At 65.9% G+C, this 112871-nt stretch carries 106 protein-coding genes and 1 tRNA gene (1 of these 107 running past the window's edge); 52 read left to right on the forward strand and 55 right to left on the reverse strand.

Annotation, left to right across the window (positions count from 1 at the left end; all coding sequences use genetic code 11):
- Positions 1-451, reverse strand: a 451-nt coding sequence (locus NFU04_RS05880; RefSeq protein ID WP_251308580.1) for a response regulator, incomplete at its 3' end; no start/stop codon positions are given.
- A gap of 138 nt (positions 452-589) precedes the next feature.
- Here NFU04_RS05880 and exaC point away from each other — a divergent pair.
- Positions 590-2110: an acetaldehyde dehydrogenase ExaC gene (gene exaC / locus NFU04_RS05885; RefSeq protein WP_251308582.1), complete on the forward strand. Its 1521-nt coding sequence runs from the start codon at positions 590-592 to the stop codon at positions 2108-2110.
- Between the two features lie 100 nt (positions 2111-2210).
- Here the strand turns inward: exaC and NFU04_RS05890 are convergent, their stop codons facing one another.
- From NFU04_RS05890 to NFU04_RS05945, 12 genes are all read right to left on the reverse strand, one after another.
- Entirely contained in the window at positions 2211-2684 is a 474-nt protein-coding gene (locus NFU04_RS05890; protein ID WP_251308583.1) for a TlpA disulfide reductase family protein, read from the reverse strand.
- Positions 2685-2745: 61 nt separating this feature from the next.
- Positions 2746-3702: a L,D-transpeptidase family protein gene (locus NFU04_RS05895; protein WP_251308584.1), complete on the reverse strand. Its 957-nt coding sequence runs from the start codon at positions 3700-3702 to the stop codon at positions 2746-2748.
- 113 nt (positions 3703-3815) lie between these two features.
- Positions 3816-5837, reverse strand: a complete 2022-nt coding sequence (betT, locus tag NFU04_RS05900) for a choline BCCT transporter BetT (RefSeq protein WP_251308585.1) — start codon at positions 5835-5837, stop codon at positions 3816-3818.
- A gap of 389 nt (positions 5838-6226) precedes the next feature.
- Positions 6227-6859 carry a hypothetical protein gene (locus tag NFU04_RS05905; RefSeq protein ID WP_251308587.1) on the reverse strand — a complete coding sequence of 211 codons (633 nt, stop codon included), beginning with the start codon at positions 6857-6859 and terminating at the stop codon, positions 6227-6229.
- A 352-nt stretch (positions 6860-7211) separates the two neighbouring features.
- Positions 7212-7898 (reverse strand): response regulator, encoded by a 687-nt coding sequence (locus NFU04_RS05910; RefSeq protein ID WP_198057189.1) that lies wholly within the window; start codon positions 7896-7898, stop codon positions 7212-7214.
- A 13-nt stretch (positions 7899-7911) separates the two neighbouring features.
- The gene (locus NFU04_RS05915) at positions 7912-9327 is read right to left on the reverse strand and encodes an ATP-binding protein (RefSeq protein WP_251308588.1); all 1416 of its coding nucleotides are present in this window, start codon (positions 9325-9327) and stop codon (positions 7912-7914) included.
- A 94-nt stretch (positions 9328-9421) separates the two neighbouring features.
- Entirely contained in the window at positions 9422-10471 is a 1050-nt protein-coding gene (locus NFU04_RS05920; protein ID WP_251308589.1) for a LacI family DNA-binding transcriptional regulator, read from the reverse strand.
- A gap of 116 nt (positions 10472-10587) precedes the next feature.
- Positions 10588-11694 (reverse strand): ABC transporter ATP-binding protein, encoded by a 1107-nt coding sequence (locus tag NFU04_RS05925; protein WP_251308590.1) that lies wholly within the window; start codon positions 11692-11694, stop codon positions 10588-10590.
- A 68-nt stretch (positions 11695-11762) separates the two neighbouring features.
- A complete protein-coding gene (locus NFU04_RS05930) occupies positions 11763-13382 on the reverse strand; it encodes an alpha-glucosidase family protein (RefSeq protein WP_251308591.1) in 1620 nt (539 codons plus the stop codon).
- A gap of 280 nt (positions 13383-13662) precedes the next feature.
- Positions 13663-14505, reverse strand: a complete 843-nt coding sequence (locus tag NFU04_RS05935; RefSeq protein ID WP_251308592.1) for a carbohydrate ABC transporter permease — start codon at positions 14503-14505, stop codon at positions 13663-13665.
- A gap of 1 nt (position 14506) precedes the next feature.
- Positions 14507-15469 (reverse strand): carbohydrate ABC transporter permease, encoded by a 963-nt coding sequence (locus NFU04_RS05940; RefSeq protein ID WP_251308593.1) that lies wholly within the window; start codon positions 15467-15469, stop codon positions 14507-14509.
- 14 nt (positions 15470-15483) lie between these two features.
- Entirely contained in the window at positions 15484-16752 is a 1269-nt protein-coding gene (locus tag NFU04_RS05945; RefSeq protein ID WP_251308594.1) for an ABC transporter substrate-binding protein, read from the reverse strand.
- Positions 16753-17182: 430 nt separating this feature from the next.
- Between NFU04_RS05945 and NFU04_RS05950 the strand changes: the two genes are divergently transcribed.
- On the forward strand, positions 17183-18637 hold the full coding sequence (locus NFU04_RS05950) for a carbohydrate porin (protein ID WP_251308595.1): 1455 nt from the start codon (positions 17183-17185) through the stop codon (positions 18635-18637).
- A gap of 201 nt (positions 18638-18838) precedes the next feature.
- Here the strand turns inward: NFU04_RS05950 and NFU04_RS05955 are convergent, their stop codons facing one another.
- The 6 genes from NFU04_RS05955 to ehuR all read right to left on the reverse strand — a co-directional run bounded on the left by NFU04_RS05955 (position 18839) and on the right by ehuR (position 25190).
- Complete coding sequence (locus NFU04_RS05955; protein WP_251308596.1) at positions 18839-19765, reverse strand: LysO family transporter; 927 nt, start codon at positions 19763-19765, stop codon at positions 18839-18841.
- A gap of 108 nt (positions 19766-19873) precedes the next feature.
- Positions 19874-20575 carry a hypothetical protein gene (locus tag NFU04_RS05960; RefSeq protein ID WP_251308598.1) on the reverse strand — a complete coding sequence of 234 codons (702 nt, stop codon included), beginning with the start codon at positions 20573-20575 and terminating at the stop codon, positions 19874-19876.
- Between the two features lie 725 nt (positions 20576-21300).
- Positions 21301-22011 carry a beta/alpha barrel domain-containing protein gene (locus NFU04_RS05965; RefSeq protein ID WP_251308599.1) on the reverse strand — a complete coding sequence of 237 codons (711 nt, stop codon included), beginning with the start codon at positions 22009-22011 and terminating at the stop codon, positions 21301-21303.
- On the reverse strand, positions 22008-22571 hold the full coding sequence (locus NFU04_RS05970; RefSeq protein WP_251308600.1) for an isochorismatase family protein: 564 nt from the start codon (positions 22569-22571) through the stop codon (positions 22008-22010). The genes NFU04_RS05965 and NFU04_RS05970 overlap by 4 nt, the downstream gene beginning before the upstream one ends.
- 263 nt (positions 22572-22834) lie before the next feature.
- Complete coding sequence (locus NFU04_RS05975) at positions 22835-23770, reverse strand: 2-hydroxyacid dehydrogenase (RefSeq protein WP_251308602.1); 936 nt, start codon at positions 23768-23770, stop codon at positions 22835-22837.
- Between the two features lie 13 nt (positions 23771-23783).
- Positions 23784-25190: a MocR-like ectoine utilization transcription factor EhuR gene (ehuR, locus tag NFU04_RS05980; RefSeq protein WP_251308603.1), complete on the reverse strand. Its 1407-nt coding sequence runs from the start codon at positions 25188-25190 to the stop codon at positions 23784-23786.
- 206 nt (positions 25191-25396) lie between these two features.
- Here ehuR and doeA point away from each other — a divergent pair, with 206 nt between their 5' ends.
- The 8 genes from doeA (at position 25397) to NFU04_RS06020 (ending at position 34458) form a co-directional block, all read left to right on the forward strand.
- Entirely contained in the window at positions 25397-26596 is a 1200-nt protein-coding gene (doeA, locus tag NFU04_RS05985; protein ID WP_251308605.1) for an ectoine hydrolase DoeA, read from the forward strand.
- A gap of 46 nt (positions 26597-26642) precedes the next feature.
- A complete protein-coding gene (gene doeB, locus NFU04_RS05990; RefSeq protein WP_251308607.1) occupies positions 26643-27659 on the forward strand; it encodes a N(2)-acetyl-L-2,4-diaminobutanoate deacetylase DoeB in 1017 nt (338 codons plus the stop codon).
- Between the two features lie 192 nt (positions 27660-27851).
- Positions 27852-28322: an Lrp/AsnC family transcriptional regulator gene (locus tag NFU04_RS05995; RefSeq protein WP_251308608.1), complete on the forward strand. Its 471-nt coding sequence runs from the start codon at positions 27852-27854 to the stop codon at positions 28320-28322.
- Positions 28323-28513: 191 nt separating this feature from the next.
- Positions 28514-29983 carry an NAD-dependent succinate-semialdehyde dehydrogenase gene (locus tag NFU04_RS06000; RefSeq protein ID WP_251308609.1) on the forward strand — a complete coding sequence of 490 codons (1470 nt, stop codon included), beginning with the start codon at positions 28514-28516 and terminating at the stop codon, positions 29981-29983.
- Positions 29984-30055: 72 nt separating this feature from the next.
- Positions 30056-31465 (forward strand): aspartate aminotransferase family protein, encoded by a 1410-nt coding sequence (locus NFU04_RS06005; protein ID WP_251308611.1) that lies wholly within the window; start codon positions 30056-30058, stop codon positions 31463-31465.
- Between the two features lie 101 nt (positions 31466-31566).
- On the forward strand, positions 31567-32592 hold the full coding sequence (eutB, locus tag NFU04_RS06010) for a hydroxyectoine utilization dehydratase EutB (RefSeq protein ID WP_251308613.1): 1026 nt from the start codon (positions 31567-31569) through the stop codon (positions 32590-32592).
- Positions 32593-32697: 105 nt separating this feature from the next.
- Positions 32698-33654 carry a cyclodeaminase gene (locus NFU04_RS06015; protein WP_251308614.1) on the forward strand — a complete coding sequence of 319 codons (957 nt, stop codon included), beginning with the start codon at positions 32698-32700 and terminating at the stop codon, positions 33652-33654.
- Between the two features lie 123 nt (positions 33655-33777).
- Positions 33778-34458: a haloacid dehalogenase type II gene (locus tag NFU04_RS06020; protein WP_251308616.1), complete on the forward strand. Its 681-nt coding sequence runs from the start codon at positions 33778-33780 to the stop codon at positions 34456-34458.
- A gap of 166 nt (positions 34459-34624) precedes the next feature.
- On the opposite strand, the gene NFU04_RS06025 is transcribed toward NFU04_RS06020, so the two are convergent.
- The gene (locus tag NFU04_RS06025) at positions 34625-35194 is read right to left on the reverse strand and encodes a carboxymuconolactone decarboxylase family protein (RefSeq protein WP_251308618.1); all 570 of its coding nucleotides are present in this window, start codon (positions 35192-35194) and stop codon (positions 34625-34627) included.
- An 89-nt stretch (positions 35195-35283) separates the two neighbouring features.
- Complete coding sequence (locus NFU04_RS06030; RefSeq protein WP_251308620.1) at positions 35284-35874, reverse strand: TetR/AcrR family transcriptional regulator; 591 nt, start codon at positions 35872-35874, stop codon at positions 35284-35286.
- Between the two features lie 155 nt (positions 35875-36029).
- Between NFU04_RS06030 and NFU04_RS16355 the strand changes: the two genes are divergently transcribed.
- The 3 genes from NFU04_RS16355 to NFU04_RS06045 all read left to right on the forward strand — a co-directional run bounded on the left by NFU04_RS16355 (position 36030) and on the right by NFU04_RS06045 (position 39373).
- On the forward strand, positions 36030-38294 hold the full coding sequence (locus NFU04_RS16355) for a hypothetical protein (protein ID WP_285835122.1): 2265 nt from the start codon (positions 36030-36032) through the stop codon (positions 38292-38294).
- A gap of 106 nt (positions 38295-38400) precedes the next feature.
- Entirely contained in the window at positions 38401-38721 is a 321-nt protein-coding gene (locus tag NFU04_RS06040; protein ID WP_251308622.1) for a hypothetical protein, read from the forward strand.
- Between the two features lie 97 nt (positions 38722-38818).
- The gene (locus NFU04_RS06045; protein ID WP_251308623.1) at positions 38819-39373 is read left to right on the forward strand and encodes a DinB family protein; all 555 of its coding nucleotides are present in this window, start codon (positions 38819-38821) and stop codon (positions 39371-39373) included.
- A gap of 93 nt (positions 39374-39466) precedes the next feature.
- On the opposite strand, the gene NFU04_RS06050 is transcribed toward NFU04_RS06045, so the two are convergent.
- From NFU04_RS06050 to NFU04_RS06075, 6 genes are all read right to left on the reverse strand, one after another.
- Positions 39467-40099 (reverse strand): ATP-binding cassette domain-containing protein, encoded by a 633-nt coding sequence (locus NFU04_RS06050; RefSeq protein ID WP_251308625.1) that lies wholly within the window; start codon positions 40097-40099, stop codon positions 39467-39469.
- Entirely contained in the window at positions 40096-41778 is a 1683-nt protein-coding gene (locus tag NFU04_RS06055; RefSeq protein ID WP_459382070.1) for an ABC transporter permease, read from the reverse strand. The genes NFU04_RS06050 and NFU04_RS06055 overlap by 4 nt, the downstream gene beginning before the upstream one ends.
- 21 nt (positions 41779-41799) lie before the next feature.
- Positions 41800-42999 carry an ABC transporter substrate-binding protein gene (locus NFU04_RS06060; protein ID WP_251308627.1) on the reverse strand — a complete coding sequence of 400 codons (1200 nt, stop codon included), beginning with the start codon at positions 42997-42999 and terminating at the stop codon, positions 41800-41802.
- 195 nt (positions 43000-43194) lie between these two features.
- A complete protein-coding gene (locus NFU04_RS06065; RefSeq protein ID WP_251308628.1) occupies positions 43195-43836 on the reverse strand; it encodes a CDP-alcohol phosphatidyltransferase family protein in 642 nt (213 codons plus the stop codon).
- Positions 43837-43925: 89 nt separating this feature from the next.
- Complete coding sequence (locus NFU04_RS06070; protein WP_251308630.1) at positions 43926-44132, reverse strand: zf-HC2 domain-containing protein; 207 nt, start codon at positions 44130-44132, stop codon at positions 43926-43928.
- Positions 44129-44734, reverse strand: a complete 606-nt coding sequence (locus NFU04_RS06075; RefSeq protein WP_251308631.1) for a sigma-70 family RNA polymerase sigma factor — start codon at positions 44732-44734, stop codon at positions 44129-44131. The genes NFU04_RS06070 and NFU04_RS06075 overlap by 4 nt, the downstream gene beginning before the upstream one ends.
- Before the next feature lie 306 nt (positions 44735-45040).
- Here NFU04_RS06075 and NFU04_RS06080 point away from each other — a divergent pair, with 306 nt between their 5' ends.
- The 3 genes from NFU04_RS06080 (at position 45041) to NFU04_RS06090 (ending at position 47364) form a co-directional block, all read left to right on the forward strand.
- A complete protein-coding gene (locus NFU04_RS06080; RefSeq protein WP_251308633.1) occupies positions 45041-45748 on the forward strand; it encodes a cytochrome c peroxidase in 708 nt (235 codons plus the stop codon).
- 85 nt (positions 45749-45833) lie between these two features.
- On the forward strand, positions 45834-46529 hold the full coding sequence (locus tag NFU04_RS06085; RefSeq protein WP_251308635.1) for a DUF6969 family protein: 696 nt from the start codon (positions 45834-45836) through the stop codon (positions 46527-46529).
- Positions 46530-46587: 58 nt separating this feature from the next.
- The gene (locus NFU04_RS06090) at positions 46588-47364 is read left to right on the forward strand and encodes a maleate cis-trans isomerase family protein (RefSeq protein WP_251308636.1); all 777 of its coding nucleotides are present in this window, start codon (positions 46588-46590) and stop codon (positions 47362-47364) included.
- A 92-nt stretch (positions 47365-47456) separates the two neighbouring features.
- Here the strand turns inward: NFU04_RS06090 and NFU04_RS06095 are convergent, their stop codons facing one another.
- Positions 47457-47861: a VOC family protein gene (locus NFU04_RS06095; protein WP_146804140.1), complete on the reverse strand. Its 405-nt coding sequence runs from the start codon at positions 47859-47861 to the stop codon at positions 47457-47459.
- An 88-nt stretch (positions 47862-47949) separates the two neighbouring features.
- Here NFU04_RS06095 and NFU04_RS06100 point away from each other — a divergent pair, with 88 nt between their 5' ends.
- From NFU04_RS06100 to NFU04_RS06130, 7 genes are all read left to right on the forward strand, one after another.
- Positions 47950-48261: a putative quinol monooxygenase gene (locus tag NFU04_RS06100; protein ID WP_146804141.1), complete on the forward strand. Its 312-nt coding sequence runs from the start codon at positions 47950-47952 to the stop codon at positions 48259-48261.
- Between the two features lie 79 nt (positions 48262-48340).
- Positions 48341-49789 carry an NfeD family protein gene (locus NFU04_RS06105; RefSeq protein ID WP_251308694.1) on the forward strand — a complete coding sequence of 483 codons (1449 nt, stop codon included), beginning with the start codon at positions 48341-48343 and terminating at the stop codon, positions 49787-49789.
- A 57-nt stretch (positions 49790-49846) separates the two neighbouring features.
- Positions 49847-50638 carry a slipin family protein gene (locus tag NFU04_RS06110; protein ID WP_251308637.1) on the forward strand — a complete coding sequence of 264 codons (792 nt, stop codon included), beginning with the start codon at positions 49847-49849 and terminating at the stop codon, positions 50636-50638.
- Between the two features lie 60 nt (positions 50639-50698).
- Positions 50699-51568, forward strand: coding sequence for a DMT family transporter (locus NFU04_RS06115; RefSeq protein WP_251308695.1), 870 nt, complete (start codon positions 50699-50701; stop codon positions 51566-51568).
- A 362-nt stretch (positions 51569-51930) separates the two neighbouring features.
- Positions 51931-53421 (forward strand): SulP family inorganic anion transporter, encoded by a 1491-nt coding sequence (locus NFU04_RS06120; protein WP_251308638.1) that lies wholly within the window; start codon positions 51931-51933, stop codon positions 53419-53421.
- 95 nt (positions 53422-53516) lie between these two features.
- Positions 53517-54371, forward strand: coding sequence for a universal stress protein (locus NFU04_RS06125; RefSeq protein WP_251308639.1), 855 nt, complete (start codon positions 53517-53519; stop codon positions 54369-54371).
- 217 nt (positions 54372-54588) lie between these two features.
- On the forward strand, positions 54589-54948 hold the full coding sequence (locus tag NFU04_RS06130) for a RidA family protein (protein WP_251308640.1): 360 nt from the start codon (positions 54589-54591) through the stop codon (positions 54946-54948).
- An 85-nt stretch (positions 54949-55033) separates the two neighbouring features.
- On the opposite strand, the gene NFU04_RS06135 is transcribed toward NFU04_RS06130, so the two are convergent.
- From NFU04_RS06135 to NFU04_RS06150, 4 genes are all read right to left on the reverse strand, one after another.
- Positions 55034-57184 carry a TonB-dependent siderophore receptor gene (locus NFU04_RS06135; RefSeq protein WP_251308641.1) on the reverse strand — a complete coding sequence of 717 codons (2151 nt, stop codon included), beginning with the start codon at positions 57182-57184 and terminating at the stop codon, positions 55034-55036.
- Between the two features lie 211 nt (positions 57185-57395).
- Positions 57396-59312, reverse strand: coding sequence for a Fe(3+)-hydroxamate ABC transporter permease FhuB (fhuB, locus tag NFU04_RS06140; RefSeq protein ID WP_251308696.1), 1917 nt, complete (start codon positions 59310-59312; stop codon positions 57396-57398).
- 80 nt (positions 59313-59392) lie between these two features.
- Positions 59393-60271 (reverse strand): ABC transporter substrate-binding protein, encoded by an 879-nt coding sequence (locus tag NFU04_RS06145; protein ID WP_251308642.1) that lies wholly within the window; start codon positions 60269-60271, stop codon positions 59393-59395.
- Positions 60272-60274: 3 nt separating this feature from the next.
- The gene (locus NFU04_RS06150) at positions 60275-61042 is read right to left on the reverse strand and encodes an ATP-binding cassette domain-containing protein (protein WP_251308643.1); all 768 of its coding nucleotides are present in this window, start codon (positions 61040-61042) and stop codon (positions 60275-60277) included.
- A gap of 136 nt (positions 61043-61178) precedes the next feature.
- Here NFU04_RS06150 and NFU04_RS06155 point away from each other — a divergent pair, with 136 nt between their 5' ends.
- Positions 61179-62978, forward strand: coding sequence for an ABC transporter ATP-binding protein (locus NFU04_RS06155; RefSeq protein ID WP_251308644.1), 1800 nt, complete (start codon positions 61179-61181; stop codon positions 62976-62978).
- 72 nt (positions 62979-63050) lie between these two features.
- On the opposite strand, the gene NFU04_RS06160 is transcribed toward NFU04_RS06155, so the two are convergent.
- From NFU04_RS06160 to fhuF, 3 genes are read right to left on the reverse strand one after another with little or no spacing between them, the layout of a single operon-like run.
- Positions 63051-65135 carry a TonB-dependent siderophore receptor gene (locus tag NFU04_RS06160; RefSeq protein WP_251308645.1) on the reverse strand — a complete coding sequence of 695 codons (2085 nt, stop codon included), beginning with the start codon at positions 65133-65135 and terminating at the stop codon, positions 63051-63053.
- Positions 65136-65184: 49 nt separating this feature from the next.
- On the reverse strand, positions 65185-66180 hold the full coding sequence (locus NFU04_RS16360) for a helix-turn-helix domain-containing protein (protein WP_285835124.1): 996 nt from the start codon (positions 66178-66180) through the stop codon (positions 65185-65187).
- 18 nt (positions 66181-66198) lie between these two features.
- Positions 66199-66927: a siderophore-iron reductase FhuF gene (gene fhuF, locus NFU04_RS06170; RefSeq protein ID WP_251308646.1), complete on the reverse strand. Its 729-nt coding sequence runs from the start codon at positions 66925-66927 to the stop codon at positions 66199-66201.
- A 295-nt stretch (positions 66928-67222) separates the two neighbouring features.
- Here fhuF and NFU04_RS06175 point away from each other — a divergent pair, with 295 nt between their 5' ends.
- Positions 67223-68260: a hypothetical protein gene (locus tag NFU04_RS06175; protein ID WP_251308647.1), complete on the forward strand. Its 1038-nt coding sequence runs from the start codon at positions 67223-67225 to the stop codon at positions 68258-68260.
- A 52-nt stretch (positions 68261-68312) separates the two neighbouring features.
- Here NFU04_RS06175 and NFU04_RS06180 read toward each other — a convergent pair whose 3' ends face one another.
- Positions 68313-68570 carry a hypothetical protein gene (locus tag NFU04_RS06180; protein WP_251308648.1) on the reverse strand — a complete coding sequence of 86 codons (258 nt, stop codon included), beginning with the start codon at positions 68568-68570 and terminating at the stop codon, positions 68313-68315.
- Positions 68571-68612: 42 nt separating this feature from the next.
- Between NFU04_RS06180 and NFU04_RS06185 the strand changes: the two genes are divergently transcribed.
- Both NFU04_RS06185 and NFU04_RS06190 read left to right on the forward strand, forming a co-directional pair.
- Positions 68613-68689, forward strand: a tRNA-Ile gene (locus NFU04_RS06185).
- Positions 68690-68786: 97 nt separating this feature from the next.
- The gene (locus NFU04_RS06190) at positions 68787-69848 is read left to right on the forward strand and encodes a tyrosine-type recombinase/integrase (RefSeq protein WP_251308649.1); all 1062 of its coding nucleotides are present in this window, start codon (positions 68787-68789) and stop codon (positions 69846-69848) included.
- A 63-nt stretch (positions 69849-69911) separates the two neighbouring features.
- On the opposite strand, the gene NFU04_RS06195 is transcribed toward NFU04_RS06190, so the two are convergent.
- From NFU04_RS06195 to NFU04_RS06210, 4 genes are all read right to left on the reverse strand, one after another.
- Positions 69912-70802, reverse strand: coding sequence for a LysR family transcriptional regulator (locus NFU04_RS06195; protein ID WP_251308650.1), 891 nt, complete (start codon positions 70800-70802; stop codon positions 69912-69914).
- 10 nt (positions 70803-70812) lie between these two features.
- Positions 70813-72036, reverse strand: a complete 1224-nt coding sequence (locus NFU04_RS06200; RefSeq protein ID WP_198057231.1) for an NAD(P)/FAD-dependent oxidoreductase — start codon at positions 72034-72036, stop codon at positions 70813-70815.
- Between the two features lie 168 nt (positions 72037-72204).
- Positions 72205-73620 (reverse strand): sodium:solute symporter family protein, encoded by a 1416-nt coding sequence (locus tag NFU04_RS06205; RefSeq protein WP_251308651.1) that lies wholly within the window; start codon positions 73618-73620, stop codon positions 72205-72207.
- Between the two features lie 176 nt (positions 73621-73796).
- Entirely contained in the window at positions 73797-74690 is an 894-nt protein-coding gene (locus NFU04_RS06210; protein ID WP_251308652.1) for a helix-turn-helix domain-containing protein, read from the reverse strand.
- Between the two features lie 306 nt (positions 74691-74996).
- Here NFU04_RS06210 and NFU04_RS06215 point away from each other — a divergent pair, with 306 nt between their 5' ends.
- Both NFU04_RS06215 and NFU04_RS06220 read left to right on the forward strand, forming a co-directional pair.
- Positions 74997-75848, forward strand: coding sequence for a helicase RepA family protein (locus NFU04_RS06215; protein WP_251308653.1), 852 nt, complete (start codon positions 74997-74999; stop codon positions 75846-75848).
- An 88-nt stretch (positions 75849-75936) separates the two neighbouring features.
- Positions 75937-76599, forward strand: coding sequence for an ABC transporter ATPase (locus tag NFU04_RS06220; protein WP_251308654.1), 663 nt, complete (start codon positions 75937-75939; stop codon positions 76597-76599).
- 690 nt (positions 76600-77289) lie between these two features.
- Here the strand turns inward: NFU04_RS06220 and trbL are convergent.
- Genes trbL through NFU04_RS06240 form a run of 4 tightly spaced genes read right to left on the reverse strand, consistent with a single transcriptional unit; the run spans position 77290 to position 79985 of the window.
- Complete coding sequence (gene trbL, locus NFU04_RS06225) at positions 77290-78804, reverse strand: P-type conjugative transfer protein TrbL (protein WP_285835125.1); 1515 nt, start codon at positions 78802-78804, stop codon at positions 77290-77292.
- Positions 78801-79010 (reverse strand): hypothetical protein, encoded by a 210-nt coding sequence (locus tag NFU04_RS06230; RefSeq protein WP_251308656.1) that lies wholly within the window; start codon positions 79008-79010, stop codon positions 78801-78803. The genes trbL and NFU04_RS06230 overlap by 4 nt, the downstream gene beginning before the upstream one ends.
- Positions 79011-79017: 7 nt before the next feature.
- Positions 79018-79767: a P-type conjugative transfer protein TrbJ gene (gene trbJ / locus NFU04_RS06235; RefSeq protein WP_251308657.1), complete on the reverse strand. Its 750-nt coding sequence runs from the start codon at positions 79765-79767 to the stop codon at positions 79018-79020.
- Positions 79764-79985, reverse strand: coding sequence for a TraK family protein (locus NFU04_RS06240; RefSeq protein WP_251308658.1), 222 nt, complete (start codon positions 79983-79985; stop codon positions 79764-79766). The genes trbJ and NFU04_RS06240 overlap by 4 nt, the downstream gene beginning before the upstream one ends.
- A 459-nt stretch (positions 79986-80444) precedes the next feature.
- On the opposite strand from NFU04_RS06240, the gene NFU04_RS06245 reads away from it, so the two are divergent.
- From NFU04_RS06245 to NFU04_RS06300, 12 genes are all read left to right on the forward strand, one after another.
- On the forward strand, positions 80445-80792 hold the full coding sequence (locus NFU04_RS06245; RefSeq protein ID WP_251308659.1) for a plasmid mobilization protein: 348 nt from the start codon (positions 80445-80447) through the stop codon (positions 80790-80792).
- A 324-nt stretch (positions 80793-81116) separates the two neighbouring features.
- Positions 81117-83507 carry a DNA/RNA helicase domain-containing protein gene (locus tag NFU04_RS06250; RefSeq protein WP_251308660.1) on the forward strand — a complete coding sequence of 797 codons (2391 nt, stop codon included), beginning with the start codon at positions 81117-81119 and terminating at the stop codon, positions 83505-83507.
- 107 nt (positions 83508-83614) lie between these two features.
- A complete protein-coding gene (locus NFU04_RS06255) occupies positions 83615-83971 on the forward strand; it encodes a nucleotide pyrophosphohydrolase (protein ID WP_043527825.1) in 357 nt (118 codons plus the stop codon).
- An 8-nt stretch (positions 83972-83979) separates the two neighbouring features.
- Positions 83980-84195, forward strand: a complete 216-nt coding sequence (locus tag NFU04_RS06260; protein ID WP_251308661.1) for a hypothetical protein — start codon at positions 83980-83982, stop codon at positions 84193-84195.
- Positions 84192-84968: a type IV toxin-antitoxin system AbiEi family antitoxin domain-containing protein gene (locus NFU04_RS06265; RefSeq protein ID WP_285835126.1), complete on the forward strand. Its 777-nt coding sequence runs from the start codon at positions 84192-84194 to the stop codon at positions 84966-84968. Before NFU04_RS06260 ends, NFU04_RS06265 begins: the two co-directional genes overlap by 4 nt.
- Complete coding sequence (locus NFU04_RS06270) at positions 84958-85878, forward strand: nucleotidyl transferase AbiEii/AbiGii toxin family protein (RefSeq protein ID WP_251308663.1); 921 nt, start codon at positions 84958-84960, stop codon at positions 85876-85878. The genes NFU04_RS06265 and NFU04_RS06270 overlap by 11 nt, the downstream gene beginning before the upstream one ends.
- Before the next feature lie 100 nt (positions 85879-85978).
- Positions 85979-86137, forward strand: a complete 159-nt coding sequence (locus NFU04_RS06275) for a hypothetical protein (protein WP_251308664.1) — start codon at positions 85979-85981, stop codon at positions 86135-86137.
- A 74-nt stretch (positions 86138-86211) separates the two neighbouring features.
- The gene (locus tag NFU04_RS06280; protein WP_251308665.1) at positions 86212-87996 is read left to right on the forward strand and encodes a KAP family P-loop NTPase fold protein; all 1785 of its coding nucleotides are present in this window, start codon (positions 86212-86214) and stop codon (positions 87994-87996) included.
- Between the two features lie 230 nt (positions 87997-88226).
- The gene (locus NFU04_RS06285; protein WP_251308666.1) at positions 88227-88748 is read left to right on the forward strand and encodes a hypothetical protein; all 522 of its coding nucleotides are present in this window, start codon (positions 88227-88229) and stop codon (positions 88746-88748) included.
- Positions 88745-90049 carry a Qat anti-phage system QueC-like protein QatC gene (qatC, locus tag NFU04_RS06290; RefSeq protein ID WP_251308667.1) on the forward strand — a complete coding sequence of 435 codons (1305 nt, stop codon included), beginning with the start codon at positions 88745-88747 and terminating at the stop codon, positions 90047-90049. Before NFU04_RS06285 ends, qatC begins: the two co-directional genes overlap by 4 nt.
- Positions 90046-90783 (forward strand): Qat anti-phage system TatD family nuclease QatD, encoded by a 738-nt coding sequence (qatD, locus tag NFU04_RS06295; protein ID WP_251308668.1) that lies wholly within the window; start codon positions 90046-90048, stop codon positions 90781-90783. The genes qatC and qatD overlap by 4 nt, the downstream gene beginning before the upstream one ends.
- A gap of 329 nt (positions 90784-91112) precedes the next feature.
- On the forward strand, positions 91113-91571 hold the full coding sequence (locus NFU04_RS06300) for a hypothetical protein (protein WP_251308669.1): 459 nt from the start codon (positions 91113-91115) through the stop codon (positions 91569-91571).
- Between the two features lie 521 nt (positions 91572-92092).
- Here the strand turns inward: NFU04_RS06300 and NFU04_RS06305 are convergent.
- A complete protein-coding gene (locus NFU04_RS06305) occupies positions 92093-93046 on the reverse strand; it encodes a DMT family transporter (protein WP_251308670.1) in 954 nt (317 codons plus the stop codon).
- 298 nt (positions 93047-93344) lie between these two features.
- Between NFU04_RS06305 and ada the strand changes: the two genes are divergently transcribed.
- Positions 93345-94457, forward strand: coding sequence for a bifunctional DNA-binding transcriptional regulator/O6-methylguanine-DNA methyltransferase Ada (gene ada / locus NFU04_RS06310; protein WP_251308671.1), 1113 nt, complete (start codon positions 93345-93347; stop codon positions 94455-94457).
- A 76-nt stretch (positions 94458-94533) separates the two neighbouring features.
- Here the strand turns inward: ada and NFU04_RS06315 are convergent, their stop codons facing one another.
- The 7 genes from NFU04_RS06315 to NFU04_RS06345 all read right to left on the reverse strand — a co-directional run bounded on the left by NFU04_RS06315 (position 94534) and on the right by NFU04_RS06345 (position 100229).
- On the reverse strand, positions 94534-96420 hold the full coding sequence (locus tag NFU04_RS06315; RefSeq protein ID WP_251308672.1) for a methyl-accepting chemotaxis protein: 1887 nt from the start codon (positions 96418-96420) through the stop codon (positions 94534-94536).
- 121 nt (positions 96421-96541) lie between these two features.
- Complete coding sequence (locus NFU04_RS06320; RefSeq protein ID WP_251308673.1) at positions 96542-96880, reverse strand: AzlD domain-containing protein; 339 nt, start codon at positions 96878-96880, stop codon at positions 96542-96544.
- Positions 96873-97619 carry an AzlC family ABC transporter permease gene (locus NFU04_RS06325; RefSeq protein WP_251308674.1) on the reverse strand — a complete coding sequence of 249 codons (747 nt, stop codon included), beginning with the start codon at positions 97617-97619 and terminating at the stop codon, positions 96873-96875. Before NFU04_RS06325 ends, NFU04_RS06320 begins: the two co-directional genes overlap by 8 nt.
- Positions 97616-98143 carry a helix-turn-helix domain-containing protein gene (locus NFU04_RS06330; protein ID WP_251308675.1) on the reverse strand — a complete coding sequence of 176 codons (528 nt, stop codon included), beginning with the start codon at positions 98141-98143 and terminating at the stop codon, positions 97616-97618. Before NFU04_RS06330 ends, NFU04_RS06325 begins: the two co-directional genes overlap by 4 nt.
- A 196-nt stretch (positions 98144-98339) precedes the next feature.
- Positions 98340-98768 (reverse strand): DUF7282 domain-containing protein, encoded by a 429-nt coding sequence (locus tag NFU04_RS06335; RefSeq protein WP_251308676.1) that lies wholly within the window; start codon positions 98766-98768, stop codon positions 98340-98342.
- 382 nt (positions 98769-99150) lie between these two features.
- Positions 99151-100065: a sucrase ferredoxin gene (locus NFU04_RS06340; RefSeq protein ID WP_251308677.1), complete on the reverse strand. Its 915-nt coding sequence runs from the start codon at positions 100063-100065 to the stop codon at positions 99151-99153.
- Positions 100062-100229 carry a hypothetical protein gene (locus NFU04_RS06345; RefSeq protein WP_251308678.1) on the reverse strand — a complete coding sequence of 56 codons (168 nt, stop codon included), beginning with the start codon at positions 100227-100229 and terminating at the stop codon, positions 100062-100064. Before NFU04_RS06345 ends, NFU04_RS06340 begins: the two co-directional genes overlap by 4 nt.
- Positions 100230-100553: 324 nt before the next feature.
- Between NFU04_RS06345 and NFU04_RS06350 the strand changes: the two genes are divergently transcribed.
- The 4 genes from NFU04_RS06350 to NFU04_RS06365 all read left to right on the forward strand — a co-directional run bounded on the left by NFU04_RS06350 (position 100554) and on the right by NFU04_RS06365 (position 103857).
- Entirely contained in the window at positions 100554-101120 is a 567-nt protein-coding gene (locus NFU04_RS06350; protein WP_251308679.1) for a diguanylate cyclase, read from the forward strand.
- Positions 101117-102214, forward strand: a complete 1098-nt coding sequence (locus NFU04_RS06355) for a beta-ketoacyl-ACP synthase III (protein ID WP_251308680.1) — start codon at positions 101117-101119, stop codon at positions 102212-102214. Before NFU04_RS06350 ends, NFU04_RS06355 begins: the two co-directional genes overlap by 4 nt.
- 15 nt (positions 102215-102229) lie before the next feature.
- Positions 102230-102910, forward strand: a complete 681-nt coding sequence (locus NFU04_RS06360; protein ID WP_251308681.1) for a hypothetical protein — start codon at positions 102230-102232, stop codon at positions 102908-102910.
- An 83-nt stretch (positions 102911-102993) separates the two neighbouring features.
- Entirely contained in the window at positions 102994-103857 is an 864-nt protein-coding gene (locus NFU04_RS06365; RefSeq protein WP_251308682.1) for a DUF6999 family protein, read from the forward strand.
- A gap of 2 nt (positions 103858-103859) precedes the next feature.
- On the opposite strand, the gene NFU04_RS06370 is transcribed toward NFU04_RS06365, so the two are convergent.
- Entirely contained in the window at positions 103860-105098 is a 1239-nt protein-coding gene (locus tag NFU04_RS06370) for a DUF3422 domain-containing protein (protein WP_251308683.1), read from the reverse strand.
- Between the two features lie 175 nt (positions 105099-105273).
- Between NFU04_RS06370 and NFU04_RS06375 the strand changes: the two genes are divergently transcribed.
- Positions 105274-105711 (forward strand): YtoQ family protein, encoded by a 438-nt coding sequence (locus NFU04_RS06375; RefSeq protein ID WP_146802586.1) that lies wholly within the window; start codon positions 105274-105276, stop codon positions 105709-105711.
- A 176-nt stretch (positions 105712-105887) separates the two neighbouring features.
- Here NFU04_RS06375 and NFU04_RS06380 read toward each other — a convergent pair whose 3' ends face one another.
- Entirely contained in the window at positions 105888-106250 is a 363-nt protein-coding gene (locus NFU04_RS06380; protein WP_251308684.1) for a DUF6164 family protein, read from the reverse strand.
- Positions 106251-106253: 3 nt separating this feature from the next.
- On the reverse strand, positions 106254-107066 hold the full coding sequence (locus tag NFU04_RS06385; RefSeq protein WP_251308685.1) for a murein L,D-transpeptidase catalytic domain family protein: 813 nt from the start codon (positions 107064-107066) through the stop codon (positions 106254-106256).
- Between the two features lie 117 nt (positions 107067-107183).
- Here NFU04_RS06385 and NFU04_RS06390 point away from each other — a divergent pair, with 117 nt between their 5' ends.
- The 5 genes from NFU04_RS06390 to trpB all read left to right on the forward strand — a co-directional run.
- Positions 107184-108827 (forward strand): L,D-transpeptidase family protein, encoded by a 1644-nt coding sequence (locus NFU04_RS06390; protein WP_251308686.1) that lies wholly within the window; start codon positions 107184-107186, stop codon positions 108825-108827.
- A 203-nt stretch (positions 108828-109030) separates the two neighbouring features.
- Positions 109031-109237 (forward strand): cold-shock protein, encoded by a 207-nt coding sequence (locus NFU04_RS06395; protein WP_010629501.1) that lies wholly within the window; start codon positions 109031-109033, stop codon positions 109235-109237.
- 181 nt (positions 109238-109418) lie between these two features.
- Positions 109419-111188 carry an SLC13 family permease gene (locus tag NFU04_RS06400; RefSeq protein WP_251308687.1) on the forward strand — a complete coding sequence of 590 codons (1770 nt, stop codon included), beginning with the start codon at positions 109419-109421 and terminating at the stop codon, positions 111186-111188.
- A 136-nt stretch (positions 111189-111324) separates the two neighbouring features.
- Complete coding sequence (locus tag NFU04_RS06405; RefSeq protein ID WP_251308688.1) at positions 111325-111996, forward strand: alpha/beta hydrolase; 672 nt, start codon at positions 111325-111327, stop codon at positions 111994-111996.
- A 96-nt stretch (positions 111997-112092) separates the two neighbouring features.
- Positions 112093-112871 carry the 5' portion of a tryptophan synthase subunit beta gene (gene trpB, locus NFU04_RS06410; protein ID WP_251308689.1) on the forward strand. Its footprint extends 424 nt past the window's final position, so the window shows 779 of its 1203 coding nt (coding positions 1-779); the start codon lies at positions 112093-112095; the stop codon falls past the right edge of the window.

The following is a 112871-nucleotide window of genomic DNA, read 5'->3' on the forward strand; positions in this document are numbered from 1 at the left end:
CGGTCAGGGGATTCTCCGCGAGGGGGGCCGGCGACGCAGCGGGGGCGGGCGGCGTGCGCATGATGGTCGGCGGCAGATAGACCTGGCCCTCGAGCACCTGGCGCAGGGCATCGAGCAGCGTCTCCCGGGGCGTCGACTTGGGGATATAGCCCACGGCGCCCAGCTCCAGGGCCTCGAGCACGGTGGCCCGTTGCTGTTCGGCGGAGACGATCACCACCGCCAGCTCCGGGGCCGCCTCCCGCAGCCGGGTCAGGCCGCTCAGGCCGTCGGCGTCCGGCAGCCCCAAGTCGAGCAGCACCAGGTCCAGGGTCTCATGGGTCGTGGCCAGCCGTAGCGCCTCGGCGAGACTGGCCGCCTCGAGGACCTCGCTGGCCTCGAGGCCGGCGGCGATCACGCCGCTAATCGCTTCGCGAAACAGGGGGTGGTCGTCGGCCACCAGCAACCTATGCATGGACGCTCCTCGTTGTCGATAGTCGCCTCCTCCCAAAGGAGGAGGCCTCCTCCTGCCATGGCATGATGCCCCGAGCGTCGCCGTTGGCCAACACTGGGAGGTGTCCGATTCAACAACGATAATCTCAGGAGATACGCCATGATCTACGCCAATCCCGGTCAGCCCGGCGCGGTAGTCGGCTTCGAGTCCCGTTATGGCAACTATATCGGCGGCGAGTTCGTGCCGCCGGTGAAGGGCCAGTACTTCGATAACGTCAGCCCGGTCAATGGTCAGGTCTTCTGCCAGGTGCCGCGCTCGGGTGCCGAGGATATCGAGCTGGCCCTGGACGCGGCCCATAAGGCCGCCCCGGCCTGGGGCAAGACCGCCGCCGCCGAGCGCAGCAATCTCCTGCTGAAGATCGCCGATCGCATCGAGCAGAACCTCGAGGCCCTGGCCGTGGCCGAGACCTGGGACAACGGCAAGGCGGTACGCGAGACCCTCAACGCCGACCTGCCGCTGGCCATCGATCACTTCCGTTACTTCGCCGGCTGCCTGCGCGCCCAGGAAGGCACCGCCGCCGATATCGACGCCAATACCGTGGCCTACCACTTCCACGAGCCGCTGGGCGTGGTGGGGCAGATCATCCCCTGGAACTTCCCGCTGCTGATGGCCACCTGGAAGCTGGCCCCGGCGCTGGCCGCCGGCAACTGCGTGGTGATGAAGCCCGCCGAACAGACCCCGGCCTCGATCCTCAAGCTGATGGAGGTGATCGGCGACCTGCTGCCGCCGGGGGTGGTCAATATCGTCAACGGCTATGGCGCCGAGGCGGGCCAGGCGCTGGCCACCAGCAAGCGCATCGCCAAGATCGCCTTTACCGGCTCCACCCCGGTGGGCGCGCATATCCTCAAGTGCGCCGCCGACAACATCATTCCCTCCACCGTGGAGCTGGGCGGCAAGTCGCCGAATATCTACTTCGCCGATATCATGAACGCCGAGCCGGAATTCATCGACAAGGCCGCCGAGGGGCTGGTGCTGGCCTTCTTCAACCAGGGCGAGGTGTGTACCTGCCCGTCCCGGGCGCTGATCCAGGAGTCCATGTACGACGCCTTCATGGCCAAGGTCATGGACAAGGTCGGCCAGATCAAGCGCGGCAATCCCCTGGATACCGAGGTGCAGGTGGGCGCCCAGGCCTCCCAGGAGCAGTTCGACAAGATCCTGTCCTATATGGAGATCGCCCGTCAGGAGGGCGCCGAGTTCCTCACCGGTGGCGACAAGGAGAGCCTGGAGGCGGGCATCGACCAGGGCTACTACATTCAGCCGACCCTGGTGAAGGGCCATAACAAGATGCGCGTCTTCCAGGAGGAGATCTTCGGCCCGGTGGTGGCGGTGACCACCTTCAAGGACGAGGCCGAGGCGCTGGCCATCGCCAACGACACCGAGTTCGGCCTGGGGGCCGGGGTCTGGAGTCGCGATATCAACGTCGCCTTCCGCATGGGGCGCGGCATCCAGGCCGGTCGCGTCTGGACCAACTGCTACCACCAGTACCCGGCGCATGCCGCCTTCGGCGGCTACAAGAAGTCCGGCGTCGGCCGCGAGACCCACAAGGTGGCCCTCGAGCACTATCAGCAGACCAAGAACCTGCTGGTCAGCTACGACATCAACCCGCTGGGCTTCTTCTGATCCCTTCGGGAGGCGACAGTCGCGGGGGCGCCATGGCGCCCCCGCTGTCGTTAGGGGGCGTACGAAACGTCGGCGAGCGCAGGCAGTTTTCGTATAGAGCTTAGGAGGTCTCCGCCTCCTGCAGCAGCAGCCCCAGCTGGGCACCCAGCCGCAGGTCCTCCTCGACGCCGAAGTGGCGATAGCGTAGCCGTCCCCGGGCATCGAAGAGCAGGGTGCTGGGGGTGCCCTCCAGGCCATAGGCGCGCATGGTGCGAGGCAGGGGGTCGCCGGCGGGGCCGGGGGCGTCGATGCCCACCGGAAAGTCGTAGCCATGCTCGGCGAGAAACACCGCCAGGGCCTCGGGCCCCATCACCGCGTGATGCTCGAAGACGGTATGCAGGCCCACCACCGTCAGCGGTGTGCCGGCCAGCAGCCGCGCCACCCGCTGGGTCTGGGGCAGGCCATGCAGCACGCAGCCGGGGCACAGCATCTGGAAGGCGTGGAGCAGGACCACCCGCCCCCTGAGCCCGGCCAGGGTCAGGGGGCGCTCGCTATTCAACCATCGTGAGACCCGCCACTCGGGGGAAGGCGTCATGGGGCTATCCTCATGGGTTTCTTATGAGGATAGCTCCCGGCTGTATAGCTCCGGGAAGCAATCAGGCGCCGGGGGAGAGGCCGACGATCCGTCCCGGGGCGGCATCCAGGGCCTCGCTGAGCACGGCGTAGTCGATGGCGACCTGCGCCTCGGCCTTGAGCGCCTCCAGGGTCGCCAGGGCCTCGAGGCGGTGAGTCAGGGCCCGCTCCTCCACCTCGGGGGTGGCGAAGGACTGGGCGTAGAGGGTGCCGTCCTGCCAGGCGGCCTTGAAGGGCTGGTCGATCAGGTTGACCGGGGTATCCACCGGCACCGAGCGGAACAGCGCCTCCACGTCTTCCGGGAACATGCGGATGCAGCCGCGGCTGGCACGCATGCCGATGCCGTCGGGGCGGTTGGTGCCATGGATCAGGTAGCCGGGGATCTCCAGCAGGATGGCGTGGCGTCCCAGGGGGTTGTCCGGCCCCGGCGGCACCACGGCGGGCGCCTCCTCGCCCCGGGCGGCGGCTTCCTGGCGTACCGATTCGGGAGGGTACCAGGCCGGGTCTTCCAGCTTCATGGTGGTGCGGGTGGTGCCGAGGGGGGTATCGAAGCCCTCGCGGCCGATGCCGATGGGGTAGGTCTCGACCCGTGGCGTCTCGCCGTCGCCCACCTCGGGATAATAGTAGAGTCGCAGCTCGGCGATATTGATGACGATGCCCTCCCGGGGCGCGTCCGGCAGCAGGTGCTGGGCGGGGATCACCACCTCGGTGCCCTCGCCGGGCAGCCACAGGCTGACCTCCGGGTTGGCGTTGCGGATCTCCTCGTAGCCCACGGCATGCTCCCTGGCGATATCCAGCAGGGTCTGCTCGTGGCTCGCCGCGACCGTATAGGGCGCGCCGACCAGGCTGCCGTGCTCCGGCAGCGGGTAGTGGCCCCGGGGCCAGTCGTCGTCGGCCAGGGCGGCGCCGGGCAGGGCCAGCAGCAGCAGGGCCAGGAGGGAGGACCAGGGGCGGTGCCGGCGAGCGGTATCCAACATCATCACGTACCTCGGCTAGGGGAGGCGCCATCATACCCGCTGAGGGGGCGGGGGGACCATACGACGACGGCGGCCCCCAAGGGCCGCCGTCGTTCTGCCGGCATGGCGAGTGCTGGTTAGCTCAGCTCGCCGATGGAGCCGGGCATGGCATGCACCTTGGCGCTGTCGGCGCGGGACAGGGCCAGGAACTCCAGGTGACGCTCATACTCCGCCAGGACGTCGCCGATCACCTGGCCGCGGGTATAGCCATTGAGGTCCTGCCCCAGGCCGCCCTCGGCCAGGTAGACGTCCAGGCGCAGGTAGTAGTCGTCATCCGCCGGCAGGAAGCTCGGTGCCCGCAGGCGGTGAGGGCGCACCTGGTAGACGAAGCTCTGGGCCTCCTCGAAGTCCACCTGCAGGGTGAGTCGCGGCAGGGGCTCGTCCTCGAGGCGCTCCTCGCTGACGCTGGCGCTCTGACCCCGGCCCTCCAGTTCCTCGGCGAACTGGGTCAGGGCCGGGCGAATGGCGTGTTCGATGGTGGCGCCGGCGCCGGCCCGGTTGGAGGTGTCCAGGGCGCGGTCGAGGCGCTCCCGCCAGTCGCCGCCGGGGGCGGTGCCGGCGATGCGGCGCCGCGCCTCGGCCTTGTCGCCCTCCATGCGCAGGGCCCGGTAGAGGCCCGCCATGATGGCGAAGATCACCACCGAGAAGGGCAGCGCCGTGACCACCACGGCGCTCTGCAGGGCCGCCAGGCCGCCGGCCATCAGCAGGGCCACGGTGACCAGGCCGATCACCGCCGACCAGAAGATGCGCAGGCGCACCGGGGCGTCGTGGTTGACGTCGGAGAGGATGGAGGTGAAGTTGGCCAGCACCAGGGCCCCGGAGTCCGCCGAGGTGACGAAGAAGACGATGCCCAGGAGGGTCACCACGGCGGCGGTCAGGCCCACCCAGGGGTAGGACTCCAGCAGGGTGTACATGGTGGTCTGGGGGGTGTTGAGGGCCTGTTCGCCCAGTTCCACGGCGCCCTGAGCCACCAGCTCGATGCCGCTGTTACCGAACACCGACATCCACACCATCATAAAGGCCAGCGGGATGCCCAGGGCCCCGGCGACGAACTCGCGAATGGTGCGCCCGCGGGAGATGCGCGCCAGGAAGAGGCCGACGAAGGGCGTCCAGGCGATCCACCAGCCCCAGAAGAAGATGGTCCACCACATCTTCCACTGGTTGGCGCCCTCGCCGGCGAAGGCGTAGGTGTCGAAGCTCTTGGCCACGAAGCCGGCGAAGTAGTCGCCGGCGTTGTTCACCAGCTTGTCGAGCAGTTGCAGGGTGTGGCCCTGGAAGAGCACGAACAGCAGCAGGGCCAGCGCCAGCAGCATATTGAACTCGGAGAGGCGACGGATGCCCTTCTCCACGCCGCTGACCACCGAGATGGTGGCCATAATCACCACCAGGACGATCAGGATCACCTGCACCGAGAGGCTCTCCGGCACGTCGAACATGTAGTTGAGGCCGTAGTTGAGCTGCATCACCCCGATGCCCAGGCTGGTGGCGATGCCGAACACCGTGGAGAGCACCGCGGTGATATCCACCGCATGGCCGATGGGGCCATGGATACGCTTGCCCAGCAGCGGGTAGAGGGCGCTGCGGATGGCCAGCGGCAGGCGATGGCGGTAGCTGAAGTAGGCCAGGGCCATGCCCATCAGCACATAGAGGCCCCAGCCGGAGAGGCCCCAGTGCATAAAGGTCTGCACCACGGCGGCGCGCATCGCCTCCTGGCTCTCCGGAGTCAGGTCCGGCGGCGCCAGGTAGTGGGCCACCGGCTCGGCGACGCTGAAGAACAGCAGGTCGATACCGATACCGGCGGCGAACAGCATCGCCGACCAGGAGAGCAGGGAGAACTCCGGCCGGGCATGGTCCGGGCCCAGGCGGATGCTGCCGAAGCGCGAGCAGCCGATCAGGATCACGAAGACCAGGTAGGCCACCACCGCCAGCATGTAGTACCAGCCGAAGGTCTGGTTGACCCAGGCCAGGGCGGCATCGAAGAAGGCGCCGGCCTGGTCGGTGAAGGTCATGGTGAGGACGAGGAAGATCAGGATACCGGCCACCGAGCCGTGGAAGACGGCGGGGTTGAGCCGGTCTCGTCGCGGGTTGTCTTGGTTCATGGGGGACTCCCTAGTTATTGATATTGTGTCTCGCACCGAAGGGGCCGGGTGCTGGGGTTGGGATCGTCGTTATTTTGATTGAACACACAATTAAAATAGCGGTGATCTCATCGCCCTGCCTGCTGATGAGCCGGCCAGGGTCGCAACGGGATACGAGACACGCGATAAGCGTCGCGTCGGGGCAAGTGGGGAGCCGATGGGCTTCCCCGGCACGGTCGGCGAGGCGACCGGCAATCGCTAATGCATAATGGATTTTTATTGATTGCCCGTTCAAATAAAATACGCACTTCTCGACGGATCTTCAACCCGGGGGCGGAGAGGGCAGGGAGGCGACAAGAAACGACGACGCCCGGCAGGAGCCGGGCGTCGCGGGGTGAGGGAAGCGTGGGTCAGGCGTCGTGGTGGCGGTGACCGCGGTCCTTGCCGTGACGCTCACCACGCTCGGGGCGCATGGCCTCCTGGAGCTCGGCGAGCTGGGCCTCGTCGAGGATCTCGGCGAGGGCGGCGTGGTGCGACGCGCGCAGCTCGCGCAGTGCGTCGCGACGCGCCTCCCGGTCGTCGAACTCGCGCTCGCGGAGCTCGGCCAGGTCGCCGGCGATGGTGGCGCGGGTGGCCGTCAGGGCCTCACGCTGCTCGTCGGAGAGCGCCCAGTCGTCGATCAGGGCATCCAGGCGCGCCTGCATGGCGGCACGGCGTTGCTGGCGATGCTCCTGGCGGGCCTCGGCGAGGGCCTGGCGCTGCTCGTCACTCAGCAGCGCCTCCAGCTCGGCGCGGTGCTCGGCGTGCAGCTCGTGCAGCGTCGCCTGGTGCGCTCGGCGGGCCTCGTCGATGGCGGCCCGGGTCTCGGCATCCAGGTCGAGGCGTTCGAGCAGTGCCTCGTGGCGGGGGCCGGCGTCATGGAGCCCCCCATGGGGGCCCTCGTGGTGGCCGACGCGCTGGCCATCGGCCAGGGCCGTCAGCGACAGGGGGGCGATGGCCAGGGTCAGCAGGGCGGGTATCAGCCGCTTGCGGGTGATCGGCATCGAACGTCTCCTTTGCGGTGTGTCGATGCCTTCAGTGTCGTCGTCGCTTGTGCAGGGAGGGTGCAAGCTTCGGGGAAGCACGGATCTTATTTCCCCTTTGCCCGAGTTATCGATTTTTGCGCAGGACTACTCTGGGGGCAGGCACCCGGAAGGCCGGACCCCCGCGAAGACGCTGTGGACCCCTCCCTGGGCACTCGACTTTTTCCTGCGGCGCTCTCGCATCCTGCTCCGCTTGCAGGACCGGGGTAGGCCATCCATGGCCTACCCGTTCGGAGGAGTCCTCCTCACCCCTGAAAAAGACGCTCAGCTTCGACCTGCCCCCAGCGCCCCTCGAGTCGTACCTCCTGCCAGTCTACTCCTCGGGCTGGTATTTATAGCCGACGCCATAGACCGAGCGGATGATCTCGCGCTCCGGCCAGACCTCGGCGATCTTCTTGCGCAGCTTCTTGATATGACTGTCCACGGTGCGCTCGGAGACCACCCGGTGATCCCGGTACATATGATCCATCAACTGATCCCGGGAGAAGATGCGCCCCGGGGCCTGCATCATCACCCTGAGCAGCTGGAATTCCACCGCGGTCAGCTCCAGGTCATGGCCGTCGGCCAGGGCCCGCCAGCCCTCGTCGTCGAGGCTCAGGCCGTTCTCCGCCACGGGGGCATCCTGGGCGCGGCTGCGGCGCAGCACCGCCTTGATCCGCGCCACCACCTCCCGGGGGCTGAAGGGCTTGCAGATATAGTCGTCGGCGCCCAGCTCCAGGCCCAGCAGGCGGTCCACCTCCTCGACCCGGGCGGTGAGCATGATCACCGGCAGTGCCGGCCAGCGGGCGCGGATCTCCCGGCACAGGGTCAGGCCGTCGGTACCGGGCAGCATCAGGTCGAGCAGTACCAGGCTCGGGGTCTGCTCGCCGAGCCAGGGGATCACCGCATCGCCATGGGCGAGGTGGTGCCAGGCGAAGCCGTTGCCCGCCAGGTAGTCGCCCACCAGCTGGGCGATCTTGGGCTCGTCTTCCACCACCAGGATGGTGTCATCGGGGAGCATGGCGTGGTCTCCGTTAGCGGGTGTCTTCCAGCAGGCGGGGGAACTCGAGGGTCCAGCATAACCCGCCCAGCGGTGAGGGGGAGGCGTGCATGCGCCCGCCATGGGTGGTGACCAGCGCCTTGGCGATGGCCAGTCCCAGGCCGCTGCCGCCGCTGGCGCGGTTGCGGGAGCCCTCGACCCGGTAGAGGCGCTCGGTGAGCCGCGGCAGGGCCGCCGCGGGCACCCCGGGGGCGCTGTCTTCCCAGGTCACCCGCACCCGCTCGGCGTCCTGGCTCAGGGTCACCCTCAGGTGCCCCGGGGCCTCGGTGTAGGCGCAGCTATTGTCGAGCAGGTTATTCCACAGCTGGCGCAGGCGCTGCATATCGCCGCGTATCGGTGCCGGGCCCTGGATATGGGTTTCCAGGGTCAGGCCGCGGTCCTCCAGCCAGCCCCGGGCCTCCTCCAGCCGGGTGGCCAGGGCCTCGCTCAGGTCGAGGGGCGCCAGGGAGGCCTCCAGGGCGCCGGCATCGCTCTGGGCCAGCAGGCGCAGGTCGGCCACCAGGCGCTCCAGTTGGGCCACCTCCTGGGCGAGGGAGTGCAGGCTGGTGTCGTTGAGGGGGCGGATACCGTCCTGCATCGCCTCGATCTCGCCATGCAGTACCGCCAGGGGGGTGCGTAGCTCATGGGCGATATCCGCGACCCAGCGACTGCGGGCCTGGCGATTGGCCTCCAGGGTCGCCGCCAGCACATTGAAGTCGTGGGCCAGGCGCGACAGCTCGTCGTGGCCGCGCTCGGTCAGGCGCATGCTGTAGTCGCCCTCGGTGAGGCGCCGGGTGGCCAGGGCCATGCCGCCGGTGCGTCGCCCCAGCCACCAGGAGAGGCCGCCGGCCAGCAGCAGCGAGGCCACCACCAGGGAGGCGACGATGATGCTCAGGTTGCGCTGCTGGCGCTCCAGGAAGACCCGGTCCATGCGCGCCATCAGCGATTCGGGACGCCGATAGCCCAGGGAGCCGACCTTCTCGCCGTCACTCTCGATGGGCAGCCAGACCAGCTCCGGGGCCTCCTCCTCGTCGTGGCGGCGCTCCAGGCCGATCACCGGCAGCCCCTGGGCATCGTTGAGCACGAAGTCCCGGGCATTGCCGAGCGGCGGCTCCAGGCCCCGGGGGTCCTCGCGACCGGCCAATAGCTGCTGGCGCACCAGGCGATACCAGGCGCGGTGGGTCTCGCGCAGCCACTGCCAGTCGCCGCGTCGGCGCCACTCCTCGCCCAGGGCCTCGGCGAGCTGGCGGGCGCGGTTGGCCTGGGTGGTCTCCAGGTAGTCGATAAAGCCCTGGTCGAGGCTGCGCGAGACGCCCACGAAGAGCAGCGCCGAGGTGGCCACATTGACCACCAGGATCACGGCGAAGAGCTTGAAGCCGAGGCGCGATAGCAGGTAGCGGGGCAGCCGCATCTTGATCTCTCCACACGAGCGCGGGAAACACCCCAGTCTGGCTCGCCGGGGTGCAGGCTTTGGTCAGCCATTATGCAGGGAAAGTGCAAGCCCTTCAGGGACAGCTGTCGCCGAGCCAGAGCTCGGTGGTGAGGGTATGCGAGCGGGGCTCGGTCAGGCCGAGGATCATGCGCGCCGCCATGCGCCCCTTCTCGACGCTGTCCTGGCGCACCGTGGTCAGCCGCGGGGCCCGGTACTGGCCCTCGGCGATGCCGTCGAAGCCGGTCAGGCGCAGGTCCTCGGGGACGCGCAGGCCGCGCCGCTCGGCCAGGGTCAGGGCGGTCAGGGCGATGCGGTCAGACATGCACAGCAGCAGGTCGGGACGCTCGTCCTCGGGCAGGTCGAGGAGCGCCTCGAGCACCGGGGCGCACACCTCGAAGGTGTTCTCCTCGACGTTCCACATGGGCACGCCGGCGGGATCATGCCCCGCCTCGGCCAGGGCCCGATAGAAGCCACAGAGCCGCGAGCGGGTGATGGTCTGGTCGGCGCTGAGCAGCCGCCGGTCGGCGCCGATGGGGCCGTTGCAGGGCTCGGCGGTAAGGCGCAGGTTGATGATGGCGGGGCGGCGTGCCCTGCGGCTCAGAGCGTGGCGGGCGATGGCGTAGCAGGCCGGCTCGTCGTCCACATGAATCGAGGGGCGGCCCTCCACATCGAAGTCCACCGCCACCAGCGGCGACTGGGGCGGCAGGGGCTCCAGCAGGTCCTGGCTGGGCATCAGGCCATAGACGATATACCCATCCGCCATGCTGGCGGCGCCGGGCAGCTCGCTGCGCATCTGCCGGGCGGAGAGCAGCAGCAGGGTATGGCCGTGGGCATCGAGGACCTCGGCGATGCCGGAGAGCAGCTCGCTGGCTACCGCATCGTTGATGCTGTAGGTCAGGCTCTCGGCGAGCACCACCGCGATGATCCGCGAGCGCCCGGTGCGCAGGCTGCGGGCCTTGGCATCGGGGCCGCGATAGCCCAGGCGCTTGGCCTCGCCGAGGATGCGCTCACGCAGGGCGGGAGAGAGCTGGTCTGGACGATTGAAGGCGTTGGAGATGGTCGCGGTGGAGACACCGAGCTCCCGGGCCAGGTCCTTGAGGGTCATGCGACGGGGGGTAGACACTTGGGCTTCCTTCGCCATCTGGATCGATTCAGTTGGCTCGCTATCATAGGCGCAATCCCGGCCCTTGGCCACCGCGCCCCGGGTGGCGCCTCGTCGGCGAGGCGCCACCTCCAGCCTCAGGCCACCGCCCGGGCGGTGGCCACGCCCAGTGCCCGGTCGTCGGCGTCGAACAGATGCACCTGCTCGGGGTCGGGCACGAGGGCCACCTTCTGGCCGACACGCCAGGGGCTGGGGGCCTCGCTGCGGTGGATCAGCAGGGTCTCGCCGGCCTTGGGCGCCAGGTAGACATAGACCTCGTTGCCCAGGTACTCGACGTTGACGATCTCGAAGGCGTTGTCGCCGGAGGCCTCGGCCAGCCGCAGGTGCTCGGGGCGCACGCCCAGGGTCAGCGCCTCGCCGGCCGCCTGGTGGGCGGTGTCCTGGGGCAGGGCCAGCTCGCCGATACCCGCGGCGCGCACCCGGCACCCCGCGTCGTTTCCGGCCACCAGTGTCGCCGGCAGGAAGTTCATGGTCGGCGAGCCGATAAAGCCGGCCACGAAGCGCGTGGCCGGACGCTGGTAGAGCTCGTGGGGCGTGCCCACCTGCTCGACCCGGCCGGCGTTGAGCACCACGATCTTGTCGGCCAGGGTCATGGCCTCCACCTGGTCGTGGGTGACGTAGATCATGGTGGAGGCGAGGCGCTGATGGAGCCGGGCGATCTCGTTGCGCATCTGCACGCGCAGCGAGGCGTCCAGGTTGGAGAGCGGCTCGTCGAACAGCAGGATGCGCGGTTCCCGGGCCATGGCGCGGCCCATGGCCACACGCTGGCGCTGGCCGCCGGAGAGCGCCTTGGGCTTGCGCTCGAGGAGCTCCTCGAGTTGCAGGATGCGGGCGGTGGCCATGACCCGCTCGTGGATCGTCTCCTTGGCGGTCTTGGCGAGCTTGAGGCCGAAGGCCATGTTCTCGTAGACGGTCATATGCGGATAGAGCGCATAGGACTGGAAGACCATGCCCACGCCGCGCTCCCGGGGCGGCAGGTCGTTGACCACCTGTCCAGCGATGGAGAGCTCGCCGTCGCTGATCGATTCCAGCCCGGCGATCAGCCGCAGCAGGGTCGACTTGCCGCAGCCGGAGGGGCCGACGAAGACCACGAATTCGCCGTCGCCGATATCCAGGTCGACGTCCTTGATGATATGGGTATGGCCGAAGACCTTGTTGACCTTGTCGAGGGTGACGCTTGCCATGGGGTGTCTCCTTGCCGGCCCGGTGATGGGAGTCCTCGTCCGGGCCGGCCTGTGGTTATGAGTGTGGCTCAGAGGGCGAACCAGGCGGCCTGGTAGGGGGGCAGACGCAGGGTCTCGCCGTCCCGCTGGGCATGGAAACCGTGCCCCGCCAGCGCGTCGCCGACCGCCATCGGCAGCCGGGTCTCGTGGGCCTGGCCGGTCAGGTTGAAGACGCAGAGGAGCCGCTCGTCGCCCTTCTCACGAACGAAGCCGAGCAGGTCCTCGCCGACATCGACCAGGCTCAGGTTGCCATCGACCAGCGCCGGGTGGGCGGTGCGGAAGGCCAGCAGGCGACGGGTGGCGTTGAGTACCGAGGCCGGGTCGTCCTGCTGGCGGGCGACGGCCAGCGGCAGCTGGCGGGCCTCCACCGGTAGCCAGGGCTCGACGTCCTCGGCGGTAAAGCCGCCCTGGGGGGCATCGCTCCAGGGCATGGGGGTGCGGCAGCCGTCGCGACCCTTGAACTCCGGCCACAGCACCTTGCCGTAGGGGTCCTGGAGGCGCTCGAAGGGCACCTCCGCCTCCGGCAGGCCCAGCTCCTCCCCCTGGTAGAGACAGACGCTGCCGCGCAGCGAAAAGAGCATGGCCAGCGCCACCTTGGGATAGGCGAGCGGGTCCTCGTCCGCGCCCCAGCGGGTGGCGCTTCTTACCACGTCGTGGTTGGAGAGCGCCCAGCACGGCCAGGCGTCGCCGGCCAGGCGCTGGAAGCGTTCGATCACCTCGCGGAGATAGGTCGCCGAATGGGGCGCGTTGAGCAGGTCGAAGGTGTAGGCCATGTGCAGCTTGTCGCCGCCGGCGGTGTACTCGGCCATGCGCGCCAGCGGATTGTCGTCGCCGATCTCCCCCACGGTGGTGGTACCGGGATACTCGTCCATCAGGGCGCGCAGGTCCTTGAGGAAGTCGAGATTCTCCGGGCGGCTCAGGTCATAGACATGGCGCTGCCAGGTATAGGGGTTGGCGTCCGGGGCGCCGAGGGTCTTGGCCTCGCCGGCGGGCACCGGGGGGTTGTCGGTGAGCGCCGGGTCGTGGAAGTAGAAGTTGACGGTGTCCAGGCGGAAGCCGTCGACGCCGAGTTCCAGCCAGAAGCGCATATTGTCCAGCTGGGCGGCACGCACCTCGGGGTGGTGGAAGTTGAGGTCCGGCTGGCTGGTCAGGAAGTTGTGCAGGTAGTACTGGCGGCGCCGGGAGTCGAAGGTCCAGGCCGAGCCGCCGAAGATCGACAGCCAGTTGTTGGGCGGCGTGCCGTCCGGCTTGGGATCGGCCCAGACGTACCAGTCGGCCTTGGCATTGGTGCGGTCGGCGCGGCTCTCCTGGAACCAGGGGTGCACCTCGGCGGTATGGCTGATCACCTGGTCGATCATCACCTTGAGGCCCAGTTCGTGGGCGCGGGCCAGCAGCGCCTTGAAGTCGTCCAGGGTGCCGAACATCGGGTCGACATCGCGGTAGTCGCTGACGTCGTAGCCGAAGTCGAGCATCGGCGAGGTGAAGAAGGGCGACAGCCAGATGCCGTCGACGCCGAGGCTCGCCACGTAGTCGAGCTTCTCGGTGATGCCCTTGAGGTCGCCGATGCCGTCGCCGTTGGCGTCCATAAAGCTGCGCGGATAGATCTGGTAGATGACGCCACCGCGCCACCAGGTCAGGTTGTCTTGCATCTTAGGATCCTTGAGAGACATAAAACAGTGCTAGCAGAGGGCTCTTATGAAGGACGGGGCTAACCTGGGCTCAGGCCTCGCGAAGACGCTGTAAACCCTTCCCTGGGCGCTCGACTTTTTCCTGCGGCGCTCTCGCATCCTGCTCCGCTTGCAGGGCCGGGGTAGGCCATCCCTGGCCTGCCCGTTCGGAGACATGCTCCTCACCCTTGAAAAAGACGCTTCGCTCTGGCCTGCCCCCAGCGCCCCTTGGTCTTTCCACCTGGGGTGGCATCGCATGGGGTTAGCCCTTGACGGCGCCGGCGGTGAGGCCGGAGACGATGCGCTTCTGGAAGATCATCACCAGCACCACCAGGGGCACGGTGACGGTCACCGAGGCGGCCATGATCGGCCCCCAGGGCAGCTCGTGCTGGCTGCCGCCGGAGATCAGGGCGATGGCCACCGGCACGGTGCGCTGGTCGTCGGAGAGGGTGAAGGTCAGGGCGAAGAGGAACTCGTTCCAGGCGGCGATAAAGGCCAGCAGCCCGGTGGTCGCCATGGCCGGCCACATCAGCGGCAGGAACACCCGGGTAATGGTCACCCAGGGAGTGGCGCCGTCCATGATCGCCGCCTCCTCGAGCTCCTGGGGCAGTTGCCGCATAAAGGTGGTCAGCACCCAGACGGTGAAGGGCAGGGTGAAGATGATGTAGCTGAGGATCAGGCCGGCCGGGTTGTTGTAGAGATTGAGCGCGCGGATCACCTCGAACAGCCCGGAGAGCACCGCCACCTGGGGGAACATCGACACCCCGAGGATCACCAGCATCACCGTGGTGCGGCCGCGGAAGCGTACCCGCCCCAGGGCATAGGAGGCGGTGATGCCGAGCAGCAGGGCGATAAAGACCACGCTGATCGAGATCAGGATGGAGTTGAAGATGGCGCGCACGAAGCTGCTCTGGCCGAAGATCGCCACATAGTTGGAGACGTCCAGCGAATCCACCCAGTAGCTCACGGTGAACAGCTCGCCGGAGGGTTTCAGCGAGGTGATCACGGCGTAGTAGAAGGGGAAGACGGCGTAGACCAGAACCACGGCCACCAGTACCCAGAAGCCGAGGCGGGCGATGAGCTTGTTGAGTCGGCGTGAGGTCATGTCATTCGCCTCCCAGTTGCAGGCGGTTGCGGCCCAGGTAGAGGTAGGCCACCGTGGCCAGGGCGATGATCAGGAACAGCAGGGTCGAGGCGGCGCTGCCGTAGCCCACGTCCTGGAACTCGACCAGTTGCTGGCGGGCGTAGATCGACATGGTCATGGTGCTGGAGGCGTTGGAGGTCAGCACGTAGATGACGTCGAACACGCGCAGGGCGTCGAGCAGGCGGAAGATCACCGCCACCATCAGCGCCGGGGTGATCAGGGGCAGGGTCACCCTGAAGAACACCCGGACCGGGTGGATGCCGTCGACCTCGGCGGCCTCGTAGCAGTCCTTGGGCAGCATCTGCAGGGCGGCCAGGGCGAGCAGGGCGACGAAGGGGATGGTCTTCCAGACATCGACCATGATCACCGCCCACATGGAGTAGGTGGCGCTGGCGGTCCAGGCGATGGGGGCGTCGATGATGCCCAGCGTCATCAGCAGGTGGTTGATGATCCCGAACTGGTCGTTGAGCATCCAGGCCCACATCTTGGCCGAGACGATGGTGGGGATCGCCCAGGGGATCAGCACCGCGGCGCGCACCAGCGTGCGCCCCCGGAACTCGGCGTTGAGGATCAATGCGACGATGACGCCGAATACCACCTCCAGGGACACCGAGACCACGGCGAAGAACACCGTGTTCCACACCGAGCGCCACCACATGGGGTCGGTGAGCAGGCCGTACCAGGCGCCGTCGTCGTAGACCAGGTAGTTCTCCAGGCCGATAAAGCTGGCGTCGCCCAGCGCCGAGAGGGTGCCGTCGGTGAGGCTGAAGTAGAAGGTGCGCAGCAGCGGCCAGCCGGCCACCAGGGCCAGGGCGACGAGCATGGGGGCGAGGAAGGTCCAGGCGGCGCGGACCCGCTGCCGGCGGACCTTGGTGCCGCGATAGGGGCGCGCCCTCGTGGGCGCGCTCTGGGTCGTGGTAGTCATGTCGAGCTCCGGGGTCATTTCCAGCGACGCTCGAGGCGACGCAGCTGACCTTCCAGTTGGGTCAGGGCGTCGGGGGCCGACATCTCGCCGGAGAGCACGCTATGGGTAGTATCGAAGAAGGCGTTGGAGACGCGGCCGTAGCTCTCGCCGGTCGCCGCCGAGGGGCGTGCCACGGCGTTGGCGAAGGTGTCGTAGAGGGTGCCGAAGAAGGGCACCGCCGCGAGCACCTCCTCGTCGGCGTAAAGACGCTCGAGGGTCGGGTTGTAGGAGCCCTCGATGGCGCGGCGCTTCTGCTCGGCCTCGCCGGTCAGGAAGGCCACCAGGTCGGCGGCGAGCTCGGGGTGCTCGCTGTAGCGGGAGACCGCCAGGTTCCAGCCGCCTAGCGTCGCCGCGCTATTGCCCCCTTCGCCATGGGGCAGCTTGACCACGCCCACCCGGCCGCGGACCTCGCTCTCCTCGCCCTGGGCCAGCGACCAGGCGTAGGGCCAATTGCGCATGAACACGGCGTTGCCGGACTGGAACAGGCCGCGGGCCTCCTCCTCGGTGTAGTTGAGCACCCCCTCGGGGGTGATGTCGCCGATCCAACTGGCGGCCAGGTCCAGGGCCGCGGCGGCGTCGGCGTTGTTGACGGTGAGGTTGCCCTCGGCATCGACGATGGTGCCGCCGCCGTGGCTGGCCACCCACTCCAGGGCGTTGCAGGTCAGGCCCTCGTAGGCGCGGCCCTGGAACACATAGCCCCAGATGCGGTCGCCGGCGGCCTGTTCGCCGGCCTGGATCTCGCGGGCGATCGCGGTGAGCTCCTCCCAGGTCTCGGGGGGGGCGAAGCCGTACTCCTCGAGGAGATCCTTGCGGTAGTAGAGCACCCCGGCATCGGTGAACCAGGGCATGGCCACCAGGCGACCGTCGACGGTGTTGTTCTCGACGATGGCCGGGAAGTGACCCGCGGCGGCGTCCTCGCCCAATGTCTCGCCGAGGTCGAGCAGGTGGTTGGCCAGCAGGCCCGGCCACACCACATCGATCTGCAGCACGTCGATGTCGCTGGAGTTGGCGGAGAGGATCTGCTGGTAGAGCGACAGGCGCTCGGTGGAGGAGTTGGGGGTGGAGACGATATCGACGCTATGGCCGGTCTGCTCCTCCCACTGGGTGACGCCTTGCTCGCAGAGCTCGAGTTCGACGCCCACGGCACCGCAGGAGATGGTCAGGTCGGCCGCCAGGGCCTGGCCGCCACCGGCCAGGGCCGCGGTGCCCAGGGCGATGGCGGTGATCAATGACTGCTTCGACATATGCTGGAGTCCTCGTCGGAGTGTCTTGTGGATTGTTATGGGGCGTGCGGGACGCTGTCTTAAACGATTAAGCTTTGGGCTCAGTAAAGACCATCGAGCGCGGCCCCATCAACCTAGACTTTTGTCTAGGGAAGAATGGTGCCGACGCCCCCAATGGCGACGGCTCCTAGACATTGGTCGTAATTTCCTCGAGCCGCGTTGAGCAGGAAGACTTAAACGATTAAGTTTCGAGCCTGTCCTCTGCCTTCCGTGAGCCGACTCGTGCCGCAAGACTTAAACGATACAGTGCGCTGAGGTGATTAGGCGCTGAGATGATTAGGCACCGAGCCAATCCAGACGCCGAGCGGAGGGGACAGGGGCCAAGTCGCCGGGAGTCGTGTCTCCGGTGCGCCCAGAACCCAGACAGATAACAATAGGGGAAGCAACGAACATGAATGTCGCCACCTTCAAGGCCCCACTCGCCATCGCCATCGCCGCCGCCGGGGTCGCCCTGGCCGGAACCGCCGCCGCCCAGGACGCTGACCTGGAGCGGCGCCTGGCCGAGCTGGAAGCGCGTATCGCCGCCGCCGAGCAGCGGGCCGAGGCCGCCGAGACCCGCCTCACCTCCGAGGAGGTGGAGGAGCGCCTGGCCCGGGTCGAGCGCCAGGCCAGCGGGGAGGAGGGCTTCTCCTTTAATGTCTATGCTCGCTCCGGGCTGCTGCTGGGCGAGGATCGCAAGAGCCTTCCCGGTGGGCCCTATGTGACCCCGGCGGGCTCCGTGGGGGGCGCCGTGGGCCGCCTGGGCAACGAGCCCGACACCTATGCCGAGGCGATCTTCAATTACCGCATGCGCTTCGATAATGGCGCCCGTGCTCACTACCGCACCATGCTGGCCGACGGGACCACCACCAGCAACGACTGGAACGGCGACTCCAACCTCAACGTGCGCCAGGTCTATGCCGAGTTCAGCGACCTGCCGAGCTTCACCGGCGCCTTCGAGAACGCCTCCATCTGGGCCGGCAAGCGCTTCGACCGCGACAACTTCGATATCCACTGGCTCGACACCGACTTCGTCTTCCTGGCCGGTACCGGGGCGGGCATCTACGATGTCCAACTGGCCGACAGCTGGCGCGCCAACTTCTCGCTCTACGGGCGCAGCTTCAGCGACTTCCCGGTCGATCGCGAGAATCCCGGCCTGACCGACGACACCGACAGCCTGATCCTCACCGCCAACAACTATTTCGGTAACTGGCAGTGGATGGTCAACGGCATCTCGGCCGCCGACAACGACGAGCGCGATATCGGTGCCGGCCAGAGCGCCGCCGACGGCGGCTTCCAGACCATGATCGCCTATCACGGCGATAGCTTCTTCGGCCTGGGGGAGGGCAACTTCAAGGTGGCGCTGCTGCATGGCCAGGGGCTGGGGGCCGAGGTCAAGGGGCTGGGCAGCAACGGTGAGCTGACCGAGGATGCCACCGCCACCCGGGTCGGTGTCTATGGCACCACCTACCTGAGCGCCAACTGGCGCCTCGCCCCGGCGCTGCTGGCCGAGACCAGCGAGGATCGCCTCGCTTCCGGCGACCGCTACGAGTGGGCCTCCCTCAACCTGCGCCTGGCCAACGAGATCACCGAGAACTTCGAGATGCAGTACGAGGGCAGCTACCAGCACATGGATCTCGACCAGGGCGCGGGGGGCAACGCCGTCAGCGGCCACTGGGGCAAGCTGACCATCGCGCCCACCTTCAAGCCCCAGGTGGGCGGCTTCTGGCAGCGTCCGGAGATCCGGGCCTTCGCCTCCTACACCGACTGGGACGAGGAGTTGAACGAGTTCGGGGGCAGCTTCGGCGACGAGGGCTTCAGCGGTGGCCAGTGGAGCTTCGGCGTGCAGACCGAGGTCTGGTTCTAGGCCCGCCGAACTCCGACCGCGCTTGCCGTTTCGAGCTTGCCCGCGTCCCCGGACGCGGGCTTTTCTCGTCTATAGGGAGAGAAAGAACAGGATCAGCGGCGGCGAGAGCAGCGAGAGGATAAAACCGCTGACCACGGCGATGGGCACGCAGGCCACGCCGCCATGCTGTTGGGTGAACTCTGGAAAGCGGCAGGGGAGTTCTTACAGCGACAGGAAGAACAGGATCAGCGGCGGCGAGAGCAGCGAGAGGATAAAACCGCTGACCACGGCGATGGGCACGCAGGCCACGCCGCCATGCTGCTGGATCACCGGCAGGGTGAAGTCCATGGAGGTGGCGCCGCCATAGCCGATGGCCAGGGCCGTGTGGCGGCGGATCAGCAGCGGAATCAGCAGGAAGGCCAGCAGTTCCCGGGCCAGGTCGTTGAAGAAGGCCACGCCGCCGAGCAAGGGGCCGAGCTGGTCGCCGATCAGGATCGCCGAGAGGGAGTACCAGCCGAAGCCGGCGGTCATGGCCAGGCCCTCGCTCCAGCTCAGGCCCAGCAGGGGCGCGGCCAGCAGCCCCGCCAGCAGGGAGCTCGCCGCCAGGGTGGTGGCGATGGCCAGGCCGAAGCGGTTGAGGAGAATCTGCTTGAGCGGCATGCCGGAGTTCCTGAGCTGGCAGCCGATCAACGCCAGCAGGGCATAGAGCACCCACTCCGCCAGGGTCTCGGCGCGGAGAAACAGGGTCTCGCCCAGCCAGGCGCCGCCCACCAGCCCCGCCACCACGCCGAGGATCACCACGCCCACCAGGGCCAGGGAGCCGCCGAGGGCGGCCAGCTTGCTGGTGGGGGCGCCGGCCACCACCGTGGAGGTGCCGGCACTCAGCCCCAGGCGGCGGGAGAGCCACCACAGGGCCGGCAGGTTGCATAGGGCGGTGACCGTGAAGAGCGCCAGGGCCTGGCCGCCCATCCGCGATAGCTGGCCGGCCAGGTCGTCCAGCCCCGCCAGGCCGACCCCCATCAGCAGCAGGATCACGTAGACCGAGGCATTGACGCCGCGGTTGATCCCGCCCAGCAGCCCGGCATGGCGTACCGGGACCAGGTAGCCCAGCAGCAGGGGCAGCAGCACGATCAGCAGGCCGGTGAGCATGGCATCTCCATCGCAGTGGCATCCGAAAAAGGGGGCCTACTTTAGCGATGGGCGGAAATAAAGAGAAATGATTTCCCCTGATGCCTGATAAGCCAGGCTACTGCCCGGCTACTCCGTCAGGGTCAGGGCCTGGAGGGTCAGGCGGTTGGTCGGCTCGCCGTCGCGGCGATACTCCACGCCGAGCAGCAGGCCCGGCAGCTCGGGGTGGAAGGCGAAGACCAGGCGTCGCTCCGGTTCGTCGGGTTCCCAGGCCTCCAGGCGAGTCGCCTGGACCGACTCGCCGTCGGGCAGGCGTCGGGCGACGGGCGCCAGGGGGCGATAGTCGAGGCGCTCCTCGCGCCCCTTGTGATCGACGAAGCGAATCCGGCAGGGCGGTTCCGCTCGGCAGTCGCCGTTGGCGGCACGGCGGGAGAGCTCGAACAGTGCCGCCTGGCGGTCGGGCAACTCGCGCAGCTCGTCGTGGCCCAGGCGATAGTTGCCGCCGATGCCCAGCAGGCGGTAGCCGCTGCTGTAGGCGCTGGCGTTCGGGCCGTCGTCGCCCAGGCGAAAGCGGCTGCGCTCATGGCCGGAGGCCAGGCGAAGGGCGGCGCGCATCTCGCTCTCCCACCAGTCGCCATGACGGCTAAGCCGGTGGCTGACCCGGGCGTCGGGCCAGCCGCTGATCTCCAGCGCATAGTCGGCGACGAAGGGGCGAGGCCGCGGCGGCGTCTCCCGAGGGGTGGCCCGGGCCGAGTCGGGGGCCATCAGCCACAGGGTCAGTAGCGCCGAGATAAGCCAGGTGGCAGGACGATCGCGGGGCAGCAATAGCATGGTGGCTCCTTTCCCGGCCGGTGGGGGCCATGATGAGATACCCTCGGCGGCACGGGGTTCCGCCGCTTGCGCGCTTTTATCGTCAACCGACCTTGCGCCGCAGCCGCTCCAGGCCGGGGCTCAGGGTCACCGGGTAGTCGTTCTCCGGCCCCGCCCGGGGCTCGAGGCGTCGGAGGGACCCGGGCAGGGCCGCCAGCGCCGCGGCGACCCGCTCCCGGGCGGAGTCGGCGAGGGCCATCTGGGCGTCGTCGATTCGCCCCTTCCTCACCAGGGACGCCAGCAGGGGCTCGCCCTCGATGCCCGTCTCGTCATGGCGGGCCAGGGTATCGCCGACCGGACGGCCCTCGGCATCCCGGCGTCGATAGACCTGCTTGGGGCCGGGCAGGTTGATCTTGCCGGGGGAGTGCTTGACCCGCGGCCGGCCGGCATAGGCCACCAGCTTGTAGGAGAGGTCGATCACCGGGGCATCGGCGCTGACGCCCAGCTGGGTGCCGACCCCGAAGCCATCGATGGGCGCGCCCTGGGCCACCAGGGTGGCGATTTGCCACTCGTCCAGGCCGCTGCTGGCGATGATCTTCACGTTCCCGTGGCCGGCCGCGTCGAGTCGCCGCCGGGCGCCCCGGGCCAGGGCCCCCAGGTCGCCGGAGTCGAGGCGGATGGCCGCCACCGAGAGCTCGGGCTCGGCCGCGAGCAGGGCGATTACCCGGTCGACCCCGGCCAGGGTGTCATGGGTGTCCACCAGCAGGGTGGTGTTCGGGTAGTGGCGGGCGAAGGCGGCGAAGGCCTCGGCCTCGTCGTCGTGGGCGAGAATATAGCTGTGCGCCATGGTGCCGCGCAGCGGCAGGTCGTGGCGCAGGCCGCCCAGCACATTGCTGGTGCCCTCCAGGCCGGCGCTGCGATAGGCGCGTACCCCCGCGCACGGCGGCATCGATGCCGTGCATGCGGCGCAGGCCGAAGTCCACCACCGGGCGGCCCCGGGCGGCGATCACCAGGCGCACCGCCTTGGAGGCCAGCAGCGTCTCCAGCTGCACCAGATTCATCAGCAGGCTCTCCAGCAGCTGGGCCTCGGCGATGGGGGCGTCCACCTCCAGCAGGGGCTCGTCGGCGAACACCGGGGTGCCCTCCGGCAGGGTTCGGATCTCGCCGGAAAAGCGCCACTCCCCGAGCCAGTCGAGGAAGGCCGCCTCGAAGAGGCCGGTGGCGCCGAGTTGGGCCAACCGGGCCTCGCCGAAGCGCAGCCGGGGGACCAGGGCCGCCGCGTGCTGCTGGCCGCAGGCCAGCATAAAGCGCCGGGTCGGCGGCAGGCGGCGAAAGAAGAGGCTGAAGGTGGCCCGCTCGGCCATCGCCTCCTTCCAGTAGGCCTGGGTCATGGTCAGCTGGTAGAGGTCGGTGAGCAGGACCAGCTCGTCCTCCGAGACCGTCAGGGGCGCGCTCACTCGAGCACCTCGACGCCGGCCTGGCGCAGCTCATCGAGGCAGGCCCGGCGGCTCGCGGGCGCCACCGCCGCGCTGGCCTCGGCCAGCAGCAGGGTGGCGAAGCCCGCCGCCGCGGCGTCCAGGGCGGTGGCGCGGACGCAGACATCCAGGGCCAGGCCGCAGACCACCACCCGGCGAATGCCATGACGCCGCAGGAAGCCGGCCAGGCCGGTGCCGTCGAAGGCGGAGTAGGCGTCGGCATCGAAGGCGCAGGCCTTGCTGACCCGCACCGTCTCCTCGGGCAGGACCAGGTCGGGATGGAAGGCGGCACCAAAGGTGTCCTGAATGCAGTGGGGCGGCCAGGGACCGCCCTGCTCCCGGAAGCTGACGTGCTCCAGCGGGTGCCAGTCGCGGCTGGCCACCACCAGGGCGCCGGCCTCGGTGGCGAGGCGTATCTCGGCATTGATGGTCGGCACCAGGGCCCGGCCGCCGGCGACGGCCAGGGCGCCGCCCTCGCAGAAGTCGTTCTGCAGATCCACCACCAGCAGGGCGCTGTCGGGGCCATAGGTCACGCGGGTCATGGGACGCCTCCCGAGTCTCCGAGCGTGTACCTATCAGCCTACGCCGCGTCGGTGAGGCTGTGTAGGGGAGCGGGCGACGACTTGGGATGTGGGCGATTGCTGGAATTGCTCAGGGGCGCTGGGGGTAGGCCGGAGCGGAGCGTCATTATCAGGGACGAGAATGCCGAGCGCCCATGGATGGGTTTACAGCGTCTCCGCGAAGTGCCTACCCCCAGGGTAGCCCCGGGCCTCGAGATCAGAAGGGGCCCAGGACAAAAGAGCAATCAATAGCCGGCGTCGGGGTCGATCGTCGCCTGTGGCGTTCCCGCCTCGAAGGCCTCGAGGCTCTCCACGACCTGGTCCAGGGCCGCGCCCAGGGGAGTGGGGCCGGCCATATGCGGGGTCACCCAGACCCGCGGGTGCGACCAGAGCGGGCTATCCGCGGGCAGCGGCTCCTCCGGGAAGGCGTCGAGCAGGGCGCCGCGCAGCCGCCCCTCGGCGTCGCCGGGACCCAGGGCGTCGAGCAGCGCCGCCTCGTCGATCAGGCTGCCGCGGCCGGGATTGATCAGGCTGGCTCCCGCCGGCAGACGCGCCAGGGCCCGGGCATCGATCAGCCGCTGGGTGGCCGGGGTGTCCGGCAGCAGCAGCACCAGGCTCATCACCCGGCCCAGCAGGGCCTCGAGCCCCGCCTCGCCATGGTGGCAAACGATGCCGTCCAGCGACTTGGGCGTGCGGCTCCAGCCATGCACCGGGAAGCCATCGGCGGCGAGGCTCGTGGCCACCTTGGCGCCGATGGCTCCCAGACCCAGCACCCCCACCGGCCAGTCGGCCTTGTCCACCATGGCGTGCTCGCGCCACTCGGCACGGGCCTGTTGGCGGCCGTAGCGGTCGAAGTCGCGCTGGAAGTGCAGCACGCCATAGCGCACATAGTCGGCGATGGGGCCGGCCATGCCGGCATCGCGCAGCTTGACGATGGGCACCCCCGAGGGCAGGCCGGGGTTGTTGAGCAGCGCATCCACCCCGGCCCCCAGGTTGATGATGCCCTTGAGGCGGGTCTGTTCGCGCAGCAGGCCCGCGTCGGGCTTCCAGGCCACCAGGTAGTCGGCGTCGCGGCGCTCGGCCTCGGGGGCGGCGCTGGTCACTACCTCTGCCTCGGGCAGGCGCCGGGCCAGGGCATGGCGCCACTGCTCGGCGTCGTCGCTATGGACCAGGATCTTCATCGTGACTCCTTGTTCAGTAGACGATCTGCATCATGGGGGGCGGGGTGTCTTCCAGCAAGGTCGCGAGCCGGGTCAGGCCATCGGCTAGGCGGTCGATATCCTGCTCCGCTCCCAGGCTAAGGCGCACCCGCCGCGGCGGCGGGGTCTGCTCCACCATAAAGGGCACCGCCGTGGTCAGGGAGAGTCCCTCCTGCTCGGCCTGTTGCTGCAGCTCCTCGGCGCGCCAGGCCTGGGGCAGGGAGAGCCACAGATGCAGGCTGCTGGGGCGCGACTGGAAGGGGTGGCCGGCGAAGATCTCGGCGGCCAGGCGCTGGCGCTCGGCGAGCATCTCGCGTTGCTCCAGGGCCAGGGTCTCCAGGGTGCCGTCGGCCAGCCACAGGTCGGCCAGCTCGAAGATCAGCGGCGTGGCCATCCAACTGGTGGCGCGTAGCCGCGGCAGGGTGTGATGCACCTGCTGGCGGGGCACGCTGAGGTAGCCGGCGCGCAGCCCCGGCAGGGTCACCTTGGTCAGGCTGGTGACATGAAAGCCCTGGCGGGGAAGGCGGGCGCACAGCGGCGTCAGGCCGGGGGACTCGAGCAGGGCGTGGACGTCGTCCTCGATCAGCCATACCTGGTGGCGTGCCAGCACCTCCGCCACGGCATCGCGGCGTGCCTCGCTCATGGTCGCGCCGGTGGGGTTGAGCTGGGTTGGAGTCAGGCAGACCGCCCGGGGACGAAAGCGTCGACAGGCGGCTTCCAGGGCCTCCGGCACCACGCCCTCCGCATCGATGGCGACGCCCCGTAGCTGGAAGCCCAGGGTACGGGAGAGGGCGATCAGGCCATGGTCGGTGAGGGCCTCGGTCAGTACCAGGTCGCCGTGCTGCACCACCGTGGCGATGGCCAGCATCAGGCCGTGGGCGGCGCCATTGCAGAGGATGCGCTCCTCGACGCCGCCGGGCACCTTGAGGCGTCCCAGCAACCAGTCATTGGCCCGCTCGCGTTGATGGAGCAGGCCGGCGATGGGGCGATTGGCGGCCAGCACATCGGGATGGGCGCGCTCGGCCAGTTCCACCAGGGCCTCGCGAAAGCGCCGATGATGGAGGGGGGGGCAGACCGGGTGGGCGATGGAGAGGTCGATCAGCGGGTTCTCCAGCCGCGGCTCGGGGCTGCGCAGGTATTCCGACTCCCGGGCATCGTCCAGGGCATTGACCCAGGTGCCGCTGCCCACCCGGGCCTGGACCAGGCTCATCCGCTCGGCCTGGGCATAGGCCCGGGAGACCGTCTGCACGCTGACGTCCAGGGCCTCGGCCAACTGACGGTGAGGCGGCAGCCGGGTGCCCGGGGGCAATTCGCCCTGACGGATCGCCTCGGCCAGGGCCTGGGCGATATCCAGGTACTTGGGGCCCTCGTTGCTGAGGTAGGGAGTCAGGTCAATTGTCATGATCCAATAAAGCCTTTGACGGGGAGCTCAGCGCTAATGCTAGTATCCACCCTAAGGTGATTGACCGGTAATTGTCATGCAAAAAATTATGAAAAGTCATGACAATTATAACCACCGGTTTGCGATAAACAGCCACCCCTGCAGCTCGGCGGCCACATACGGAGGGCCGGCCGGTTCCGGCGATCTTTGATGGATTTCACGACGCCATGATCGAGGTTTCACTGCCCTTTACCCGTGAGGAGTACGCCAACCGTCTGTGGAAGGTGCGTACCGAGATGGCCAATCAGGGGATCGATATGCTGTTGATCAGCGATCCCTCCAATATGGCCTGGCTGACCGGCTACGACGGCTGGTCCTTCTATGTGCACCAGTGCGTGCTGCTGGGCCTGGAGGGCGAGCCGGTCTGGTATGGTCGACGCATGGATGCCAACGGCGCCCTGCGTACCTGCTGGATGGATCCGGACAACATCACCTACTACCCGGATTACTACGTGCAGAATCCGGAAATGCACCCCATGGATTACCTGGCCCAGTCGATCATCCCCGACCGCGGCTGGCATGAGGGGGTGATCGGCATGGAGATGGACAACTACTACTTCTCCGCCAAGGCCTACCAGAGCCTGTTGCGGGAGTTGCCCCATGCCCGTTTCATGGATGCCAACTCCCTGGTCAACTGGTGCCGGGCCATCAAGTCGAACCGCGAGGTGGAGTACATGCGGGTGGCGGCGAAGATCGTCGAGGGCATGCACACGCGGATCCTCGAGGTGATCGAGCCGGGGCTGCCCAAGAGCAAGCTGGTCTCGGAGATCTATCGGGTCGGCATCGAGGGCTGGACCGACGAGACCGGCCGGGTGTTCGGCGGCGACTACCCCGCCATCGTCCCCATGCTGCCCACCGGCAAGGACGCGGCGGCCCCTCACCTGACCTGGGACGACAGCCCCTTCCGTCGCGGCGAGGGCACCTTCTTCGAGATCGCCGGCGTCTACAAGCGCTACCACGCCCCCATGTCGCGCACCGTCTTCCTGGGCAAGCCGCCCCAGGAGTTCATCCGTGCCGAGTCGGCGCTGCTGGAGGGCATCGAGAATGGCCTGGCGGTGGCCAAGCCCGGCAATCGCACCGCGGATATCGCCATGGCCCTGGGCGCGGCCATGGACAAGTACGGCTTCGACCGCGGCGGTGCCCGCTGTGGTTACCCCATCGGCATCAGTTATCCGCCGGACTGGGGCGAGCGCACCATGAGCCTGCGCCCCTCCGACGAGACCATCCTCGAGCCCGGCATGACCTTCCATTTCATGCCGGGACTCTGGGAGAACGACTGGGGCCTGGAGATCACCGAGAGCATCCTGATCACCGAGACCGGTTGCGAGACCCTGGCCGACTTTCCGCGCCAGCTATTCGTCCGCTAGGCGCTAGATTTGCCCCGCGCTTGAAGAGAACAAGGAGTCCTAGACCATGACCAAGCGTCCCAGCCCCATTTCCGCCACCGTGGACTTCGCCGCGGATGGCGTCCAGCACGGTTACCTGAAGCTGCCGATCTCCAATGACGAGTCGGCCTGGGGGGCGGTGATGATTCCCGTCGCCGTGATCAAGAACGGCGAGGGCCCCACCGCCCTGCTCACCGGGGGCAACCACGGCGACGAGTACGAGGGCATCACCGCCCTGCTGAAGCTGGCCAGCGAGCTGAAGGCCGAGGATATCCGCGGCCGGGTGATTATCGTGCCCACCATGAACGCCCCGGCGGCCCAGGCCGGCAAGCGCACCTCGCCCCTGGATGGCGGCAACCTCAACCGCAGCTTCCCCGGCGACCCGGACGGCAGCGTCACCGAGCAGATCGCCGACTACTTCACCCGCGAGCTGGTGCCCCTGGCCGATGTGGTCCTCGACCTCCACTCCGGCGGCAGCACCCTGGATATCGTGCCCTTCGCCGCCTCCCACCACCTGGAGGACAAGGCCCTGCAGCGTCGTGCCCTGGAGGGCGCCATCGCCTTCGGTGCGCCCACCGCCATGCTGATGTTCGAACTCGATGCCACCAAGCTCTTCGATACCGCGGTGGAGAGTCAGGGCAAGGTGTTCGTGGCCACCGAGCTGGGTGGCGGCGGCACCACCACTCCGGAGCGTCTGGCCATCACCGAGCGCGGCATCGAGAACTTCCTGATCCACTTCGGGCTGATGGAGGGCGAGGTGACGCCTCCCGCCGAGCCCCAGGTCTATGTGGATATGCCCGATGCCAGCTGCTACGTGCAGAGCGAGCACGGCGGCCTGCTGGAGCTCACCGTGGCGCTGGGCGAGCGGGTCGCCAAGGGCCAGTTGATCGCCCGGGTCCATGACCTGACCCGCACCGGCGCCGCCCCCGTGGCGTACCATGCCGGCCGCGAGGGGATGCTGGTGGCACGTCGTTTCCCCGCACGGGTCAATATGGGGGACACCATCGCGGTGATCGCCGAGGTCGTCGAGCGACTCGAGGCCTGACGAAAAGAACTCTGCCCATGAGCGGAAACGGGGCGCTGGGGGGCAGGGCAAAGCGAAGCGTCTTTTTCAGGGACGAAAAAGTCGAGCGCCCATGGATGGGTTCACAGCGTCTTCGCGTGGCCTGCCCCCAGGTTAGCCCCGCTTCCCGCCGCCTGTGACGGGTGACCTGGCCCGCTGCTACTGAGGAGCCCAATGAAGCTTGACCGTTACGATCTAAAGATCCTCGAGATCCTGGCCAGGGATGGCCGCATCACCAAGTCACGCCTGGCCGAGTGCATCAACCTCTCGGTCAGCCCCTGCTGGGAGCGGGTCAAGCGCCTCGAGAAGGCCGGCATCATCGAGGGCTATGGGGCGTGGATCAACGCCCGGGCGCTGGTCAAGCGCACCCCGGTCTGGGTCCAGGTGGAGCTCAAGGCCCATAATGCCGAGAGCTTCCAGCGCTTCGAGCGGGTGGTGCGCGATACCCCCGAGGTCACCGAGTGCGTGGCGGTGGGCGGCGGCGTCGACTATCTGCTCAAGGTGGAGGCAGACTCCATCGACGCCTACCAGCGGCTGATCGATGGCTGGCTCGCCTCCGAGGTGGGTATCGAGCGCTACTTCACCTATATCGTCACCAAGCAGGTCAAGCAGGTGCCGCCGCCCCTGGAACTGGCGCCTCAATAGCCCCCATCGGCAGGCCCAGAAAAACTTCCTGTGGCCCGCCGGGAGACAAAAAAAACCGCATCGTCCCGCGGTCCTATCGAAAAGTCTCCCCTGCCCTTAGCCCTTACCCTGAGCACATGGACGGTTTGATACCGTCGACGTGATTCGACCACCGTGGCGGCCCGCCGCCACGTCGTCCGGGGAGGTGACCCATGAAGCTTAATGATCCGCGCCTACTGCGTCAGCATGCCTATGTGAACGGCAAGTGGACCCATGGCGATGGCGGCCGCGAGGAGGCCGTGGTGGATCCCGCCACCGGCGAGACCCTGGGACATATTCCCTGGCTGGAAGCCGAGCAGATCCGCGGTGCCGTGGACGCCGCCGAGGCCGCCTTCGTGCACTGGCGGGCGCTGCGCGCCGATGAGCGCTGCGAGCGCCTGCTGGCCTGGTACGACCTGATTCAGGCCAACCGCGAGGACCTGGCCATTATCATGACCCGGGAGCAGGGCAAGCCGCTGCCCGACGCTCGCGGCGAGGTGGAGTATGGCGCCAGCTTCGTGCGCTGGTTCGCCGAAGAGGGCAAGCGCACCTATGGCGAGACCATTCCCAGCCATATTCCCAATGCCGCCCTGGGCACCATCAAGGAGCCGGTGGGCATCGCCGCCCTGATCACGCCCTGGAACTTCCCGCTGGCGATGATCACCCGCAAGGCCGCCGCGGCCCTGGCCGCCGGCTGCCCGGTGATCGTCAAGCCCGCCGGCGAGACGCCCTTCTCGGCGCTGGCCCTGGCAGAGCTCGCCGAGCGTGCCGGCATTCCCGCCGGTATCTTCAGCGTGGTGCTCGGGGAGCCCGCCGAGGTGTCGGAGATCCTGTGTGCCGAGGAGCGCGTCAAGGCGCTCTCCTTCACAGGCTCCACCCGGGTCGGCCGCCTGCTGCTGCAGCAGAGCGCCCATACCGTCAAGCGGGTCTCCCTGGAGCTGGGCGGCAATGCGCCCTTTATCGTCGGCCCGGACATGGACCCCAGGGAGGCGGCCTTCGCCGCCGTGGCGGCCAAGTTCCAGACCGCGGGTCAGGACTGCCTGGCGGCCAACCGCATCCTGGTTCATGAGTCGATCCATGACGACTTCGTCGCCCATTTCGCCAGCCGCATGGCGGCCCTGACCCTGGGCAACGGCCTGGAGCCGGAGGTGGACCTGGGTCCGCTGATCCACGGACAGGCGGTGGACAAGGCGTCGGCCATCGTCGACGACGCCCTCTCCCAGGGCGCCACCCTGGTGGCCGGCGACCAGTCCCAGGCCCCGGGCCCCAACTTCTTCGTGCCCACCCTGCTCACCGGGGTGACGCCGAAGATGAAGGTGTGGCGCGAGGAGAACTTCGCCCCGGTGGCCGGCGTCACCGCCTATGGCGATGACGACGAGGTGATCGAGCTGGCCAACGACACCGAGTATGGTCTGGCGGCCTATGTCTACACCCATGACATTCGCCGCATCTGGAAGCTGCTGCGGGCCCTGGAGTACGGCATGGTCAGCGTCAACTCGGTGAAGATGACCGGTCCCCCCGTGCCCTTCGGCGGCGTCAAGCAGTCCGGGCTGGGCCGCGAGGGCGGCAATACCGGGATCGACGAATACCTGGAGACCAAGTATTACTGCCTGGGGGCCCTGGGCTCCGTTTCCGGTAGCTAATTCCTTTTTTCTGAATTCGATGAACATTCTCCCCGGCGGGACGCCGGGGAGCCTAGCCAAGAGAGAACCGCCATGAGCCTGCATCAGCAACTGATCGACCGCGACCGCAAGGTCACCTTCCACGCCTCTACCCACCTGCGCGACTTCGCCCATGGCGATGCGCCGGGCCGGGTGATCACCGGCGGTCAGGGCATCACCATCGTCGACAAGGACGGCCGCGAGTTTATCGACGGCTTCGCCGGGCTCTACTGCGTGAATATCGGCTATGGTCGCAGCGAGGTGGCGGAAGCCATCTACGAGCAGGCCATGAAACTCTCCTACTACCACACCTATGTGGGGCACTCGAACGAGCCGCAGATCGAGCTCTCCGAGAAGATCCTCGAGCTGGCCGGTCCCGGCATGTCCAAGGTCTACTACGGCATGTCCGGCTCTGACGCCAACGAGACCCAGCTCAAGATCGTGCGTTACTACAACAACGTCCTGGGTCGCCCGCAGAAGAAGAAGGTGATCTCGCGGATGCGCGGCTACCACGGCTCGGGCATCGCCTCCGGCTCCCTGACCGGGCTCAAGGCCTTCCACGATCACTTCGATCTGCCCATCGAGACCATCCGCCACACCGAGGCGCCCTACTACTACCATCGGGCCGCCGAGCAGCAGGGCATGACCGAGCGGGAGTTCTCCGCCTACTGTGCCCAGAAGCTCGAGGAGATGATCCTCGCCGAAGGCCCCGAGACCGTGGCCGCCTTTATCGGCGAGCCGGTGCTGGGCACCGGCGGCATCGTGCCGCCGCCGGAAGGCTACTGGGAAGCGATCCAGGCGGTGCTGGCCAAGTACGACGTGCTGTTGATCGCCGATGAGGTGGTGTGCGGCTTCGGGCGTATCGGCACCGACTTCGGCAGCCACCACTACGGTATCAAGCCGGACCTGATCACCGTGGCCAAGGGGCTGACCAGCGCCTACCAGCCGCTCTCCGGGGTGATCGTCGGCGACCGCGTCTGGCAGGTGCTGGAGCAGGGCACCGGCGAGTTCGGCCCCATCGGCCACGGCTGGACCTACTCCGGCCACGCCCTGGGCTGCGCCGCTGGCCTCGCCAACCTGGCGATCATCGAGCGGGAGGGGCTGACCCGGAACGCCGCCGAGACCGGGGCCTACCTGCAGAGCCAGATGCAGGCCGCCTTCGGCGACCACCCCATCGTCGGCAACGTGCGCGGCGTGGGCCTGCTGGCGGCCCTGGAGTTCTCCGCCAATCCGGCCAAGCGCGAGCACTTCGATCCGGCCCTCAAGGTCGGCCCGCGGATCGCCGCCGCGGCCATGGACGAGAACCTGATCGCCCGGGCCATGCCCCAGGGGGACATCCTCGGCTTCGCGCCGCCGCTGACCATCAGCCGCGCCGAGGTGGACGAAGTGGTGGCCCGCGCCAAGCGCGCCGTCGACAAGGTGGCCGACGAGCTGACCCGCAGCGGCGAACTCAAGGCCAGCTAAACCGGGCAAGCAGGCAGGCGCCGGGGGGGATCCCCTCGGCGCCTTTTTTATGCCACGCGATCTACCCTGTTCCTTAGTGAGACGAAGGAGGCTAGCCGCCGATGCATGAGTGCGATGCGGAAGTGAGCCTGGCGATGATCTATGCCGCCCGCCGACGTTTGGCGGGCCGGGTGGTGCGCACGCCGCTGATTCGCTCCCGGGCGCTGTCGCGGCGTTTCGACGCCGAAGTCTATCTCAAGCTGGAGACCTGCCAGCCCACCGGCGCCTTCAAGCTGCGCGGCGCCACCAATATGCTCGGCGCCCTGATCGAGCGCCATGGCCGGGAGGCCCTGGCCCGGGGCGTGACCACCGCCTCCACCGGCAATCATGGCCGGGCGGTGGCCTATGCCGCCGCCGAGCTGGGGATTCCGGCGGTGATCTGCCTCTCGAGTCTGGTGCCCGACAACAAGGTCGCCGCCATCCGTGACCTGGGCGCCGAGGCGCGGCGCTGCGGCGCCAGCCAGGACGCGGCCTTCGAGGAGGTGGCGCGGCTGGTGGCGGAGGAGGGCATGACCCTGATCCCGCCCTTCGACGACCCGCGGATCGTCGCCGGCCAGGCGACCATCGGCCTGGAGCTGATGGAGGACCAGCCGGCGCTCGATCGGGTGATCGTGGGCCTCTCCGGGGGTGGGCTGCTGGGCGGCATCGGCGCCGCCATCAAGGCGATTCGCCCCGCCACCCGGATCACCGGGGTCAGCCTCTCGGCGGGGGCCGCCATGTGGGAGAGCCAGCGGGCCGGCCATCCCGTCGCGGTGGAGGAGGTGGCGAGCCTGGCGGACTCCCTGGGGGGCGGCATCGGCCTGGACAACCGCTGCACCTTCGCCCTGGTGCGGCGGGTCATGGACGACCATTATCAGGTCTCGGAGGCGGCCATCGCCGCGGCCATGGTCCGCCTGCTGGCCGAGGAGAAGCTGCTGGTGGAGGGGGCCGCGGCGGTGGGCCTGGCGGCCATCGAGGCCCATGGGCTGGAGATCCGCGGCCAGAAGGTGGCGCTGATCCTCTCCGGTAACGGGGTGGCGCTCGAGACCTTCGATCGCGCCCGGGCCCTGGCCAATGCAGGGGGCGCTCGGCATGCTCGTTCCCGATAATGACGCTTTGCTCTTGCTAGCCCTCGGCGCCGCTTATCCTGGTGGCGGCCCTCGGCCGGCTGGTCACTCTGGCGACGGCTTTGTGTTTGGCAGAGGAGGAGTGTGATGCAGCTTTTCTATCGTGATGCGATTCGTCAGGCCGTGGGCCTGGACCTCGAGGCCCTGGCGGCGGTGGAGGCGGGCTTCGCCGCCCTGGGGCGCGGCGAGGTGGTGCAGCCGCCGATCCTCTCCATGGCCATCGAGGAGGCCAACGGCGAGGTGGACGTCAAGACCGCTCATATCCGTGGCGCGCCGCGCTTCGCCATCAAGGTCAGCCCCGGCTTCTTCGATAACCCCAAGCTGGGCCTGCCCAGCCTCAATGGCCTGATGCTGGTGTTCTCCGCCCGGACCGGCCTGGTGGAGGCGGTGCTCTTCGACGAGGGCTACCTGACCGCGGTGCGCACCGCCCTGGCCGGGGCCATCGCCGCCAAGCACCTGTCGCGTCCCGATAGCCGGCGGGTAACGGTGCTGGGGGCCGGCGAGCAGGCCGAGCTGCAGGTCCAGGCGCTGCGCCTGGTGCGGGAGGTCGAGCGAGTCGATGTCTGGGCGCGGCGCCACGAGGCGGCCGAAGCCTTCGCCCGGCGCCTCGCAGACCAAGGGCTCGAGGCGCGGGCCCACGACAGCGTGGCCGCGGCCTGTGCGTCGGCGGATATCGTGATCACCACCACGCCGTCGCGCCGCCCCATCCTGCATGCCGGCGAGCTTCCCGAGGGGGTGCATATCACCGCCATGGGCTCGGATAGCCCCGGCAAGCGGGAGCTGGACGAGTCGGTGCTGCACCTGGCCGGCGCCTTCGTCTGCGATACCCGGGCCCAGAGCGAGAGCAACGGCGAGCTCCAGGCCCTGGCGACCAAGGGCGAGCCGCCATCCAGCGTCTACGAGCTGGGGCGGGTGATCGCCGAGGGCTGGCGGCTACGCAGCTCGCCCCGGGATATCACCGTCTGCGATCTCACCGGCACCGGGGTGCAGGATACCGCCATCGCCGGCTTCGCCCTCGAACGACTGGCCCGGGTCGGCGACTGAGGCTCCCGTCCCGGGTCTCCCAGCCCGGGCTCGGTTGATAGGGCGTGACCCGCGCTCCCTTGAGCGGGGAGCAGCGCTGGCCCATGCTGGGTGACACCCTGATTTGTCCTGGAGTCGAGTTTTATGCGTCGGGTTATCGCCTTCGATGTCTATGGCACCCTGATCGATCCCCACGGGGTGGTCGTCGAGCTGGAGGAGTTGCTCGGCGACCGCGCCCTAGCCTTCTCCCAGCGCTGGCGGGACAAGCAGCTGGAATACAGTTTTCGCCGCGGCCTGATGGGCGCCTACGTGGATTTCGCCCAGTGCACCCGGGAGGCGCTGGAGTTCACCGACCGCGCCTTCGGCGGCCCCCTTGGCGAGCATCAGCTGGATCGCCTGATGACCCATTACGCTCGCCTGCCCGCCTACCCCGAGGCGGCCACCGCCCTGGCGCGGCTGCGTGAGGCGGGCATCACCTGCGTGGCCTTTTCCAATGGCGCTCGCGAGACGGTGGCGGCGCTGCTTTCCCAGGCCGGGCTCGCCGAGGCCTTCGACGATATCGTCAGCGTCGACGAGATCAAGCGCTTCAAGCCCGACCCCGCCGTCTACGCCCACCTGCGTTACCGCCTGGAGGCCCCGGCGGAGGCCACCTGGCTGGTCTCCAGCAACCCCTTCGACGTGATCGGCGCCCGTCATGCCGGCCTGCATGCGGTCTGGGTGCGGCGCCTAGCGGAGGCCCCCTTCGATCCTTGGGGAGGCGAACCGGACCTGACGGTCACCGACCTGGAGAGTCTAGCCGAGCGCCTAATTGGCCGGATGGAGTGACGCCTTAGGAGCGGCGAGCCCCTCTCTAACCGGCACGGTCACCGACCTGGCAAGCCTGGCCGAGCGTCTGATTGGCCGGATGGAGTGACGCCTTGGGTGCGGGCGCCTCTCTCTAACCGGCACGGTCACCGACCTGGCAAGCCTGGCCGAGCGTCATAAGCGCGGCTTATCCCTGCCACGCATGATCGGCGAAGGCGTCATCCAGTTCGGGGTGGTTGACGTGGTTGGCGTAGTTGGAGAGCGTCTTGACCGCCAGCGCCAGCACGATCTGCAGCACCTGCTGCTCCGCGAAGCCGGCATCCAGAAACGCCTGGACGTCATCCCGGCCGGGTTTTCCGCGGGTCTCGAACATCACCCGGGTGAAGCGGCTAAGGGCCGCGAGGCGCGCGTCGGGAATCGGCGTGTCGTGGCGCAGTGCCTCGAGGACATCGGCCGGGACCTGGGACATCTTGTCGGCCAGCATGCTGTGGGCCGACATGCAATAGTCACAGCCATTGAGGCGACTGATGGTCAGGAATACCACCTCCTGCTCGGGCGGGGCGAACCCGGAGTCCTGGCGGAACAGCTCGTAGCCGTGCAGGTAGGTGTCCAGCACGCCCGGGGCATTGGCCATGCCCTCGTACATCCGGGGCACGAAGCCCAGCTTGGCCTTGGCTTCCTCGAGCAGCGGCCTGGCCTTGGCGTCGGCGCTGTCCAGGGTCTGGGGAGCCAGTTGCATCTTGTAATCGGCGGTCATGGCAATCTCCTTGATATCGGGGGGATCGTGGGTCCTGCGGTGGCGCCATATATGGAACGATCGATCCATATATGGCGAAAAAAAACGTCTTATCGGCGCAGGGTTTCGAGCAGTACCTCCACGCCCCGGCGGGCCTGGCCGGCATCCGCGCCGCTCTTCAGCAAAGTCCTGAGCCCCGCCATGCCCATCGTCAGATAGCTGGCCAGCGCCTCGGCATCGCGGTCCGGGGCGATATGGCCCTCTGCCTGGGCCTGGCATATCGCACGGTGAAAGATTTTGCTGATAGCGGCCAGGCTCTGCTGCGCCTGGCGTGACGGCAGGTCGTCACGCTGGCCGAGTTCGCCGGCGGAGTTGAAGATCAGGCAGCCCAGGGCGGCCCGCTCGCTGCCGGCCTCGTCGGCCGTGTCGTGGAAAAGCGCTTCCAGGAACGCCATGGCGGAGGGCGCGGCCTCGAGCCGGCGACCGAGCCGCTCGATCAGGCTCAGGCGATAGCACTGCAAGGCCTCGAGGAACAGCTGTTCCTTGTTGCCGAAGGCCTGATAGAGACTGCTGCGTGAAATTCGCATGGCCGCGAGCAGGTCACGGGTCGAGGCGCGGTCGTAGCCGCGCTCCCAGAAGACCCGTACGGCGGCGCCGATGGCCTCGTCGGGGCTGAAGGTGATGGGGCGTCCTCGTGTCATGCCGGTTAATTTAGTACTGATCGATCCATTAATCAAATATGCGATAGATCGCACTCGAGTGGCTATCGCTGTAAGGAGCGAGGCTGGGCGACGACCTAACACCAGGGCCCAGCAGGCTAGGCACCCCCGGGCCACAGGACGGAGAGGAGACCCGAATGATGGAGCAGCATTCGCCGGCGAGACGTTTCTGGTTGGGCGGCCAGCGCGCCGATGAGCAGGATCGCTTCTTTCGTGAGGCCCTGGAGTCCCGGAGTTGGCAACCGGGCGACGAGACCCACTGGGACGCCGCCTGGGTCACCGGCATGCCCGACCCGGCGCACTTTCAGCGGGTCTCGCCGCGGCGCAAACTCAATCACTTTCCCGGCAATGCGGCGCTGACCGTCAAGAGTCGCCTGCACCAGAGCCTGGCCGAGCTGCGCAGCCGGCTGATCGACGGCTACGGTGCCGACAGCGAGTTCGCCGCGCGGCTCGACTTCTTCCCCCGCGCCTATGTGATGCCCCGGGACTACCATGCCCTGCAGCAGGTCGCCGAGGCAGACCCCGAGCGGCGCTGGATCCTCAAGCCCACCAATGCCTCCAAGGGCAAGGGCGTGCGGGTGCTGCGCGATGTCGCCGAGGCGCCCCTGGCCCGGGACTGGCTGGTACAGGAGTACCTGGCCAATCCCCATACCATCCGCGGTCACAAGTATGTGCTGCGCCTCTATGTGCTGATCAGCTCCCTGGCGCCCCTGCGGGTCTATCTCTACCGCCAGGGCTTCGCCAAGCTCGCCTCCGAGCCCTGGGACCCGGAGGACGCCGACAACCCCTTCAGCCAGCTGACCAATCCCGATATCAACGCCCGAAACGAGCGCGCCGAGGTGCCGGTGGAGTTTATCGACCTCGAGCGCTACCGGGCCTGGCTGCGCGACCAGGGCCACGACGACGGGGCGCTCTTCGCCCGCATCGAGGACCTGGTGACGCTCACCGTCATCGCCGCCGTGGATGCCCTGCGTGGCCGCACCGCCGAGGCGGGGGCCGACCCCCGGGGCTGTTACGAACTGCTGGGTCTCGACTGCCTGGTGGATGACACCCTCAAGCCGTGGATCCTGGAGTGCAACCTCAGCCCCTCGCTGGGCATCTGCGCCGCCCCCGAGAGCGGCGGCCGGAGGGAAGCGGCGGTCAAGGAGAGCCTGGTGCGCGATCTGGTGACCCTGGTGGATATTCCCGGCGAGCAGCCACCGGCCGAAGGCGGTGCCGAGGATGAACCGGCTGCCTGGTTGGCCGAGGCCCGGGCGGAGCTGGCCCGGGCCGGCGGCTTCCGGCGCCTGCTGCCCGCGGCCGCGCCGGAGCGCTACCTGCCCTGCTTCTCCCTGCCCGACCGTGCCGACCTGGGCCTGGCCGAGGCGCTGGGCGAGGGGCTGGGCGAGGGTCCCCTGGCCCCGCCCCGCCTGGTACGGCGCCGGGCCACGGAGCTGATCGCCGGGGAGCAGTTGGCGCTACACGACTCCGCTCGGGATCGCCTCTATCGCCTCAACGAGACGGCGTCACTGATCTGGCTGCTGGCCACCGAGGGGCTCGCCCCCGAGGCCATCGTCGCGGAGCTCGCGCGGCTCGCCGCCGAGGGCGAGGCGCCACCCGAGCCGGCGACCCTGCGCCGGGAGGTGTGGCAGACCCTGGGCGAGTGGTGCCGCCTCGGCCTGCTCTGCCAGGGCGAGGCCGGCGCCGATGCCGTGCCCGAGGCGGATGCCACCCGCCTTCCCCGGCCGTCTCGTCATCGCCTCGACTTCGCTGGGCGGCGCTGGTGTCTGGAGGTCGCCGATAGCGCCGCCCTCGCGCGCCTGGCGACGGCCTTTCCCCTGCGGGACGCCGAGGCCGATGCCTTCCCGCACCTGTCGGTGCTGCGGGAGCCCGGGGCCGGTTATGCCCTGGCCGCCGAGGGGGAGTGGGTCGCCGGTCGGCTCGGCCTGACTCACCTGGCCGGGACCCTGAGGCGGCAGCTGTTGCATCGCGCCGCCGCCCCCGACCGGCCGGTGGTGGAGGCCGAGTTGCTGAGCGATGGCGCCGACGGTGGCGTGCTCTGCCTCTATGCCAGCGACGCCGCCTGGGCGGCCGCGCTGGTCGAGGCCCTGGCCGGCGAGACGCCCGCTGGCTTCCTGCGCCTGCACCAGGAGACGCCGGCCCGGGGCGACGCCCTGTCGCCTGAGGCCGTGCGGCCGATTGGGCTGCGGGGGGTGCTGCTGGTCGACGCGGGAGCCGCGACAGCGACGCCCCTGGATCTGCTCGCGGCCCTGTTGCCCCGGCTGCATGCCACCGACGCGGGGACTCCCCAGGCAGTGCTGGACTGGTTGGCCGGGGTGCCGGCGCGACGGGTCAGCACCCGGGCAGAGGCCGAGGCGCTGCTGGCCGAGTGGCTGACACCCTCGGCGGCGGTCGGCGACTGAACGAATCCGGGGTGGCCCGCCCTTCGGCGGGGCACCACGGGCGAGGCCGCGACGGGCGGCCGGCCTCGCCCGGCATGATGCCGCCCACCGGAAAACGAGGAGAAGCATGATGACACCACAAGAGGAGACCCGTCGCAGCCTGCTGGCGCGCCTGGGGCGCGGCCTGGGCTATGCGGCCCCGGCGATGCTGCTGGTGGCGAGCGGCCTGACGACCCAGGCCGTGGCCACCGAGGCCATGGACACCGCGGGCTACACCAGTGGCCAGGAGGCGCCCCTGATGCTCGCCGAGGCCAGTGCCGAAGCCGAAGCGGAAGGTGAAGCCGAGGCCGAAGCAGAAGCCGAGGCGGAAGGTGAAGCCGAGGGGGAAGCAGAAGCCGAAGGAGAAGGTGAGGCCGAAGGAGAGGCGGAAGCCGAAGCCGAAGGTTAGTGGCAGAGAAGACGGCGAGCCGGCGTGATTTCATGCCGGTTTCGCCGCGGTTGACCCGGGGGGCAGACCGCCCTCGGGGGATCAATGGAGAGACGCCATGACGCATCATCCCGCCGTCGATCTGGGCGGCCTCGTGGAGGAGAATCGCCAGGTCCTCGACCAGCTATATGACTTCCTGGACGGCCTCACCCCCGAGGCCTATGCGAGTCCCCTGGGGGGGAGCACGGCGCAGAGCCTGGGCAAGCACGTGCGCCATATCATCGATCACTATGACGCCCTGCTGGCCGCGGTGCCCGCCGGTCGCCTGGATTATGAGCATCGCCGCCGCGAGGCCCGGCTGGAATGCTCTCCCGGGGAGGCGCGACGACGGCTGCGGGAGATTGCCACGGCCCTGGAGGCACTGGGTCATGCCCCCGGAGACACCGCCCTGATCCTCGACTATCCCCTGGATGGCGGGCGCAGGCGCTGCCTGGCCACCGGCCTGGGGCGCGAGCTCGCCTTCCTGACCAGTCATACCGTCCACCATATGGCGCTGCTGGGGCTGCTGGCCGAGGGGCTCGGCCTGACCTTGCCTGAGCCCTTCGGCATCCATCCCTCCACCCGGCGCCACCGGGAGGCGCAAGCACGATGCCAAGAGCGACGACGCGCCTGACCCGCTCCTCACTGGCGTTCTCGTCATCGGCTCTGCCGAGTGCCCAGGTCGCCGATGAGACCGGGGGCCGAGAATCCTGAGCGGAGCCACCGGTTAGGCCAGCTCGATCAGCTGCCCGCCGGCGGCCTCGGCATCCTGGTGGTCATGGGTCACCAGCAGGCTGGGCAGGCCCGCCTCGCGCAGGTGCTGGAAGACCCAGTCGCGCATTTCCCGGCGCAACTGGGTATCGAGCCCGGAGAAGGGCTCGTCGAGCAGTACCGCCCGGGGCTCGGAGAGCAACAGGCGCATCAGTGCCACCCGCGCCTTCTGGCCCCCGGAGAGGGTCGCCGGGTCGCGGTCACCGAAACCCGCCAGGCCGATATGGGCCAGGGCAGCCTCGACCCGGGCCCGCTTGTCGCGGCCGTGGTGGGGCAGGCCGAAGCGCAGGTTGCCGGCCACCGAGAGATGCGGAAAGAGCAGCGGGTCCTGAAACAGCAGCCCGATGCCGCGCTCCTCCGCCGGCAGCGCCTGGATGGCGCGACCATCCAGGCGCACCGCGCCGCTGGCCGTGAAGTCATCGCCCAGGAATCCCGCCAGGTAGGCCAGCAGGCTCGACTTGCCGGAGCCCGAGGGGCCCATCACGGTGAGCACCTCGCCGGGGCCGATACAGGCATCCAGGGTCAGCAGCGGGCGCCCGTTCAGGCGGATATCGATGTTCTCGAGGTCGAGATGGTGTGCGTGGGTCATAGGGAGTCTCGCATGCCGCGTCGACGGGACCAGAGCAACCGGGGCAGGCCCACGGCCAGGGTAAAGCCCACCAGGGGCAGGCCGGCCTGGACCAGGGCCCAGACCCCGATCACCCGGCGATTGCCGCCGGAGGCCAGGGCCACCGCCTCGGTGGTCACGGTGGTGATGCGCCCGGCGCCCAGCAACTGGGTGGGCAGGTACTGACCGATGCTGACCGCCAGACCCACCGCGGCGGCGGTCAGCAGCGGAGCCAGCAGTAGGGGCAGGCGTACCCGCCAGAACAGCTCCCGGGGCGGCGCGCCCAGGGTGCGGGCCAGCCTCGACCAGCGGGGGTCGAGGCGTCGGTAGGCCTCGGCGAGGGAGAGGTAGACGTAGGGCAGCACGAACAGCAGGTGACCGAAGATCACCAGGCCATGGTGGGGGCGCGTGCCCAGGTACTCCATCACCACCACCAGGCCGAACAGGAAGGCGATCTGCGGCACGATCAGCGGCAGGTAGAGCAGCCACAGCGCCCGGGTGGGGCGCCGCCCGTGGCGCTGCTCGTTCTCCAGGGCCGCCAGCACCAGCACCAGGGCCAGCAGGGTGGCGCCGAGGGCGATGAGGGCGGTGGAGGCCAGCGGCTCGGCGAGCTGGGGCAGCACCCTGAGCCAGTGTTGCAGCGTCAGCCCCCGGGGCCAGGCCTCGGGGAAGCGCCAGAAGGCGGCCAGCGAGTTGATGGCCAGGCCGGCCAGCCCCAAAAAGGCGGTCACGGTGGTCAGCAGGATCAGGGCCCGCCCGGCCAGGCGCAGCGGCAGCTCGCCGCGGCGCCGTCCGCCCCGGGCGATCCAGTGGCGCATCAGCCAGGTCCCGAGTCGCTCCAGGCACCACCAGGCGAGCAGGGCGGCGGCGGTGACCCCGAGCTGCAGGATGGCGCCCGCGGAGGCCAGGAAGCGCCGGGAGAGGTCCGGGTCGTTGAACCACTGCAGGATCGATACGCTGAGCACCGGGGGCAGGGTGGGGCCGAGGATCAGGGCCACGTCCACCACCGAGGAGGCGTAGGCGATCACCGCATAGACCGGCAGGCGGATCAGCGGATAGAGCGCCGGTGCCACCCCCTTGAACCAGGCCAGGGTGGGGCGATAGCCCAGGGAGCGAGCCATGGCCAGGCGCCGCTGGGGGTCGAGCTGGGGCAGCGCCGCCAGGCTCATCAGCAGCAGGAAGGGCACCTCCTTGAGGACCAGGCCGGCGATCAGCGACAGCCCCCAGGGATCCTGGACGATCAGCAGGTCCGGGGGGCGCTCCCAGCCACTGAGGCCGGGGGAGACCAGCCGCAGCAGCAGCCCCGAGGGGGCGATCAGGAAGGCCAGGCCGAAGGCCGCCGCGGCATGGGGGAGGGAAAGCAGCGGCGAGACCAGGCGGCGCATCCAGCGATCGAAGCGCCCGCCCGCGGCGCTGGCCAGGAACAGCAGCACCACGGCCAGGGAGAGCGCCGTGGTCAGCAGGCCGCTGGCGAAGCTGACGCCCACCGAGTGCCACAGGCCGGGCTGGGCGACGAGCGCCCGCCAGGGGGCGAGGCTCAGGGTCTCGCCGCCGAGGGCCGGCAGGTAGCCGAAGGCGGGCAGCAAGGCCATCAATAGGCCGGCCAGGATGGGCCCGGCCAGCAGCAGGGCGATCAGCGGGGGAGCCAGACGCAGCATCATGAGTGGCGTCTGGCCCCGGCCTTATGGAGCCACATAGCGTTCCAGCCAGGCGGCCTCCAGGGCATCGACCCAGCTCGGGTGCAGCTGGCCGAGCAGCTCGCCGAGTTCCTCCGGCGGCAGGGTGGCGATACCCAGGTCGATGGCGGCGAAGCGCTCGCGCTGCCGCTCGTCGAGGCGCTCCATGGCCAGCACGGTGCCGCTGCCCCAGACGGCCGGGTCCTGCTTGCGGGCCTGGGCCTCGGGGGAGAGCAGGAAGTCGGCCACCACCATGGCCCCGGCCTTGTGCGAGGCGTTGTAGGGAATCGCCAGGAAGCTCAGGTTGCCGAGCATGCCGTCCGCATGCACATAGCTGCGCACCGTCTCGGGCAGTTCGAAGTTGGCGATGGCCCCGGAGGCCTCGGTAGTGCTGAAGGCGAGGGCGATGCCGATCTCGCCGTCGCCCATCAGGCGGCGCAGCTCCGAGCTGTTGGCGGGGAAGGCGCGGCCGCCGCGCCACAGGTGCGGGTGCAGGGCATCGAGGAACTCCCAGAGCGGGGCCGTCAGGGCGTCGAAGTCGCTCTCCTCGACCGGGGCGTAGAAGGGGTCGGTCTCCTCGGCCAGCTCCAGCAGGGCCTGGGTAATAAAGGCGTTGCCGAGGAAGTTGGGCACCCGGGGGTAGGTGAACTCGCCGGGGTTGGCCCGGGCCCAGTCGAGCAGCGCCGGCATCGAATCCGGATGGTCGTCGACCAGGGCGGTGTCGTAGTAGAAGACCACCTGGGCGCTGTCCCAGGGCGACTCCAGGCCGTCCACCGGGATGGTCCAGTCGTAGCGCACCGCCGGATTGTCCTCCGGGGCGGTCAGGGGGTAGTGGGGCAACTGCTCCGCCCAGGGGCCGAACAGCAGGTCATTGGCCTTCATGGTGGCGAAGTTCTCGCCGTTGATCCAGATCAGGTCCACGCTGCCGGCGTCGTCGTTGCCGGCCTGGCGCTCGGCCAGCACCCGCGATACCGCCTCGGCGGTATCGCCCAGCTTGACGTGGGTCAGGGTGATGCCATGGCGCGCCTCGACCCGCTCGGCGGTCCACCGGATATAGTCGTTGATGCGTTCCTCGCCGGCCCAGGCGTACCAGAACACCTCCTGGCCGCGGGCCTCCTCGAGCACCGCCTCCCAGTCATGGGGATCGGGGGCCGCCTGGGCGGAGAGGGCGAACAGGCCGAGTGACAGCAGCGCGGGTCTTAGCATGGTAGAGGGGACCTTGAGCGAGATGGGTTTTCGTCGCGATTACTCCTGAGTCGCGATACCGGCCATGACCTTACCGCCGGTGCGTCAGCCCGGGCAACCGACCCCGGCATTGTCGCCGTCGCTGATCAGCGCCACCCCATCGAGGTGGCTGGGGCGCCAGTGCCGGGCACCACAGCAGCAGTGGCGGGCGGCGAATCATCGGGGGCCCTCCCGCGGGTCGGAGGCGGCCTGGACCAGGGTGTGGTAGCCGCCCCATAGCCGAGTCGCCGTGGTGATCAGGCAGGCCACGGCGAAGGCCGTCGCCAGGTAGGGAAAGTGATCGGGAAACAGGCAGAAGAGCAGGAAGGCGAGGATGGTCTCGGTGCCCTCGGTCAGGCCATGCAGGTAGTAGAAGGCCTTGCGGGGAAAGCGGGGGCGCTGCAACTGGTAACGATTGGCCATGATGGCGAAGGCCAGGAAGGAGCTTCCCGTGCCGATAAAGGCGAACAGCAGCAGGGCCGCCGCTAGCGCATTCCGCGCCGGGTCAGCCAGGGCAAAGCCGAAGACCACGGCGCCGTAGAAGACGAAGTCGAGGCCGATATCGAGGAAGCCGCCGGCATCGCTGGTGGTATCGCTGCGACGGGCCAGGGCGCCATCCAGGCCATCGGCGAGGCGATTGAGCAGGATCGCGACCAGGGCCGGGAGATACCACTGCATGGCCAGCAGGGGCAGCGCCAGCAGGCCGATGGTGAAGCCCGCCACGGTGACCCGGTCGGCGCCGACACCGCAACGATATAACCAATCCGCCAGCCGCATCAGCGGCGCCTGGGTCAGTGGCATGGTCCAGCGGTCAAGCATCGGGGGACTCCTTGTCGATCCATCACGGCCTGTCGTCGGCGCGGGGCGGGTGTCGGCAATCTCATGATTAAGGGGGCGATTCGGATAGCCTAGTCTCGGTGGTCGCCTTCTTGGGGCGCGTCATGGGGCCCATCGAAGCGCTCATGGACCCGATGCAGCAGCCGAAACTGTCGATCGCACTGCTGGCAGGCCGCACAGAGGGCGAGGTGGAAGCGCAGCGACAGGCGTTCCTGCCAGCGCAAGGGGCGATCGAGGCGTTGCGACATCAGCTCGGTGGCACGCTTGCACATCATCATGATTTATCCTCCGCCAGCCATCCCTTCTCCACGCACTCCCTGAGGCGCAATCGGGCGCGATGCAGAATGACCCAGCAGTTGTTCTCCTTGATCTCGGCGATCTGGCAGATCTCGTCGGTGGAGAGCCCCATCAGCTCGCGCAGGGTAAAGACCCGGGCGATCGCCTCGGGAAGCGCGATCATGCAGCTGTCGAAGACGCGCCAGAAGTGATCGTTGCTCAGGGTCGCCTCCGGATCGCCCCAGTCGCTGGGGCGTGCCGAAGGCTGCCAGCGGCCGTTCTGCTGGAACTGGCGATCGATGGCGTCTTCATCGAGTTCATCCTCCCAGGGTTGCCAATGCCCGCGGCGCTTCTGCTCCCTCAGGGTGTCGAGGATCTTGTACTTGAGGATGCCGAAGACCCAGGTCTCGTAGCCGGAACGCCCGGAAAAGCTGGCGTCCTTCTCGATGGCCGCCGCCAGGGCCTCCTGGACCGCATCCTCGGCCAGGGCGTTATCACGCAACTGCAGCCTGGCGAAGGAGACCAGCCGCGGCCTGACGGCGGCGAGGCGTTGCATGCGCGCCTGCTGTTCCTGCGAGGCGGGGTCGTGAGCGGCGTCTGGCATGGTGTGCTCCCTGTGAGTCGAGGCCGTGTCGATTATCCTTACAAACATCACAGCCTCGCGATAGGGAGAAATCGGGGGACGGCGACGACCGGAAGCATGAGTGGGTAATTTGAATATTTCTTATAAGAATAAAAGGGGCGTCTTCTCACCGTAAGGCTCGGCGTCTTGCGACGACACAAGGTGCAGCAGGCTCGGGACATCATTTCGGCGGTTCGATCCGCCTCGGCGGCGGTGTTTCCCGCGAAGCGCCCGAGAGCGACGCCGGTATTGACGCGACACTGAGATCAGGCAGCGAGGAGAACGACAATGACACACACCTTCCCCCTATCCCGTTTCACCAAATGGCAGTGCACCCTGGCGGGCACCCTGTTGAGCCTCTCCCTGGCCGGAGTGGCCGCGCAGGCCACGGCGGATGGCATGACCAACCCCTGTGCCGCCAAATCGACCAGCGCCGCGGCCAATCCCTGCGCGGCGGCCAATCCCTGTGCGGCGGCCAATCCCTGCGCGGCGGCGAATCCCTGCGCGGCAGATAACCCCTGCGCGGCGAATCCCTGCGCGGCGAATCCCTGCGCGGCGGCGAATCCCAGCGCGGCAGATAACCCCTGTGCGGCGAATCCCTGCGCCGCCGACGATCCGGCCCAGGCGGTCAAGCGGCCGGACGGTTATACGCCTGCCTATAGCGAGTCGGGCGAGAATGACGCCGAGCTGCTGGCGCGTGGGGAGGCGCTGTTCAACGACACCAGCCTGAGCGGCAACGGCCTGTCCTGTGCCAGCTGTCATGGGGGCGACCAGGGCTATCAGGCGACCTTCGAGCAGCCCTATCCCCATCGCGTGGCCATGGGCGAGAACATGTTCGGCATGGCGACGGTACATGCCGACGAGATGGTACAGATGTGCATGGTGACCCCCATGGCGGCGGATGCCCTGGGCTGGGATAGCGAGGAACTGGCGGCGCTGTCGGCCTATGTGGTGGAGGTGCAGCGGCGCTATTCGGGGCAGTCCCATCACCTGTAGAACCGCTGGCGGTCGTCAGCCGGGGGCCAGGCTCCCGGCTGGCGTCTGCCTGTGACGCCGACGAGAGACCTCTGTAGGAGCCGTCATGACACTGTTGGAGACCTTCTCCATCGGCGAGCCGGTCGTCTTGCCCGATCTCGCCGCCTATGATCCCGAGACCCTGAGGAGCTGCCACCGGGCGGCCCGGGAGGCCCTCGACTGCCAGCGCGTGCTGACGAAGGTGGGGCTCAATCTGGTGGGCGAACTGCTCAAGGGGCAGGGGCAGTTCGTGCGGCTCGAGCACTACCCCAAGGGGGATGTCTACGACCGGGAGACCGGCGGGCAGTACTACTACCATGCCCATCGCGACGGCGAGCATGGTCACTTTCATCTCTTCAATCGGCCGGCGCAGGATAACCGCCCCGGCAAGGTGAAGACGCCCACCCACCTGGTGGCGGTCTCCATGGATGCCTGGGGAGCGCCCATGGGGCTCTTTACCACCAACCGCTGGGTCACCGGCGAGCGCTGGCGCAGCGCCGAGGAGACCCTGGCCCTGGCCGAGACCTTCGAGATCGATCACGCCTGGCCCTCCTGGCCGGTCAACCGCTGGGTCACCGCCCTGGTCAGCGCTTGCCGGCCTCAGTTGGATGTCCTGCTGGCCCATCGGGATCGTGAGATCGCCCGGCTCAGGGCCCAGGATGCCGGAGTCTTCGAGAACCGCGATATCGAGGTGATCGGGCAGATCCCCCTGGACCTGCCCACCTGGGCCGAGCGCCTCGAGGCGGCCTGTCGAAGGCCCTGAGCCTCGCTTCGTCCGAATTCCGGCTATGCTGGGGCAAGATGCTACCGGAGGAGTCGGCATGAGCGATGGGGGCAAGCACTTCAGCTATCTGGAACGGGGCCTGCCCTATCGGCGCTATGCCCGGCCCGAGTTGCTGCGCATCGGCCTGGTGCTGCTGGATACCGACTACACCCTGGAGCGGGACTGGCAGCGGCTGCTCGGTGACGACGTGGAGTGCTTCTGCACTCGCTTGCCGACCACCGGGGAGGTGACGCCACGGGCCTTGCTGGCCCTGGCGCCGAAGATCGAGGCCGCGGCGCGTACCCTGGTGCCGGATCTGCCCCTGCACACCCTGGTCTTCGGCTGTACTTCGGCGGGGCTGTTGATCGGCGATCGGTCCATCGCCAAGACCTTCGCCGCGGTGCGTCCCGGAGTGGCGGTGACCCACCCCTGGCTGGCCCTGCGCGAGGCCCTGGCGAGCCGGGGCGTGAGGCGCATCGCCCTGCTCACCCCCTATGTGCGAGAGCTCAATGCCGCCTTCTATGCCGCTTTCGAGGAGCTAGGTATCGAGGTGGTTGCGGTGGGAGGCTTCCATCTCAGCCGCGACGTGGATATTCCGGCGGTGGACCCGGACTGCCTCGGCGATGCCCTGGCGGCATTGCTGGAGGGGGCCGAGGGGGTGGACGCGGTGGTGATGCCCTGCACCAACCTGCGTGCCCTGGAGCAACTCGAGGCGCTCGAGGCGCGCTTCGGGATTCCCTGCTTCTCCAGCAACCAGGCCCTCTACTGGCATGCCCGGCGACTGGCCGGACGGGCCACGCGCCTGGCGGGTTTCGGTCGACTATTGGCGGGATAAGAGGGCGAAGGTGGCTCGGGGGAGGCATCCGTGGCCTTCGCGCAGGCGGTTCGCATACTGGCTTCCAGCTTCCGGCTCTCAGCTCCCCGCGCTTAGCCCAGCCGCTGTCCGGAGACGCAGGGATGATAGAGCGGCTGGACGCTATTGCCGTCCGGGTCCAGGCAGTAGAAGCTGCGGGCGCCATCGGCATGGTCATGGGGGGCGCTGGTCACCCGGACGCCTTGGGCCTGGAGGTAGTCGTGCCAGGCATCCACGTCCTCGGGGGTATCCACCACGAAGCCGAAGTGATCCAGGCGCTGGGGATCCTCGCCGGTGGGGGCCTTGGCGCGGCTCAGCGAGAGGTTGTCGTTGCCCAGGGTCAGGTAGACCAGGTCGGCATGGGCGCGGCGCAGCACCTCCATGCCCAGCAGGTCCACGTAGAAGCGTTCACAGGCCTCCAGGTCCTGCACCTGGAGGGCGATATGGCGCATGCCATTGAGGGGAGCGGGGCGTTGCATGGTGGCTTCCTTTGGTCATCGACTCGTCTATGATATTTTGTGGAAAGTATTTCCATTTAAACTCTGCGTCAAGTCGAGGAGCCCCGCCATGTTCTGCATTATCGTCAAGACTCAACTCAAGCCCGGCCAGCGGGAGCGCTTCCTGGAGGCGATGCTGCCCAATGCCGCCGCCTCGGTGCGCGAAGAGCCGGGTTGCCACGTTTTCGATGTGCTGGAGGACCAGCAGGACCCGAATCTCTTCTACCTTTATGAGATATACCGGGATGAAGCGGCCCTGGCCGAGCACAAGCAGACGCCTCACTACCAGGCCAGCCGCGAGGTGGTGAATCCCCTGATCGAGCAGCAGAGCGTAATTCGTGCCGGGGTGCTGGCCACCAGCCCCGAGGTCCGCCGGGCCTGAGGCCGGAATGAACCAACGCCCCGGCGCCTTATCACACGACTAAGAGGGCGAGATAGCCGGAGGGTCAGCCATGGGCAGCATGCGGTGGAACACTCGTCAGGGCATCCTCCTGATCCTGTCGCTATGCTGCCTGGCCCTCGGCAGCGTCCTGGCCTGGCATGCCCAGGCTCAACAGGCCGAGCGCAGCGCCTGGGTGCTGACCATCGACGGGGCCATCGGCCCCGCCAGCAATGACTACTTCCAGCGCGGCCTGCGCCTGGCCGCCGAGGCGAATGCCGAGCTCGTGGTGGTCAAGCTCAATACCCCCGGCGGCCTCGACGCCTCCATGCGCGAGATGATCAGCGCCATGCTCTCCTCACCGGTGCCGGTGGCCTTCTATGTCTCCCCCGGCGGCTCCCGGGCCGCCAGCGCCGGTACCTACCTGCTCTATGCCAGCCATGTGGCCGCCATGGCCCCCGCCACCCACCTGGGCTCCGCCACCCCGGTACAGCTGGGCGGCGGCGGCCTGCCGGGGCTTGGCGACGAGCCGGACGCCCCCGCCGAAGAGGCCCCGGACGATGCCGTCGCCGACGAGGCGGCGGAGAGCTCCGGCCAGGGGGACGACGAGGCGCCCGCCCAGGAGGGCGAGCCCCGCCGCGGCGAGACCGCCATGGAGCGCAAGGTGCTGGAAGACGCGGTGGCCTATATCCGCGGCCTGGCCGAGCGCCACGGGCGCAACGCCGACTGGGCCGAGGCGGCGGTGCGCGAGGCGGTGACCCTGACCTCCAACGAGGCCCTGGAGCGCAACGTCATCGACGTGCTGGCCAGCGACCTGGCCGACCTGCTGGCCCAGATCGATGGCCGCGAGGTGGTGATGGAGAGCGGCACCCGGGTGCTGGACACCACCAACCTGGTGATCGAGACCCATGATCCCGACTGGCGCACCGAGCTGCTGGCGGTGATCACCAATCCCAATGTGGCCTACTTCCTGATGATCATCGGCTTCTACGGGCTGATCTTCGAGCTCTCCAATCCCGGTAGCCTGATCCCCGGCACCATCGGGGTGATCTGCCTGCTGCTGGCGCTGTTCGCCTTCCAGGTGCTGCCGGTCAACTACGCCGGCCTGGCGCTGATCCTGGTGGGGCTGGGGCTGATCGTCGGCGAGGCCTTTATGCCCAGCTTCGGCATCCTCGGCATCGGCGGCGTGGTGGCCTTCGTGATCGGCTCGGTGATCCTGATGGATGCCGAGCACCTGAGCATCTCGCTGCCGATGATCGGCAGCGTGGCGGGCCTGGCGGGCTTGCTGATGCTGTGGGTGATGACCCGCTTCGTGGGCCTGCGTCGTGCGCCGGTGCGCACCGGTCAGGAGGAGCTGCTCCACGAGCAGGCCATCGCCCAGGAGGATTTCGAGGGGGAGGGGCATGTGCGCCTGCACGGCGAGCGTTGGCGGGCGGTATCCGCCGCTCCGGTGCGCCGCGGCCAGCACCTGAGGGTGGTGCGGGTCGACGGCCTGACCGTGGAAGTGGCGCCCCTGGACGCCGCCGACTAGCGGCTATGCTGTCGAGGGCGGCGGCGAATTCGCAGCGACAACCGAGGAGTCCGGACCATGATGGTGACCTATCTCGTTCCCCTGGTGTTGGTGGTGATGTTCCTGGCGGCGGCGATCCGCATCCTGCCGGAGTACAAGCGCGGCGTGGTCTTCTTCCTGGGTCGCTTCCAGTCGGTGAAGGGACCGGGCTTGATCATCATCATCCCCGGGATCCAAAAGATGGAGGTGGTGGACCTGCGGGTGATCACCATGGACGTGCCGGAACAGGACGTCATCTCCCAGGACAACGTCACCGTCAAGGTCAATGCGGTGCTCTACTTCCGGGTGGTGGACCCGGAGAAAGCGATCATCCAGGTGGAGCATTACGTCAATGCCACCAGCCAGCTGGCCCAGACCACCCTGCGCTCGGTGCTCGGCAAGCATGACCTGGACGAGATGCTCTCCGAACGCGACAAGCTCAACGACGATATCCAGGAGATCATCGACGCCTCGGCGGAGGGCTGGGGCATCAAGGTGGCCAACGTGGAGATCAAGCATGTGGACCTCGACGAGAGCATGATCCGCGCCATCGCCCGCCAGGCCGAGGCGGAGCGCGAGCGGCGCGCCAAGGTTATCCACGCCGAGGGCGAACTGCAGGCCTCCAAGAAGCTGGTGGAGGCCGCCAATATCATGTCCGAGAATTCCGCGGCCCTGCAGCTGCGTTACCTGCAGACCATGAGCGACATGAGCAACAAGAATGCTTCCACCATCGTGGTGCCCCTGCCCATCGACCTGGTCGAGGCCTTCCGCGAGATGAAGGCCGCGCCGGTGGCCCGGGCGCATACCGGCGGGGGGGGCGATGCCTCCTGAGTCCCGCCGGGTAGCGAAGACCGCGAGGCAGCCTTGAGTCCGCGACAGCAGGGCCTGCTGATGACGGCTGGCGGGGCCCTGGTGATCTCCCCGGATGCCCTGCTGATCAAGCTGATCGGCCTGCCGGACGCCACGATCCTGCTATGGCGGGGGCTGCTGACGGCGCTGGGCTTCGTGATCATCGTCTGGCTGCGCCAAGGGCGGGGCTTCTTCGCCGCCTATCGTCGCTGCGGCGCGACCGGCCTGCTGGTGGCGCTGCTCTTCGCCGGCTCCACCCTGGGCTTCGTGCTGGGCAACCAGTACACCAAGGGCGGTAATGTCCTGATGATCCTGGCCGGCGCGCCGCTCTTCGCCGCCCTGCTGTCGCGCTGCTTCCTCGGCGAGCGCCAGCTCCCCAGCACCTGGCTGGCCATCGGTGCCTGCCTGCTGGGCACCGCCCTGATCGTCGCCGACGACGCCGGCGCCGGCAGCCTCCTGGGCAACGGCTTCGCCCTGCTGGCGGCGCTCTCCCTGGCCGCCAACTTCACCCTCTGCCGCACCCGCCCGGGTATCGACATGAGCCCCATGCTGACCCTCTCGGGGCTGCTGGTGGCCCTGGCGGCGGGGGCGTATGGCCTCGCCGGCGATGGCCTCGCCTGGCCACCGGCGGAGCGGCTGGGGCTGTTGCTGCTGCTCTGCCTGGGGTTGCTGCCGCTGGGCTTTACCCTGATCCAGCGCGGCCCCCTCTACCTGCCCGCCGCCGAGGTGGGACTGCTGATGTTGCTGGAGGTGGTGGTGGGCAGCCTCTGGCTGTGGTGGCTGCTGGCGGAGCGCCCCTCCTCCTCGGCCCTGGTGGGCGGCGCCCTGGTGCTCGGCACCCTGACGCTCAAGGGTGCCTGCGACCTGCATCGCGAGCGGCGCCTCAGGCGGCGGGTGCAGGGCGCCGAGTAAGCTGATAGAATTTGCGCTCCTCAAAATCGGCGTCCTCGAGACCCCGGTCGAATGCCTGGCGTTCGCCGCCTCGGGTCAGGATCGGACGCCAATGAAACGAGCAAGGGATTCTCAGCCGGTGACTCACGCCTCTCCACGCGGTATGACGCCGCCCTAGCACCGCCTTCCCCTCCCCGGGGAGACGCGACCGCCGTCATGGCAGCGTCACCCCCTGGCATCACTGTGGATGCCTGGCGCCCGCGCGTGCCCTCGTTTCGACCATAAGCCGCAACGCATCAACGCTTCTCGCCCGGCGAGCCGCCCCTGTCATGGCAGGGCGTCCTGCGCCTCGGCGAGGCATCACCCCTCGACTGGACCGTAGAATGATTCGATCGATCAAGCAAGACTGGTTCTCCAACCTCAAGGGCGACACCCTGGCCGGCATCGTGGTGGCCCTGGCGCTGATTCCCGAGGCCATCGCCTTCTCCATCATCGCCGGGGTCGATCCCAAGATCGGCCTCTACGCCTCCTTCTCCATGGCGGTGATCATCGCCTTCGCCGGCGGCCGCCCGGGGATGATCTCCGCCGCCACCGGCGCCATGGCGCTGCTGATGGTGACTCTGGTCAAGGAACATGGCCTGGAGTACCTGCTCGCCGCCACCCTGCTCACCGGGGTGCTGCAGATCGTCGCCGGCTACCTCAAGCTCGCCGACCTGATGCGCTTCGTCTCGCGCTCGGTGGTCACCGGCTTCGTCAACGCCCTGGCGATCCTGATCTTTATGGCCCAGTTGCCGGAGCTCACCGACGTGACCTGGCATGTCTATGCCATGACCGCCGCCGGCTTGGTCATCATCTACGGCTTCCCCTATGTGCCGGTGATCGGCAAGACCCTGCCGTCGCCGCTGGTGTGCATCCTGGTGCTGACCGCCGTCTACCTGCTGACCGGCATGGAGATCCGTAGCGTCGGCGATATGGGCGAGCTGCCCGATACCCTGCCGGTGTTCCTGTGGCCGGACGTGCCGCTGACCCTCGAGACCCTGGGCATCATCTTTCCCTATGCGATCATGCTCACCGTGGTGGGCCTGCTGGAGTCGATGATGACCGCCACCATCGTCGACGACCTGACCGATACCCCGAGCGACAAGAACCGCGAGTGCAAGGGCCAGGGCCTCGCCAATATCGGCACCGGCCTGTTGGGCGGCATGGCCGGCTGCGCGATGATCGGCCAGTCGGTGATCAACGTGAAGTCCGGCGGCCGTGGGCGCCTCTCCACCCTGATCGCCGGCGCGGCGCTGCTGATCATGGTGGTGTTCCTCGCCGACTGGGTCTCGCAGATTCCCATGGCGGCCCTGGTGGCGGTGATGATCATGGTCTCCATCGGCACCTTCAGCTGGAGCTCGATCCGCGACCTCAAGAAGCATCCGCTGAGCACCAATATCGTCATGCTGGCCACCGTGGCGGTCACCGTGGGCACCCATAACCTGGCCATCGGTGTCTTCGTCGGCGTGCTGCTGGCGGCGATGTTCTTCGCCAACAAGGTGGGCAATATTCTCTACCTCGGCTCCGAGCTCGCCGAGCAGGGCAACGCGCGTACCTACCGGGTGGTGGGCCAGGTGTTCTTCGCCTCGGCGTCGCGTTTCATGGCCGCCTTCGACTTCAAGGAGAGCCTCGAGAAGGTCACCATCGACCTCTCCCGGGCCCACTTCTGGGATATCACCGCCGTGGAGACCCTGGATCGCATCGTCATCAAGTTCCGCCGCGAGGGCACCGAGGTGGAGCTGATCGGTCTCAACGAGGCCAGCGCCACCATCGTCGACCGCTACGCCGTGCACAACGACCCGGAAGCCGTCGAGAAGCTGATGGGCGGTCACTGAGAAGTGCCCGCCGACGCCCCGGCCGCGCCGGGGTGTTCAGCGCGGCATCGATAGGGTAGAAACGGGGCATACGCCAGCAAAAGGATGCGAGCACAATGACCGATCATGTAATGGCCGCCATCGACGGCTCCCAGTTCTCCCAGGGCGTCTGCGATTACGCGGCCTGGGCCAGTCTGGCGCTGGCGGCGCCGCTCACCTTCCTGCACGTGGTGGACAATCACCCCCAGACCGCCGAGGCGGATCTCTCCGGCAATATCGGCCTGGGCTCCCGGGAGCACCTGCTGGAGGAGCTGGCCAGCCTCGACGAGCAGCGCGCCAAGCTCGCCCAGGAGCAGGGCCGGCTGATGCTCCAGGCGGCCAGGGAGCGGGCCCTGGCCGACGGCGTAGCGGAACCCGCCAGCCGTCAGCGCAACGGCACCCTGGTGGAGACCCTGGCGGAACTGGAGGAGGAGACCCGACTGCTGGTGATCGGCAAGCGCGGCGAGGGTCACCAGCAGGACAGCGGCCACCTGGGTACCAACCTGGAGCGGGTGGTGCGCAGCCTGCACCGCCCCATCCTGATGGTGCCGCCCACCTTTACCCGTCCCGAAAAGGTGCTGATCGCCTTCGATGGCAGCAAGACCACCCGCAAGGGGGTCGAGATGATCGCCAAGAGCCCGCTGTTTCGGGACTGCAAGTGCCACGTGGTGATGGTGGGCGCGGAGCTCGCCGACCTGCGCTCCCAGCTCGACTGGGCGCTGAGCACCCTGCGCGAGGCCGGGCACCGGGCCCAGGGCGAGATCCGTGCCGGTGAGGTGGAGGAGACCCTGCGCGCCTACAAGGAGGAGCAGGGCATCGACCTGCTGGTGATGGGTGCCTACGGCCACTCGCGGATTCGCCACCTGCTGGTGGGCAGTACCACCACCGCCATGTTGCGTAAGGCCACGTTGCCGGTGCTGCTGCTGCGCTAGGCGCGCCCGCGCTACCCGATGCGGTGAGCCTGCCCAGGAGTCGCTCGGGCCCGGCGCCGCGGGGTCAGTCGGTTATGCTGGTTGAAAAGGCCGATGGTGGGGAGAAATGCATTTGATAATGCTGATCAAGAATTGAAAAATAGTTCTATTTGCCGTGATTACTGGCCATTGTGCGTTATCATTTTGATCTCTTTTCTCCCGTTCCAGCGAGGTAGCCATGAGCATCCAGCGTCACGACACCAAGACCCGTATGAGCCGCGCCGTCATCCATAACGGCGTGGCCTATCTGTGCGGCCAGGTGGCCGGCCCCGAGGCCCGCGAGGGCGATATCACCGCCCAGACCGAGAGCATGCTGGCCCGGGTCGATGCGCTGCTCGCCGAGATCGACTCCGACCGCGAGCACCTGCTCGCCGCCACTATCTACCTCAAGGATGGCGCCGACTTCGCCGCCATGAACGCGGCCTGGGACGCCTGGGTGCCCGAGGGTCACGCTCCGGCCCGTACCTGCATCACCGCCCCCATGCCCGCCGACGAGCTGAAGGTGGAGATCACCGTCACCGCGGTGGTGAAGGGCTGATAGCCACGGCCAGGGCGAAACCTGGCCGCTTGCTCAACGCCAAGGGCCCGCCATTCGGCGGGCCCTTGGCGTTTGTGGGCGCTGCTCAGTAGCGCCAGTCGAGGCTCAACATGGCGTGGCGCGGGGCGCCGTAGAAGCCCTGGGCCCAGTAGAGGCTGGTCAGGTACTTCTCGTCGGTGACGTTGTTGAGGTTCAGGGAGGCGCTGAGGCGCTCGCTGAAGTCATAGCGGGCCATCAGGTCCACCAGGGCGTAGTCTTCCTGGCGGGTGATCACGCCGTTGCCCTGCTCGCGGTGGATATCCCCCTGCCAGCGCAGCCGGGCGCCGACGCTGGCCTGCTCCAGGAAGGGCAGGCGGTAGCGGCTCATGGCGCGCAGCATATGCCGCGGCGCATGGGTGCGGGCGGCCTCGCCGTCGGCGTCCTCGATGGACAGCACGGTATAGCCGAGGCTGGCCTGCCAGCCCGGCGCCAGCTCCCCGGCCAGGGTCGCCTCCACGCCGCGGCTGGTCAGGCCATCGACGCCGCGATAGAAGGTATCGGCGCTGCCGGGGATGGTGCCAGCGGCCTCGGCCAGGTTGCTCTGCTCGATCTGGAAGAGCGCCAGGGAGGCGTCCAGGCGGCCGTCGAAGAGCTCCGCCTTGAGGCCCGCCTCCAGGGCATCTCCTTCCACCGGGTCGAGGCGATCGCGGTTGCGGTCCACCTCGGTCTGGGGCCGGAAGATACGCGTGTAGCTGGCGTAGAGGGAGAGCTCGTCGTTGAGGTCATAGACCGCCCCGGCATAGGGGGTCAGGATGCCGCGGTGGGAGGTGGTCTTGTCGTCGCCGTAGTTCTCGCCCTCGCCCTCGAAGTCGGCCAGGCGCAGGCCGCCCAGCAGCATCAGGCGGTCGCTGGCGCTCAGGCGCAGGGCGCCGTAGAGGGCGGTCTCCCGGTCGACCCAGTCGCTGCCCGCCACGCCGGCATCGAAGGCGGGCTCGGGGTAGTCCCCCTGCCACTCCTCCAGCGGCGGCAGCGGGTCGCCGATGCCCTGGCCGTAGTGGGAGACGTCCTGCAGGTGGGAGCGTGACCACTGGGCGCCCAGCACCGCCTCGTGCTCGCGCCCCCCCAACTCGAAGCGCCCCCGGGCGGAGAGATCGGCGATCCACTGCTCGTTCTCCAGGTCATAGCGGCTCGGGTAGGCGAACAGGCCGCTGCCGGTGTCGCGGTCCGGGGTGCCGTAGACATAGAAGAGCTTGGAATCGGACTCCCGCTGGATATGGGTCAGGGTGGCGCGCCCCTCCCAGCCGCCGGCGAACTCCTGGCTCAGCTCGATAAAGCTGTGCTGGTCGCGATTGTTCCAGTAGGCCCAGTCGGCGGAGGTGCTGGTGGAGGCGTCATAGTCGGTGGGGCTGCCGTCGCTGTAGTAGAGCGGCAGGGCGCCCCACAGGGGGCTGTCGGTGTCGTTGCGCTGCCAGCTATGGCCCGCGGTCAGCCGGGTGGTGTCGCCGAGGTCCGCCTCGATGACCCCGTAGAGCACGCGACGGCTGCGCTGCATGCGGTCCAGGTAGGAATCCTTCTCCTCGCCGGCGGTGACGAAGCGGCCGCGCACGCGGCCCGCCGCGTCCAGGGGGCCGGCCAGGTCCACTTCCAGGCGGCGTTGGTCCCAGCTGCCCAGGGTGGCGCCCAGGCTGGCCTGGGGCGTGGCGGTGGGGCGCTTGCGCACGAAGTTGATCGTGGCCGCCGGGTTGCCGGTGCCGCTGAGCAGGCCGTTGGCGCCGCGCAGCACCTCGACCCGGTCATAGATATAGGTATCCAGGTCGCCCTGAACGTTGTCGTAGACGAAGGGCATGCCCTGGCCGTCGACCTGGAAGTTGGTGATATCGAAGCCGCGGGCGGTGTAGTAGGTGCGGTCGGTCTCGACCCGCTCCACGGTGATGCCGGGGGTGCTCTCCAGGACGTCGTTGACGCTGTCCAGGTTGAAGTCGTCGATCTGCGCCCGGGTCACTACCGACACCGACTGGGGCGTCTCCCGGGGCGTCAGGGAGAGGCCCATCGACGCGGCGGTAGCGGGGGCCTGGTAGCGCTCGCTGCCCTCGGTGACCGCGGCGATCGCCTCGGCCTCCACGGTAACGGCGTCCAGGGTGATATCGGCTTCCTCGGCGAGCAGCGGGCCGGCCGGCAGGAGCAGGGCAAGGCCCAGGGCCCGGCGCAGCGCCAGGCGCAGGGGATGCGGAGCGAAAGCGGGAGTGCGGGGAGTCATGGGTGTCTCTTGTTGGTGGTTTCTGCATGGGAGCTGTCGACGAGACGGGAGGGCTCGGCGACTAATGCAAATGATAATGCTTGTTATTTTTGTAAACAACAGAACTTGAGACGAATTTCGATGTCGCCGGTGTGGCGTCACTGAAGCGGGGGCCGGGCGATGGCCCGGCGAGCGATTCCAGACGATGGGGCGGGGCGAGGGGGAAGGCGGCCTAGAGCCGGCGCAGTCGCCAGATAAAGTAGCTGCCGCCGATCAGCGAGGCGACGATGCCGGCGGGGATCTCGTCGGGGAACAGCAGCTGGCGACCCAGCCAGTCCGCCAGCACCATCAGCAGGGCGCCCAGCAGGGCGGCGCCGACGAGCTGGCCGCGGGCCCGGGCGAAGCCCAGCAGGCGCGCCAGGTGCGGGGCCAGCAGGCCGACGAAGGAGAGCGGCCCTACCACCAGGGTGGCGCAGGCGGTGAGCAGCGCCACCAGCAGCAGCAGCGCCAGCCGAGCCCGGTTGAGGCGGATGCCCAGGGCCTGGCTGCTGGCCGCACCCAGCGGCAGGATATCCAGCCAGCGGGCGAAGGGCAGGGTCGCCAGGCCGAGGAGCAGGGCCAGGAGCGATACCACCAGGGCGCTGCCCGCATCGACGTAATAGGTGGAGCCGGAGAGCCAGGCCAGGATCAGCTGGCCGCGGGGGTCGCCGCCGGCCAGCACCATGGCGCGCACCGCATCGAAGAGGGCGGTGATGGCCACCCCGGTGAGCAGCAGCCGCTCCGGGCGCAGGCCGCTACGGCGGTTGATGCCCACCAGCACCGCCAGGCTGGCCAGGGCCCCCAGGGTGCCCGCCGCCACCAGGGCCAGGTTGCCCGGCGCCGGCAGCAGGAAGATCGCCGCCATCAGCGCCATGGCGCTACCGCCACTGATGCCCAGCAGCTCGGGGCTGGCCATGGGATTGGCGGTCAGCCGTTGCAGCAGGGTGCCGGCCAGGGCCAGCAGCACGCCGCTGGCGGCGGCCGCTGCCAGCCGCGGCAGGCGCCACTCCAGCACGTCCCAGCGGGTCAGCCACTGCCAGCCCTGGGCGCCCTGGCCCCAGCACAGGGCGACCACCAGGGCGATGCCCAGCGCCAGGGCGAGCCCGCCGGCCAGCCGCGCCGGGGCGGGATGGCGGGGGCCGAGGCCCGGCGCGGCCGTGGGCGGGGCGTTGTCGCCGAGGCGCAGTCGCGGGATCAGCCACAGCAGCAGGGGCGCGCCGAGGGCGGCGGTGGCGGCGCCGGTGGGAATCAGGGTCGGTAGCCAGGGCCCGGCGCCCTGCAGCAGCAAGTCGGTGGTGGCCAGCAGCAGGGCGCCGAGCAGGGTGGCGGCCAGCAGCCGGGCGGCCAGGCCGCGGACCCCGGCCAGGCGCACCAGGTTGGGCGCCGCCAGGCCGATAAAGCCGACGATGCCCACCACGCTGACCACGCTGGCGGTGAGGAAGATGGCCAGTCCCAGGGCGGCCAGGCGCAGGTGCTTGAGGGAGACCCCCAGGCTGGTGGCGCTGGCGTCGTCCAGCTCCAGCAGGCGCAGTGGGCGCAGCAGCGCCAGGGCGGCCAGCAGGCCCAGGGCCAGGCGCGGGGCCAGGAAGGCGGCATCGCCCCAGCCGTCCTGGGCCAGGGCGCCGGCGCCCCAGATCAGCAGTCCCTTGAGCTCCTCCTGGTGGAAGAGCAGCAGCACCAGGGCCAGGGCGCCGACGTAGAGGTTGACCACCAGGCCCGCCAGCACCACCACCAGCGGCGCCAGGCGGCGGCGCCAGGCCAGGGCCATGACTAGCCCCATGGCCAGGGCGCCACCGGCCAGGGCCACCCATTCCCGGCCCAGCACCAGTAGGCCTGGGGCCATCAGCGAGGCGGCCATCAGCGCCAGGTTGGCGCCGCTGGCCACCCCCAGGGTGGTGGGGGCGGCCAGGGGATTGCGCAGCACCTGTTGCATCAGCACCCCGGCCAGGGCCAGGCCGCCGCCGGCCAGCAGCGCCATGGCCAGGCGCGGCCACCAGGCGTAGTGCAGCACCAGGCTGGCGGTATCGTTTGGCGTGACCGCGAACAGCGCCCGCCAGGCCGCGGCGGCGCCGCCTCGCTCGGCGACGGTCACCAGGGCCAGGCCCAGCATCAGCAGGCCGAGCAGGGCCAGTCCCAGCCAGGGAACCAGGCGAGCACCAGTGGCGCGATGAACGAGGGTCGAAGAGGGGGTCATGGTTGGGCCTCCAGGGCACTGACCAGGAGCTCGGCGAACCTCACCGCCGAGGGCAGGGCGCCGAAGCTCCACACCGGCGGCAGGGTGATCACCCGCTCGGCGCTAACGCTTGACTGGTGCTGCCAGAGGCCGCTGTCGGCGAGCCGCGCCTCGACGCCCCGGGGGTAGGGCTCCACCACCACCAGGCGCGCCTCGAGGGCGGCCAGCGCCTCCAGGCTCGCCAGGCTGAAGCCCCAGGCATTGGTGGGGCGCGTCCAGGCGTTCTCCAGCCCCAGGCGCTCCAGCACCGCCTGGTAGAGGCCATTGGCGCCGAATACCCGCACATGGCGGGCATCCATGAATTGCACGATCAGCAGCGGTTCATTGGTCTCGGGCAGGCGCTCGCGCAGCTCGGCCAGGCGCGCCTCGCTGGCCTCGATCAGCGCCTCGCCGGCGGCGGGATCCTCGACCCGCGCCGCCAGTTCCCGGGTCAGGGCCAGCAGCTGCGGCCAGGTGGCCTCGCCGGGGGCGTAGAGGGTCAGTTCGCTGACCGGGGCGATGCGCTCGAGGCGCGGCCTCAGGTTGGCGAACATCGGCGAGATCAGGATGCGCTCCGGGGCCAGGGCGGCCAGCCGCTCCAGGTTGGGCTGGCTGCGCAGACCCAGGTCGATCACCGAGTCGGGCAGCGCCGGCTCGCCCACCCAGGCGTGATAGGCCGGTACCTGGCCCAGGGCGATGGGCGGATGCCCCAGGGCCACCAGGGTCTCGGCCAGGGTCCAGTCGAGGCTGGCCAGGCGGGGCGAGTCGCCTGCCTCTCGAGCGAGCGCGGGGGCGAAGGGTGTGGCGAGCAGCAGGGTCAGGACGACCAGGCGCGCCAGGTGGCGGACTCGGCGCATGACCTAGGGCACCACCGCCATGGGGTGGGCCCCGCTGGGGTGGGGTACCACCCGCAGCGGCAGGCCGTAGATCGCCTCCAGGGTGGCGTCGTTCATCAGCGCGGCGGGCTCGCCTTCGGCCAGCAGGCGGCCGCCGTGCAGGGCCACCAGGCGGTCGCAGTAGCGGGCCGCCAGGTTGATGTCGTGGAGGACGATGATCACCCCCAGGCCCAGCTCGCCGCAGAGGCGGCGGATCAGCGCCAGCACCTCCACCTGGTGGGCGATATCCAGGGCCGCCAGGGGCTCGTCGAGGAGCAGGAAGCCGCTGCCCTGGGCCAGCAGCATGGCCAGCCAGAGGCGCTGGCGCTCGCCGCCGGAGAGGGTGTCCACCAGGCGGTCGGCGAAGCGCTCGGTATGGGTCAGCGCCAGGGCGCGCTCGATGGCGGCCTCGTCCTCGGCACCGTGGCGGCCCAGCAGGCCGTGCCAGGGGTAGCGGCCGAAGGCCACCAGCTCGCGCCCGGTGAGGCTGTCGGTGGTGGGCAGGTGCTGGGGCAGGTAGGCGACCCGGCGGGCGAACTCGCGCTGACCCCAGGCGGCGAGGGGCCGGCCGTCGAGGCGCACCTCGCCGCCGCTCGCCGGCTGCTGGCGGGCCAGCAGCTTGAGCAGGGTCGACTTGCCGGAGCCGTTATGGCCGATCAGGCCATGCACCTTCCCCTCCTCGAGGCACAGCTCGGTGGGCTGGAGCAGGCGCTTGCCGTCCACCTCGAAGGTGGCGGCGCGGGTCTCGAACATGGCGATTCTCCCGGCGGGGCGAGTCAATATCGGTTGCGAAGGTTAAGCCAAACAAGAAGCTTTATCAATCATGTTGGCGTGGTGTCGCCGGGGGAAATCCTCTACCCTTGGCGGGCTATCGAGAAAGGAAGTCGTCATGTCCCACACCTCCAGTTTGCATGCCCTGGGGCGCCTGTTGCGCTATGCCCGGGGCTATCGCCGTCGCATCGTCGCGGCCACCGCCTGCTCCATTATCAACAAGCTCTTCGATATCGCCCCGGAGATCCTGATCGGGGTGGCCATCGACGTGGTGGTCAACCAGGAGCGCAGTTTCGTGGCGCGCCTCGGCTTCGAGACCCCCCAGGAGCAGATCATGATGCTCGGGGTGCTGACCTTCGTGATCTGGGCCGGCGAGTCGCTCTTCGAGTACCTCTTCCAGATCCTCTGGCGCAACCTGGCCCAGCGGCTGCAGGCCGACCTGCGCCAGGACGCCTACGAGCACGCCCAGCGCCTGGACATGGCCTACTTCGAGTCGCAGAGCTCGGGGCAGCTCGTCGCCACCATGAACGACGACGTCAACCAGCTGGAGCGCTTCCTGGATGGCGGCGCCAACGCCATGATCCAGGTGGGGGTCACCGTGGTGGCGGTGGGCGCGGTGTTCTTCGTGCTCTCGCCGCTGATCGCCCTGCTCGCCTTCACGCCGATCCCGCTGATCATCTGGGGCGCCTTCTTCTTCCAGCGCAAGGCGGGGCCCCGCTACGCCGAGGTGCGCGAGAAGGTGGGCGACCTGGCCAGCCGCCTGAGCAACAACCTGGCGGGCATCGCCACCATCAAGAGCTTCACCAGCGAGGCCCGGGAGGCCGAGCGGCTGCGCCAGGCCAGCGAGGCCTATGTGGAGGCCAACCGCCGCGCCATCCGCCTCAGCTCGGCCTTTATTCCGGTGATCCGCATGGCGATCCTCACCGGCTTCCTGGCCACTTTTACCGTGGGCGGCATGATGGCCCTGCGCGGCGACCTCAACGTGGGCGCCTACGGGGTGCTGGTGTTCCTCACCCAGCGCCTGCTGTGGCCGCTGACCGGCCTGGCCCAGGTGATCGACCTCTTCGAGCGGGCCATGGCCAGCACCCGGCGCATCCTCGACCTGCTGGCGGTGCCGATCACCGTCAAGGACAGCGGCGAGGCGGCGCTGCCGACGCCGGTACGCGGCGCGGTGCGCTTCGAGGGGGTGAGCTTCCGCTACGCCAACAGCGAGGTGGGCGTGGAGGGCATCGACCTGGCGGTGCCGGCGGGGCACACCCTGGCGCTGGTGGGGGCCACCGGTTCCGGCAAGTCGACCCTGATCAAGCTGCTGCTGCGCTTCTACGACCCCGCCGCCGGCCGGGTGCTGATCGACGACCGGCCCATCGAGGCGCTGAGCCTGGCCTCCCTGCGCGGCGCCATCGGCCTGGTCAGCCAGGACGTCTACCTGTTCGAGGGCTCGATTCGCGACAATATCGCCTACGGCAGGCCGGACGCCGCGGAGGACGAGATCATCGAGGCGGCCAAGGTCGCCGAGGCCTGGGAGTTTATCCGGACCCTGCCCCGGGGGCTCGACACCCCGGTGGGCGAGCGCGGCGTGCGCCTCTCCGGCGGCCAGCGCCAGCGCCTGTCGCTGGCCCGGGCGCTGCTCAAGGACCCGCCGATCCTGGTGCTGGACGAGGCCACCAGTGCCGTGGACAACGAGACCGAGGCGGCCATCCAGCGCTCCCTGCGCAAGATCGCCCACGGGCGCACCGTGATCATGATCGCCCACCGCCTCTCGACCATCGTCCATGCCGATCGAATCGCCGTGATCGAGGCCGGCCGGGTGGTGGAGCAGGGCAGCCACGCCGAGCTGCTGGCCGCCGAGGGGCGCTACGCCGCCCAGTGGCGGGTGCAGACCGGCAGCGCCGAGGCGGATGCCCTCTCGGTGTTCTGACGCCATCGGCGGGCTTCCCACGAAACGCATAACGGCGGCCCTCGGGCCGCCGTTTTGTGTGCCAGGCACGACTCAGAAGCGGTAGTCGAGGGTCGCGGTAACGCTGCGCTCGGCGCCGAAGTAGCAGAAGTTCAGGTCGTAGCAGGAGGCCACGTACTCCTCATCCAGCAGGTTGCCGACGTTGAGGCGCGCGGTCATGCCGTCGAGGCCCAGGCGGCTCAGGTCATAGCCCAGGGTGGCGTCGACCAGGGTGTAGTCCGGGACCATCTCGGTGTTGGCGTCGTCGGCGTGGATATCGGCGTGATAGCGCACGCCGAGCCCCGCGTCCAGGCCGGCCAGGGCGCCGGACTGGACGGCGTAGTTGCCCCAGACCGCCAGCTGGTGACGCGGCACCTGGTTGTCGTGGTTGCCCTCGTTGGCGTCGCCGGTCTGCTCCAGGGTGACGTCGGTGTAGCCGTAGGCGGCCTGCACCGAGAGGGCCTCGGTCAGCTGGTGATGCGCCTCCAGCTCGACGCCCCGGGACCGGATCTCGCCGGTGGCGCGATAGAAGGTCTCGTTGGGCAGCTTGGCGGAGACGTTCTCCTGGGTGATATCGAACAGCGCGAGGCTGTAGCGGTCGCGGGTGCCCGGGGGCTGGTACTTCAGTCCCAGCTCGACTTGTTCGCCCTCGGTGGGGGCCAGCAGGTCGCCGTCCTGGTCGGTGGTGCTGTTGGGGCTGAAGGAGGTGGAGTAGCTGGCGTAGGGCGCCAGGCCGTTGTCGAACGCATAGAGCAGGCCGGCGCGACCGCTGACCTGGGTGTCATCCAGCTCGCTCGCCGTGCCGCTCAGCGGATCGGTGTTGCTGATATCCACCCAGTCGTGGCGCAGGCCGAGGTTGGCGTGCCAGTTGCCGAAGGTCAGCTGATCCTGCAGGTAGAGGCCGGTCTGCTCCAGCTCGCGGTGCTGGCGCGTCTCGGGGAACATCATGCTGGGGCCGGCGCCGTACTGGGGATCGAAGGCGTCGATGGGCGGGAACATGGCCGAGGTCCAGAGCACCTCGTTGTCGCGCTGCTGGTAGTCCAGGCCCAGCAGCAGGGTGTGATCCACGCCGCCGGTGGCCAGGCGCGCCTCCAGCTGGTTATCCACGGTCAGGGCATCGAGGGACTCGTCGCCGCCGGAGAAGTAGCGGTTGAGCTCGGTGGGCGAGGCCCATCCGAAGGCGTAGACCTGGGCCAGTTCCACCTCGGTCTCGGTGTGGCGCAGCCGCTGGCGGGCGCTCAGGGCGTCGCTGAAGCGATGCTCGAACTCGTAGCCGACCAGGGTCTGGTCGCGCTCGAACTTCTCGAAGGCCTCCTCGCCCTCGAAGAAGTTGTTGGAGATGCGCCGGCCGTTGCGGTCCACCACCGTGCCCTCGAAGGGCAGGCCGGAATGGGAGCCGCCCTCCGGGTCGCGGTGCAGGTAGGCGTGCAGGGTCAGGCTGGTGGCATCACCGATGTCCCAGGTGAGCTGTGGGGCGAAGGCATAGCGTTCCTCCTCCACCGGGCCGAACTGGGTGTCGGCGGCATCCGCCAGGCCGGTGAGGCGGAAGGCCAGGCGGCGCTCGGCGTCCAGCGGGCCGGTGACGTCGAAGACGGCGCCGCGCTGGGCGTTGTTGCCCAGGCGCAGGCGCAGCTCGCCGCCGGACTCGAATTCCGGGCGGCGGCTGGTCTGGGCCACCAGGCCGCCGGGGGAGGCGCGGCCATAGAGCACCGAGGCGGGGCCCTTGACCACCTCGAAGCGCTCCAAAAACCAGGGATCGATCACCAGAGAGCTGAAGGAGCCGCCGTCGCTCATCACCTTGAGGCCGTCGAGGAAGGTGTTGTTGATGCTGCCGTCGGCGAAGCCACGCAGCACCAGGTAGTCGTAGCGGTTGGAGGCGCCGATCTGGTTGGTGAAGACGCCGGGGGTATAGTCGGCGGCGCGCTGGACGCTCTCGGCGCCGCGGGTTTCCCACTCCTCCCGTTCGACCAGCGAGATCGCCTGGGGCGTCTCGATAAAGGGCGTCTCGGTCTTGGTGGCGGCGCTGGCGGTGACCGTCAGGGTCTCCAGGGCCTGCTGAGGCTCATCGGCGAGCAGCGGCGTGGACAGCGGGGCGGAGGCCAGGGCGACGGCGAGCGTCAGGCGATGCAGAGGGGGCATGGATCACTCTCGGGCTGGTTGCTTTGAAAGTGAGAATTGTTCCACTTTTTTACCCCGGTGAGTTATGCGCCCCATGCAAGCGGTTATGGGTGGGCGTCAGCCTGTCCCAGTGGCGGGAACTCGCCAGGCTGCCCGGCGACACGCCATAGACGCGGCGGAAGGCGGTGATGAAATTGCTGGCATGGCGGTAGCCGCTCAGGTGGGCGGCCTGCTGGACGCTATGCCCGCCGAGCAGCAGCTCCCGGGCCCGGGCCAGGCGCCGGCGGCGCAGGTAGTCGATGGGCGAGCAGCCGTAGGCGGCCTTGAAGCGGCGCACCAATGTGCTGGGGCTCATGGCGGCGCGCGCCGCCAGGGCCTCCAGGCGATGCTCCTCTTCCGGGGCCTCCTCGAGCCAGCGGCGCACCGCCTCCAGACGCCGGCCGGGCGAGGCCGTGGGGGCCGTCGCCTGGGGCGTGTCCCGGACGGGGGGCGCCAGGCCCCGGGCCAGCAGCTGCAGCGCCAGCCCCTGGAACAGCAGCCGCCGGGGCTGGCCGGTCAGCTCGCAGCGATAGCCCTGCTCCAGGGTCAGGCTCAGGGCGTTGGGCAGCGACCAGGCGCGGGGTGCCTGGGTCGGCAGGGCCTCGCCGCACCACTGGTGCATGGCCGCCTCGTCCAGGGCCAGGCTCAGGGTGCGCAGGCGCTGGCTGGCGGGCTGGTGGGCGCTGAGGATCTGCCGCTCGTCGAGGCGCAGGGTAAAGGCCTCCCCGGCGGTCAGCCAGCGCTCCGCCTCCAGGGTGCCCAGGCGCACCCGGCCCTCCATCACCACCACGATCAGCAGCGCCGCCTGGCCCCGGGAGCGGGACGCATAGGGCTGAACCACCTCCAGGTCGGAGAGCACCAGCTCGGCCCCCGCCGTCAGGGCGAGGGTCTCCACCCGCCCCTGGGCGATGGGCAACCGGGCGGCGCGTTCCGGCTGGCGGGGCGCCGCCGGGAATCGGTAGTCGATGCGGTAGCGGCGACCGTAGCCGAGAAAATCCGCGACGGTATGGCGGCGGGTCGTCGTCATGGCCTCGTCCTCCTCCGCTTAGCGGCGCGCGTTGCCGCGCTCCAGCGGGCAGTTGCCGCAGTAGCCGAGCTCGGGGATCAGGTAGCGGATGCAGCACAGGCGGCGGCGCCGCTCGGGCTCGCCGTCGGCGGCGTCGGCCAGGTAGCGCACCGGCTGATAGAGCGGGTTGCGGCGCCCGTCCGGCAGCTGGCGGGCCGCCAGCAGCTCCCGGGCCGGCTCGGCCGCCCCGGGGCTGGCCATGGGGTGCGCCTCCAGGGCCTCGGCGAAGTACTCGAAGTAGTTGCCGGCGTTGCTCCAGAACACCTTGGGGGAGGCGCCGGAGTGGGCGGCCAGGGTGGCGATCAGCGGCGTGAGGTGAGCATCGATCAGCGTCGAAAAGCGCTCGAAGGGATCCTGGGTGGCCAGGGGGCTACCGTCATGGGCCAGCCACAGGCGCCGGGTCTGACCCTCGGGGGCGAGCTCCAGGTGCAGCTCGTCGAGCCCCAGGGGCAGGTCGCGCTCCAGCAGCAAGTTGGCGGCCAGCCCCGCCGAGATCACCGCGCTGAGATGCCACTTCGACCAGAGCGAGGCCACCGCGCGCCGGTCGCCCCGGTCGTATTGGTGGGAGAAGTGATCCAGCCGGGCCGCCAGGTGCCCGGGCTCGAGCAGCTCCCGAGCGGCCAGGGCGGAGGGCGGCGGCTCGCCCAGCCCCGGTGACACCAGGGCGGCCATGGAGCCGGCGTAGAGCGCCTCCAGGGGACTGGGCATGGCGACCTCAGTACTCCAGCGACCAGGTGAGGGTGGTGGTCTCGAGGGGATTGGAGAGCATCGTCATGGGGGATCCTGTCGACGGGGCCGGGACCCTGTGTCCCGGAGACGAATTCGTAAGCTGTCGAAGAATACCAATCTCAAGCAAAAACTCAATGATAGGTATTCTTATTTGATTTTTGTTATGGCGGTGCCGGACGTCATCAGGAGGGCGCGCCAAGGCGCCTGGCCCGGTCGCTTCACGGTCGCTGGCTGTACTAGGCTAGGCGTGCCAGCCACCAATGCGGAGTCTTCCATGGCCCATGCCCGTATCGTTCAGCAAGGTACCATTCACTGCTTTCCCGCCGGCCTGCGCGACGACCGGGGGCGGCTCGTCAATGCCGAGATTTCCGCGGTGCTCTACGACGGCGAGCGCTTGGTGATGGCCAGCGACAAGCCGATCCCCGGCGAGTCGCGCTCCGCCATCTTCGCCCTGCCCCTGCGTCCAGAGGGACCCGATGACGGCCGGCTGGACTACTTCACCGCCCCCTTGCTCAAGCAGGCGATCAAGTACGAGGACCTGGCCCTGACCACCGATGGTCGCCATGTGCTGGCCACCACCGGCTTCGATCGCATCGATGACGAGAGTCACGCCCTCAACGACTACAATCACCTGCTGATCTGGCCCCTGGGCCGGCCCGACGATGCCCAGGTGGTGGACCCCGACCCGCGTGACGGGGTCGAAGGCTCGCTGGAGTTGCGGCGCAAGCTGGACGCGGCCATCGGCTTTCCCTACTACAAGATCGAGGGGCTCGCCGCGGTGCCCGGCGAGCATGGCGATGGCCTGCTGCTGTTCGGCGTGCGCGAGCAGGGCACGGCCCACGACGACTTCCACTATGTCAGCCGCATCATCGGCGCCCACTACCAACTCACCGACGGCGGCAACCTCGAGTTTATCGACGAACTGCGCGACCACTACGCCTTCACGCCCCACGAACACCAGGGCGTGCGCTTCGAATGCGGCCTCTCCAGCCTGGAGTATGACCCCTACCATGCGCGCCTCTACCTGCTGACCAGCTTCGAGGTCGAGCGGGGCGGCGAGGCGCATATCGGCGGCTACCTCTGGGAGATCGGCCTGGAGGCCTTTCGCACCGGCGAGCCCCCGCGCCTGGTCACCACCCCGGTGGGCTTGCCCCTGGAGTTCGAGCACAAGGCCGAGGGCCTGGCGGTGCTCGACCGCGAGCGCCTCTTCGTCGCCTACGACAACGACCGCGACTATGCCCTGGGCAGCATCGACGAGCGCGACGAACGCCACGCCTGCGAAGCGCCGTACTCCATCCTGCACCTGGAGTAAGGCGAAGGCCGCAAGGCGCTGTCGAAAAGGTCGGTGAGTCCCAGGGGGCTGACTAACGGTCGATCAGCAGGGCATCCAGGCTCACCGGCACCTCGTCGCCGATCTGCTCGTAGCCGAGCATCAACAGCACCCCGCGCAGGGTCGGTTTGGCCATCAGCGCCTGGCCATCGAGTACCAGGCGCTCGGCGACGGTGACGCGGATGGTGGCGCCATCGGCGCGTCCAGCACAGACCCGCGGGAGCGCGGAAAGTGCTGCCACCCCACGAAACCGGCCCGCATCCCGCTCCGGGCTGGCCTCGCTAATCAGCATTCGCTATCATACGCCCGCGCTGCCAAGCGCCCCTCCCGCGATGGGCCTATAGCTCAGTTGGTTAGAGCAGGGGACTCATAATCCCTTGGTCGCTGGTTCGAGTCCAGCTGGGCCCACCAATGAAATCAGCAACTTACGAATCGTCTCTGGTGAGTCCCATAGTCCAAGGGTACAGTTTCGGTACAGTGCCGATCCTTCAGCCCCCTGGAGACTTTCATGGCCACCATCGTCAAGACCCCCTCTGGTAGCTGGAAAGCGGTTATCCGCAAGACTGGCTGGCCCACCACCGCCAAGACCTTCCGCACCAAGCGTGATGCTCAGGACTGGGCACGCCGCACCGAAGATGAAATGGTTCGTGGCGTCTATATCCAGCGCAGTGCCTCGGAGCGCATGACGCTTGAAGCCGCCCTCAAGCGCTATCTTGCCGACGTTACCCCTACCAAGAAGCCCAGCACCCAGAAGAGCGAACGCCACAAGGCCAACACGCTGATTGAGCACTTGGGCAAGTATTCCCTAGCGGCCCTAACGCCGGAGCTTATCGCCAACTTCCGTGACACCCGCCTGAACAGCATCGGCCATCGTGGTCAGCCCATCAGCGGCAATACCGTGCGCCTGGAACTCGCTCTGCTTGGCCATCTCTACACCGTGGCCATCCAGGAATGGGGCCTCGGCCTGACCTACAACCCTGTCCAGAACATCCGCAAGCCCAGCCCGGGGGAAGGGCGCGACCGGCGCCTGAGCGCTGACGAGGAGAAGCGGCTATTCGCCGTGCTGCGGCAACACAGCAACCCCATGCTGGCCTGGATCGCCAGAATCGCCCTGGAGACGGGCATGCGCTCGTCGGAGATCCTGACCCTCACTCGCTCCCAGGTCGATGTGAAACGCCGCGTGGTGCGCCTCACGGACACCAAAAACAACGAAGCTCGCCTGGTGCCGCTGACCCAGGCCGCTACCGAGGTATTCAAGCAAGCGCTGAATAACCCAGTGCGCCCGCTCGACTGTGATCTGGTGTTCTTTGGTGAGCCTGGCAGGGACGGCAAGCGCGGTCCTTACGCCTATACCAAGCTCTGGAACCAGGCGAAGAAGCAGGCCGGACTCGACGACTTCCGCTTCCACGATCTACGCCATGAGGCCGTCAGCCGTCTAGTTGAGGCGGGTCTATCCGATCAGGAGGTCGCCGCGATCAGTGGTCACAAGTCCATGCAGATGCTGAGGCGGTATACGCATCTGAGGGCTGAGGATCTTGTGTCGAAGTTAGACCGACTGCAAAGCTTCTAGCTGGATCAAATGGTTCGGTGCAGAGGGTTAGTACTTATTGATGAGGAGAGGCTCTCGATATTTTCACTGGGATAAAGCGCCTATGTGCCTCATAAGAAGGTCTTCAAAGGCATGAGACACCCTGGAGCGCGGACGGTACTTGGCGGTGATCACTGACACCGGGAAAGGGATCGGCGGGGAGAGTTTCTTGATCCTGTGAGATTCGACATGATGCTGTTTAGCGGTGTGCTCGGCCACGATGGCGATACCCACGCCCTCCTGGCACATGATCAAGGCAGGCGAGAAGAGGTGTGATTCGGCCACGATATTGCACTCTGCCCCCACCAGGTTGAAGGTCTGCACCAGGCGTTGTGTGGTCGCATGTCCGCGGTCCAGCGTGACGAGTGGCACGCCGCTCAGTTGCTGTGGTGTCAGGGTATCCTCGTCCATCAGGTCGCTTTCCTCCGGCAACACGGCGACCAGGTCGACATGGAAGGGGGAGATCCTCAGCGACGGGGTCGGCGAGGGTGTCTCGACCACGCCAATATCGAAATGGCCGGCGATAACGGCGTCGACGACCTTCGTCGAGGCATGGGTCTGAAGCGAGACCTTGATACCGGGGTGCGCCCGCATGAAGTCCGCAACGACGAAGGGCAGGATGCCCATCGATACCCAGCCCAGCGCCCCGACGGTGAGGGTCCCGTGCTCGAGCCTGACGATCTGCTCGACACGGGTTTCCAGGTTCTTCAGCACGTCCAGAGCATGCGTAGCTTCCACCAGCAGCGCGGAGCCTTCCGGCGTGATCTCCAATTGCCCCTGCAGGCGCTTGAAGAGCACGAGGCCGACGGCCTCTTCCAGCCGGCCCAGCATGTTGCTCGCGGCCGGTTGCGAGATGCCCAACTGCCGTGCCGCCGCACTGATGCTGCCGGTGAGCGCGATCGACTGGAACAGGGATAGCTGCCGTGGGTTCAACATGGCTCGGGGGCTAGAGGTGCCGATGGGGCGAGAAAGGATTTAGGGCATTAAAGCCAGATTCCATCTCGTCGGCAAGCGCCCGGGCGGTGACTGCGGCGAGGGTCAGGCCCAGGTGGCCGTGTCCCGTGTTGACCCAGAGCCCCGGATGGGCGCGCAGCCCGCCGACATAGGGGACGCCGTCTGGGGTGGTCGTGCGCGAGCCGACCCAAGGATCGCGTATACCCGCGCCGAAGTGGTGGCGAGCGATGCGATCGAGCTGCTCGATGCGCCGCCGGCTCGCTGCGGCGTCATGCCGTGCGAACTCCGACAAGCCAGCGATGCGAACGCCATCCTGCATAGGCGTGGCGAATACCCCATGGTTGGCGAGACCGACCGGTCGCGCCATCTCGATTGGCTCATCCACGATGGCATGATAGCCGCGCTCTGAGGCGATGGGCAGGTCGATGCCGAGACGCTTCAGCAGGGGCCGGGTGGCGGTGCCAGTCGCCAGTACCACCTGCTGCGCCGTGCGTTCGCCATTCTCCAGCACGAGGGAATAGCCTTTCTCCTTGGCCCGGACTGCCTCGACGCGGGCCTCCTCGAACTGGCCGCCAATGGACAGGTAGTACTCGAACAGGTGGCGACTGAGAGCGTAGGGATCTATGGCAAAACGGGCATCGGGATAGAGGACCCCGCCGCTGTTCAAGTTGCATAGGCCCCCGACCTTTTCCCTCACCTCATCGCCCTCGAGGATCATGTAGGGAATGTCGAAGGCCTGCTTGTACTGCACCTCAATGTCGAGGAACTCCTGGAACGATGCCGGCTTCTCGAAGGCAACGACGACCCCCGAGGACTTCACCAGGGAACGGCTACCCGAGGCCTCGAGCACCTCCCCCCAGCAGCGCCAGGCATCCTTCATCAGCGAGCCCATTGAATAGCCGCTCACCTCCCACTCGCGCTGCCGCGTGGCACGCAGGAAGTAGCGTCCGAACTTCGCCAGTGTGAGCGCGTAGCTCGACTGAATGGACAGCGGGCTGTCGCGGTCGAGCGCCATCGGCACGAGGCTCTTCCTTAGGCTCGGAGTGATCAGCGGCATGACAGCATAGTTGGCGATGATACCGGCATTGCCGAACGACGTACCGGCACCCGGCACGCCGGTGTCCACCAGGCATGTATCGTGGCCCTTCTTGGCGAGGGCGATCGCGGTGTTGAGGCCCACGACCCCCGCTCCTACCACAATGATTGGATAATCCATGTCTTCGGCATCCTGAAAGAGCGATGGAGGAGCCTGGCTCCTCCATCGCTCCTGTTCATTTCAAGTTCTTGGCGTCGTCGATGTAAAATTTCAGGCTGACCACGCCGATGTAGAGCGACGTGACGATGCAAAGAGCACTCACTCCATAGATGGCGGCGGAATAGAGACTCATGACTTGCCCTCCAGGACGGTGTGAATGCTGGTGCTCTGCTTATCGGTGATGGCCAGCAGGACGAAGACGGTCAGGTTCAAGAACACGCCAGCGAGCAGCGGCGTCAGCCCGGTCAGTTCCTGCAGCGGGAATGGACCCCAGTTCCACAGGGCCGTGGTGGCGCCCCCGAGGAGGATGGCGGAAAGTGCAGCGCGCTTGCTCATTACGTCGAAAAGCACGGCGCCGACCAGCGGAATGATCATGGTGGGTGCCCACAGCGCATAGCTCATGAGCAGCGCATCCACGATAGAGGTGGCTGTGAGGGCGAACAGCGTGGCCGCCACGCCCACCAGCAGGCTGACCCAGCGCTCGATCTTCAGGTGCTGCTTCGATGTCGCCTCACGGTTGATGTGCTGAGAGTAGATGTCGCGGACGAAAACCACGGCCGTCGAGTTCAGGTAGGAGTCTGCGGTCGACATGACCACGGCCAGCAGCGCCGCCAGCACCAGGCCCGTGATACCCACAGGCAAGATGTTCTTGACCAGCGTGGGCAAGGCCTGATCCGGGGCGATGTCCGGGAACATGACGACGGCCACGAGTCCCAGCGTTGCTGTCACGGTGAAGAACATCATTCCGAACAGTCCAGAGAGCATGTAGCCTTTCTGGGCGTGCTTCGGGTTCGGGGCACAGAAGGCACGCTGGGCATAGGGTTGCACCAGCGCCTCGCCCAGCATGAAGGCGATGAAGATGGTCACGAAGGTGGTGATTTCGTAGCTGCCCATGACACTGAAGTGGCCATCTGGCAGGGCCGCGGCGAGCTCGGCAGGACCGCCGATTTGCTGCAGCCCCAGGATCAGGGTGACTGGCAGGAAGACGCCAAGCAGCAGGAACTGCACCACGTCGGTCTGGATGACCGCCCACATGCCGCCGGCCACCGAGTACAACATGACGATGACCATGCCGAGCAGAATGCCGGTGGTGATGCTGATGCCGAGGATGGCCTGAAAGATGGTGCCAATGGCCAGTGCCTGGGCGCCCAGAATGCCGACGCAGAAGATCAGCGAGAAGATCGCACTGATCAGCCGGGCGCTACCGCCGTAATGCGCTTCCATGATATCGCCCAGGGTCTGGGCGCCGGGATAGCGCTTTAGCCGCGGGGCAATTAACCAGCCTGACAGGAAGGTCTGGATAGCAAAGCCGGAGGCGGCGAAGAGGAAGACGTAACCGTCGTTGAAGGTCTGTCCGGCCCGGCCTAGGCTGGAGCCACCGCCCAGGAAGGAGGCCGAGAGCGTGGCAAACAGGACGGGCCAGATGATCTTGTTGCCCGCGACAGCGAAATCCTCGCTGTTCTTGACCCTGACAGCACTGTATACCCCGATGCCGATCATCAGCACGAAGTACAGGGCTATCATCATCCAGTCAATATTGCTCATACGATACCCATTTGTTGTGTGTTGGTGTTCGGGCATTCTGGCGGGGCATCCCATAGCTGAAAAGCGAATTCAGGCTATGTATCCATAACATGACATTATGCGGCCAAAGTCTTAATCCCGAGATGCAGGCGAATAAATGGCTTTACTCTCAGGGGGAAGTGTCCGGTAGAGAATTTCTACTTTGGCTTTGGTGCCTTGGCAGCCTCCTCCAAGGCGACCCCTCCCCAAGTTGTAAAGTACCCTCGAAGCTTAAATAGTGATTTAGAGACAGCCTGGGGAGAAATGCCAAGCTGGTCTGCTATTTTTTTCTGCGAAAAACCAGCCGCATAAAGCTTGAGTATCTTGACTCTTCTTTCGGTGAGCTTGGCATGTGCGAGTGCGTAAGCCTTCTTGCGTATGGCTTCCTGATGTTTTAGATCGGATGATAAATTAAGCTCCTTCTCTCCACCCAGTGCGATAAGCCACTCCTCGAAATCTTTCCGGTATCGGTGGTCATTACGATAGGCGGAGGGGTTGGAACTTTGATTATGAAATTCGCAATACCTTGCGTTCCTCATCTCGGCTTCTTCGCCATTTGAATAGCGGTCATAAGCAATGGTGAAACGCCAACAAAGTTCGCAGAAAGGATTTTCGATAAGGTTTATTTCAGCCGCTATGGACTCGGATGGTGTACGACTCTTAATAAAGAAGAGAACCTCCATCAAGCAGTCGATGTCGGCTTGATCCTTTGGGGTCAGTCCGGCTTGTCGAGAAAGCAGCTTGAACGTCTTGATTAAATTATTGCAGCCAGTGTGCTTCACATGCTGTGAAAAGGACTTTTCCTGGTTAAAACCAGGAAGCGTGCGCCTGATTGATATACTTGCCGCGTCATCGAAGTGTTTGGCAACCAAGGATAATAGGCTGTAGCGCCTTGAGCGAAGAGTATGGGAAGGTGTAATTGAAGCGCTAAAAGCCTCTATGGCAGCAGCCATTTCTGGGGAACAACCCTCGACTGCTAAGGGCTTGTGAATTGGCGAGCTGGAGGTAGCCATACAGCTATCAACCTTTTTGTCATAAAATAGATCTGTCATGCGCACGATCCCACATTAGGCTGAGGATGTCTACCGAAAGAAGGGGTGCGTAACATGAAAGATACGAAGCTTAGCTTGGAAGAGTCGCTTCTGAACAAGTATGGCCCGCTTTTGACGATGCCTCAGCTGGCCGACCTTCTGCACCGAAGCCCCGATGGGCTAAGGATCGCTCTACAGTCACGGCAGCCTTATACGGAGGAGATCAATAAAGCAAAGCTGAAGATAGGCCGCCGTGTCTATTTCCGGGCTTCACAGATAGCCGAGCTGTTGAATAGTGATCGGCTCTGCGGTGATCGGGGGTGAAAAATGGCCATTGACCTCATTGAGGCCTTCACTGAGCCGCCACCGCCGGTTGATTACGTCCTTCCTAACATGGTTGCAGGAACCGTAGGTGCACTTGTATCGCCTGGTGGAGCCGGTAAATCCATGCTAATTCTTCAGCTGAGTGCACAGATTGCCGGCGGTCCTGATCTGCTGGAAGTGGGTGAGTTGCCCACGGGGCAGGTAATCTATTTGCCCGCCGAAGATCCACCCGCGGCTATCCATCACCGGTTACATGCCCTTGGTGCGCAGCTTACATCCGCGCAGAGGCAGACTGTGGCTGATCACCTGCTGATCGAGCCACTGATCGGAAAATGTCCCAACATCATGGCTTTTGACTGGTTCGATGGCCTCAAGCGGGCGGCTGAGGGACGGCGTCTGATGGTCTTGGATACCCTGCGCCGTTTCCATATCGAGGATGAGAACGCCAGCGGTCCCATGGCCCAGGTCATTGGCCGCATGGAGGCAATAGCCGCCGATACTGGCTGTTCCATCGTGTTTTTGCATCATTCCAATAAGGGCGCAGCAATGATGGGCACCGGTGACCAGCAGCAGGCTAGCCGTGGTTCATCGGTGCTGGTCGATAATATCCGGTGGCAATCTTATCTGTCCGGTATGACCCAAGCCGAGGCCAATGAATGGGGCGTTGATGGAGGTCAGCGTGGGTACTTCGTTCGCTATGGCGTCAGCAAGGCGAACTATGGCGCGCCTTTCCAGGAGCGTTGGTTCAGGCGGCATGAAGGCGGCATCCTCAAACCTGCTGTACTTGAGCGGCAAAAACGTCCCGCGCCTACGAATCTCAAGGCCGTAGCAAGGGGCGGCGATGATGACTGGTAACCGCGTTGCCCCGACCAGCACGGTATTGCAGGCCAGAGTAATGATCTATCAGCCTAGCCAGCGTCCCCAGGAACGAGCGGGACAGTGGATGGAAACCGACTTTGGTCGATGCCGAGTCACCGGCAGGCTTGGGCAACGTCACGCCGATATCGTGGAGTCCTTACTCTATGTTGCCGAACGGCGGCGCGAAATCTCAGATGGTGGCGTCGAGCTGCTGGTTGATCCGGCCAAACTGCGCCGGACACTATCAGATCGCCAGTACAGCCACGATCGCATCAAGAAGCTGCTCAGAGATTTGCGAGCTGCCACGGTAGAAATCGTGACGCCAGAGCTGGAGCAGAGTGGTGACAGCATCATCGGGGGTCTGATCGATCACGTTATTCCGTCATCCATGACCCGCCGCGACCCCCTCACGGGCGGTGAGCGGCATTTGTGGCGTGTCCGGCTGGGCATCGCCCTGGTCATGCTGATGGAGAGAGACTTGTCCCTGTACTACCCGCCGGCACCGATTGCCAGGTTGCAGTATGGCATAAGCCAGGCGGTTGCTCGGCATGTACTCACCCACAAAAACGATCCAGTGGGCGGCTGGTACCTGGACACGCTGATTCGGGCCGTATGCGGTATTGCTGTGAGCAGCATGAAGGTGCGCAACTATCGGCGGAGAGTAAAAGAGGATGCCGGCGGGTTGACCGAAATCGGCATCGAGATAGATGCCACGAGTAGGGTAAGGCGTGTCACACCGGCCCGATAGCATGCCACAGCGGCCCGATAGCGTGTCACACCGGCCCGAAAGCGTGCCACAGCGGCCCGAATTTTCGGGTTTTCAGCAGGATATTCAGGATATCCAGGATATCCAGGCGGTGTAACCACCCGCTGGATGCGGGTGGTTACACCTTTGGCGAAAAAGCCTTCAGGCTTTTTCGTTCGGCCTACGGCCGATGGTTGAACGCCAAATAAGGAAGGGCGCACCCCGGCCTGTGCATAATCCCGCTACTTGTTTTATCCAGCTGACAGCAATGCGGCATGGGAAATCGCGCCAGTAACCATAATAATAATATTATTATTCTTATTATTATTGGCGGGTTGGAGCCGGTCTGATTCCGACGCAAAGGCGAGCATATTCCCATTTTGGCGTTTAACGCCGGGCAGCGCCCGGCAGAGAGAGCCCCCGTACAGGCGGGGGGGGGGCCGATTATGCGTAGGGGGGTCCGATTATGCGTACCCTCCCACGATGACGGAATGATTCACTCGTTGCGTTCAGGCGTCGATGTGACTGCGCTTACCCTGAGGCCCTGGACGCCATGAGATGGCTTTCATGATGACGGGATAGCACACGGGCAACGATAGCCAGGCCACCCAGGAACCGCTAACCGCGAGCCCAACCAGCAGCAATGCGACTGCCAGCCATGCGGCGAGATACCAGAGAGGGGCTTGCGGACGTTTATTGTTCATCGTTATGGCTCCCAGCGGGTGATCGATAAGGTACCTCCGAGCCGACAGCCGCGCTGGCTGCCGGCTCGGAGAGGGTCCGATTATGCGTAGCTTGGGGGGTCTGATTATGCGTGTCGTCTTCGTTGGGAGTCGGTGCCCCACGGATAGTCCCCTTCAGGCCATCGGACTGGCCGCTGCTCTGCTGGCCAGCCGTATGGGAAGACTCGCTGCCGCCTTCCGCCATACCGAGCCGTTCAGCCCGGAGCTTCTGCGCCATAGAACCGCCGAAGGAGCCGTGACTGGCGTTGTAGTCACCCATGATCTTGCCACCCATGGTTTCACCTGCTGCCTTTGTCAGGTTCTTCATGGTCTGTCCAGCGTGAGCCATGCGCCCAGCACCCAAAGCGGCACCGCCCGATGACGAGGCGGTGCCCGGCATGGGAAGAGGCCCTGTTCCACCACTTGGCGAGCTACCACCGCCTGGCGAACCACCAGCTGGAACGCCCAGGAAGGAACTGCCACCGGGCGACCCACCACCTGGAGTTGCCGCCGAGGCGAGCGCTCCACCGCCACCGAGCTGTTCACCGGCCAGCTTGGAGGCTTCACGCACGGCCATAGCGCCGCCCGCAGCGCCTACAGCAGCACCTACCGCTACAGACCCGGCAGCCCTTGCCATGCCACCTACTGACGGCGTTGCACTACCGAGAGAAGCCCCGTTGATGATTCCCTGCACCGCATCTGGAATCATCTTTACCAGAATAGCCATCATCAACAGCACACCGATAATGGCGAGAATGGCCCGGAACGACTCGTGATCCTGATTTACCGCCCACTGGTGAATGAATTGTTCACCTGCGCCGATAACCAGGAACATGATATAGAGCTTGGCACCGATGCTGATGGTGTAGGTGATGTACTTTTTGGCGTAATCCACCGTCCACTGCGAACCGCCAAAACCAAGAAGAACGATCCCCGCTGCCGTGACCACGTACATTTCAGCCAGCACGAAGAAAGCATAGGCGGCAATCAGCGTGTACAGGATCACAACGGGGAGCGCCAGGATGGTGTAAGCAATCCGGCTTAGGCCACTGCCTGCCGAAATAACATCGCCCCCAAGGGTAAACCCGCGCTCTAGGATCTCCGGAACACTCAGGCTCAGATTGGTGCTGGTAGCCTGGCCACCTATCCAGATCCAGCCCCTGATCATGGTCTCGGCCAACTGTTGACCTCCTTGTATCAGGAACAGGAAGAATCCGGTGAAGATCACTAGCCGGACGAACTCCGCCACGAATTCACCCAAGTCAGCATTTCGCAGTACCATCTGGCTTGCTGACCAGGTATAGGAAATTACGGCAAGAGAGAGCAGCAACCAGGTCGCCACTTGCTGCAAAGGGGCATACCACAGTGCCACTGAGTCTCGGAATCCTTGCTGAAGCTCACGGATTATGTCCCCATCGGCGGCAGCAACTGGCCCACAGAGCAGTAGCAGAGCAGCAGGAATGACTAGATACAACCAAGGTTTCATCGCTCGTTACTCCCATCTCCTGAGCCGAATAGGTCATCTTCAGTGATTGGTCTTTGAGCGGAAGGGGCGTTGTCACGCGGTATAGTGGCGCGCTCCCAAGCGGCATCTTCTTCGGCCTTGTCGAATTTCCATAAAGCCGCGGCGGTGGCGATGCTCGCTACTAGGCCAGCAATGACAACCAGAGTCTTGGTATTGAAGCTCATCATTCACTCCTCAAAATAGATCGCCGGCGTGGATAGGCTGTTGACTATCGGGGTCGTTGTCGCGTGGCGCAGTGGCGCGATGCCAGGCCGAGTCGTCTTCCGCCTGACGATCTACCTGTCCGCCTACATGCGAGGCCTGAAGCTGAATTTGCGCCATCTGAAGTTGCCGAAGCTTCTGAAGTTGCTCCACTTGCAGTGAGGCGATCGCACCACCGGCTTCCAGTAACTGCCTTTCGCCTCTAGCGCTTTCTATTTGTTGTTCAATCGCCCTTAATGCGGAGTCCTCACGCGAAAATTGTGCGGCCTGCAGGCCAGCCGCTCGAAGAGCGCCCCGCACGCTATCGTGGTTCGTCTGTGACCACTCCCTGTAACGGACCGCATAGTCCTCATGGCTCCCTTGGTTGTTTTGGGCGTAATAGTCGAAATCTCTATATTCTCGCTGGTAGTCTTCATCTACCTGGCCTGAGCTGTAGGCAATGGCTCGGCCGGTGGCGACGATGTCAGCAAGATCTTGAAGATCGGAAAGTGCCTGTTGCTTGATATGCTCAGGGAGGCTGAGAAAATTTTCGTACATGATTTCATATTGGCGGATGGTATATGCAAGATTTTCAGCCTCGCTGATGGCAACATCAATTAGCTCCGCATTGTTGAGAAGCTGAGTAGGTTCAGTCGCTCCGGTGAATCCGCCTCCTCCTGATACAGCTGGACTGGATTGAGCGGTGAGAAATATGAAGGTTAGTGCGGTGGCAAGTTTTCTCATGACTCACTACTCCCGATTAGCTTCCTAATGTAAACAGTGAATTGATTGTATTTAATTGGCATCTCACCTTTTTTGTGAAGGTGCTCCCAGATGTCTATGGCGTTGTATCCATTGTCTAATGCTTCCTTAATTTCCTCCTTGTGTTTGAGAAAAGCATACCGTCCATGCGTTTTGGACTTCTCTTCTCTCCTCTTCTTTAAACCTTCGATCAGGTCCATGTCGATTATTCCTGGGCTACAGGTGTGATGTGGTGTTGGTTTGCCTGGATTCATTTTTTTGATTGGTTTTTGTGTCGTTGTCAAGGGCGGCTTTGTTTAAAGAGAAGTTTGGCGAAGTTTGCCGCATTTTGTGTGTATTATGATTCCTGAGATGTGTGTTTTGGTGCAGTAAAACAGTGGCGACTACTCAGTTTGAATATTTTGATGCATGACCAATGGAACATGGTGCAGGGGTTATGCAATGCATTGATTATGCGTTTCGATGTGGACATAGTGAGCATCGTTGTAGCCGTGTTGCAGCGAGGGAGGCGGGCAGGATGTGTATTTGCTATACCGCCGCAAGCGTCGATCTAGCAAATACCCACAACTTACTCGCCTGTCGGCTCGACGCATCCTGCTCTCCGAGGGTGTTGCTGTCGCAGCCAGCGGCTACCGCCGCATTAGCAAAGGATAAAGGACATGGGTAACGAAACCAGAAAGAGAACCGCGCATATCATGGTCCGGGTTAGTCCTGATGAAAAAGAAGCGATTGCACAGGCGGCAGCCAAGTGTGATTTTAAAGTGCCTGCTTATTTGCGGGAATTAGGATTAGGTTATGCTCCAAAAAGTACCGTTGATGCACAGGTGTTTGAACGGTTGGCAAAGCTTCATGGTGATTTAGGCCGCATGGGTGGTCTTTTAAAAATGTGGCTAGCTGATGGCTCCCAGTCTGCCTACGGAAAGCATCTCGGGGTACCAGGGTTAGTTAATAGAATAGACGAGCTGCAACGAGAAATTGGAGAAGTAGCTAGAAATTTGTCTTTCTGAAGTAATCCAGAACTGAGCTGCTTGCTTATTCATGCAGATTTATGTCCATGAACCTGCTCCCGGATGAATTTCTGTAGAAGCACCCTGACTGACAACAGAGAATATCTCCTATGGTTTAGTTTTTATCCGGGACCCTACATGTAAGGGAAATGTCAGTACGGTTGCCTGCCTTGAGCGAGTATGGATCAGTTGGCTCCTTGAACCGACTGTGGCTGGCACATGAGCTTCAGGTGATGTCATAGCAGACAATAGCGTGCATAATGACCAAATTTATGCACTTATGAAAAATCATAATTATCTGTTTGAAAAGGGAGTTTTGAGGGTATGTTGGTCTACAGCGCCACCAAGCAGCAGTTCATCGACGATGTACGAGCCAACGTCATCACCGACGCCATCGAGAACGAGGTGGCACGCAGGCTGAACCGCAACTCGCCGCGCAGCGAGGTGGCGTCGTGGGAGAACTCCCTGCGCTTCATGATGAGCGTTCTGCTCGACGAGGGCATTCCCGCATCGGCGGGAGTGGCCATCGAGTACAACATTCCGCTGACCAATCGCCGCGTGGACTTCATCCTGACCGGCAAGAACCACCAGCGGGACGATGCGGCGGTCATCGTGGAACTGAAACAGTGGCAGTCCGTCGAGGTGACGAAGAAGGACGCCATCGTTCGCACCCAGCTGGGCGGCGGCGTACGCGAGACCAACCATCCGTCGTATCAGGCGTGGTCCTATGGCGCGCTAATCGAGGACTACAACGAGACAGTACGCTCCGAGTCGATCCGTCTGGTGCCCTGTGCCTACTTGCACAACATGAAGCAGGGGAACGCCATCAATGATCCCTTCTACGAGCACCACACGCGCCGTGCCCCGGTCTTCATCTCGCAGGATGCCTTGAAGCTCTCGGCGTTTCTGAGCCAGCACATCAAGTACGGCGACAGCAACAACATCATGTATCGCATCGAGCATGGTGTGATCAAGCCGAGCAAGAACCTGGCGGATGCCCTGTCCTCGATGATGCAGGGCAACGCCGAGTTCCTGATGATCGACGACCAGAAGCTGGTTTATGAAACCGCCATCGATCTTGCGCATCGCGCAGGCAGCGGCAACAAGCAGTGCCTGATCGTCAAGGGCGGGCCGGGTACCGGCAAGTCGGTGGTGGCCATCAACCTGCTGGTGGAGCTGACGAAGCGCGAGATGATGACACAGTACGTCTCGCGCAACTCGGCCCCTCGTGAGGTCTTCAAGAAGAAGCTGACCGGCACGCGCAAGAAGACGCACATCGACAACCTGTTCAAGGGCTCGGGCAGCTACGTCAACGCCGAGCCGGATACCTTCCATGCGCTGATCGTCGATGAAGCGCACCGGCTGAACGAAAAGTCCGGCATGTATCAGAACCTGGGGGAGAGCCAGATCAAGGAAGTGATCGCCGCGTCACGCTTTTCGATCTTCTTCATCGATGAAGCGCAGCGCGTAACGCTGAAGGACGTCGGTACGGTCGAGGAGATCCGGCGGCGTGCGGCCGAGTGCGGCGCCGATGTTCACGAGCTCGAGCTGGCGTCGCAGTTTCGCTGCAACGGCTCAGACGGCTATCTAGCCTGGCTCGATCACGCCCTTCAGATTCGCACCACGGCCAACACCGACCTGGAGGACATCGACTACGACTTCCAGGTGTTCGATGACCCGAGTGCCATGCGCCGGGCGATTCTCGATAAGAACCGCAAGGCCAACAAGGCACGCATGGTGGCGGGCTACTGCTGGCCCTGGGCGAGCAAGAAGGACAAGCAGGCCATGGACATCGTGTTTCCCGAACATGACTTCGCGGCCCAGTGGAACCTCGATGACGACGGCATGCTGTGGGCCATCGCCGATGGATCAGCAGAGCAGGTCGGCTGCATCCACACCTGTCAGGGGCTCGAATTCGACTACGTCGGCGTCATCATCGGGGACGACTTCGTGATTCGTGACGGCCGCGTGGTGACGGACGCGGCCAAGCGGGCAGGGCAGGACCGCTCGGTGCATGGCTACAAGAAACTGCTCAAGGAGCAGCCAGAGCATGCCCGTGCCCTGGCGGACCAGATCATCAAGAACACCTATCGCACGCTGATGACGCGGGGCCAGAAGGGTTGTTACGTCTATGCCACGGACCCCGAGACCCGTGAGTACTTCGCGGCCTTCGCTCGTTCACAGGCAGCCACCGAGCATACCGATCTGGCTGAAGAGGCCGAGACGCTGGATGGCTTGCACCTTCCCATCGTGACGCGTGATCAGGCCGCGCCGTTCGAGCGCCATGTGCCCGTGTACGACTTGAGCATCGCCGCCGGTGAGTTCAGCGAGATGCAGATCGCCGACGCCGAGCACTGGGTCGAGCTGCCGGACGTCATGCGTGCGAGCCCCGATCTGTTCGTCAGCCGGGTAGTGGGGGAGTCGATGAACCGGCGCATCCCCAACGGCGCCTGGTGCCTGTTCCGTGCCAACCCCGGCGGCACGCGGCAGGGCAAGGTCGTCGTGGTGCAGCATCGCGCCATCGAGGACCCGGACCATGGTGGCAGCTTCACGATCAAGCTCTATCAGAGCGAGAAGATCGAGGAGTACGGTGAGTTCGTGAACCAGCGTATCGTGCTAAAACCCCAGACCAACGCCTTCGGCTACAAGGACATCGTGCTCGAGGACGAGCTTGAGGACCTGAAGGTCATCGGTGAATTCCTCTCCGTGCTGTGAACGAGTGGGCGGCCGGATGGTCGCCTATGCCGATGCCGACTGGATAGCGGGCGGCAGAGCAGGCATGCTCACCGCTATCCGATACCACAGAACCAGGTGAGCACTAGATGTCAGATCCGTTCAAGCAGCTCCGCGACGCCATGGACCAGTTCGCCACCGAGCGCGACTGGGACCAGTTTCACTCGCCCAAGAACCTGGCCATGGCGCTGACGGTGGAGGCAGCTGAACTGCAGGAGTGCTTCCAGTGGCTGACCGAGGCGCAGTCCAGGGAGCTGGATGAGCAGCAACTAGCCGCCGTGCGCGATGAAATTGCTGATGTTCAGCTCTACCTGATCCGGCTGGCGGGCAAGTTGGACGTGGATATCGAAGCGGCTTGCCGGGCGAAGATGGAGAAGAATGCGGAGAAATATCCCGCCGACCAAGTGAAGGGAAGTGCGAAAAAGTACACGCACTATCAGGATTGACGTGACGTGTGGCCGCTTTGTCCTCTGCAGCGGCCTTCTCAGCCTGGCTTCGTCCCTCAAGCTTCCTCTCGCTGAATTCAGGCTCAATCAAGGTCGGAGATTCAGCTATCGGTTTAAATTCTGCTCTAAAAGCGGCCATTAATGGCGATTTTGGGTTTGAAGATAAACCAATGTGGTTTATTCTTCACTCTGATGACGGAATTTTTGGCCGCTTTCTTACGTGAAAATAAACCAGCTGCTGCACAAGATCCCATATGGTGCCGTCGTGACGACCGCCTGGCTGGCGTCACACGGCGTCACTTCAGATCAGGCACGTAAGCTGGCCAGTAGTGGCTGGCTGCAACGCGTGGGGCACGGCGCCTACTGCCAAGCGGGGGAGCCTCTTACCTGGGAGAGCGCTGTCTTCGCCCTGCAGACGAGCGACGACACGGGCTTACCACCGCTTTGGCCGGGTGGCCAGACGGCCCTGGCACTGCATGGCTTTGCCCACTATCTGCCCATGGGGGAGAGCACAACGCATCTGTATGGCAAGGAAACCGTTCGGCTGCCCCGGTGGTTGAGTGATGCCGAATGGACAGGGCGGATGGTGCTCCACTCCGAAAAGGGCCTGCCGTTGCAGCTTCCCGGCAGCTTCACGGACTACGCGCCGGATGGCAGGGCCTTCAGCTTGCAGGTATCGACCCCCGAGCGAGCGGTCCTGGAGTGGATCGCCGTGACGCCGAATGAGCTGCTGTTCAGCAGTGAGCTGGTGGATACCTTCGGCGGGCTCAATACGCTGCGTCCGCGACGGCTGCAGGCATTGCTGGAGGGATGCCGTTCGGTGAGAACCAAGCGGGCCTTCCTGGTGCTGGCTCGCCACGCCGGGCATGTGTGGTACGGTCGCCTGGAACCTCGTCGACTGGACCTCGGCAAAGGTAAGCGGCAGCTCTGCCAGGGCGGCAAGCTAGACAGGGAATATCACGTGACGGTGCCGGAGGCGTTCCTGCATGCCGATTGAAGCTCGCTACCACGAACAGGTCAGGCTATTGGTCTCGCTGCTGCCGTTTCTCAATGACGAGCCGTGCTTCGCCCTCAAGGGCGGCACGGCCATCAACCTCTTCGTGCAGCCATTACCTCGTCTATCGGTCGACATCGACCTGGCCTACCTGCCGCTGGAGCCCCGTGACGAAGCACTACGACGTTGCCGCGAGGCGCTGCAGCGACTGGCAGAGACTTTCAGCGCCCGACTGCCAGACGTGCGAGCCGAGCTTCAGGATAATCGCCGAGACGAGCTGAGGATCCTGGTGCGCCGGGGGCGTAGCCAGGTGAAGGTGGAGGTATCGCCAGTACTGCGTGGCACCCTGCACCCGCCCCAGGAGCGCGATGTCGTCGAAGCCGTAGAGGACGAGTACGGCTTTGCTGCGGTGCGGGTGGTATCACTACCAGACCTCTATGGTGGCAAGATCTGCGCCGCGCTGGATCGCCAGCACCCCAGGGACCTTTTCGATGTGAAGCTTCTGCTGAACCAGGGCAGCCTGGATCGAAGCGTATTCGAAGGCTTCCTGGTCTATCTGCTGGGGCACCCGAGGCCCTTGAACGAAGTGATCAACCCACGGCTGAAAGCGTTGGATGATGTCTACCGACAGGAGTTTGTCGGGATGGCCAGGGTTGACCTTCCACTGCAGGAGCTGGAGAGCGCCCGCGATGAGCTGCTGTCGCGGCTGGGGCAGCTGACGAAGGATGAAGATGTTCGCTTTCTTCTGTCCTTCAAGCAGGGGGCCCCTGACTGGGCGCTGCTTCCGCTGTCGGGGGTGGATCGGCTGCCTGCCGTGCGCTGGAAGCTCGCCAACATCCAGAAGATGGGGGCTGACAAGCACCGTCAGTCACTGGAGCTGTTGGAGCAGGCCTTGGGCAGGCTTCGCCAATGATGCGGCGTGTCCTGGCGGTTTAACGGCTTAAGTCGACTTCTCCTTATATCTTTTAAGAGCTAGGCTGTTACGCATAATTACGCCAGGCGCAGGGGATGACATGGCGAACAGCAGGGAAGCTCAGTTCCAGTGGGACATCACCAAGACCATGACGGCCCATGGCCGGAAGGCCGGCACGGCCGGCGGCTACGACCTTAAGGGGGAGGACGTCAGCGAGCTGGAGCTGACTCACTACCTGCTCTCCAAGCGGGTCAGGTAAGGCTCCATCAAGATCAGTAAAGTTAGTTCAGGCGAGGCTCACGGCACCCGATAGTTTAAATACGGATAGATGATATGTGGTCAGATCAAGAATCTGAGAAAGACTACCTAAATTTTGGCGAAGTATCTCAACTCGCAGTCGATATCCTCACAGCCGAAGGCATGTTGCCAGTCTCAGTTGGTGTGTTTGGAAACTGGGGAGCCGGTAAGTCTTCACTTTTGAAGCTGATCGAAAAGGAGCTCAAACAAGAAGAGAAGAAATGGATTGTCATAAAGTTTGATGCCTGGATGTATCAAGGATATGACGATGCTCGGGCTGCCCTACTGGAAGTAATCGCGTCGGCTCTAACAGATGCTGCAAATGGAAATGCTAGTTTAGCCAAGAAAACTGAAAAGCTACTTGCTCGGGTCGACGGTTTTCGGGCAATGGGGCTTTTGGTCGAAGGAGCAGCCATGCTCGCTGGAGTCCCTACTGGAGGAGTGCTTAATCGAAGCGTTGGCGCAATAGGGAATGCTTTAGATGGTGTTCAAAATCAAGAAGAATATGAAGGCCTTACGGAAACAGTTCAGGAGACGAGGGAGAAGGCAAGAGGATTATTGAGGCCTGAGAAAAAAAAGAGTCCGCCTCAACAGATCGATGAATTTAGGAAAGAATACGGGGAAATTCTGGAAGAGCTTGGAAAGCCTCTGGTGGTAGTTATTGATAATCTAGATCGATGTCTGCCTATCAACGCGATCCACACGCTTGAAGCAATTCGGTTATTCCTTTTCCTGACCAATACAGCCTTTATCATAGCAGCCGATGAGGAGATGATACGCTCCTCGGTCGCTGACTATTTTAAAGGGGCATCAGACCGGCACCAAATAGACTACCTAGATAAACTTATTCAAGTTCCGATCCGCGTGCCCAAAGCCGGGGTGCGTGAAATCCGCTCTTACCTTTTTATGCTGTATGCTATTGATCATGGCCTGCCTGAGGAGAAGCTAGGTAAGCTTCGGGACGGGTTGGAAAAGTCACTACAGCAGTCTTGGAAAGAGGATCCAATTTCTCGTCAGGATGCGCTGGTGTTAACAGAAGAACCAGAGGAAGGCGACTTGGCTACAGCGTTCGCTCGGGCAGACCGTATTGCGCTGGTACTGGCTAACTCCCCCATCATTCAAGGTAATCCAAGAATTGTAAAACGACTTTTGAATGTTGTAAAAATGCGATCAAAGATTGCACGGCGCCGCTCAATGCCCTTAGACGAAGCTATTATCACCAAGCTGGTAATATTTGAGCGGTGTGTTGGGGTTGAAGCAACAGCTGACTTCTATCGATTAGTGGATGCTGAACAGGGGGCTCCTACGCTGATCGGGCAGCTAGAAGAAAACGGAGGGAAGTTACCATCTGATGCGCCAAAAACGTGGACGGACAATCCTACCACCAAATCTTTCATCAGCGAATGGGCCCAGCTCGAACCCCGTCTTGGTGGAGTCGATCTGAGGGCGGCGATTTATCTATCTCGTGAGACTATGCCAATTGGTGCATATGTGGTGGGTCTATCCCCTGCAGGGCGAGAAGTATTGGATGCGCTAGTGGTTATGAAGAATACCAGCTCGCCAACAGCAGAAAATTTATTAAATCACCTTCCTCTAGAAGAGCAGGTGCCGGTAATGGAAGGGGTCATCAGTCATCTTAGACAGGTGTCCGACTGGTCTCGGAAGCCCAAAGGATTTTCAGGAGCCTGTCTACTGGCTCGCCACTCGGCTTCCGGGGCCAAAATCCTAGTTCGTTTTCTGCAGGAGTTAGAGCTGGGCGATAAGCGCCCGCCTTGGATGACTGCAGCGTTAAAAGAAGAGAAATGGCATAGGGACATTTAATGGGGACTTCACAATCCAGCACCGGTCCAGGCGGTGGTTCACCGCTGGTACCACCTTGGGCAGATGACCAATCACAACAACCTTTACCCTCTCCACAAGCTCGTAGATTCGCGCCATTTCGCGAATCCTTGGGTAATGCTGTGTCAAGCGGCGATCGAGGAGAGCTCAGGAGAGCTGTTGGCCATTACGCACGAAAAGCGTCAGGAGGTAGCAGTAGCGCAGCTAGACGAATGGGTAGTACCACCCAGGCGGGAGCTGGACTCTTTGGTGCTCTGGCAGGAGTTCCTGCTGGCCCTGGCGAAGCTACTGTAGATCTGGCCAGTTTGGCTGGTATGCCATGTGAACTAGCAATTTCTGCTATTTCCCGTGCACTTTCTACTGAAGATGGGGACTCAGAAAAAATCTGTGCCGCAATGAATCATGCCCTGTCTGAGGCCTTGGATGGCGTAGATGTTTTCGATCCCCAATGCATCACCGATGATGTTATTGCTGATACCATGATTGGGTATCTAGCGGAAAGTATTTTTCTGCAGATGGTGATGGACTCTAATAAAGCCTGGAACAAAGCGGATACTCCTTCTCAAGCTATACGCGCCGAGATAGAGCTCAGAGAGCTGGTCAAGGTCGTGGTTGATAAGCATATGGCACCAAAGCTGTCAGGGAATGTTCGGTCATTTACACGGCAACAGATGGCTCAGGTTGAACGTCAGGCTATCATAGACTCATGGAAGGAGTGGGAGAGTTACCAATGACAAAGTTAGTATTTAACCATAATCACCAGCTTCTTCCTTCCGCGAGCGATGATTTGTTGCCTGTGCAACTGTATGGCCTTAGTGGTCAAGAGCGTGGTGATATATCTGTAATAGGTAACCCAGCCGTCGAAAAGGTTAAGCGACTAGGTGTGCAGGTCTCCAGTCAGGTCATAGATTTACTCACCATTGCACTTTCGGTAACAGCCGCGGACACCTTTGTTCGGCGAGAAGACGCGGAAGATGGTTGGACTCGCCAGTTTTCCCTCCAACTGCCACTTCATGAACCTACCCGATGGCAACCACTAAAAATGGAGTTGGAGCGAGCGCTTCACTTTCTCAGTGGTGACATATGGGACTTTGACTTTATGGATGGTGGCTTCCCTCCACCGGAACCGTACCTTCAGCGAGATCGGTTTAAGTTGGTTCCGCTCAGAGGGATTGACTGTGTAAGCCTGTTTTCTGGTGGGTTGGATTCAGCCATCGGTGCCATTGATCTACTTTCTCAAGGGCGGTCTCCGCTACTAGTAAGCCATTCTTATAAAGGGGATAAATCGCATCAAGATAAAGTCGCTGATCAGCTTAAAGGACGATATTCAAGATTTGAGATAAATGCAGATCCACACCTGTGCTCTGGTGAAACGGATATTACTATGCGGACGCGAAGCTTTAACTTTCTTGCGTTTGCCGCTGTCGGGGCCTGTGCTGTTCAGGCTGTTTCTCAGCAAGATAAAGTTGATCTTTTCGTTCCAGAAAATGGGTTTATTTCGTTGAACGCCCCATTGACACCAAGGCGTATTGGTACGCTGAGTACCCGCACCACTCATCCACATTTTATTCAGAGCATCCAGAATCTCTTTGATGCTGCGGGTATACCATGTCGAATCATAAACCCGTATCAATTTCAAACGAAAGGTCAAATGACTTCTGGATGTCAAAATAGAAAGCTGCTAGAGAATGTCGTGGATAGTACGGTATCATGTAGCCATTGGAAGCGATCCAATCAGCAGTGTGGCACATGCGTCCCCTGCATAATTCGAAGGTCTGCAGTTTTTTCTGGTGGAATTAATGAGGGTGTGAAGTACACCTACGACTCTGTAGCTGATGTCATGAATGAGGCTGATCGAAGGGATGATCTCCTTGCCTTATCTATTGCAAATGCGCGAAAAGAAACTCGTAAAATAGGTCAGTGGATTACGGAAAGTGGGCCTCTTCCCGCTAATGATTTCGGAAGCTATAAGCAAGTCTTTTTGGATGGGTTGGATGAGGTTGATGTGTTCTTAAAAGCTGAGGGAGTCCTGTGAGCATTGACATGCATTGCCACCTCGACCTTTATCCTGAACCATTCAAGGTGGTCGAGGAGTGTAGAAGAAGGGGGACTTACGTGCTTTCAGTGACAACAACGCCAAAAGCATGGGATGGTACCCGTAAGCTTGCCGAGGATTGTCAACGGATTCGTACAGCGCTAGGCCTACATCCACAAATTGCCCATCAAAGGAAGCATGAAATAGATCTATTCGATGCCTTGCTTCCGAGTGCGAATTATGTAGGGGAAGTTGGGCTCGACGGAGGGAAGGAATTTAAGACTCATTGGGAGGCTCAGCTAAAGGTATTCCGGCACATACTCTGTAGTGTGAATCGTGTTGGCGGGCGAATTATGACAATCCACAGTCGAGCCAGTGTATCTGCTGTTTTGGATGAATTGGATGGTTTTGACGGAATTCCTATATTGCACTGGTTTACAGGAACGCCGAGCCAACTGAGAAGGGCTATAGATATGGGGTGTTGGTTTTCCATTAACCCGCCTATGCTAGAAACGAGAAAAGGCTATGACCTTGCTTCAATGATCCCAGTTGATCGTGTTTTGACAGAAACTGATGGACCGTTCGCCAAAATTTCAGGAAGTCTTTTGTTTCCATGGGATACGAGTTTAGTGGTCAAAAAGATGGCATTAATTTGGAGGTGTAACGTAAGTGAGGCGGAAAGATTGATAAGTAATAACTTTAAGCGGCTTTTGATGAATAATCATTGTGGCTAAAAAAATTGTGAGAAAAGGTTTGTATCTTGCCAGCCTTATCCATAAAGCATGCCTCGATAGTGGCTAAAGTTATATTATGAAATGTTTGATGTATGCTTATAGGCAGATGACAAAAGTTAGGTTGCACTTTGAAGTTGTTTTGTCAGCTTGACGGTCCAAGGTGGTCGTGTAAGTGAATCTAATATGCGTGATTTTTGTGTAACATAGTGCCGTCGATAAAAAGGTTCTTTAAATGAATGGATTGGAGGGGATGTGCACGCATGATCATTCGTTCAAGTGAGAAAGCGATTGTGCTTTTTAATACTCATTATGCAGATTAAGGAAGTGTTTTGGACTTTAACGATCTTTCGTTCGATGAGCTTGATCAGCACGCAATGGAGCAGCTTGTTTTCGACGAAGGCGAAATGGCTCCTATTCTGAAAGGCCATATATTTATAGAGAAAGTTCTTGAGACTCTGCTCTCAAATAATTTATCTAGTCCAGCGGCATTCTTAAAGCGGCCTCGCTCGTTTGACCTAAAATGTGACTTGGTGCTTGCGATGGGGCTGATCGACGAAAAGCACTATTCCGCGTTTAAAAAAATTAATAGAATTAGGAATAATTTCGCTCATAAGCATGACTACTCTGTTTCAGTTGAAGAAATTAGCGGTATGAAGTTTGAGTGGGAAGGTGCCCAAGATCAAGCTTTTCAAGTTGCCTGCAGTAAAGGGCCTGGAGAAGCAGTAAAGATTGCGACTCTATTTCTTTGCTGGAAGGCTATTCGCTTGATCAAGAATCCCAGCGTATAACCAATCTTTAATTTCGGAAATGTTCAGAATATTAACAAACACTGATTCCCAGATAGTTGGCGATCATGGCCTAAGAATGATTTATAGCAAGGTTGTCAGCGGGACGCCAAAAGGGTACACCAGCGGTACACACACCAGCTTCGTGTGCTATCCTTAACCTTCGCTAACCTACTGATTCTAAAGAACTGTACCTTTCGCTCGATTACGGCTGCTTTTCCTTATGTGTCAGTAACTTATTGTTTTAAAAGCGAACTCATAATCCCTTGGTCGCTGGTTCGAGTCCAGCTGGGCCCACCAAGAATCAAGCACTTACGTTTCGCTTTTCCCTTCCGTTCGCTGTTCTTCGCGGTACCTGTCTAGATGTCGGGTCCCGTATGCCCCGACCGTGGTGACCCTGGAGCGCTTGATCGTCTCGGCCCTCCGGGAAACGTAGTTGCAACTCGCTATTGCCAGGGTCGGGTTTAGCGGAGCCGAGGCTGGGTATTGTTGGGTGCCTCCTGCCATCCTGGTAAGACGCCAGCCTACGAGTCTGCTCGCCGGGCCTTCCTACGTGAGTAGGCCACGCTTCGGAGCCACCGCCACGGCCGGCCGTCGATGGACACCAGCCCGAGGCCGATAAGCCCCATGCCGGCCAGATGGCGCCACTCCAGCCGCTCGCCCAGCACGACTATCCCCAGCAGAATGGCGCTGGCCGGGATCAGGAACGTGACCAGCAGCAGGTTCGTCGCCCCCGCGCTCGCCAGCAGGCGGAAATAGATCAGGTACGCCAGGGCGGTCGAGAACAGGGCCAGGCCGACCACCGCCGACCAGGTGGCTGGCCCTGGCCAGGGCGCTTGCCAGAAGCGCTCCACCCCCAGGGCCAAGGGCATCAGCACCAGCGCCGAGGCCGTGACCTGGCCACAGGCGGCCACCAGGGGCGAGCAGCCCAGCCGGCGAAAGCGGCGCCCGAAGACCCCGGCAAAGGCATAAGAGAGGGCGCCGGCCAGCACCGCCAGCTGTGCCCATGAGTGGCTGACGGTACCCGCGTGAACCTCGCTGCCCAGCATGTACACCACTCCGGCGAAGCCGATGGCCACGCCCAGGAGGCGGCCTGGGGTGAGAGGCTCGTCGCGGGTGAGGACGTGCGCCACGATGAGGGTGAAAAAAGGCGTGGTGGCGTTGAGAATCGATGCCAAGCCACTGGCGATATGCCCCTGTCCCCAGGCGATCAGGCTGAAGGGAATCATGTTGTTGAGCAGGCCCATGCCGAAGAAGGCGGCCCATAGCCCCGGGTCGAGTGGCATGCGCTGGCCCCGCAGGAGAATCCAGGCGTTCAGCGCCACGGCGGCCAGGCCCACTCGCAGGGCCACGATGGTGAGTGGCCCGAGGTCCTCGACGGCCACCCCCACGAAAAAGAACGAGCCGCCCCACAGCATCGACAAGCTCAGCAATAACGCCCACTCCATGGGCCCCATGGTTCGATCGATCGTCTTCATCGCGACTACTCCGGTCGGGGAAACCCTAGCAGCCTAGGTCAGTGAAGCGATGAGGAAACTTCGCTTCTTGCCCTGGAACTCGACGAGGAGGTCGTGCGACTCACTGTCTTGTTGGGGCCCTCCACTGACGGTCGCTATCGGCGTGGTAGAGTGGAGAGGGTCGAGGCCGTCACGCGAGCAAGCCTCGCCACCCGGCGCGCGTGAGTTCGCTTTGAAAGCAAGCGGCGGAGTGTGCCAGTCGCCGTCGGGGCGCATCCTGCACTCATGGAGATTGCCGCAGCCTCTGCAGGAGCCCGCCATGAACGAGACATCCGACGATTCCCTCCTACGCTTCGCTTCCGATGCGGCCAAATGGGCCGCGGTACTGGCCCGCGACGCCGCCGCGGACGATGCCTTCGTCTATGCCGTGCGCACCACCGGGATCTATTGCCGCCCCACCTGCCCATCGCGCCGGCCGCGCCGCGAAAACGCCGAGTTCCATGCCGATGCGGCCGCCGCCGAGGAGGCGGGGTACCGGCCCTGTCAGCGCTGTCGTCCCCAGGAGGCCACCTCCTTGGCCCATCGGCACGCCCAGTGCGTCGCCAGGGCCTGCCGTCTTATCGAAGACGGCGAAGCGCTGCCATCGCTCGACGAACTGGCCCGGGTGGCGGGGCTGAGTCGGTTCCACTTCCATCGTGTCTTCAAGTCGGTCACCGGGCTCACGCCCAGGGCCTACGCGACCGCTTGCCGGGCGGATCGTGTGCGCCAGGCACTGACGCAGCAAGAGACGGTCACCGATGCGATCTATGAGGCGGGCTTCAATTCCAGCGGGCGCTTCTATGCCGGTGCCGAACGCATGCTGGGCATGACCCCCAAGCGGTACCGCGAGGGAGGCAAGGGCATGGAGATTCAGTTCGCCCTGGGAGAATGCTCGCTGGGCACGATACTGGTGGCGACCAGCGAAAAGGGCATCTGTGCCATTTCTCTGGGCAGCGATCCCGAGCGGCTGTTGCAGGCGTTCCAGGAGCAGTTCGCCAATGCCCACCTGATCCCCGGGGGCAAGCGCTTCGACGCCTGGGTGGCCAAGGTGGTGGCGTTCGTCGAGGCGCCGGGGGTCGGACTGTCACTGCCGCTGGATATTCGTGGGACCGCCTTTCAGCAGCGCGTCTGGCAGGCGCTGACCGAGATTCCCGTCGGCAGCACGATCAGCTATGCGGCGTTGGCGGCGCGGATCGGCTCTCCCAAGGCGGTACGTGCCGTGGCGAGGGCCTGCGCCTCCAACCCCCTGGCGCTTGCCATTCCCTGCCACCGGGTCGTGCGCAGCGACGGGGCGCTCTCCGGCTACCGGTGGGGCGTGGAGAGAAAGCGCACCCTGCTCGAGCGCGAGGCGGCAGAAGCAGGGGGCGCCAGGCGGGCGGGGGACGACGAATAAGGAGGCGCCATCGCCGGAGAGCGACGGTGCCCGACCTGCATGTCGCCGCCTGCGATCCTTCGCCGGCTGCCTAGGGCTATGCCAGCGCCGGAAGGCGTTGGCTTTGCCGTGGTTCGTCCTTGAGCGTGAAGCTGCCGACCAGTTCTGCGAGGCGGTCGGCCTGTTCGCGCAGTTGCTCGGCGGCGGCGGTGGATTCTTCCGCCAGCGAGGCGTTCTGCTGGGTCATGCGATCGAGTTCGGCCACGGCGATAGTGACCTGGCCGATGCCATCGCTCTGCTCGGTGGTGGCGTGGCTGATCTCGCCCAGCATGCCCGCCACGCGGTTCACCACCTCGACCAGGTCGTGCATGGCGCCGCCGGCGTCGCGCACCAGGCGGGTACCGCCCCGGACCTTCTCGCCGGAGGCGTCGATCAGGCCGCGGATATCCCGTGAGGCCTGGGCGCTGCGGGTGGCGAGCTGGCGTACCTCGTTCGCCACCACGGCGAAGCCCTTGCCGCTCTCGCCGGCGCGGGCCGCTTCCACCGAGGCGTTGAGCGCCAGCAGGTTGGTCTGGAAGGCGATGTCGTCCATGACCTTGATGATGTCGCCGATCCGCTCGGAGGCGTGCTGGATCTCGCCCATGGTGGTCACCACCCGGGAGACGGTGTCGCCGGTGCCTTGGGCCAGCTCGGCGGCGGATTGCGAGAGCCGGTTGGCCTCGCCGGACGAGGCCGAGGTGTGCGCCACCGTGCCGGTGATCTGCTCCATGGAGGCCGAGGTCTGCTGCAGGCTGGAGGCCGCCTGGTCGGTGCGTCGCGCCATGTCCCGGCCGCCGCTGGCGATCTCCTGGGCGGCGTGGCGCACGGCGTCGCTGCTGCTCCTGACCCGGGCCAGCACGTCATGCATCTTGTCGGCGAAGGCGTTGAACTGAATGGCGAGCTCGCTCGCTTCGTCCCGGCCCTGCACGGGGAGGCGCAGGGTCAGGTCGCCATCGCCGGCGGCGATCTCGCCCATGGCCTCCGCGGTGCGTCGAATGGGGCGGAACAGCGCGCGCAGCAGCAGGGCCAGGCTCGCCAGGCTCGCCAGCATGACCAGGGCCACGATCAGGATGACCAGCAGCACCGCCCGGTTGAGGTCGGCGAACAGCTCGCCCCGCGGTATCTGGGCGAAGACGACCCAGTCGGTGCCGGGCACGTCGATGGCCGCGACCAGTTGCTCGGCGCCCTGCGCGTCGCTGAGGGTGGCATCGCGATAGCCGGTCCCCGCCAGCAACTCGGTGGCCCGGGTCTCCCAGCCGGGCAGTTCCGCCACCGGCCGATCGGCCATGGCGGCGCCGTCGGGGTGCACGCTGATCCGGCCATCCCGGTTCGCCAGGAACACCATGCCGGACTCGCCGAGCCGGTAGTCGCCGATCGTCTCGGCCATGGCGTCCAGGGTGTAGCCGACCCCGGCGATCCCCACGCGCTCGCCGTCCAGTTCGATCACGTGGTTGATAAAGACCTTTAGCTCGCCGCCCTCGGCATCGATATCCAGGGTGTACTCGGGGGCATCGGCCCCCTCGACCAGGCGATAGAACCAGGCGTCCTGGTCCCGGTTCAGGGTGCGGGCGATGCCCTCGGCGGTGTAGTAGTTGCCGCTGAGCGCCGACACATAGAAGACGGTATTGGCTCCGGTGCGCTCTTGCAGCCGCGCGAGGTGAGCCACGGCGCGCTCGCCTTCCGCCCGGGACTCGCCCCGGGCCAGCCACTCCCGCAGATAGCCGTTATCGGCCAGGCCCCGGGCCGTGGTGATCGGCCCGGTCAGGGTGGCGTCGATGTCGTTGCGAATGCTTTCGAGTCTGGCCGGCAGCTCGGCGCCGGTGACCCGCTCGGTGATCAGGTCGCTGAACAGCTGATACTGAATGGCGGTCACCCCGCCGACGATCAGCAGCATGCTCAGGCCGATGCCGATCAGCAGTTTCTTGGCAATCGTCAGGTGCTTCATTGTTATTCCCCTGGCTGGCGCACCCTCGGGGCGGATGCGCTTGTATTGACCAATTGGTCAGTACGCTATCGGCGGGTCGGGGAAAAACTGTAGGCATCGAATGGCAGACGACTGGCATCGCTCACCCGAAGAGCATCACCACGGCGCCATAGGCGGCCACGCCCGCCGCCACCGGCCAGCCCAGGGAGCGCTTGATCCACCACACGACCAGGGTCGCCAGCACGCCGATGGCGGTGGCGACCCAGGAGAGCGGCCCCGGGGTCACCGGCATCAGCGAGACCCCGAGGACGGCGGCGATCATCACCGGGCCGAGCAGGCTCAGCCACTGGGGCATGGCCTCCAGGCCGTCGTCGTCGCCGAGCCGCTCGAGGCGGCGCCGCATCCATAGCAGCGGCAGCACACGCATCAGCAGGGTGCCGAGGGCCGAGGCGAGGACGGCGATCCACAGGGCGCTACTCATGGCGATCTCCTTGCGTGTGTGCGGCCTGCTGGGCGGGGGCGAACTCGACGACCCGGAAGCACAGGGCGCCGCAGGCGGCGGCGAGGGGGATCGCCAGGTTGGTGAAGCCGAAGATCGTCAGCGCCAGGGCGACCAGGACGGTCAGGCCCAGGGCCAGGCTCCAGCGCCGCGAAGTGAAGCGGGGTGCCACCAGCACCAGGAAGAGGGCGGGCAGGGCGAAGGGCAGGATCTCGCCCATCAGCGCCCAGCGGGCGACCAGCTCGCCGCCGGCCAGGGCCCCCAGGGCGGTGCCGCCGATCCAGCTCGCCCAGGCCAGCAGGGCGGCGCCGCCGAACCAGCCGAGGCGCTGGGCGGCCGGCAACTGGGGCAGGCGGACGTGGGCCAGGGCGAAGACCTGGTCGGTGAGGCCGTGCATCAGCCAGGGCCAGGCGCGGCTGGGCGTCAGCCAGGGGGCCAGGTTGGGGGCGTAGACCACATGGCGCAGGTTGATCAGCAGCGTCATGGCCACCACCAGCCACAGCGGCGCCCCGGCGGCGACCATGCCGACGAACAGGAACTGGGAGGCGCCGGCATAGACCAGGGTGGAGATCACCACCGCCTCCCAGGGGGTGAAGCCGGCCTGGGTGGCGATCAGCCCGAAGGAGATGGCCACCGGCACATAGCCGCCGAGCAGCGGAATGGCCTCGCGCATGCCGGTCAGCCAGGGGCGGCCGGGTGAGGTGACGGCGTCCAGGCTCATCGGTGTTCCTCCTCGTGGTAGACGACGCTGAGCAGCAGGGTGGCCCAGGCATCGGTGGTGCGATAGAGGTGGGGGCGATCGGCGGCGAAGGTCAGGCTGTCGCCGGCCGAGAGGTGTTGGGTATCGCCCTCGGGACCGGCCTCCAGGTGGCCGCTGATCAGGGTCAGGGACTCCCGGGCGCCGGGGGTGTGGGGCTCGGCGAGGCGCGTGGTGTGGGGCGCGCAGCGCATCCAGTAGGCGTCGACCTGGGGGCGGTCCTTGCCCTGGTCGAGCAGCCGCACCTCCACGCCGTCCTCGCCCAGGGGCACGGCGATGGGGGCGACCAGGGTGCCGAAGGGCACCTTGAGCTGCACCGCCAGGCGCCAGATGGTGTCCAGGGTGGGGTTGCCGTTGCCCTGTTCGAGGCGCGACAGGTTCGACTTGGCGATGCCGGCGGCGGCGGCCAACTGCGACAGCGACCAGCCCTGCGCCAGGCGCAGGGACTGCAGGTGTTGGCCCAGGGTACCGAGGGCGAGCTTGTCCATGACGGGGGTCTCGATTGTTCCTTTTAACGAACGTTCTATATAGGGAACAGCGGCCTGTCAAGTCGGCCTGTCGAGATGGTCAGGCGGGGCGGCCTGGTAAGGCGGCCCTGAAAGCCGCCGTTATCGGGGCCGGAGGGCATGGTGTTTCGAGGGAGGGGGCGAAGAGGCGGGACCAGGAAGGCCCCGCCGGCAGGACTTACTGGGCGGTGATCACGGTCATGACCAGGTCGCCATCCTGGCGGATGGGGCCATCTTCCGAGGCGCCCAGGGTGTATTCGAAGATCCCGGTCTGCATGCCGCCCTCTTCGCCGTGGATCATCAGCATCAGATGATCGCCGGCCATGACCTCCTCGGTGAGGATGGCGGTCACGTCCTGGTTCTCGCCCTCCTTGAGGGGGGCGTGACCGACCACCGGGCCGGGGGCGCGGCTCTCGTCGGTGCGGTGCACGACCAGCCAGCCGTTGCGGTCCGTCATGACCTTTTCCGCCGAGACCGTGCCGCCGGCGACGGACTGGTCGTCGGCCCAGACTTCCGGGTGCATGTCGCCGTGCATCTCGGCCTGGGCCAGGGTGGCCCCGGTGAGCAGGGCGGCGGTCGCGAAGGCGCTTGTCACTAGCTTGATCATGGTTCTCTCCTTGCTATCCGGATAAGACCCATCCGCCGAGGTGGCAAAGGATGGGTGCCTTCCTGGTTACGCGAAGAGACGGCGACTGGATGCAGGCGGGAGAAAAAATGGTTCATCGCACGTTGGCGTGAAACCACGACATGGCCAATCTCCGGCAAGCCATTGTAGAAGCTGGCTTTAGCCGCGGTCCGACGTCTCGGCGATTTTGGCCGGCTTGGCCGATTTACACCCGCTTCTCCATCGCCTGCTGAAGCAGGCTCCTACCACCCCGGTGGAAGACCCCCACCTACCTTGTAGGAGCTAGCTTTAGCTGGCGATTCTTTAGCCGCGGTCCCGCAATGGTATTCACGCCAGAGTGCGATGAACCGAAAGCTCGTGCGGCCTAGCGGGGCTCGATGGCGGTGGCCTGCCAGACCGTGCTTGGGCTGGGGCCGTCGCCGTCGATATCGGCGCAGGTGTCGAAGCGCAGCAGCTCCCGGGACTCGCAGGTCACGCTCACCTCGCCGCTGTCCCGGCCGCGCCAGGCCAGGGTGACTCGGGCCCGCTCGCTTCGCGCCTCGACGCCGACCACCTCCAACGCGGTGGCGGGCTCGCCGCGCTCCGCCAGCCACTCCAGCGCCGCCACCTGGGCGCACTGCTCCAGCGGGCCGAGTCGCGAGTCGCCCCGGTAGCAGGGCAGGTAGGGGCGTCCCGCGGTCTCGCTCTCGAGCAGCGGGATGACGTCGTCGGGGGGGATGCGCCCGTACTTGCGCAGGGCGGGGAAGACCAGGGCGCTGGCGGCCAGGCGGCAGCCGCCCAGGTGGGTGCTCTCCCAGACCTCGAAGGGCAGGTCGGGGCGGGCCTCGACGGCCTCGGCCAGGGCCTTGTAGGTGGCATAGCCGAACTTGGCGCAGCACTTGTCCTTCTTGCCGTGGGTGCAGCACAGCAGCAGCGGCCCCGCGGGGGCCGGCCCCTCCCAGGCCGTCAGGTCGGCGTCGCGCTCGAAGGCCTCGAGAAACGCCGGGAGTTCGTCCCGGGGCACCGTGAACGCCCGATTCTCGGGCATCAGGTAGAGGCGGTGATGGTCCCTGGGCTGGTCGCGGCGATGGATCAGGTTGACCCGCCGGCCGCCCTCGGCCAGGGCGTCGAGGCGGGCCAGCAGGGCCTCGCTCATGTCGTTGGCCCGGCGCAGGTTGCGACCCCACTTGGGGCGCGGCCAGCTCAGCAGCAGGTTGCGCTCGGCATGGGCGCCGCTGCCGACCAGGGGATCGCCCTGGGCGGCGCTCTCCACGGCGCAGAATTGCTGGACCGCGCTCATGCCGGGACCTCCTGGCGAAGGTCGGGTATCGTGGCGACCCCCAGGGCCGGCACGCAGATCGGCCGGCCGGTGCTCGGGGCGCGCATCACCTCGGCGTCCAGGTCGAAGACCGCCTTGAGGTTGGCGGCGGTCAGGGATTCACCGGCGAGGCGGCAGGCAGGCATGCGCGTGAAAATTCCTGTTGATAATGGTTTGTATTATGACTTGGGATTGTGTCATCTTCTCGCCGTCCATGTCCATCGTCCGGGACGTCGCCGTGCCCTACCTCGCCGGCATCGGCGCGCCCTTCCCTGGCCCATCTGCCCTATCGCTGGCGCCCGAGGGCGCCATCAAATAGCGAGCTAGTGAGGCGGGGGCCTCGCCGTCGCCGGCCTCCTGGGCCAGAGGCGGATTCCTCCTTGCGTTCGCCGGGATCTCGGCTAGAATAGTTATCGAACAGCGTTTCTTAAAACGAGTGTTTAACTCTGGTTGCCACCGAGACGAATCCCATGGATACCCAGTCGTTGCTGATCAATGCGTTGCTCTATCTCTTCCTGCCCCTGTGGGGCATCGCCGGCTTCGTCGACTGGTGCTGCCACCGGGCGACGCGCATCGAGGTCACCTCGGGGCTCAAGGAGTCGCTGATGCATTCGCTGATGGGCCTGCAGGTGGGCATCCCCATCCTGCTCTGCCTGCTGTTCCGGGTGAATGTGCTGGTGCTGCTGATCTGCCTGGTGGCCTGGGTGCTCCACGAGCTGGTGGCGCACTGGGACGTGCATTATGCGGCGCCGCGCCGCGAGATCAGCCTGTGGGAGATGCATGCCCATAACTACCTGGCCACGCTGCCATTCTACATGCTGGCGATGATCCTGATCATCAACTGGCCGGTGGTGCTCGAGCTGATCCAGTTGGATTGGCAGGGCCAGCTACGCCTGGAACCCCTGGCCAGCCCCCAGGGCGGCGAGGGGTATCTACCGTTCTATCTCGGGTTCATGGCGCTGCTGTGTGTCTTCCCCTACCTGGAGGAGAACCTGCGCTGCCTGCGCCATGCCCTCAAGCAGAGGACGTCATCATGAGTGTCTATGTCACCCGCAGCGGCCACCACCTGCCGGGACCGGCCGTGGATAACGAGCGGATCGAGGAGGTGCTGGGGCGGGTCAATGGCAAGCCCAGCCGCCTCAAGGCGCGCATCCTCAAGGCCAACGGCATCCGGCGGCGCCACTACGCCATCGACGCCGAGCATCGCACCACCATCGGCAATGCCGAGATGGCGGCCCGGGCGGGGGAGCAGTGCCTGGCGGCGGCGGGGCTGGGCCGACGCGATCTGGGGCTGCTGAGCGTGGCCACCAGCCAGGGCGACCTGGTGCTGCCGGGCTTCGGCAGCCAGGTGCAGGCGGCACTGGGGCTCGGCGACGTGGAGCTGCACACCAGCCACGGTATCTGCTCCAGCAGCATGATGGCGCTGAAGACCGCCTTCCTGTCGTTGGCCGCCGGCGAGCATCGCCGCGCCCTGGTGGTGGCCAGCGAGCTGGCCTCGCGGCTGTTCAAGGCGAGCCGCTTCGAGGCGGCGGGGGCCGAGCCCGACTTCGATGCCGAGTTCCTGCGCTGGATGCTCTCCGATGGCGCCGGGGCCCTGCTGCTGGAGGCGGCGCCCCGGGGGCGCTGCCTGCGCATCGACTGGATCCGCGGCTACTCCCATGCCGATGCCTATCCGCTGTGCATGAGCGTGGGCCAGGCACCCGATGGCCGCACCTGGCAGGATTTCGCCACCTACGCCGAGGCGGAGGCGGCCGGGGCCCTGCTGCTGCGCCAGGACGTGCGGCTGCTCGACAATATCGTCAAGCTGGGGGTGGATGGCCTGCTGCGGCTGATCGACGAGGGGCGGGTGGCGGTCGATAAGGTCGATCACCTGCTCTGCCACTACTCCTCCCACCACTTCCGCGGGCGTATTGCCGAGATGCTGACCCAGGCCGGGGCGATGATTCCGGAGGAGAAGTGGTATACCAACCTCTACGAGCGCGGCAATACCGGCTGTGCCTCGTTGTTCATCATGCTCGACGAGTTCCTGCGCACCCGGGAGCCTCAACCCGGGGAGCGGATCCTGTGCATGGTGCCGGAGAGCGGCCGCTTCAATACCGCCTATATGCAGTTAACCGTGGTCGACGCCTGAGAGAAGGAGATTCCCATGCAAGAGATTACCACCGCCGCCGGCCAGGCCTGCCTGCAGGGCCTGATGCGGGTCTGGTTCGACTTCGAGCGCCAGCTGGGGCGTCTGCCCTTGATCCAGCGCCTCGATCGCGGCGAGCTGAGCCTGGCGGAGTACCGCACCCTGCTGCTCAACCTGCGCCAGCAGGTGATCGAGGGGGCCCGCTGGATCAGCCGCTGCGCCTCGAGCTTCGACCGCCACCATGCCGACCTGCGCTCGGTGGTGATCCAGCATGCCCGGGACGAGCACCGTGACTACGAGCTGCTGGAGGCGGACTATGTGGCCGCCGGCGGCGACCTGGCGGACATCCAGGCGGCGCCGCGCAATATCGGCAGCGAGGCATTGCACGCCTTTATGATGCATCGCGCCGGCCAGCCCAACCCGGTCGACCTGGTCGGCGCCATGTGGATCATCGAGGGGCTGGGCCAGAAGATGGCCGGCGACTGGGCGGCCCGGGTCGAGGCGGCCACCGGCGGCGACGGCGGCTACACCCGTTTCATGCGCTATCACGGCGAGAATGACGACGATCACCTGGCCACCCTCTATGGCCTGATCGACCGGGTCTGTCGGGATCCCGAGGCGCCGCAGGCGATCCTCAGGACCGCCCGTGTAGTGGCCAGGCTCTATGCCCTGCAGCTGGAGGAGGTGCCCTGTGATTGAACCGATGCTGACTAGGCCGATCCGCAAGCTATCGGCGCCTGGTGGCCCGCGATGCCATGCCTTGCCACCGCAGGAGGTGCCCCGTGACTAGGCAATACGAGAAGCCAGCGCTTAGCCCCTATCTGCGCGCCATCGCCCAGGACGAGGCACTGCCCATCGAGCCGGAGGCGCGGCGGCTATGGCTGGAGGACCTGGCCAACCCCACCCGCTGGTGGCTGCGGCCCATCCTCCAGGGCCTCCTGGCGGTGCTGCTGCACTTGGTGTGGTTCTTCAAGCGCCTACCGCTGCCCCAGTTCCGCGCTCATGGCCTGCTGCAGCGGTTGATCTGCTGGTTCTGCACCCACTTCGTCAGCCCCCAGGCCAACCGCCTGATCCTGCGCCACTTCGCCACCGAATCGAACCTGCTCAACTTCCTGATCGACAACACCGCCCCGGGCAAGGTGGCGCCGGTGACCCTCTACCCGCGGCGCATCGCTGAGATGCGCGAGGCGAGCTTCGTCGAGCACGACCAGGCGCTGTTTCGCAGCATCGAGGCGTTGGGGGGGACGCCGAACGAGGCGGGGGAGGGCCGGGCGCCGAGCTGGCAGCACTGGCGTCCCCTGGACGCGCTCGAGTTCGAGATCCGCCCGCGGCGCACCCAGGTGCTCGACTTCGAGAGCGCCCATGCGCTGTTCATGTGCCTGTTCTGCCTGCTGTTGACCCGGGAGGAGTACCGGGACGCCATCAACGGCTTCAACCTGGATCAGTCCATCGCCCTGCGCATCGGCGCGCTGATCGACGAGCCCCAGCTCGCCGAGCTGGCCTACAACAAGCATCCCCTCTACCTGGTGGGCCCCTGGAACCTGAGCCAGCGCTTCCTGATGCACGGTTTCTTTACCGAGTACCTCTATGCGCGCCTCGAAGGCCTGCGCCGTTCGCAGGCATCGCCCCCAGCCGCCGTCGACTAAGGCTACTTGGAGTGCTTCCTGACCCGGCGGATATGCAGGGCCACGCCGATCAGCAGCGCCAGGGCCACCGGGGCCAGGGCCAGGCTCACCAGGCGTGGCTCGTGGGGCACCACGGCGCTGAGGCTCTCCACCCCCAGCTTGTAGAGGCTGAGGATGTAGTAGCCCAGCACGATCATGGAGAGTCCCTCCACGGCGCGCTGGATCGCCAGCTGGCGGCTGGTGCGCTCGTTGAGGCTCTGCAGGATCGCCGAGTTCTGGGCCTCCATCTCCACCTGGGCGCGGGCCTGGAGCAGGTCGCCCAGGTGGGCCACCCGCTGCTCCAGGCTGAGCAGGCGCTGGTCGGTGGCGGCGCAGTAGCGCACCGTGGGGCGGAAGCGACGCAGGATGAAATAACCCAGGCGCTGGCGGTCGTCGATGCGACTCTCGCGCAGTTCCTCGATGCGCTCCGCCACCAGGCTGGCATAGGCCTCGGTGGCGCTGAAGCGCTGGCGGGCCCGGGAGCAGGTGTGGGCGATGCGGGCCGAGAGGGCGCTGACCTCCTCCAGCAGCGGCCGGGTATCGCCCCGGGGGGCCTGGGCGTTGCGGTGAGTCAGCTCGGCCAGGGCCTGCTCCTGGGCCTGGAGCTCGCCGCTTAGCGACTTGGCCAGGGGCAGCGCCAGGGAGGCCATCATGCGGTAGGTCTCGATCTCCAGCAGGCGGCGCACCATGCGTCCCAGGCGGAAGTCGTTGAGCCGCTCGTTGATCACCAGCAGGCGATTGACGCCGCAGTCGCTGAGGTGAAAGTCGCTCCACACGCTGGCGGCGTCGCCGCCGACCCGGGAGCCCGCGGTGCCGCGGAAGCCGTAGGCGGCGGGGGCGCCTCCCCAGTGCGCCTGAGTCTCCACCCGCACCAGGCTGGCGTTGATGATCGCCTCGCGATGGGGCGAGAGCAGGCGCTCCAGCACCTCCGGCGGGGCGGGCCAGTGGGTCTCGCCGGGGACGGCGGGGCGATAGAGGGTCAGGGTGAAGAATTCGGTATGGCGCTCCCACTTCAGCGTCATGCCGTCGAGCTCGAGGATATGCTGAGCCGCCCGATGATCGGGGGGCACGCCGTGGTCCCGGGCCAGCCGCTCGAGCAGCGCCTGGCCGATGGCGCCATCCTCGTCCAGCAGGGCATAGTGATGCACCAGCGCGGAGCCGGGCAGGTCGATGGAGGGGCGGGAGTGGAGCTCATCGTGCAGGGCACGGCGTTGGGGGTGCATGATGTTATGGTGTCCAGGGCAAGGGGAGCCTTCGAGGCTAGCCAGCGACGGCGCCGGGAACAAGGCGCCGCTGGCCCGGATCGGCCCCCCTGGCTGCGGTGGCTTGTCGCAGCCTGCAATGTATACAGATTTTGTGTACGATTAATGGCCCGACCATCGTGACCTGGAGAATCCCATGAGCTTTACCGTCTATCTGTCCGGCGAGATCCACACCGACTGGCGTGAGGAGATCGAGCGGGGCGCCGCCGCCGCGGGCCTGGATATCACCTTTACCTCGGCGGTGACCGACCATGACGCCAGCGATGCCGCCGGCGATCATCTGGGGCCGGCCTGCGAGGGCTTCTGGCGCGATCACAAGTCGTCCAAGATCAACGCCATTCGCACCAAGACGCTGATCGAGATGAGCGACCTGGTGGTGGTGCGCTTCGGCGACAAGTACAAGCAATGGAACGCCGCCTTCGATGCCGGCTACTGCGCCGCCCTGGGCAAGCCCTACGTGACCCTGCACAGCGAAGAGATCGTCCACCCCCTCAAGGAGGTGGATGCCGCCGCCATGGGCTGGTGCACCAGTACCGATCAGGTGGTGGAGATCCTCAAGTACGTGACCCAGTAGGTCGCCGTAGGTCGGGTAAGCGAGCCTACGGCGAGCAGACCCGACACGGCGAGCACACCCGACACAACGAGCACACCCGACACAACGAGCACACCCGACACAACGAGCACACCCGACACAACGAGCACCCCCGCTGCCCCTCCGGTGATGTCGGTTGCGCCTTCGGCTTATCCGACCTACCCCAGCCTTAGGAAGGGCAGCAGGCTAAGCGCCAGGATGGCCCCGGCGCCGGCCAGCAACAGCAGCAGTCGCAGCGGCTGGTGGACGAGGCGGCGCCCCAGGGTGTCCGCCTCGCCCCGGGCCCGTCGGGCCTCCCGCTCGCGGTGCAACAGCGCGGCGCGCTCGGCCTGGTAGGCCTCGATCACCCGGCGGGCCGCGGCGAACTGCTCGGGGTCGCGCAGCCAGATGGCCGGCTCGCCCAGCCGCCAGAACCCTTCCTGGGTCTCGTAGGTCTCGAAGCCCTGGGTCGCGAGGCGCTCGCGCACCTCGTCGGCCTCGTCCTCCGGGACGCCCCGCAGCTTGAACAGCAGTACCGCCATGCCTTACTCCCGATGCCGCGAGGCCAGCCACTCCGCGTCGCTCGCCGAGTCGTCCTGGGCGGTATAGGCCGTGGCCAGGGAGACGCCGCCCACGTCGATCTGCCGGGCCAGGCGCAAGGAGGGGGTGCAGGCCAGGAAGTCGGAGCCGTCCACCCAGTCGTCGTCCGGGTAGTGGGCGAACAGGTACTGGCCCTCCTTGAGGCTGTCGATCAGCGGGTAAGCCACCTCCTGGCGCACCGCCGGGCAGCCGAAGCTGCGACCCAGGCGGCCATTGGCGGCGATGAATTCCTCGCTGACATAGTCGGCGCCATGAATCACGATGGCGCGTTCGTAGGCCAGGTCATTGACCCCCGGCTCCAGCCCCTCCAGGCGCAGCGAGTAACCGTTGCTGCCGTCATAGCTGTTGAGGGTGCGAAACAGCCCCAGGCTCGACTGATGGCTCTCCGGCGTATTGGAGAACCAGCGGGCCTGCTCGTCGCCGGTGCCGCGGCCGTGGGAGACCAGTTCCTCGAACAGCAGGCGTTCCTCGGCCAGGTCGAAGACCCACAGGCGTGGCTCGTTGGCGGAGCGGGCGAAGTCGATCACCGCCAGGCGTTCGGCCTCGGGCCGGGCGCAGTGCCAGGCCTGGGCGGCGCGCTCCAGCACCCGGGCGTCGGCGCCGGGTGCCAGGCGCTTGAGGGTATCGCTCAGGCGCGCTTCGCCGAAGGTGGGTGAGGGGGCGCTGGAGGCCGCCGCCAGGGTGGGGACGGCCAGGGCCACCGAGAACAGCAGAACGCCGAGTCGTTTCGGTGACAAGGATGGCGCATCGTGCGTCATTGTTATGGGCTCCTGCGTTTCGATCCGGGCCGCCGGGCGATACACTTTACCGATGATTCCCAGCGGACGGGCCTAAGTATGACCATAAAGCGAGCATTCACCAACCGGCGTGATTCCATGGCGCTCCCACTCGGTGGCCTGCCGCGCCGCTGGGGCGTCCTGTTGGTCGCCCTGTGCGCGGCCTTGTGCGTGGCCGGCCTGTCGCTGCCGGCGTTGGCGCAGCAGGCTCCGCTTCCCGGTGGCGCCGTTATGAGGGATGGCGTCGAGCACCGGGATGCCGCCCTGGTGCCGCTTGACGAGGCCCTGAACGGTCGGTGGTTATGGCAGGACGAGGCGTCGCTGGCGCGACTCGATCGCGCCCTGGCGTCGCTGGCCGAGGATGGCCTGACGCCGGCCCATTACCGGGCCGACACCTGGCGCCAGGCCTTCGCGGCCCTGCCGGCGGAGGATGGCGCGGCTCGCGAGCGCCTGGCGCAGGAGGCCAGCCGCGCCCTGGTCCAGGCCCTGGAGGACCTGGCCCGGGGGCGGGTCGACCCACGGCGCCTGGACCCCCGCTGGGAGATTCCCTTGGCCGAGGCGAGCCTGCCCTGGCCACGGATCGCCGATGCCCTGGCGGCGGGGCGCGTCGAGGAGGCCCTGAGCCTGGCGCGCCCCGAGCATCCGGCCTATGACCAGCTGCGCCGGGCCCTGGCGGAGCATCGGCGTCTCGAGGCCCTGGGCGGTTGGGCGCCGTTGCCGCCGCGCTCGGCGGCGCTGCGCCCCGGCGAGCGTCATGAGGAGGTGCGCCGACTGCGTGAACGCCTGGCGGCGGCGGGGGAGCTGGGGGCGCTGGTGCCCGAGGCGGGCCTCTATGGCGAGCTGGCCGCCCGCGCTCGACCCGCCGGCTTCGACTCCCTGCACTACGACGAGCCCCTGGTGGCGGCGGTGCGCCGTTTCCAGCGCCGTCACGGCCTGAATGACGATGGGGTGGTGGGCCCGCGCACCCGGGATGCCCTGAACGTGCCGGTGAGCCGGCGTATCGAGCAGCTGCGCCTCGGTCTGGAGCGGGCCCGCTGGTGGCTGCCGACCCTGGCCGGGCACCATGTCCTGGTCAATGTGGCGGGGCAGACCCTGGATTACCGGCGTCCCGACGGTGAGACCTGGCGGACCCGGGTGATCGTCGGCCAGCCGCGACGACCGACGCCGCTGCTGGCGTCGAGGGTGACCCACTTCGACCTGCACCCCAGCTGGACGGTGCCGCCGACCATCTTCCGCGAGGACAAGCTGCCCCAGTTGCGCCAGGACCCCCTGGCCCTGGAGGGCCGGTTCAGCGTACTGGCACCGGACGGCACGCCCCTCGATCCCGAGGCGGTGGATTGGCAGAATCCCGGTGCGGTGATGCTGCGCCAGGCCCCGGGACCCGCCAACCCCCTGGGGCAGATGGTGCTGCGCTTCCCCAATGGCCATGCGGTCTACCTGCACGATACCCCGGGGCGGGGGCTGTTCGGGCGAGATCAACGGCTGATCAGCTCCGGCTGCATTCGCGTCGAGGGGGTGCGCCGGCTGGTGGAGCAGTTGCTGGCCGATACCGGCACCCGCGTCGATCTGGCGGCGCGGCTGGCCGGTGGCGAGAGCCAGACCCTGCATCTGGCGCGGTCGGTGCCCCTCTACCTCTACTACTGGACGGCCTACCCGGCGCCGGGCGGCGAGGTGATCTTCCACTCCGACCCCTATGGCCGGGATGCGCCCCTGGCGGCGGCCCTGGCCCGGGGGCGAGGCTAAAATCCTCGGGGCGAGTGAAAAACTGTTTGACTCGGAAGGCCCGAAAGCGCATCCTGCGTCCAGTTGGTTAGCAAGTCGAATAGCGTCAGTTGTCATCGAAAGTCGTTTCAAGCGTTTCGGTAGCCTGGTGTACTTCTCCTTGTTTTACCCACTCGTCTCGGGTAATTCCCGGTTAAACATCTGCTACTTCGAGGAATTCGATCATGGCAACTGGTACCGTTAAGTGGTTCAATGACACCAAGGGCTTCGGCTTCATCTCTCCGGACGACAACGGCGACGACCTGTTCGCTCACTTCTCCGAGATCCAGGCCGACGGCTTCAAGACCCTGCAAGACGGTCAGAAGGTCTCCTTCGACGTCACCCAGGGCAAGAAAGGCCTCCAGGCTTCCAACATCAAGGTCATCGGCTAAGCGCTGATCGCCTCGATGTGACCGCTTCGGCGGTCGAAAAAAGGCCCGCCTCGGCGGGCCTTTTTCGTGGGCGTGATTCGGGTTTTTATCTCCCCATCGAATAGATAAATTTCTAGAAATAACTTTTCGCTATAGGTGGCGGCCGTCACAATGGGGCTTTGCTGGTTCTACTGGATCGCCCATGTCCCTGGATGCCTGGATCGCGCTGGCCGTCGTCGGCACCGTCTTCCCGCTGATGGCCCTGAGCCGGATCGGCCCCGATATCATTCTCCTCGGTGCGGTCATCCTGCTGCTGACCCTCGGCGTTATCGAGCCCGACCAGGCCCTGGCCGGCTTCTCCAGCAGTGCCCTGTTTACCGTGGCCTTTCTCTATATCCTGGTGGCCAGCATCCGCGAGACCGGCGGCATCGACCTGATCATCCGCTATGTGCTGGGCCGGCCGCGCAGCGAGGTGCGAGCCCAGGGGCGGCTGCTGCTGCCGGTGGCGGCGATCAGCGGCTTCCTCAACAACACCCCGGTGGTGGCCACCTATATCCCCGCGGTGATCAGCTGGAGCCGGCGCCTCAACATTCCCGCCAATCGCCTGCTGATGCCGCTCAGCTTCGCCTCCATCCTCGGCGGTACCATCTCGCTGATGGGCACCAGCACCAACCTGGTGGTCAATGGCCTGTTGGCCGATCGTTACCCGGAGCTGGCCCTGCGGCTCTTCGATATCGCCTGGCTGGGCGTGCCGGTGGCCATCGTCGGCCTGACCTATCTGCTGCTGGTGGGACGCCACCTCTTGCCGGCGCGTCGCGGCGCCGCCGAGGCCTTCGAGAACCCCCGCGAGTTCACCATCGAGATGGCGGTGGACCCCGTCGGGCCCCTGGTCGACAAGACGGTGGAGGAGGCGGGGCTGCGTCATCTCCAGGAGCTGTTCCTGGTGGAGATCGAGCGGGAGGGCAACGTGGTCAGCGTGGTGGGCCCCGGCGAGAAGCTCAAGGGCAATGACCGGCTGATCTTCGCCGGTACCTCCGCCGGTGCCGTGGAGCTGCAGCAGATCCGCGGCCTGATGCCTTCTCATCAGGGCCAGTCGAGCCTGCAGAAAGACTTCAAGGAGCGTCGCCTGGTGGAGGCGGTGGTCTCCAACCAGTGCCAGTTCATCGGTCAGCGCATCCGCGACGGCCACTTCCGCACCCTCTATGGCGCCGCCGTGCTGGCGGTATGCCGCAACGGCGAGCGGGTCGCCGGCAACCTGGGGCAGATTCGCCTGCAGCCCGCCGATGTGTTGTTGCTGGAGGCGCGTCCGCCCTTTATCGAGCGCCATCGCCAGTCCCGGGACTTCCTCTTGATCAGCCAGGTCAATGGCGCCGCCCGGCCCATCCACGAGAAGGCCTGGCTGGCCTGGAGCATCCTCGCCGGGGTGGTGGTCCTGGCCGCCAGCGGCGTGATGAGCATGCTCAATGCGGCCATGCTGGGGGCGGCCCTGTCGGTGCTCAGCGGCTGCTGCTCCATCGGCGCCGCCCGCCGCGGCCTGGACACCCAGGTGCTGCTGACCATCGCCGCCTCCTTCGGCCTGGGGGCCGCCCTGGAGACGACCGGGGCCGCGGCCTTCCTGGCCCAGGCGGGGCTGGGCCTGGCGGCCGGCAATCCCTGGCTGCTGCTGGTGGGGGCCTATCTGCTGGTGGCGCTGTTGACCGAGCTGGTCACCAACAATGCCGCCGCGGTGATCACCTTCCCCATCGTCATGGCCAGCGCCGAGAGCCTGGGGGTCAACCCGATTCCCTTCGTGGTGGTGGTGATGTTCGCCGCCTCGGCCAGCTTCCTGACCCCCATCGGCTACCAGACCAACCTGATGGTTCACGGCCCCGGCGGCTACCGCTTCGGCGATTTCCTGCGCGTCGGCGGCCTGCTCAACCTGCTGACCGCCCTGGTGGTGCTGATCCTGACGCCGTTGATCTGGCCTTTCTAACCCCTGGCGTGGAGGCTCGGGGCTACCCTGGGGGCAGGTCTTCGCGGGGCGCTGTGACCCCTCAAGGACCATGGCCAGTCGTCGGCGCTTGGGGTAGGGTAGCGGCCAGTGATTTCGACCCTGCGAGAACCCGACCATGAGCCACCCCGGCGAACTGATTATCGAACCCCGCGACGGCCGTCCCGCCGACAGCTGCGTGATCATCCTCCACGGCCTGGGCGCCGATGGCCATGACTTCGAGCCGCTGGTGCCGGCGCTGCAGCTGCCGGCGGAGCGGGCGGTGCGCTTTATCCTGCCCCATGCCCCACGGCTGCCGGTGACCATCAACGGCGGCATGGTGATGCCGGCCTGGTACGACATCCTCGAGATGAGCCTGGATCGTCGCGTCGACGAGGCCCAGCTGCTGGCCTCCGCGGCCCGGGTGCAGGCGCTGATCGACGATCAGATCGCCGCCGGCATCGACAGCCGCCGCATCATCCTGGCCGGCTTCTCCCAGGGCGGTGCCGTGGCCTATCAGGCGGCGCTCAGTTACCCCAAGCCCCTGGGCGGCCTGCTGGCGCTCTCCACCTACTTCGCCACCGCCGATAGCCTCATCCCCAGCGAGGCCAATCGCGACCTGGCCGTCGAGGTGCACCACGGCACCCAGGACCCGGTGGTGCCGGAGGCCCTGGGCCGCGCCGGCGCCGAGCGCCTGGAGGCCATGGGCTATGCGGTCACTTATCGCACCTATCCCATGCCGCACTCGCTGTGCCCCCAGCAGGTGGCGGATATCGGCCCCTGGCTGGGAGCGCGCCTCGCCGCCGCCTGAGCCAGAGGGGGCCCTGCGTCGAAGGTGGGCTCGACGCGGCCCCCTGGCTAGGGCAAATTAGGGGGAAATTCCTTGTTCTCTGTGCAGGATGACTCCATGGCTTCTTCCCTGACTCACGACATGCCCGACGCCCGGGGCTTCTTCGGCGACTTCGGCGGCCAGCTGGTGCCGCCCCACCTCAAGCAGGTGATGGACGAGATCGATGCCGCCTACGAGGAGATCCGCGCCCGCGAGGACTTCCAGCAGGAGCTGGCCGGCCTCTTCGCCGACTATGTGGGCCGGCCCAGCCCGATCTTCCATGCCCGGCGGCTCTCCGAGACGCTGGGCGGCGCCCAGATCCATCTCAAGCGGGAGGACCTCAATCACACCGGCGCCCACAAGATCAATCACTGCCTGGGCGAGGCGCTGCTGGCCAAGTTCATGGGCAAGACCAAGGTGATCGCCGAGACCGGCGCCGGCCAGCATGGCGTGGCCCTGGCCACCGCCTGCGCCCTGGTGGGTATCCCCTGCGAGATCCATATGGGCCAGGTGGATATCGAGAAGGAACACCCCAACGTCACCAAGATGAAGATCCTCGGCTGCAAGCTGGTGGCGGTGACCCGCGGCACGGCGACCCTCAAGGATGCCGTGGACAGCGCCTTCGAGGAGTACCTCAAGGACCCCCAGAACTATATCTATGCCATCGGCTCGGTGGTCGGGCCGCACCCCTTCCCCAAGATGGTCCGGGACTTCCAGTCGATCATCGGCCGCGAGGCCCGCGAGCAGTTCCTCGCGCGCCACGGCAAGCTGCCCGACCATGTCACCGCCTGCGTCGGCGGTGGCTCCAATGCCATCGGCATGTTCACCGCCTTCCTCGAGGACGAGGCGGTGCACCT

Origin of the sequence: Halomonas sp. NCCP-2165 (genome assembly GCF_023708045.1) — a bacterium.
Classification (GTDB): domain Bacteria; phylum Pseudomonadota; class Gammaproteobacteria; order Pseudomonadales; family Halomonadaceae; genus Bisbaumannia; species Bisbaumannia pacifica.

Coding starts and splice junctions, on each gene's coding strand:
- exaC (WP_251308582.1), top strand. CDS start 590: ATGATCTACGCCAATCCCGGTCAGCCCGGCGCGGTAGTCGGCTTCGAG.
- NFU04_RS05890 (WP_251308583.1), bottom strand. CDS start 2,684: ATGACGCCTTCCCCCGAGTGGCGGGTCTCACGATGGTTGAATAGCGAG.
- NFU04_RS05895 (WP_251308584.1), bottom strand. CDS start 3,702: ATGATGTTGGATACCGCTCGCCGGCACCGCCCCTGGTCCTCCCTCCTG.
- betT (WP_251308585.1), bottom strand. CDS start 5,837: ATGAACCAAGACAACCCGCGACGAGACCGGCTCAACCCCGCCGTCTTC.
- NFU04_RS05905 (WP_251308587.1), bottom strand. CDS start 6,859: ATGCCGATCACCCGCAAGCGGCTGATACCCGCCCTGCTGACCCTGGCC.
- NFU04_RS05910 (WP_198057189.1), bottom strand. CDS start 7,898: ATGCTCCCCGATGACACCATCCTGGTGGTGGAAGACGAGCCCAAGATC.
- NFU04_RS05915 (WP_251308588.1), bottom strand. CDS start 9,327: ATGCGGCTGCCCCGCTACCTGCTATCGCGCCTCGGCTTCAAGCTCTTC.
- NFU04_RS05925 (WP_251308590.1), bottom strand. CDS start 11,694: ATGGCAAGCGTCACCCTCGACAAGGTCAACAAGGTCTTCGGCCATACC.
- NFU04_RS05930 (WP_251308591.1), bottom strand. CDS start 13,382: ATGCAAGACAACCTGACCTGGTGGCGCGGTGGCGTCATCTACCAGATC.
- NFU04_RS05935 (WP_251308592.1), bottom strand. CDS start 14,505: ATGACCTCACGCCGACTCAACAAGCTCATCGCCCGCCTCGGCTTCTGG.
- NFU04_RS05940 (WP_251308593.1), bottom strand. CDS start 15,469: ATGACTACCACGACCCAGAGCGCGCCCACGAGGGCGCGCCCCTATCGC.
- NFU04_RS05945 (WP_251308594.1), bottom strand. CDS start 16,752: ATGTCGAAGCAGTCATTGATCACCGCCATCGCCCTGGGCACCGCGGCC.
- NFU04_RS05950 (WP_251308595.1), top strand. CDS start 17,183: ATGAATGTCGCCACCTTCAAGGCCCCACTCGCCATCGCCATCGCCGCC.
- NFU04_RS05955 (WP_251308596.1), bottom strand. CDS start 19,765: ATGCTCACCGGCCTGCTGATCGTGCTGCTGCCCCTGCTGCTGGGCTAC.
- NFU04_RS05960 (WP_251308598.1), bottom strand. CDS start 20,575: ATGCTATTGCTGCCCCGCGATCGTCCTGCCACCTGGCTTATCTCGGCG.
- NFU04_RS05970 (WP_251308600.1), bottom strand. CDS start 22,571: ATGACCCGCGTGACCTATGGCCCCGACAGCGCCCTGCTGGTGGTGGAT.
- NFU04_RS05975 (WP_251308602.1), bottom strand. CDS start 23,770: ATGAAGATCCTGGTCCATAGCGACGACGCCGAGCAGTGGCGCCATGCC.
- ehuR (WP_251308603.1), bottom strand. CDS start 25,190: ATGACAATTGACCTGACTCCCTACCTCAGCAACGAGGGCCCCAAGTAC.
- doeA (WP_251308605.1), top strand. CDS start 25,397: ATGATCGAGGTTTCACTGCCCTTTACCCGTGAGGAGTACGCCAACCGT.
- doeB (WP_251308607.1), top strand. CDS start 26,643: ATGACCAAGCGTCCCAGCCCCATTTCCGCCACCGTGGACTTCGCCGCG.
- NFU04_RS05995 (WP_251308608.1), top strand. CDS start 27,852: ATGAAGCTTGACCGTTACGATCTAAAGATCCTCGAGATCCTGGCCAGG.
- NFU04_RS06000 (WP_251308609.1), top strand. CDS start 28,514: ATGAAGCTTAATGATCCGCGCCTACTGCGTCAGCATGCCTATGTGAAC.
- NFU04_RS06005 (WP_251308611.1), top strand. CDS start 30,056: ATGAGCCTGCATCAGCAACTGATCGACCGCGACCGCAAGGTCACCTTC.
- eutB (WP_251308613.1), top strand. CDS start 31,567: ATGCATGAGTGCGATGCGGAAGTGAGCCTGGCGATGATCTATGCCGCC.
- NFU04_RS06015 (WP_251308614.1), top strand. CDS start 32,698: ATGCAGCTTTTCTATCGTGATGCGATTCGTCAGGCCGTGGGCCTGGAC.
- NFU04_RS06020 (WP_251308616.1), top strand. CDS start 33,778: ATGCGTCGGGTTATCGCCTTCGATGTCTATGGCACCCTGATCGATCCC.
- NFU04_RS06025 (WP_251308618.1), bottom strand. CDS start 35,194: ATGACCGCCGATTACAAGATGCAACTGGCTCCCCAGACCCTGGACAGC.
- NFU04_RS06030 (WP_251308620.1), bottom strand. CDS start 35,874: ATGACACGAGGACGCCCCATCACCTTCAGCCCCGACGAGGCCATCGGC.
- NFU04_RS16355 (WP_285835122.1), top strand. CDS start 36,030: ATGATGGAGCAGCATTCGCCGGCGAGACGTTTCTGGTTGGGCGGCCAG.
- NFU04_RS06040 (WP_251308622.1), top strand. CDS start 38,401: ATGATGACACCACAAGAGGAGACCCGTCGCAGCCTGCTGGCGCGCCTG.
- NFU04_RS06045 (WP_251308623.1), top strand. CDS start 38,819: ATGACGCATCATCCCGCCGTCGATCTGGGCGGCCTCGTGGAGGAGAAT.
- NFU04_RS06050 (WP_251308625.1), bottom strand. CDS start 40,099: ATGACCCACGCACACCATCTCGACCTCGAGAACATCGATATCCGCCTG.
- NFU04_RS06055 (WP_459382070.1), bottom strand. CDS start 41,778: ATGATGCTGCGTCTGGCTCCCCCGCTGATCGCCCTGCTGCTGGCCGGG.
- NFU04_RS06060 (WP_251308627.1), bottom strand. CDS start 42,999: ATGCTAAGACCCGCGCTGCTGTCACTCGGCCTGTTCGCCCTCTCCGCC.
- NFU04_RS06065 (WP_251308628.1), bottom strand. CDS start 43,836: ATGCTTGACCGCTGGACCATGCCACTGACCCAGGCGCCGCTGATGCGG.
- NFU04_RS06070 (WP_251308630.1), bottom strand. CDS start 44,132: ATGATGATGTGCAAGCGTGCCACCGAGCTGATGTCGCAACGCCTCGAT.
- NFU04_RS06075 (WP_251308631.1), bottom strand. CDS start 44,734: ATGCCAGACGCCGCTCACGACCCCGCCTCGCAGGAACAGCAGGCGCGC.
- NFU04_RS06080 (WP_251308633.1), top strand. CDS start 45,041: ATGACACACACCTTCCCCCTATCCCGTTTCACCAAATGGCAGTGCACC.
- NFU04_RS06085 (WP_251308635.1), top strand. CDS start 45,834: ATGACACTGTTGGAGACCTTCTCCATCGGCGAGCCGGTCGTCTTGCCC.
- NFU04_RS06090 (WP_251308636.1), top strand. CDS start 46,588: ATGAGCGATGGGGGCAAGCACTTCAGCTATCTGGAACGGGGCCTGCCC.
- NFU04_RS06095 (WP_146804140.1), bottom strand. CDS start 47,861: ATGCAACGCCCCGCTCCCCTCAATGGCATGCGCCATATCGCCCTCCAG.
- NFU04_RS06100 (WP_146804141.1), top strand. CDS start 47,950: ATGTTCTGCATTATCGTCAAGACTCAACTCAAGCCCGGCCAGCGGGAG.
- NFU04_RS06105 (WP_251308694.1), top strand. CDS start 48,341: ATGCGGTGGAACACTCGTCAGGGCATCCTCCTGATCCTGTCGCTATGC.
- NFU04_RS06110 (WP_251308637.1), top strand. CDS start 49,847: ATGATGGTGACCTATCTCGTTCCCCTGGTGTTGGTGGTGATGTTCCTG.
- NFU04_RS06115 (WP_251308695.1), top strand. CDS start 50,699: ATGACGGCTGGCGGGGCCCTGGTGATCTCCCCGGATGCCCTGCTGATC.
- NFU04_RS06120 (WP_251308638.1), top strand. CDS start 51,931: ATGATTCGATCGATCAAGCAAGACTGGTTCTCCAACCTCAAGGGCGAC.
- NFU04_RS06125 (WP_251308639.1), top strand. CDS start 53,517: ATGACCGATCATGTAATGGCCGCCATCGACGGCTCCCAGTTCTCCCAG.
- NFU04_RS06130 (WP_251308640.1), top strand. CDS start 54,589: ATGAGCATCCAGCGTCACGACACCAAGACCCGTATGAGCCGCGCCGTC.
- NFU04_RS06135 (WP_251308641.1), bottom strand. CDS start 57,184: ATGACTCCCCGCACTCCCGCTTTCGCTCCGCATCCCCTGCGCCTGGCG.
- fhuB (WP_251308696.1), bottom strand. CDS start 59,312: ATGCTGGGCCTGGCCCTGGTGACCGTCGCCGAGCGAGGCGGCGCCGCC.
- NFU04_RS06145 (WP_251308642.1), bottom strand. CDS start 60,271: ATGCGCCGAGTCCGCCACCTGGCGCGCCTGGTCGTCCTGACCCTGCTG.
- NFU04_RS06150 (WP_251308643.1), bottom strand. CDS start 61,042: ATGTTCGAGACCCGCGCCGCCACCTTCGAGGTGGACGGCAAGCGCCTG.
- NFU04_RS06155 (WP_251308644.1), top strand. CDS start 61,179: ATGTCCCACACCTCCAGTTTGCATGCCCTGGGGCGCCTGTTGCGCTAT.
- NFU04_RS06160 (WP_251308645.1), bottom strand. CDS start 65,135: ATGCCCCCTCTGCATCGCCTGACGCTCGCCGTCGCCCTGGCCTCCGCC.
- NFU04_RS16360 (WP_285835124.1), bottom strand. CDS start 66,180: ATGACGACGACCCGCCGCCATACCGTCGCGGATTTTCTCGGCTACGGT.
- fhuF (WP_251308646.1), bottom strand. CDS start 66,927: ATGCCCAGTCCCCTGGAGGCGCTCTACGCCGGCTCCATGGCCGCCCTG.
- NFU04_RS06175 (WP_251308647.1), top strand. CDS start 67,223: ATGGCCCATGCCCGTATCGTTCAGCAAGGTACCATTCACTGCTTTCCC.
- NFU04_RS06180 (WP_251308648.1), bottom strand. CDS start 68,570: ATGCTGATTAGCGAGGCCAGCCCGGAGCGGGATGCGGGCCGGTTTCGT.
- NFU04_RS06190 (WP_251308649.1), top strand. CDS start 68,787: ATGGCCACCATCGTCAAGACCCCCTCTGGTAGCTGGAAAGCGGTTATC.
- NFU04_RS06195 (WP_251308650.1), bottom strand. CDS start 70,802: ATGTTGAACCCACGGCAGCTATCCCTGTTCCAGTCGATCGCGCTCACC.
- NFU04_RS06200 (WP_198057231.1), bottom strand. CDS start 72,036: ATGGATTATCCAATCATTGTGGTAGGAGCGGGGGTCGTGGGCCTCAAC.
- NFU04_RS06205 (WP_251308651.1), bottom strand. CDS start 73,620: ATGAGCAATATTGACTGGATGATGATAGCCCTGTACTTCGTGCTGATG.
- NFU04_RS06210 (WP_251308652.1), bottom strand. CDS start 74,690: ATGACAGATCTATTTTATGACAAAAAGGTTGATAGCTGTATGGCTACC.
- NFU04_RS06215 (WP_251308653.1), top strand. CDS start 74,997: ATGGCCATTGACCTCATTGAGGCCTTCACTGAGCCGCCACCGCCGGTT.
- NFU04_RS06220 (WP_251308654.1), top strand. CDS start 75,937: ATGGAAACCGACTTTGGTCGATGCCGAGTCACCGGCAGGCTTGGGCAA.
- trbL (WP_285835125.1), bottom strand. CDS start 78,804: ATGAAACCTTGGTTGTATCTAGTCATTCCTGCTGCTCTGCTACTGCTC.
- NFU04_RS06230 (WP_251308656.1), bottom strand. CDS start 79,010: ATGATGAGCTTCAATACCAAGACTCTGGTTGTCATTGCTGGCCTAGTA.
- trbJ (WP_251308657.1), bottom strand. CDS start 79,767: ATGAGAAAACTTGCCACCGCACTAACCTTCATATTTCTCACCGCTCAA.
- NFU04_RS06240 (WP_251308658.1), bottom strand. CDS start 79,985: ATGGACCTGATCGAAGGTTTAAAGAAGAGGAGAGAAGAGAAGTCCAAA.
- NFU04_RS06245 (WP_251308659.1), top strand. CDS start 80,445: ATGGGTAACGAAACCAGAAAGAGAACCGCGCATATCATGGTCCGGGTT.
- NFU04_RS06250 (WP_251308660.1), top strand. CDS start 81,117: ATGTTGGTCTACAGCGCCACCAAGCAGCAGTTCATCGACGATGTACGA.
- NFU04_RS06255 (WP_043527825.1), top strand. CDS start 83,615: ATGTCAGATCCGTTCAAGCAGCTCCGCGACGCCATGGACCAGTTCGCC.
- NFU04_RS06270 (WP_251308663.1), top strand. CDS start 84,958: ATGCCGATTGAAGCTCGCTACCACGAACAGGTCAGGCTATTGGTCTCG.
- NFU04_RS06275 (WP_251308664.1), top strand. CDS start 85,979: ATGGCGAACAGCAGGGAAGCTCAGTTCCAGTGGGACATCACCAAGACC.
- NFU04_RS06280 (WP_251308665.1), top strand. CDS start 86,212: ATGTGGTCAGATCAAGAATCTGAGAAAGACTACCTAAATTTTGGCGAA.
- NFU04_RS06285 (WP_251308666.1), top strand. CDS start 88,227: ATGGGTAGTACCACCCAGGCGGGAGCTGGACTCTTTGGTGCTCTGGCA.
- qatC (WP_251308667.1), top strand. CDS start 88,745: ATGACAAAGTTAGTATTTAACCATAATCACCAGCTTCTTCCTTCCGCG.
- NFU04_RS06305 (WP_251308670.1), bottom strand. CDS start 93,046: ATGAAGACGATCGATCGAACCATGGGGCCCATGGAGTGGGCGTTATTG.
- ada (WP_251308671.1), top strand. CDS start 93,345: ATGAACGAGACATCCGACGATTCCCTCCTACGCTTCGCTTCCGATGCG.
- NFU04_RS06315 (WP_251308672.1), bottom strand. CDS start 96,420: ATGAAGCACCTGACGATTGCCAAGAAACTGCTGATCGGCATCGGCCTG.
- NFU04_RS06320 (WP_251308673.1), bottom strand. CDS start 96,880: ATGAGTAGCGCCCTGTGGATCGCCGTCCTCGCCTCGGCCCTCGGCACC.
- NFU04_RS06325 (WP_251308674.1), bottom strand. CDS start 97,619: ATGAGCCTGGACGCCGTCACCTCACCCGGCCGCCCCTGGCTGACCGGC.
- NFU04_RS06330 (WP_251308675.1), bottom strand. CDS start 98,143: ATGGACAAGCTCGCCCTCGGTACCCTGGGCCAACACCTGCAGTCCCTG.
- NFU04_RS06335 (WP_251308676.1), bottom strand. CDS start 98,768: ATGATCAAGCTAGTGACAAGCGCCTTCGCGACCGCCGCCCTGCTCACC.
- NFU04_RS06340 (WP_251308677.1), bottom strand. CDS start 100,065: ATGAGCGCGGTCCAGCAATTCTGCGCCGTGGAGAGCGCCGCCCAGGGC.
- NFU04_RS06345 (WP_251308678.1), bottom strand. CDS start 100,229: ATGCCTGCCTGCCGCCTCGCCGGTGAATCCCTGACCGCCGCCAACCTC.
- NFU04_RS06350 (WP_251308679.1), top strand. CDS start 100,554: ATGGATACCCAGTCGTTGCTGATCAATGCGTTGCTCTATCTCTTCCTG.
- NFU04_RS06355 (WP_251308680.1), top strand. CDS start 101,117: ATGAGTGTCTATGTCACCCGCAGCGGCCACCACCTGCCGGGACCGGCC.
- NFU04_RS06360 (WP_251308681.1), top strand. CDS start 102,230: ATGCAAGAGATTACCACCGCCGCCGGCCAGGCCTGCCTGCAGGGCCTG.
- NFU04_RS06370 (WP_251308683.1), bottom strand. CDS start 105,098: ATGCACCCCCAACGCCGTGCCCTGCACGATGAGCTCCACTCCCGCCCC.
- NFU04_RS06375 (WP_146802586.1), top strand. CDS start 105,274: ATGAGCTTTACCGTCTATCTGTCCGGCGAGATCCACACCGACTGGCGT.
- NFU04_RS06380 (WP_251308684.1), bottom strand. CDS start 106,250: ATGGCGGTACTGCTGTTCAAGCTGCGGGGCGTCCCGGAGGACGAGGCC.
- NFU04_RS06385 (WP_251308685.1), bottom strand. CDS start 107,066: ATGACGCACGATGCGCCATCCTTGTCACCGAAACGACTCGGCGTTCTG.
- NFU04_RS06390 (WP_251308686.1), top strand. CDS start 107,184: ATGGCGCTCCCACTCGGTGGCCTGCCGCGCCGCTGGGGCGTCCTGTTG.
- NFU04_RS06395 (WP_010629501.1), top strand. CDS start 109,031: ATGGCAACTGGTACCGTTAAGTGGTTCAATGACACCAAGGGCTTCGGC.
- NFU04_RS06400 (WP_251308687.1), top strand. CDS start 109,419: ATGTCCCTGGATGCCTGGATCGCGCTGGCCGTCGTCGGCACCGTCTTC.
- NFU04_RS06405 (WP_251308688.1), top strand. CDS start 111,325: ATGAGCCACCCCGGCGAACTGATTATCGAACCCCGCGACGGCCGTCCC.